General features: G+C 33.5%; 98 protein-coding genes, 2 tRNA genes and 1 other RNA gene (2 of these 101 cut by a window edge). 50 read left to right on the forward strand and 51 right to left on the reverse strand.

Annotation, left to right across the window (positions count from 1 at the left end):
* The 3 genes from KO493_RS12915 to KO493_RS12925 all read right to left on the reverse strand — a co-directional run.
* Positions 1 to 80, reverse strand: the beginning of a protein-coding gene (locus KO493_RS12915; protein WP_216068384.1) for a hypothetical protein. The gene continues 355 nt to the left of window position 1, outside the view; 80 of the gene's 435 nt are visible here — the first part of the coding sequence; the start codon lies at positions 78 to 80; its stop codon lies beyond the left edge, outside the window.
* 16 nt (positions 81 to 96) lie between these two features.
* The gene (locus KO493_RS12920) at positions 97 to 1,380 is read right to left on the reverse strand and encodes a hypothetical protein (protein ID WP_216068385.1); all 1,284 of its coding nucleotides are present in this window, start codon (positions 1,378 to 1,380) and stop codon (positions 97 to 99) included.
* Positions 1,381 to 1,646: 266 nt separating this feature from the next.
* Positions 1,647 to 1,913 carry a DUF1456 family protein gene (locus tag KO493_RS12925; protein ID WP_216068386.1) on the reverse strand — a complete coding sequence of 89 codons (267 nt, stop codon included), beginning with the start codon at positions 1,911 to 1,913 and terminating at the stop codon, positions 1,647 to 1,649.
* Positions 1,914 to 2,274: 361 nt separating this feature from the next.
* Between KO493_RS12925 and KO493_RS12930 the strand changes: the two genes are divergently transcribed.
* Positions 2,275 to 2,688, forward strand: coding sequence for a TerB family tellurite resistance protein (locus tag KO493_RS12930; protein WP_216068387.1), 414 nt, complete (start codon positions 2,275 to 2,277; stop codon positions 2,686 to 2,688).
* 61 nt (positions 2,689 to 2,749) lie between these two features.
* Here KO493_RS12930 and uvrB read toward each other — a convergent pair whose 3' ends face one another.
* The 6 genes from uvrB to KO493_RS12960 all read right to left on the reverse strand — a co-directional run bounded on the left by uvrB (position 2,750) and on the right by KO493_RS12960 (position 19,546).
* Positions 2,750 to 4,753, reverse strand: coding sequence for an excinuclease ABC subunit UvrB (gene uvrB / locus KO493_RS12935; RefSeq protein ID WP_216068388.1), 2,004 nt, complete (start codon positions 4,751 to 4,753; stop codon positions 2,750 to 2,752).
* A gap of 27 nt (positions 4,754 to 4,780) precedes the next feature.
* Complete coding sequence (locus KO493_RS12940) at positions 4,781 to 9,907, reverse strand: T9SS type B sorting domain-containing protein (RefSeq protein WP_216068389.1); 5,127 nt, start codon at positions 9,905 to 9,907, stop codon at positions 4,781 to 4,783.
* 138 nt (positions 9,908 to 10,045) lie between these two features.
* A complete protein-coding gene (locus tag KO493_RS12945) occupies positions 10,046 to 14,947 on the reverse strand; it encodes a T9SS type B sorting domain-containing protein (RefSeq protein WP_216068390.1) in 4,902 nt (1,633 codons plus the stop codon).
* Between the two features lie 130 nt (positions 14,948 to 15,077).
* On the reverse strand, positions 15,078 to 17,777 hold the full coding sequence (locus KO493_RS12950; protein WP_216068391.1) for a T9SS type B sorting domain-containing protein: 2,700 nt from the start codon (positions 17,775 to 17,777) through the stop codon (positions 15,078 to 15,080).
* 28 nt (positions 17,778 to 17,805) lie between these two features.
* Positions 17,806 to 18,630, reverse strand: a complete 825-nt coding sequence (locus KO493_RS12955) for an ABC transporter permease (protein WP_216068392.1) — start codon at positions 18,628 to 18,630, stop codon at positions 17,806 to 17,808.
* A gap of 19 nt (positions 18,631 to 18,649) precedes the next feature.
* Positions 18,650 to 19,546 carry an ABC transporter ATP-binding protein gene (locus KO493_RS12960; RefSeq protein WP_216068393.1) on the reverse strand — a complete coding sequence of 299 codons (897 nt, stop codon included), beginning with the start codon at positions 19,544 to 19,546 and terminating at the stop codon, positions 18,650 to 18,652.
* Positions 19,547 to 19,669: 123 nt separating this feature from the next.
* On the opposite strand from KO493_RS12960, the gene KO493_RS12965 reads away from it, so the two are divergent.
* Positions 19,670 to 20,743: a hypothetical protein gene (locus KO493_RS12965; RefSeq protein WP_216068394.1), complete on the forward strand. Its 1,074-nt coding sequence runs from the start codon at positions 19,670 to 19,672 to the stop codon at positions 20,741 to 20,743.
* Here the strand turns inward: KO493_RS12965 and KO493_RS12970 are convergent.
* The 4 genes from KO493_RS12970 to KO493_RS12985 form a co-directional block, all read right to left on the reverse strand.
* Positions 20,740 to 21,255 carry a plasmid pRiA4b ORF-3 family protein gene (locus KO493_RS12970; protein WP_216068395.1) on the reverse strand — a complete coding sequence of 172 codons (516 nt, stop codon included), beginning with the start codon at positions 21,253 to 21,255 and terminating at the stop codon, positions 20,740 to 20,742. The genes KO493_RS12965 and KO493_RS12970 overlap by 4 nt on opposite strands.
* Positions 21,256 to 21,294: 39 nt before the next feature.
* Positions 21,295 to 22,308, reverse strand: a complete 1,014-nt coding sequence (locus KO493_RS12975; RefSeq protein WP_216068396.1) for a COX15/CtaA family protein — start codon at positions 22,306 to 22,308, stop codon at positions 21,295 to 21,297.
* A gap of 215 nt (positions 22,309 to 22,523) precedes the next feature.
* Complete coding sequence (locus tag KO493_RS12980) at positions 22,524 to 23,945, reverse strand: CCA tRNA nucleotidyltransferase (RefSeq protein ID WP_216068397.1); 1,422 nt, start codon at positions 23,943 to 23,945, stop codon at positions 22,524 to 22,526.
* A gap of 122 nt (positions 23,946 to 24,067) precedes the next feature.
* Positions 24,068 to 24,628, reverse strand: coding sequence for an L-threonylcarbamoyladenylate synthase (locus KO493_RS12985; protein WP_216068398.1), 561 nt, complete (start codon positions 24,626 to 24,628; stop codon positions 24,068 to 24,070).
* A gap of 485 nt (positions 24,629 to 25,113) precedes the next feature.
* Here KO493_RS12985 and KO493_RS12990 point away from each other — a divergent pair, with 485 nt between their 5' ends.
* The 4 genes from KO493_RS12990 to KO493_RS13005 all read left to right on the forward strand — a co-directional run bounded on the left by KO493_RS12990 (position 25,114) and on the right by KO493_RS13005 (position 29,068).
* Entirely contained in the window at positions 25,114 to 25,956 is an 843-nt protein-coding gene (locus tag KO493_RS12990) for a hypothetical protein (protein ID WP_216068399.1), read from the forward strand.
* A 162-nt stretch (positions 25,957 to 26,118) separates the two neighbouring features.
* Entirely contained in the window at positions 26,119 to 26,994 is an 876-nt protein-coding gene (locus tag KO493_RS12995) for a polysaccharide pyruvyl transferase family protein (protein ID WP_216068400.1), read from the forward strand.
* 20 nt (positions 26,995 to 27,014) lie between these two features.
* Positions 27,015 to 28,238 (forward strand): glycosyltransferase, encoded by a 1,224-nt coding sequence (locus KO493_RS13000; RefSeq protein ID WP_216068401.1) that lies wholly within the window; start codon positions 27,015 to 27,017, stop codon positions 28,236 to 28,238.
* 65 nt (positions 28,239 to 28,303) lie between these two features.
* Positions 28,304 to 29,068 carry a Kdo domain containing protein gene (locus tag KO493_RS13005; RefSeq protein WP_216068402.1) on the forward strand — a complete coding sequence of 255 codons (765 nt, stop codon included), beginning with the start codon at positions 28,304 to 28,306 and terminating at the stop codon, positions 29,066 to 29,068.
* Here KO493_RS13005 and KO493_RS13010 read toward each other — a convergent pair.
* Together KO493_RS13010 and KO493_RS13015 are read right to left on the reverse strand one after the other, a co-directional pair.
* Positions 29,057 to 29,806, reverse strand: a complete 750-nt coding sequence (locus tag KO493_RS13010; RefSeq protein WP_216068403.1) for a glycosyltransferase family 2 protein — start codon at positions 29,804 to 29,806, stop codon at positions 29,057 to 29,059. The two genes, KO493_RS13005 and KO493_RS13010, sit on opposite strands and share 12 nt — an antisense overlap.
* Before the next feature lie 53 nt (positions 29,807 to 29,859).
* On the reverse strand, positions 29,860 to 30,813 hold the full coding sequence (locus KO493_RS13015; RefSeq protein WP_216068404.1) for a hypothetical protein: 954 nt from the start codon (positions 30,811 to 30,813) through the stop codon (positions 29,860 to 29,862).
* Positions 30,814 to 30,923: 110 nt separating this feature from the next.
* On the opposite strand from KO493_RS13015, the gene KO493_RS13020 reads away from it, so the two are divergent.
* On the forward strand, positions 30,924 to 31,679 hold the full coding sequence (locus KO493_RS13020) for a glycosyltransferase family 2 protein (protein ID WP_216068516.1): 756 nt from the start codon (positions 30,924 to 30,926) through the stop codon (positions 31,677 to 31,679).
* A gap of 69 nt (positions 31,680 to 31,748) precedes the next feature.
* On the opposite strand, the gene KO493_RS13025 is transcribed toward KO493_RS13020, so the two are convergent.
* A complete protein-coding gene (locus KO493_RS13025) occupies positions 31,749 to 32,564 on the reverse strand; it encodes a 2,3,4,5-tetrahydropyridine-2,6-dicarboxylate N-succinyltransferase (protein ID WP_216068405.1) in 816 nt (271 codons plus the stop codon).
* Positions 32,565 to 32,888: 324 nt separating this feature from the next.
* On the opposite strand from KO493_RS13025, the gene KO493_RS13030 reads away from it, so the two are divergent.
* The 5 genes from KO493_RS13030 (at position 32,889) to KO493_RS13050 (ending at position 35,559) form a co-directional block, all read left to right on the forward strand.
* Entirely contained in the window at positions 32,889 to 33,185 is a 297-nt protein-coding gene (locus KO493_RS13030; RefSeq protein WP_216068406.1) for a hypothetical protein, read from the forward strand.
* A gap of 96 nt (positions 33,186 to 33,281) precedes the next feature.
* Complete coding sequence (gene ruvX / locus KO493_RS13035; RefSeq protein ID WP_216068407.1) at positions 33,282 to 33,692, forward strand: Holliday junction resolvase RuvX; 411 nt, start codon at positions 33,282 to 33,284, stop codon at positions 33,690 to 33,692.
* A gap of 121 nt (positions 33,693 to 33,813) precedes the next feature.
* The gene (gene def, locus KO493_RS13040; RefSeq protein ID WP_216068408.1) at positions 33,814 to 34,404 is read left to right on the forward strand and encodes a peptide deformylase; all 591 of its coding nucleotides are present in this window, start codon (positions 33,814 to 33,816) and stop codon (positions 34,402 to 34,404) included.
* A 54-nt stretch (positions 34,405 to 34,458) separates the two neighbouring features.
* The gene (locus KO493_RS13045) at positions 34,459 to 34,887 is read left to right on the forward strand and encodes a DUF5606 family protein (protein WP_216068409.1); all 429 of its coding nucleotides are present in this window, start codon (positions 34,459 to 34,461) and stop codon (positions 34,885 to 34,887) included.
* 198 nt (positions 34,888 to 35,085) lie between these two features.
* Positions 35,086 to 35,559, forward strand: a complete 474-nt coding sequence (locus KO493_RS13050; protein ID WP_252723229.1) for a TlpA family protein disulfide reductase — start codon at positions 35,086 to 35,088, stop codon at positions 35,557 to 35,559.
* Positions 35,560 to 35,588: 29 nt separating this feature from the next.
* On the opposite strand, the gene KO493_RS13055 is transcribed toward KO493_RS13050, so the two are convergent.
* The 4 genes from KO493_RS13055 to KO493_RS13070 all read right to left on the reverse strand — a co-directional run bounded on the left by KO493_RS13055 (position 35,589) and on the right by KO493_RS13070 (position 39,576).
* Positions 35,589 to 35,674: transfer RNA gene (locus KO493_RS13055), tRNA-Leu, on the reverse strand.
* Positions 35,675 to 35,847: 173 nt separating this feature from the next.
* Positions 35,848 to 36,450 carry a tRNA (guanine-N1)-methyltransferase gene (locus KO493_RS13060; RefSeq protein ID WP_216068411.1) on the reverse strand — a complete coding sequence of 201 codons (603 nt, stop codon included), beginning with the start codon at positions 36,448 to 36,450 and terminating at the stop codon, positions 35,848 to 35,850.
* Positions 36,451 to 36,590: 140 nt separating this feature from the next.
* Positions 36,591 to 38,039 (reverse strand): glyceraldehyde-3-phosphate dehydrogenase, encoded by a 1,449-nt coding sequence (locus tag KO493_RS13065; RefSeq protein ID WP_216068412.1) that lies wholly within the window; start codon positions 38,037 to 38,039, stop codon positions 36,591 to 36,593.
* 133 nt (positions 38,040 to 38,172) lie between these two features.
* The gene (locus tag KO493_RS13070) at positions 38,173 to 39,576 is read right to left on the reverse strand and encodes a trypsin-like peptidase domain-containing protein (RefSeq protein WP_216068413.1); all 1,404 of its coding nucleotides are present in this window, start codon (positions 39,574 to 39,576) and stop codon (positions 38,173 to 38,175) included.
* 194 nt (positions 39,577 to 39,770) lie between these two features.
* Here KO493_RS13070 and dapF point away from each other — a divergent pair, with 194 nt between their 5' ends.
* From dapF to KO493_RS13090, 4 genes are all read left to right on the forward strand, one after another.
* Positions 39,771 to 40,544, forward strand: a complete 774-nt coding sequence (dapF, locus tag KO493_RS13075; RefSeq protein ID WP_216068414.1) for a diaminopimelate epimerase — start codon at positions 39,771 to 39,773, stop codon at positions 40,542 to 40,544.
* A complete protein-coding gene (locus KO493_RS13080) occupies positions 40,541 to 41,065 on the forward strand; it encodes a GNAT family N-acetyltransferase (protein WP_216068415.1) in 525 nt (174 codons plus the stop codon). The genes dapF and KO493_RS13080 overlap by 4 nt, the downstream gene beginning before the upstream one ends.
* Complete coding sequence (gene mltG / locus KO493_RS13085; protein ID WP_216068416.1) at positions 41,066 to 42,109, forward strand: endolytic transglycosylase MltG; 1,044 nt, start codon at positions 41,066 to 41,068, stop codon at positions 42,107 to 42,109.
* Positions 42,110 to 42,906: 797 nt separating this feature from the next.
* On the forward strand, positions 42,907 to 43,563 hold the full coding sequence (locus KO493_RS13090) for a peptidoglycan-binding protein LysM (protein ID WP_216068417.1): 657 nt from the start codon (positions 42,907 to 42,909) through the stop codon (positions 43,561 to 43,563).
* A gap of 9 nt (positions 43,564 to 43,572) precedes the next feature.
* Here KO493_RS13090 and KO493_RS13095 read toward each other — a convergent pair whose 3' ends face one another.
* The 3 genes from KO493_RS13095 to dnaA form a co-directional block, all read right to left on the reverse strand.
* Entirely contained in the window at positions 43,573 to 44,283 is a 711-nt protein-coding gene (locus KO493_RS13095; protein WP_216068418.1) for an SAM-dependent methyltransferase, read from the reverse strand.
* A gap of 114 nt (positions 44,284 to 44,397) precedes the next feature.
* Positions 44,398 to 44,856 carry a low molecular weight protein-tyrosine-phosphatase gene (locus tag KO493_RS13100; protein ID WP_252723230.1) on the reverse strand — a complete coding sequence of 153 codons (459 nt, stop codon included), beginning with the start codon at positions 44,854 to 44,856 and terminating at the stop codon, positions 44,398 to 44,400.
* Between the two features lie 12 nt (positions 44,857 to 44,868).
* Positions 44,869 to 46,296, reverse strand: coding sequence for a chromosomal replication initiator protein DnaA (gene dnaA, locus KO493_RS13105; protein WP_216068419.1), 1,428 nt, complete (start codon positions 46,294 to 46,296; stop codon positions 44,869 to 44,871).
* 190 nt (positions 46,297 to 46,486) lie between these two features.
* Between dnaA and KO493_RS13110 the strand changes: the two genes are divergently transcribed.
* A complete protein-coding gene (locus KO493_RS13110) occupies positions 46,487 to 46,894 on the forward strand; it encodes an acyl-CoA thioesterase (RefSeq protein ID WP_216068518.1) in 408 nt (135 codons plus the stop codon).
* On the opposite strand, the gene KO493_RS13115 is transcribed toward KO493_RS13110, so the two are convergent.
* Genes KO493_RS13115 through KO493_RS13130 form a run of 4 tightly spaced genes read right to left on the reverse strand, consistent with a single transcriptional unit; the run spans position 46,887 to position 49,571 of the window.
* The gene (locus tag KO493_RS13115; RefSeq protein ID WP_216068420.1) at positions 46,887 to 47,495 is read right to left on the reverse strand and encodes an IMPACT family protein; all 609 of its coding nucleotides are present in this window, start codon (positions 47,493 to 47,495) and stop codon (positions 46,887 to 46,889) included. The two genes, KO493_RS13110 and KO493_RS13115, sit on opposite strands and share 8 nt — an antisense overlap.
* A 9-nt stretch (positions 47,496 to 47,504) precedes the next feature.
* The gene (locus KO493_RS13120) at positions 47,505 to 48,116 is read right to left on the reverse strand and encodes an HAD family hydrolase (RefSeq protein WP_216068421.1); all 612 of its coding nucleotides are present in this window, start codon (positions 48,114 to 48,116) and stop codon (positions 47,505 to 47,507) included.
* Positions 48,109 to 49,113, reverse strand: coding sequence for a bifunctional diaminohydroxyphosphoribosylaminopyrimidine deaminase/5-amino-6-(5-phosphoribosylamino)uracil reductase RibD (ribD, locus tag KO493_RS13125; protein WP_216068422.1), 1,005 nt, complete (start codon positions 49,111 to 49,113; stop codon positions 48,109 to 48,111). Before ribD ends, KO493_RS13120 begins: the two co-directional genes overlap by 8 nt.
* 2 nt (positions 49,114 to 49,115) lie before the next feature.
* Positions 49,116 to 49,571 (reverse strand): LEA type 2 family protein, encoded by a 456-nt coding sequence (locus KO493_RS13130; protein WP_216068423.1) that lies wholly within the window; start codon positions 49,569 to 49,571, stop codon positions 49,116 to 49,118.
* 53 nt (positions 49,572 to 49,624) lie between these two features.
* On the opposite strand from KO493_RS13130, the gene KO493_RS13135 reads away from it, so the two are divergent.
* From KO493_RS13135 to KO493_RS13150, 4 genes are all read left to right on the forward strand, one after another.
* Positions 49,625 to 50,122 carry a GNAT family N-acetyltransferase gene (locus KO493_RS13135; protein ID WP_216068424.1) on the forward strand — a complete coding sequence of 166 codons (498 nt, stop codon included), beginning with the start codon at positions 49,625 to 49,627 and terminating at the stop codon, positions 50,120 to 50,122.
* Positions 50,113 to 50,958, forward strand: a complete 846-nt coding sequence (gene prmC / locus KO493_RS13140; RefSeq protein WP_216068425.1) for a peptide chain release factor N(5)-glutamine methyltransferase — start codon at positions 50,113 to 50,115, stop codon at positions 50,956 to 50,958. The genes KO493_RS13135 and prmC overlap by 10 nt, the downstream gene beginning before the upstream one ends.
* A complete protein-coding gene (gene ligA / locus KO493_RS13145) occupies positions 50,958 to 52,961 on the forward strand; it encodes an NAD-dependent DNA ligase LigA (RefSeq protein WP_216068426.1) in 2,004 nt (667 codons plus the stop codon). Before prmC ends, ligA begins: the two co-directional genes overlap by 1 nt.
* Positions 52,962 to 53,043: 82 nt before the next feature.
* On the forward strand, positions 53,044 to 53,769 hold the full coding sequence (locus KO493_RS13150) for an FUSC family protein (RefSeq protein WP_216068427.1): 726 nt from the start codon (positions 53,044 to 53,046) through the stop codon (positions 53,767 to 53,769).
* A 24-nt stretch (positions 53,770 to 53,793) separates the two neighbouring features.
* On the opposite strand, the gene KO493_RS13155 is transcribed toward KO493_RS13150, so the two are convergent.
* Together KO493_RS13155 and KO493_RS13160 are read right to left on the reverse strand one after the other, a co-directional pair.
* Positions 53,794 to 54,711, reverse strand: a complete 918-nt coding sequence (locus KO493_RS13155) for a bifunctional metallophosphatase/5'-nucleotidase (protein WP_216068428.1) — start codon at positions 54,709 to 54,711, stop codon at positions 53,794 to 53,796.
* Between the two features lie 3 nt (positions 54,712 to 54,714).
* Positions 54,715 to 55,473, reverse strand: coding sequence for a 5'-nucleotidase C-terminal domain-containing protein (locus KO493_RS13160; protein WP_216068429.1), 759 nt, complete (start codon positions 55,471 to 55,473; stop codon positions 54,715 to 54,717).
* Between the two features lie 58 nt (positions 55,474 to 55,531).
* On the opposite strand from KO493_RS13160, the gene KO493_RS13165 reads away from it, so the two are divergent.
* The 13 genes from KO493_RS13165 to KO493_RS13225 all read left to right on the forward strand — a co-directional run bounded on the left by KO493_RS13165 (position 55,532) and on the right by KO493_RS13225 (position 67,921).
* Positions 55,532 to 56,053 (forward strand): DUF6913 domain-containing protein, encoded by a 522-nt coding sequence (locus KO493_RS13165; RefSeq protein ID WP_216068430.1) that lies wholly within the window; start codon positions 55,532 to 55,534, stop codon positions 56,051 to 56,053.
* A 3-nt stretch (positions 56,054 to 56,056) separates the two neighbouring features.
* Complete coding sequence (gene dapA, locus KO493_RS13170; protein WP_216068431.1) at positions 56,057 to 56,935, forward strand: 4-hydroxy-tetrahydrodipicolinate synthase; 879 nt, start codon at positions 56,057 to 56,059, stop codon at positions 56,933 to 56,935.
* 118 nt (positions 56,936 to 57,053) lie between these two features.
* On the forward strand, positions 57,054 to 57,854 hold the full coding sequence (locus tag KO493_RS13175) for an outer membrane protein assembly factor BamD (RefSeq protein WP_216068432.1): 801 nt from the start codon (positions 57,054 to 57,056) through the stop codon (positions 57,852 to 57,854).
* A gap of 12 nt (positions 57,855 to 57,866) precedes the next feature.
* Positions 57,867 to 58,196 carry a DNA-directed RNA polymerase subunit omega gene (locus KO493_RS13180; RefSeq protein ID WP_150940403.1) on the forward strand — a complete coding sequence of 110 codons (330 nt, stop codon included), beginning with the start codon at positions 57,867 to 57,869 and terminating at the stop codon, positions 58,194 to 58,196.
* Between the two features lie 9 nt (positions 58,197 to 58,205).
* On the forward strand, positions 58,206 to 59,411 hold the full coding sequence (gene coaBC / locus KO493_RS13185) for a bifunctional phosphopantothenoylcysteine decarboxylase/phosphopantothenate--cysteine ligase CoaBC (RefSeq protein WP_216068433.1): 1,206 nt from the start codon (positions 58,206 to 58,208) through the stop codon (positions 59,409 to 59,411).
* Positions 59,411 to 60,298: a DUF4835 family protein gene (locus KO493_RS13190; RefSeq protein ID WP_216068434.1), complete on the forward strand. Its 888-nt coding sequence runs from the start codon at positions 59,411 to 59,413 to the stop codon at positions 60,296 to 60,298. Before coaBC ends, KO493_RS13190 begins: the two co-directional genes overlap by 1 nt.
* Before the next feature lie 66 nt (positions 60,299 to 60,364).
* Complete coding sequence (gene recN, locus KO493_RS13195) at positions 60,365 to 62,017, forward strand: DNA repair protein RecN (protein ID WP_216068435.1); 1,653 nt, start codon at positions 60,365 to 60,367, stop codon at positions 62,015 to 62,017.
* Between the two features lie 49 nt (positions 62,018 to 62,066).
* Positions 62,067 to 62,888, forward strand: coding sequence for an enoyl-ACP reductase FabI (locus tag KO493_RS13200; RefSeq protein ID WP_216068436.1), 822 nt, complete (start codon positions 62,067 to 62,069; stop codon positions 62,886 to 62,888).
* A 143-nt stretch (positions 62,889 to 63,031) separates the two neighbouring features.
* Complete coding sequence (locus KO493_RS13205) at positions 63,032 to 64,033, forward strand: glycosyltransferase (protein WP_216068437.1); 1,002 nt, start codon at positions 63,032 to 63,034, stop codon at positions 64,031 to 64,033.
* A gap of 1 nt (position 64,034) precedes the next feature.
* A complete protein-coding gene (locus KO493_RS13210) occupies positions 64,035 to 64,994 on the forward strand; it encodes a YbbR-like domain-containing protein (protein ID WP_216068438.1) in 960 nt (319 codons plus the stop codon).
* The gene (coaE, locus tag KO493_RS13215; protein WP_216068439.1) at positions 64,991 to 65,581 is read left to right on the forward strand and encodes a dephospho-CoA kinase; all 591 of its coding nucleotides are present in this window, start codon (positions 64,991 to 64,993) and stop codon (positions 65,579 to 65,581) included. The genes KO493_RS13210 and coaE overlap by 4 nt, the downstream gene beginning before the upstream one ends.
* A gap of 62 nt (positions 65,582 to 65,643) precedes the next feature.
* Positions 65,644 to 67,212: a sensor histidine kinase gene (locus KO493_RS13220; RefSeq protein ID WP_252723231.1), complete on the forward strand. Its 1,569-nt coding sequence runs from the start codon at positions 65,644 to 65,646 to the stop codon at positions 67,210 to 67,212.
* A gap of 4 nt (positions 67,213 to 67,216) precedes the next feature.
* The gene (locus KO493_RS13225; protein ID WP_216068440.1) at positions 67,217 to 67,921 is read left to right on the forward strand and encodes a response regulator transcription factor; all 705 of its coding nucleotides are present in this window, start codon (positions 67,217 to 67,219) and stop codon (positions 67,919 to 67,921) included.
* Positions 67,922 to 68,178: 257 nt separating this feature from the next.
* On the opposite strand, the gene KO493_RS13230 is transcribed toward KO493_RS13225, so the two are convergent.
* Complete coding sequence (locus KO493_RS13230; protein ID WP_216068520.1) at positions 68,179 to 68,319, reverse strand: hypothetical protein; 141 nt, start codon at positions 68,317 to 68,319, stop codon at positions 68,179 to 68,181.
* Between the two features lie 100 nt (positions 68,320 to 68,419).
* Positions 68,420 to 72,286: a two-component regulator propeller domain-containing protein gene (locus KO493_RS13235; RefSeq protein ID WP_216068441.1), complete on the reverse strand. Its 3,867-nt coding sequence runs from the start codon at positions 72,284 to 72,286 to the stop codon at positions 68,420 to 68,422.
* Between the two features lie 214 nt (positions 72,287 to 72,500).
* On the opposite strand from KO493_RS13235, the gene KO493_RS13240 reads away from it, so the two are divergent.
* Complete coding sequence (locus tag KO493_RS13240; RefSeq protein WP_216068442.1) at positions 72,501 to 74,945, forward strand: helix-turn-helix domain-containing protein; 2,445 nt, start codon at positions 72,501 to 72,503, stop codon at positions 74,943 to 74,945.
* A 61-nt stretch (positions 74,946 to 75,006) separates the two neighbouring features.
* The gene (locus tag KO493_RS13245; RefSeq protein WP_216068443.1) at positions 75,007 to 75,507 is read left to right on the forward strand and encodes a hypothetical protein; all 501 of its coding nucleotides are present in this window, start codon (positions 75,007 to 75,009) and stop codon (positions 75,505 to 75,507) included.
* Positions 75,508 to 75,509: 2 nt separating this feature from the next.
* On the opposite strand, the gene KO493_RS13250 is transcribed toward KO493_RS13245, so the two are convergent.
* The 5 genes from KO493_RS13250 to trmD form a co-directional block, all read right to left on the reverse strand.
* The gene (locus tag KO493_RS13250; RefSeq protein WP_216068444.1) at positions 75,510 to 75,740 is read right to left on the reverse strand and encodes a DUF6095 family protein; all 231 of its coding nucleotides are present in this window, start codon (positions 75,738 to 75,740) and stop codon (positions 75,510 to 75,512) included.
* Positions 75,727 to 76,548, reverse strand: coding sequence for an N-acetylmuramic acid 6-phosphate etherase (murQ, locus tag KO493_RS13255; protein WP_216068445.1), 822 nt, complete (start codon positions 76,546 to 76,548; stop codon positions 75,727 to 75,729). Before murQ ends, KO493_RS13250 begins: the two co-directional genes overlap by 14 nt.
* 172 nt (positions 76,549 to 76,720) lie before the next feature.
* Entirely contained in the window at positions 76,721 to 78,931 is a 2,211-nt protein-coding gene (locus KO493_RS13260) for an NADP-dependent isocitrate dehydrogenase (RefSeq protein WP_216068446.1), read from the reverse strand.
* A 794-nt stretch (positions 78,932 to 79,725) separates the two neighbouring features.
* A complete protein-coding gene (rplS, locus tag KO493_RS13265; protein WP_216068447.1) occupies positions 79,726 to 80,076 on the reverse strand; it encodes a 50S ribosomal protein L19 in 351 nt (116 codons plus the stop codon).
* Between the two features lie 616 nt (positions 80,077 to 80,692).
* The gene (trmD, locus tag KO493_RS13270) at positions 80,693 to 81,370 is read right to left on the reverse strand and encodes a tRNA (guanosine(37)-N1)-methyltransferase TrmD (protein WP_216068448.1); all 678 of its coding nucleotides are present in this window, start codon (positions 81,368 to 81,370) and stop codon (positions 80,693 to 80,695) included.
* A gap of 319 nt (positions 81,371 to 81,689) precedes the next feature.
* Between trmD and KO493_RS13275 the strand changes: the two genes are divergently transcribed.
* Together KO493_RS13275 and KO493_RS13280 are read left to right on the forward strand one after the other, a co-directional pair.
* Positions 81,690 to 82,223 carry an inorganic diphosphatase gene (locus tag KO493_RS13275; RefSeq protein ID WP_216068449.1) on the forward strand — a complete coding sequence of 178 codons (534 nt, stop codon included), beginning with the start codon at positions 81,690 to 81,692 and terminating at the stop codon, positions 82,221 to 82,223.
* 277 nt (positions 82,224 to 82,500) lie between these two features.
* The gene (locus KO493_RS13280; protein ID WP_216068450.1) at positions 82,501 to 84,849 is read left to right on the forward strand and encodes a sodium-translocating pyrophosphatase; all 2,349 of its coding nucleotides are present in this window, start codon (positions 82,501 to 82,503) and stop codon (positions 84,847 to 84,849) included.
* 95 nt (positions 84,850 to 84,944) lie between these two features.
* Here the strand turns inward: KO493_RS13280 and KO493_RS13285 are convergent, their stop codons facing one another.
* On the reverse strand, positions 84,945 to 85,559 hold the full coding sequence (locus KO493_RS13285; RefSeq protein ID WP_216068451.1) for a deoxynucleoside kinase: 615 nt from the start codon (positions 85,557 to 85,559) through the stop codon (positions 84,945 to 84,947).
* A 3-nt stretch (positions 85,560 to 85,562) separates the two neighbouring features.
* Positions 85,563 to 86,342: a hypothetical protein gene (locus KO493_RS13290; RefSeq protein ID WP_216068452.1), complete on the reverse strand. Its 780-nt coding sequence runs from the start codon at positions 86,340 to 86,342 to the stop codon at positions 85,563 to 85,565.
* Positions 86,343 to 86,546: 204 nt separating this feature from the next.
* Here KO493_RS13290 and KO493_RS13295 point away from each other — a divergent pair, with 204 nt between their 5' ends.
* The 3 genes from KO493_RS13295 (at position 86,547) to KO493_RS13305 (ending at position 90,297) form a co-directional block, all read left to right on the forward strand.
* On the forward strand, positions 86,547 to 87,416 hold the full coding sequence (locus KO493_RS13295) for a GLPGLI family protein (protein ID WP_216068453.1): 870 nt from the start codon (positions 86,547 to 86,549) through the stop codon (positions 87,414 to 87,416).
* 27 nt (positions 87,417 to 87,443) lie between these two features.
* Complete coding sequence (locus KO493_RS13300) at positions 87,444 to 90,155, forward strand: TonB-dependent receptor (RefSeq protein WP_216068454.1); 2,712 nt, start codon at positions 87,444 to 87,446, stop codon at positions 90,153 to 90,155.
* Between the two features lie 60 nt (positions 90,156 to 90,215).
* A tRNA-Tyr gene (locus KO493_RS13305) sits at positions 90,216 to 90,297 on the forward strand.
* Positions 90,298 to 90,363: 66 nt separating this feature from the next.
* Here KO493_RS13305 and KO493_RS13310 read toward each other — a convergent pair.
* The 7 genes from KO493_RS13310 to tpx form a co-directional block, all read right to left on the reverse strand.
* A complete protein-coding gene (locus KO493_RS13310; protein WP_216068455.1) occupies positions 90,364 to 91,515 on the reverse strand; it encodes a serine hydrolase domain-containing protein in 1,152 nt (383 codons plus the stop codon).
* A gap of 336 nt (positions 91,516 to 91,851) precedes the next feature.
* On the reverse strand, positions 91,852 to 93,015 hold the full coding sequence (gene ribB, locus KO493_RS13315) for a 3,4-dihydroxy-2-butanone-4-phosphate synthase (protein ID WP_216068456.1): 1,164 nt from the start codon (positions 93,013 to 93,015) through the stop codon (positions 91,852 to 91,854).
* A gap of 40 nt (positions 93,016 to 93,055) precedes the next feature.
* Complete coding sequence (locus KO493_RS13320) at positions 93,056 to 95,419, reverse strand: LptF/LptG family permease (RefSeq protein ID WP_216068457.1); 2,364 nt, start codon at positions 95,417 to 95,419, stop codon at positions 93,056 to 93,058.
* 9 nt (positions 95,420 to 95,428) lie between these two features.
* Positions 95,429 to 96,064, reverse strand: coding sequence for a LolA family protein (locus KO493_RS13325; RefSeq protein WP_216068458.1), 636 nt, complete (start codon positions 96,062 to 96,064; stop codon positions 95,429 to 95,431).
* Positions 96,065 to 96,074: 10 nt separating this feature from the next.
* Entirely contained in the window at positions 96,075 to 98,471 is a 2,397-nt protein-coding gene (locus tag KO493_RS13330) for a DNA translocase FtsK (protein ID WP_216068459.1), read from the reverse strand.
* Between the two features lie 110 nt (positions 98,472 to 98,581).
* Positions 98,582 to 98,950: a diacylglycerol kinase gene (locus KO493_RS13335; protein WP_216068460.1), complete on the reverse strand. Its 369-nt coding sequence runs from the start codon at positions 98,948 to 98,950 to the stop codon at positions 98,582 to 98,584.
* Position 98,951: 1 nt separating this feature from the next.
* The gene (tpx, locus tag KO493_RS13340) at positions 98,952 to 99,449 is read right to left on the reverse strand and encodes a thiol peroxidase (RefSeq protein ID WP_216068461.1); all 498 of its coding nucleotides are present in this window, start codon (positions 99,447 to 99,449) and stop codon (positions 98,952 to 98,954) included.
* Positions 99,450 to 99,682: 233 nt separating this feature from the next.
* Between tpx and katG the strand changes: the two genes are divergently transcribed.
* A complete protein-coding gene (gene katG, locus KO493_RS13345) occupies positions 99,683 to 101,884 on the forward strand; it encodes a catalase/peroxidase HPI (RefSeq protein ID WP_216068462.1) in 2,202 nt (733 codons plus the stop codon).
* A 79-nt stretch (positions 101,885 to 101,963) separates the two neighbouring features.
* Positions 101,964 to 102,437 carry an ankyrin repeat domain-containing protein gene (locus KO493_RS13350; protein WP_216068463.1) on the forward strand — a complete coding sequence of 158 codons (474 nt, stop codon included), beginning with the start codon at positions 101,964 to 101,966 and terminating at the stop codon, positions 102,435 to 102,437.
* A 44-nt stretch (positions 102,438 to 102,481) separates the two neighbouring features.
* Here the strand turns inward: KO493_RS13350 and KO493_RS13355 are convergent, their stop codons facing one another.
* The 3 genes from KO493_RS13355 to KO493_RS13365 form a co-directional block, all read right to left on the reverse strand.
* On the reverse strand, positions 102,482 to 103,501 hold the full coding sequence (locus KO493_RS13355; RefSeq protein WP_216068464.1) for a cytochrome d ubiquinol oxidase subunit II: 1,020 nt from the start codon (positions 103,499 to 103,501) through the stop codon (positions 102,482 to 102,484).
* Position 103,502: 1 nt separating this feature from the next.
* On the reverse strand, positions 103,503 to 104,807 hold the full coding sequence (locus tag KO493_RS13360; RefSeq protein ID WP_216068465.1) for a cytochrome ubiquinol oxidase subunit I: 1,305 nt from the start codon (positions 104,805 to 104,807) through the stop codon (positions 103,503 to 103,505).
* Between the two features lie 97 nt (positions 104,808 to 104,904).
* Positions 104,905 to 105,939, reverse strand: coding sequence for a glutaminyl-peptide cyclotransferase (locus KO493_RS13365; protein ID WP_216068466.1), 1,035 nt, complete (start codon positions 105,937 to 105,939; stop codon positions 104,905 to 104,907).
* An 88-nt stretch (positions 105,940 to 106,027) separates the two neighbouring features.
* Between KO493_RS13365 and ffs the strand changes: the two genes are divergently transcribed.
* The 7 genes from ffs (at position 106,028) to KO493_RS13400 (ending at position 111,471) form a co-directional block, all read left to right on the forward strand.
* An RNA gene (ffs, locus tag KO493_RS13370) (signal recognition particle sRNA small type) lies at positions 106,028 to 106,126 on the forward strand.
* 314 nt (positions 106,127 to 106,440) lie between these two features.
* Positions 106,441 to 107,034 carry a C40 family peptidase gene (locus tag KO493_RS13375; protein WP_216068467.1) on the forward strand — a complete coding sequence of 198 codons (594 nt, stop codon included), beginning with the start codon at positions 106,441 to 106,443 and terminating at the stop codon, positions 107,032 to 107,034.
* Positions 107,035 to 107,058: 24 nt separating this feature from the next.
* Entirely contained in the window at positions 107,059 to 107,973 is a 915-nt protein-coding gene (locus KO493_RS13380) for a hypothetical protein (protein WP_216068468.1), read from the forward strand.
* Between the two features lie 2 nt (positions 107,974 to 107,975).
* Positions 107,976 to 108,854, forward strand: coding sequence for a TssN family type VI secretion system protein (locus KO493_RS13385; RefSeq protein WP_216068469.1), 879 nt, complete (start codon positions 107,976 to 107,978; stop codon positions 108,852 to 108,854).
* Between the two features lie 29 nt (positions 108,855 to 108,883).
* Positions 108,884 to 109,276 carry a type VI secretion system tube protein TssD gene (tssD, locus tag KO493_RS13390; protein WP_216068470.1) on the forward strand — a complete coding sequence of 131 codons (393 nt, stop codon included), beginning with the start codon at positions 108,884 to 108,886 and terminating at the stop codon, positions 109,274 to 109,276.
* A gap of 75 nt (positions 109,277 to 109,351) precedes the next feature.
* Entirely contained in the window at positions 109,352 to 110,434 is a 1,083-nt protein-coding gene (locus KO493_RS13395) for a hypothetical protein (RefSeq protein ID WP_216068471.1), read from the forward strand.
* Between the two features lie 620 nt (positions 110,435 to 111,054).
* Positions 111,055 to 111,471, forward strand: coding sequence for a hypothetical protein (locus KO493_RS13400; RefSeq protein ID WP_216068472.1), 417 nt, complete (start codon positions 111,055 to 111,057; stop codon positions 111,469 to 111,471).
* A gap of 605 nt (positions 111,472 to 112,076) precedes the next feature.
* On the opposite strand, the gene KO493_RS13405 is transcribed toward KO493_RS13400, so the two are convergent.
* The 3 genes in view from KO493_RS13405 to KO493_RS13415 are tightly spaced (each overlapping or abutting the next) and all read right to left on the reverse strand, a layout consistent with a single transcriptional unit that may run on beyond the window.
* Positions 112,077 to 113,735 carry an MBOAT family O-acyltransferase gene (locus KO493_RS13405; RefSeq protein WP_216068473.1) on the reverse strand — a complete coding sequence of 553 codons (1,659 nt, stop codon included), beginning with the start codon at positions 113,733 to 113,735 and terminating at the stop codon, positions 112,077 to 112,079.
* Entirely contained in the window at positions 113,728 to 115,020 is a 1,293-nt protein-coding gene (locus tag KO493_RS13410) for a GDSL-type esterase/lipase family protein (protein WP_216068474.1), read from the reverse strand. Before KO493_RS13410 ends, KO493_RS13405 begins: the two co-directional genes overlap by 8 nt.
* Positions 115,017 to 115,343, reverse strand: the 3' portion of a protein-coding gene (locus KO493_RS13415) for a lipase (RefSeq protein ID WP_216068475.1). Its footprint extends 1,167 nt past the window's final position; 327 of the gene's 1,494 nt are visible here — the last part of the coding sequence; the start codon falls outside the window, past its right edge; it ends in the stop codon at positions 115,017 to 115,019. Before KO493_RS13415 ends, KO493_RS13410 begins: the two co-directional genes overlap by 4 nt.

Consider the following 115,343-nt stretch of genomic DNA (forward strand, 5'->3'; position numbering starts at 1 on the left):
GTGAAAAATGCTTGTCCTGATTGGCTAAATGTCACGTTGCTAACAAGGGTAATGATAATAAGTAGGATTAATTTATTCATTTTGATTGGGATGTATTTAATGATTTAGAGAGATATTCTCGCCAAGATTGTTTTTCATTTCTGAAGATTTTAAAGTAAACGAAGGACTTACATCGTCTAAAGGCGCCATATATAAGTCTTCAGGATTCTTAAAATCTTTTGTGAATATGTTGCTTGAAAAGAAACCGTTCGGGTGATAAATGGTGTTTTTTCGGCTATTTAAACCTTGATCGCTCACATTGAAAAAGTTATTGACAAAACTTATGCTGTTTACAATTTCACTAGAATTTGTATAAGATTTATCCAGCTTAACTACATGTGCAAAACCTGAAATGGATGAATATTCTACAGAAATTTGAGCTTTCTTTTTTGCTGAAATGGCCGCTTTAATAAACGGTGTGCTTTCCTGATTTGCTAAATTTATAAGTGTAGCATTTTTTACTTTTAAAAATGATAAATGTTCATCGACTGGTTGATAACCATTCGAAGCATAACCGTCAATTTCAATAGCATAAGAACCGCTTACATCTGAGATATATGGATGTCTTACTGAAAGAATATGCGTTAGGCTTCCTTTAAAACCATCGGTGATATCAAAATCATCATCCTTCGATTTATAAGATATTAAATTACTAAAGTCGCCTTGACCACCAAACCACTCGAAAGAATCATCGGCAGAATAGCTCACCATGACATTTTCTAAAATAGTTTTAGAGCCAATACCACAAAGTGTTAAGCCATTTAATTCTTTTGATTCATTAATTTTTCTCCCCGGGTATTCAATACGTACATATTTTAAAATGGCTGTTTCCTCTTCAGGAGTGTCTCCACCATATAGAGAATATTGAGGTGAAAAGTTTCCTTCTACGTTAGCGACTCCCGATACCGTATTTAATTTTCCATTTCCTAGGATTACAATACCTCCCCAATCGCCAGTTTGACGTGATTTTGTAGGTTTATTTGACGTGAAAACTATAGGTTGAAAATTGGTGCCTTCTGCAATTAATTTAGCGCCTCTTGAAACAATTAAACTAGCAGGGTTTGTATGGTCACAACGAATTATGGTTCCTGGTTCTATAGTTAATTTCGCGTTGGCTACGACATACACATTTCCAGATAAAAGATAAATTTTATTGTTTGAAAGCACTAAATCTTCTGAAATTAGGGATGGGATCTTAGTATTGGCTTCCATATAGCGTTCTAAGTTTGGCTGAAAATTGGTCCAGCCATGCATCCATTTAGAAGCATCTATTTGTCCGTAGACAGGTGTTAAGCCTATGTATAAAATACATAAGCAAAATTGTAGGTAGTTTTTTTTCATGATATATTTGTTTGGGTGCCATTAATTTTACAAGTTTTAGGTTGTAAAAAAATGAAGTACAAATTTATCGTTTGAAAAAAGGAATTGTTAAAATTTTAGATTACGCTTAGGTTATTTGAGTATTAACTAAATAGAATACTGTAAATTTGGTTAAATAACTAAGTGTTTAATATTGATTTTGTTATGTGGAATTGGTGTGTTAAATTAATATTATTCTTTAAAAATTAACGCAAAAAAAAAAGCAACTTATATTTAGTTGCTTTTTTTTATTTTGAAATGTCTGGTTTTTTTGTTTTCGGTTTCTCTCCCTTTTTAGGCATGGGCCCTCGCATATGAATGACCAGACCATTTAAAAAATTACGAAGAATTTGGTCACCACACTCCATATATTTAGGGTGGTCTTCCTTTCTGAAAAATGCTCCCAATTCACTTTTGGAAATTCTAAAATCTACCAATTCTAAAATTTTTACAATTTCATCATCTCTAAGTTTTAGAGCAACACGTAATTTTTTAAGAACATCGTTATTTGTCATATTTTATGATTTTTTTGCTTTTTTTCGATGTATTTCATCGATTTAGGTATAATAAAATGAGTTTTTAGCATTTTTACTACTGTGTAAAGATACTTTAATTATTGATTTTTATGAATAGGAATCTTTTAAGGTTTTATTTGTCTGTTTGTTAGTGCTTTACATGGTGTTCTTGGACTCTTTTAGAGTAGTTGAAAGCAGATTAAATGCAGTTTTATTGGATGTATTAAAAACTTGCCTTGATAAAATAAATAATTTCAACGATTAAATACCTATAGTTTTTCGATGAGAGGCACTAAATCTACGATTAATACCGACTATTTCTGCTTAAATTTATGATGTAACGCTTTAACTCCCTCTAAATATGATTAATAAGCTCGAAAAGTTAAGCCTTTTGTCTGAGATGATTGCTTTTGCAAAATATGATAAGGACATAAAAAGAATTGAATACAATTTTTTGTTAGGTGTCGCCAAACAGTTAGAAGTTTCTCGCCATGATTTTGATTATTTATTAGATAATCCAATAGATTATACGCATTTAAAATCTCATAGTGAACGTATCGTTCAATTCCATAGGTTGGTTTTGCTATTGAATATTGAACAAAAATTTGGTGATAATAACAATTCAAAAGGTGCCATCAAGTTATATAACTTCGGGTTAAGAATGGGGTTAAGTCATGAGTCCATAACTAAAGTACTCTATTTAATGGAAAGTTTTCCAAATAAAATTGTCCCACCAGATGTGTTAATTGATATTTTTAAAACACATTATAATTAGAGATCTCTCTCCTAATTTATATAGTTGGCCTAATGTTTTAGGCTAAATGAAAAGCTAAAAGTTAAACTTTTAGCTTTTCTAATTTATCTTGATAGCTTTTAATTTCATCGCGAAGTTTCGCAGCGATTAAAAAGTCTAACGCCTTTGCGGCAGCTTCCATGAGTTTTCTTTTTTCACGGATTTTCTTTTCAAGTTCTGGTTTACTTAAGTATTCGCTTTCTGGTTCGGCAGCTCTAGCAGCCTCCAGCTCATAACTATAGGTGCTTACCGAGTTTTTAGAGAGCACGTTATCTAAACTTTTATTTAAGGCACGAGGTTTTAAATGATGTTTTGTGTTATATGCAATTTGCTTTTGGCGTCGGTAATTGGTCTCATCAATGGTTTTCTGCATGCTTTTGGTTATTTTATCAGCATACATAATGGCCTTACCATTTAGGTTTCTCGCCGCACGACCTACTGTTTGGGTTAAAGACCTTGCAGAACGTAAAAAACCTTCCTTATCGGCATCGATAATAGCCACCAAAGAAACTTCTGGTAAATCTAAACCTTCACGAAGCAGGTTGACACCCACAAGAACATCAAAAAGCCCTTTACGCAAGTCTTGCATGATTTCAACCCGCTCTAAGGTATCTACATCACTATGTATGTATCGGCAACGAATTTGAATACGATCAAGGTATTTAGTTAGCTCTTCAGCCATTCGTTTGGTTAAGGTAGTCACTAAAGTACGTTCATCCTTTTCAACACGCTGCTGTATTTCTTCAATTAAATCATCAATTTGGTTTAAACTAGGACGTACTTCAATAATGGGGTCTAATAAGCCTGTAGGTCGAATGACTTGTTCAACATAAACACCATCCGATTTTTCTAATTCATAATCAGCGGGCGTAGCACTTACATAAATGACCTGATTTTGTAAAGCTTCAAATTCTTCAAATTTTAACGGACGGTTATCCATAGCTGCAGGTAGCCTGAAACCATACTCTACTAAATTTTCTTTTCTACTTTTATCACCTCCATACATGGCATGTACTTGTGACACTGTTACGTGACTTTCATCGATAACCATTAAAAAATCATCGGGAAAATAATCAAGTAAACAGAAGGGGCGTGTGCCAGGCTGTCTGCCATCGAGATAACGGGAGTAGTTTTCAATACCAGAACAATAGCCTAATTCACGAATCATTTCAAGGTCAAATTCAGTACGTTCTTTAAGGCGTTTGGCTTCTAAATGTTTGCCAATTTCTTTGAAATAATCATGTTGTTCTACCAAATCATCCTGAATACTTTTAATCGCTCCTTGTAGAACATCTTGGGAAGTTACAAACATGTTTGCAGGATATATGGTGAGTCGGTCGTATTTTTCAACCACTTTATTTGTTTGAATATCGAAGGATTCGATGTCTTCAATTTCATCTCCAAAAAAGTGAATTCTAAAGGCATCGTCGGCATAACTGGGGAATATATCTACAGTATCGCCCTTAATTCTAAAATTACCATGTTTAAAATCGGCTTCGGTTCTGGAGTATAAACTTTGAACGAGTTGATGCAACAGTTGTGTTCTTGAAATGACTTGATCGCGTTCTAAAGAAATCACGTTTTTCTGAAACTCTACCGGGTTTCCAATACCATACAAACATGAAACTGAAGCCACCACGAGAACGTCACGTCTCCCAGACAAGAGGGAAGAGGTTGTACTTAAACGCATTTTCTCTATTTCCTCGTTAATAGATAAATCTTTTTCAATGTAAACACCAGAAACAGGGATGTACGCTTCCGGTTGATAATAATCGTAATAAGAAACAAAATATTCAACCGCATTATTCGGGAAAAACTGTTTAAACTCAGAATAGAGTTGTGCTGCAAGCGTTTTGTTATGTGCTAAAACCAGCGTAGGGCGCTGCACTTCTTCAATAACATTAGCAACGGTAAAGGTTTTACCTGAACCTGTTACCCCTAGTAAGGTTTGAAATTGTTCATTCGCATTGATGCCATTAACAAGCTGTTTTATGGCTTGTGGCTGATCCCCTGTAGGACTAAATTCTGATTCAACTTTAAACTGCATCCTGCAAAATTAAACAAAATTTGCATGCTATCGTTTTAAAGTGAAATGTCCTGAAAATTCTCTTCCATCTTCTAGAAAAACTTTAAACCAATAATCATCGGTTGGTAATTTTTCTCCCTTATAAGTCCCATCCCAACCATCTGATTGTACGGCAAGCTGTTTTAGTAATTTTCCGTAGCGGTTATAGATATATATAGCTGTATTTGGTTGCACTTGATCTCCTAAGCCACCTATCTTCCACGTGTCATTAATACCGTCTCCATTTGGTGTAAAAAATCGATCATAACCAATTACTGATATGTCTAGGGTTACAGTTCCGCAGATGACATCCATAACATATATAGTGTAAAAGCCAGGAGTTACGTTGTGAAAAACGGGGTCGTATTGATAGTCAATACTTGTTGAGCCGACTTCAGAAAGCGCATATTCATAGGCGCCCATCCCTAGGTTGGTTGGATCTATAGTAACCGTGTTATTTTGTTGCAATTCTTCTATGGTTACATCATCTTGTGAGATGTTTGGTAACTCGGAGGCCTCTACAAGGATGTCTTCAGATCGAGCGCATCCTGTGCCATCTGTTTTTGTTAATTTTACCGTGTAAGTACCAGGAGAGGACACCGTGATTTCAGTAGCATTTGATATGAATTGATTGGAAACAGAACCGTCTAAACTAGTCCATAACCATTCGTAATCAAAAACTTCAGTAGTATTCGTGTTTTTGGTGTTTAATAGAATCGAAAAAGTAGGATCGGATGAACACACAAGTCTTGGCGATTCAACAGTAAAGTCGGGTAGAGGATTTACAATTAAATCTATAAATGTTGATGCGTAGCAGCTCGTGTTTATTGGATTAATAACTTTTACAATTATGGTTTGATTACCTGAAACTAGCGGATTTGGTAAAGTGCTACTTTCAATAATAGCGATATTGTTTTCGTCTACATAATCGTATAAAACGGTCATATTAGATTGAGAACCTATAATAGTACTCGTAAAATTACTTGTGTTAAAGGGATAAAATCCATCATCTTCAATATCGGAAGCTGTGCCATCACAGGCTATTTGCGGAGCAATAGTTTGCGCTATAATAGGTTGTTCATCTACAATAAAATTTAAAGTGGTTTCATTATAACACGGACCGTCTGGAGCTAAAGTTGAACTATTGGTAACTCTAACAGTTACTACTTGATTTTCTGAGGTAAAAGGGTTTGGTAACGGGCTAGGCAAGCCAAGACCATTTTCATCAAAATAGGTAATAACAACATCTGCAGGATTTTGCCCGTTCAATAATTCAGTTTCAATTTGAGAGGTGTCAAAAGGGTATGATAATATAGCATCGCTTGTATCAGAATCACACTGTCTAGGAATGTTTACAGGATTAGCAATAGGCAAAGTTTCAACATCCAGTAAAATGTGTGGACCCAAACCTAAACAATCATTACTTAACTGACTATCAACTCGCACGTATATAAATTGAGAGTGAGGGTATCCAATATTTCGGTAATCTGTGATGTTAATTATTTTATTGATTTCAGCCAGAGCATCTACCTCATTTCTGTAAAAAGATATGGTAGGTGTTTGTGGTAGAAATAAGTTCTCAATAACTGTTTTGGCATTACTAAAATCAAATGTTGCAATACCGTCTTTGTTATCGTTGTTTGCATTATCATGACCATCCATATCTAAAAAGTCATCACACTGATTGTAAGTCATTAAAAAGGAAGACGGTATAGTCGTTGTTGAAACCTTCAGGTCGATTCGAGCGGTAGAAGTACAGCCTTGTTGAGATTCAATTCTAGCCCAAACAGTATCTGAGTTTACTGTAGTGTTTGTGTAATCGGTAGGGCTATTTATGTAATCTGTATTTGTAACATCACCAGAAATGGCCGCAGATTCAGTTTTAAAGTATGTAAAGGTTTCATTAATTGCATTTGATGATATTTCATCATTGGCTTCGGTTAAATTGAACGGACTATAACCCAAACTCTTTGGATCATCATCATCACATTGAATTAAAATTACTGGAGAACTTACAACAGGGTTCGGGTTTACTGTAAGTTTAATTTCGTTGGAATATAACCCACAAGAATTGCCTGTCCTATTTAGAAACACACGATATAAATTGTTGTTTAAGGTTATTGGAGCACTCAAAATATTTAGGCTAGCGGTTTGCGCGCCATTGTAGTTCAAATTATCAATAACGGGTAGCCAATTAACACCATCGTTACTAACTTCCCATTGGTAAGTTTCTGCCTCTATTGATGTTACAGATACGGTTTCCGTGACCAATTCACAAATAATCATATCTATAGGCTGTGTTTGAACCGTTAAAGGTGCTATAGTAACATAATCGTTATTTGGAATGGTATACCCATCGTTGGCATTATTTACAATGCCATTTTGGTCAACTGTTATGGTCGTGTCACCTAATAAATGATCACTATTTCCATCAGAAAAACCAGCTTCAAGAACATCGCTACAAAGGTCGCCATCGCTATCTAGATTAATATAATTAAATATTAAATCGGAATTGGTATCTGGAAGTATATAGCCTATTAAATTACTATCTGGTGTGGTTTCAGCGGCATCTGCCCATCCGTTTACACCAAAATTTGGCCCATCTTCAATACCATCCAAATTAGTGTCTGAAAGTAAAATGTTAAATTGTCCAGATTCTATTAAATCGTAAATTCCATCGTTATCACTATCTAAATCATAAAAATCGAGTATGCCGTCTGCATCCGTGTCAACAGGTGATAGCGTCATGTTGTAAGCATCATCAAGCCCGTCAAGATTAGAATCAACGCCTGTCAAAGGTGAAAATACACCTTGGTTTTCAATAAAATCTGGAATACCATCATTATCACTGTCTAGGTCTAATTCATCTTTAATTCCATCATTATCATGATCATTTTTGAAGCATGTTAAAGAAAGGTTAGCTTGAAAATTTGATGAATTTGAAAGATTATCAAGTTTATGGGTAAAGGAAAACCCGCTTACCTGATTTGCTAAAAAGTTATAAGGTGTATTACCCAAAGGGGTAGGGTTGAATTTAAAATGTATTTCTGAACCAGAAATTTGAGTGACACCCGATTCAAATAACCCATCAAAATTAGAGTCTACTAATAATCTGTGATCTGGATCTACCAGGGTAATGTTTTTGTTTGAAGGTGTTATTTTTACAATGAAATATTCGCCATCTACGGAAGTATGTACATGAGATACATCTTCAGAAAACTTAATGTTAACCGGTTCCGTAAAGGAAATATCATAGGTTTCTACAGCGTTACTCGAGGCAGTGATATCGCTAAAAATATTACCAGTTGCAGTGAGCCTCATTGAACTAGTAGTACCGTTATCAGTTGCTATATTTGAATTGATCGTGCCGTCTTGAAAGGCTAATCTAGGTGGACGTGTGTTGGATAAATCAAGCACAACATCACCTCGAGACTCTAAACAATTTAGAATGCCATCGTTGTCATTATCTATATCGAGATTATCAATAATACCGTCGTTGTCAATATCATCTGGGCAAATACTTACAGGAACTTCTGTAGATTCTAGTGTTTCCCCTGTACAAGTAATAATGCCGATTAATTTATATTTCCCAGGAATAGTTGGCGTTATCTTAGGAACATTAGCCGCTAATAATTGATAACCAGTACCATCGTCATAAAACCATTCATAGGAATCAAAATTTGTAGCATTCGCTGCTTCTAATTTAATATTTGGAATGCAGTTACCAAGGGTGTTAAATTCAGTTTCAAAGTTAATTTCTGGTTTCGTCGGGAATCCAGAGTAAAAACTACCAGTTGTTGCCGCTCCGTTAGCATTAAAATAAGCGACGTATAATTCATCATCACCTTGAACTGAAACATGGTTTGTTAACCCGGTAACTTGGTAGGTTACATAATCTGGTTTTCCATCGACATTACTTGGTCCTGTCGTAGAAAAATTAGAAAGAGGTTGGTTGTTTATGGTTATGTTAGCACCACTTTTACTTACTATCGAAACCCCTCCGCTATATGTTGTACTTCCTATTTCATCAATAAAAGCAATATTATCTATGTTGCCTCGAGTCTCACAACTTAATGGCGGCACGAAAAACATGCCTTGATTGGCTTCACCTGAGGAGCCAATACCTTGATAAGCGAAAACTTTTCCGCTAGTAGAAATATACATATTACCATTTGAATTGTACGAGGTACCTTCTATTAACGCATATCTATTTGCTGCCGAAATGGTGATTGGTGTCGTGTTCCCATTTATAAAAACATCTGTTGGATATGTGTGAGGCACTAACAGCACATTTTCCCAGGAATTATCTCCATGTCCTTTAACAAAAATATATTCACTACCAACTTTAGAAAGTCCTGCAATTTGGTCCAAACCATAATCTCTACCATTACCACTTCCAAAACTTCCATTTGCAGAGCCACAATTGACAACAATAGGCTTATCAGAAGTTACTAAACAACCAATTAAGCCGTCTCTATTTGTAACACTATCAAAACTGTTAGTTGCCACAATATAACTTTCCCCTTCGTTTAATGTGACTGATATCGGTGTGGTACCATTATAATTTTTAATAATTAAACCTGTAGGCAAATTATCAAAAGTTATTTGAGTGTCATTTTCAGTAGCCATTACAGAAACAAAATTTAAATAATTGTCCTGGGGGTTTTCATTGGTATAACTTCCAACCCTAAAAGTAGTGCCTAACGCAGAAAGTCCCTTGCTAACGAGGGCTCCAGCCTGAGCACCTCCTCCAGCATTCATTCTTACCGAAACATATACTGGTGCTTCTGCTTCTATAATATAACCTTTGTTGTTTGTTACAACACTCGTAAGCGTTGAAGACATAAATAATTGTCCGTTTCCTGTGCCAATAGATTGTACTATGGGCGATGTATGTGATACCATACCTGTTATGTAGTTATTTGCAGGCTGACCTACTGGGATTATGGTGTAGGGTACAGGACTATTACTAGGTGTTGATATATAGATGTATTGGTCTTCTGGGTTTGCATTCCCAAAGGAGGAACTAGTTAATGGTGGTATGTAATGGGTTTTGCTTAATTGAGAAAAAGCAAAGTGACTTACAAATATGAAAATAATAAATAATAAATATCTTAAATGATTATGAGCTTGCATTTATAAGGCGTGGTCGTTTGGTTTAGTTTAGGGTACAAAAAAGACTAAAATATGCCTTTTAAGACTTTAAGACTCAGTAAAGTGCAAAAGGTTTAATTTTCTAGCTTAAAAAAAATAAAATATTTTCGTAATTAAGTATTATCGTTTTAGTGTGAAGTGTCCTTTTATTTCCATTTCATTACCATTTTGTATAATGCTTGCCACAAACCAATAATCATCAGTAGGCATGTTTTCACCATTAAAAGTACCGTTCCAGCCAGGTGAACTGTGGTGTAGTGTTTTTAACAGTTTGCCTTGTCGGTTATAAATGTGAACTAAACTACCAGGTAATTGGTCTGCACCAACAATGTGCCAAGTATCATAAAAACCGTCGTTGTTAGGTGTGAAAAATTTAGGTATATCAAAGACAAAAACATCTTTTGTAATATCCATACAACCATTTAAATCACGAACCGTTACGGTGTGATTACCAAAACTTACATTTTCAAAAACATTAGTTTTTTGCGGTGTGCCTCCATCTAAAATATAAACATAATCGCCAATTCGGTTCAGATTTATATCCACAGAAATACGATTAGGATCTGAAAAATCTAGAGTAGAAGTGAAGGTGATTTCAGCTTGCTCCGATTCTATAACCGTGAATGTTTTTGTAAAACTACAGTTATTTGGTGTGGTAACAGTTACCGAATAAGTTCCTAATTGACTTGGTGTTACAGCGATTTCTGAAAGTGTTGCGTTATTAGCTGAAGCATTAACCGATGTAGACCATAAATATGTATCAGCTGGATCACCAGTATAGGCATCAATATATAGCGGGTATGATTCGCGGCAAAGGGTAACAACATCCTCAATTGGAATTAGTGGTAAAGGGTGTACAATTGTCGTAAATTGTGTGGTGTTAAAACAGCCCGTCGCGTTATTTTCAATTCTTGCAAAAAGTGGTTCGCCGTCGTATGCCGAATAGGTATTAGGTAATGAATTTAATTTATCTTCTGCATCTGTTAAACTGGCATAATAACTTACGGTAAATTGTGTTGGATCTTGTGCTCCTATAATAGGAAGCGAATTTTCTGAAAGATTGAATGAAAATTGTCCATCAAAATCATCGTCACAACTTATTAAATCTGGAGGTGTGTTTGCTATAGGGTTAGGGTTTATTATTAAATCAAATGGTGCTATGAAATAACACCCAGTTGTAGCATTTGAAACCTTTGAGAATAAGGTGTGCTGGTTTGCTGAATAATTAAAAATAGAAGCTAAAGGTGCTGTGTTGTTTTCAGCATCAGACAAGGTATTGTAGTAGGAGATGTTAACCGTTGAGAGATCATCAACTATAAGATCATTTATTATGTTTAAATCAAACGTATCTGAATCATTATCACATATTGGATAGCTGCCTATTGGATTTAACAGGGGTGGTAAATTAACAATAAGCTCAACTGGGATAATACTAAAGCAGCCCGTTAATGTATTTGCCACTTTAATATAGACCGTTTTTGCACCAGTATTGAATTTGGAAGGATCTGATATTTCATTAGAATTATCTAATCCATCACTTTGATTAATATCTGATAATTCATTAAAATAATTTATGATAAGGTTGCTTTGTACGCGATCTAAAATGTCATAATCAGCTGTAGTTAAATCAAAATTAGTAATACCATCGTAATCAGCATCACAATAAACTAAAGGTAAAGCGTCGGTAACATTTGGAGCTGTAATTATATTAATGCCAATTTCCTCAACGACAAAACATAAAGAGTCATCACTTTCAATTCGAACAAAAATCGTTTGAGGATTTGTTATATTGGTATAGTTTGTTGGTAAAGAGTTGGTGTTATTATTAGCATCATCTCGCGTTTCATGAAAGGAAATATTTAGAATATCTCCGGAAAGGCCTTGACTTATTTCGTTAGCTTTTTCATCGAGATTAAATACATTTTTACCATCGTTTGATTTATCATCACAAACCAAATAAGGAGTAACTGGGTTGTAAACTGGGTCTGGAGATACTTGTAAAACAAAGGTTGAAGTACCAAAACAATTTGGATCTGAAATATTTTCAACAAGAACGTAAATGGTTTGCATTCTTGAGGTGTTTTGATAGGCAGTGTTTTTATCAATAAGACTTGTAAATGCAGCATCTTCAAAGTAATAAACTTCCTTGCCACTTTGCCCGTTTAAAATTTCGGCATCTTTTTCATAGAGGTAAAAATCGGATACACTAGCTCCAGAAGATTCACAAATTTGATAATTACTAATCGCAGGAAAAACAGGTTCTGTGTTGACTATGGCTTCAAAAGATTCAATAGCAAAGCATCCCGTTGGGCTTACAGTATCTTCTACACGAATATAAATGGTTTGTGTTTCCGTGTTATAAGCATCACGTTGTGTTTCAGGAATTTCATTGGTTTTATTTTGAGCATCATTTAGTGATGTGAAAAAATCAACGTCTAATCCCGCAGTATTGGAAACGATTTCGGATGTTTTACTATTTAAATTAATGATAGAAAAACCATCTTGATCGTTATCACAAATAATAATATCATTGGGTTTATTGGTAGAAGGTGCGGTAACAACTTCAATTTGAAATTCATTTACTGTCGAACACCCAGTTGCCCCAACGCTAGCGATACGCGCATATAATGTTGTAATTGGATTGGTGTTTCGATAATATCTAGTTAATCTATTGGAAGTATCGTTATTTTCCGCATCTATTTCAGTTTCAAAGTAAGTTACATTAAAGTTAGCATTACCTCCTGTAATTGTTTCATCCAAAGATTGTAAGTCGATATCAACAATGCCATCATCATCATCATCGCAATATGCGATAGGCGGACTGGTAAACAATAAAACGGGGTTTACTCTAAGGTTGATCTCAGCTTCCTGAGTACAAGCACCATCTCCAATAGAAACGTATAAGGTGTGCGGACTTGTAGCTTCGTAAAATTGGTTTTTGTCTACGCTATTTCCTGCACTTCGGTCTGCCTCAGTTTCGTAAAATTCAACTGAGATCGGGAAAGGAAGGTCATTAGCTATAAAGGATTCAACTGAGAGTAAGTTAAATTTCGCGGTGTCGGTACTGTCATCATTTTCATCGCAAATTGCAAAATCTCCGGTATCCGTTGCTGTTAATAATAAATTGGTGTGTATTTCAAATGGGACAACAGAAGCACAGCCTGTGCCAGAGTCTTCAACTCTAAGATAAATGCTTGTAAATCCAGGGGCGTCAAAACCGTTAGTAAATTCATAATTTGTTTCATCGGCAATTGGATTTGTGCCGTTATTTGCATCTTCATAATTAGCATGGAACGTGGTGTTTACTCCGGTCAACCCATTAAGTATATTAGGGAGAACCTCTGTTAGATCAAAAAGAGCATGACCATCTAAATCTGTGTCACAAGCATCGATAAATTGTGGGTCTGTTTTGTTTACAATTGGGCTAATTTGAGTGTTAATTGTTAGTGATGTTGTTGTAGCACATCGTGTATTTATATTAACAGCTCTTACATATACAATATCACTAGCAGAGCTGTTCTTATAAAGATTATTAGTAATGGGGTTTGTACCTGCTGTAGCTTCAGACTGGCTTAAATGGTAAGAGAGGTATAAATCTTGGTTTCCTCCAGTAATTTCATCATTTTTTTCAGATAAATCGATATATGTCGAGCCGTCTGGCGTATCATCACTATCACAAACTTCTAAAGGAGTAGGGGAGATAATATTTGGAAGTGAATTTACAACAATGTTAAAACTGGAATACGCATAGCAGTTACCATCCAAATCAAAAACTCTAACATATATTGGTTGTGAAGGACTTGAATTTGTAATAGGTGTTGTAATGGGGTTTTGGTTATTTCTGGCTTCAGCATCAGATAAATGGTAACTGAATTCATAATTTGTAAAAGGACTTCGTGAGGCTACCTGTGCATCTTTGGTTGTGAGATCAAAATTCCTGGTACCATTGCTACCAATTTCATCACATAATTCGTAATCTGGAAGCGTTTCCATAGGTTCTTCGGTATTAAGAACGATATCTATTTCATCTTGTTCAATACAAATAGAGCCGTTTATTAGAACCGAAACATCAACGCGATAGGTGCCATCTTTGGTTGCTGTATAAGTTTCATTTGCGGCTCCAGGAATTAAGGTGTTGTTTAAATACCAAGAATAGGACGCTGCTGGATTTTGTATGTTGGCATCAATGATTGCTGAGGTTTCACAAGTAGAAATATCTGGACCTAAATCTAAAACCCTAAAACTATCACCTTCTATAAAAACAGCAGAATCGTATTCGCCATTAGTTTGATCGGCAATAATAAGTTTAATGCGGTATTTTACATTGGGTTTAATGGTTCCAGAAGCCGTTAAAACAGTGGTTCTACCATTATAATTAGTGTCGCCAACGTTATACCCTTGAAAATACTGGTTGTTTTCTGCAGGGCAAACACCAAATATCTCATCATGAACGGTCTTGGTATTTACGGGTATATTCGTATTTGGAATTAATGCAATATTTTGAAAAGGGGCTGAAGAGCCTTCTTCTTTGATAAGGAAAACGAAGCCGTCGGAGAACTGACAAGGGTAAATATCAAAATATTCTTCTGACGCTAATAGGTAATTAAATTGAAATTGGTTCGAAATAGAAACAAAGTCAAATTCAATGGCTGTCGCGTTTAAATGGACGTCGGTAGTACCAAGTGCAGCTTCCAAATCGGGATCTGTGCCCCATGCTGTGGACCCTTCACTAAGCGTCGGTGTTATTGTAGAATTACCTCCCGAAGTTGCTCCTCCTGTGGAAAGCATAATACCATTAGCAAAAGGGAAATTGGAGTTGCCTCTTTCAAAATAGGCATAACTAGAAAATCCGCTATCAATGCCGTTTACTGGTGAGTTAATATTGCTAATGTTTACACATCCATCTACAAAGTTATCCTGAATTAATGTGGTTAGATCTACAGAATCATCTACTGTTATACGTTGTGAAAACATAACGTTACAGCAAAAAAAAGTAAATAAGATAAGGTAATTAGATCTCATTATAGTAAGTATTTCAGTTGATTTTGAAGGCTAATTAAATCAAAAAGGTTATATTTTATGGAAAAGTATGATATATTTTATTGGAAATAAAAAACATTAGCTGAAATACAATATAATTTGGTTTTAAACCTTAATGTTTCAAAGTGAAATGGTTTTTATAGATTCTTCCATCGGCTAATTTTATAGAGAACCAGTAATCAGCACTTGGTAATTTTTCTCCATTAAAGGTGCCATTCCAACCTTCATTTTGCGGGTGAAGTTCTTTGAGAAGTTTTCCATACCGGTCAAAGATTAGAATTTTTGTATGGTCTTTATAGACTCCAGAAATTCCATAAACTTGCCAGGTATCGTTAATACCATCACCGTTTGGTGTAAAGAATTTAGGAAAACCAATAACGGAAACCTTTTCATTTACATTACCACAATTGTTTTTAACGTCTTTTACTACCACAGTATAGTGTCCCGGATACACATTATCAAAAGTAGAACTGTCTTGGAAATCGAATACAATATGGTCACTTGAATCCATTAATTGATATTGATACTTTCCTTCTCCAGATACGGTAACTGTGATCCTGTTATTTTTTGACGCATCAACAACATCAATTTGATTAAAAGTTGCAATATTGGAAGGAGAAAGCGTTGTAGTTCTACTTTTAGAACAGCCATAAGTATCGGTTATAGTAACCGTGTAGGCCCCAATTGTATTTGCTTGAATGCTTTCTGTGGTTTCCCCGGTACTCCAGATATAAGTGTAGTTGCTAGGCAAATCATGTAATACACCAGCATGAATACGTACAGAGGCAGGGTAATCGTTTAAACAATAATATAACTCAGTGTCAGGAGTTACTTCGAATGATTTTTTAACTCCTAAAAATACATCGCTAATACCGAAACAATTATTTCCACTTTCAGCACGGGCGAAAATAGTTTGTGAAAAAGCCGTAGTATTTGTGTAAAAATCATCAAGTGGATTTTGTTCTAACAGCGCATCCTCGTAGGTTTCATAGTAATTAATATCTAGATTTACTGAAATCCCATTAAGTATTTCTTGGTTGGCTACTGTTAGGTTGAAATTATAGAAGCCATCTTCAAGACCATCATCATCACAAGTTGTTAAAGTTGCATCATTAATGTCGGTAGTACTAACATCTAGAGTTAATTCTGAAACTGAAAAACAGGAGGTATTATTATCAATGACCTTAGTGAATATAATTTGTGGGTTTACGGTATTAGTGAAGGCCTGACCATCTATTTTCTGGGTTCTGCCAGAATCGGTATAAAATTCAATGGTTCTATCGGTTTCATAGCCTGTTAGATTTAAAAAAGCTTCGTTGAGGTTAAAAACCGTTTTTCCGTCTAAAATGGCATCTTCTTCACATTGAAATAAGGTGTGGTTTAATGCTGTTGGATTTTGATTATACACAACATAAGCTTCTCCTTCATTTAAGCAATCTCCATTATTTGGGTTTATTATAACTTCATAATGCCCTGATGCTTGAACCAATAATTGGTTGCTGGTTTCGGTAAGTGGTATACTGTTTTTTGACCAATTATAGGTCGCTCCTGGTAGTAGGTCTGCGACTAGTGCATATTGGTCACCTTGGCAAAGTGTTAAGGTTGTACTCTGTTCTCCATTTTTGATAATATCAACCTGTTTGTTAAAAAAGGAAGCGATAAAAGGCGGTAACCCTTGTGTGGAAAATGAAGGAGAAAGGTTAATAGCATGATGATTATAATCACAATTCAAACCTATTTTGTTAGGCTCATTTATTGCACCTAAATATGGAACACCTTGAAGATACGCAGCGCTTAAAGCACGATAAATTTTTCCGTTAGGACCTAATTGTAAGGCGCCTCTATAGATTTGTCGATCATCAAGTGTAACTGCTGAAGCTTGGACTGGAGTAGCATATAGGTTATATTGAATTAATTTCGAGTAATGAATATTCGGGTCATTAATATTGGAGTCATTAGGAAGAATGTTAGATGTTTGAACGTAAAGTAAGTTGCTGTTAGGAGAAAATTCAACGCCATAGGCAGCGCTAACTCTTGGTGGAATGAGCGTATTTTGGTTTGATACTTTTCCCGTGGCTACATCAAAATCAAAAATGTCGAGGCCATCATAGAAATTCGCACATGCCACTTTTAACCCATCCGGTGATAATTTTAAATACCCTCTTCGATCTTCTGTTTTCTTGGCGAAAGTAGATTTTATTGAGGTTGAATTCACCCCTAGATTGGTAACTTCAAAAGCGTGAAAAGTATCAAAGACATCTAAGTTTCCGTTTTGTGAAGCATAGGTAAGTACCCAGAAAGATTTGCTAACACAGTCTTTTAGTACAGCAGTGATCTTTTCGGCAGAGTCTCGTAATAAATTAATATTCTTTGTTGTGACTTCACCAAGACCGCCATCTAAGGTTAAATCGACTATGGAGTAGTTGAATCCATAACGAATGCCAGATTCGTCTCCAAAATCATCTACTGTAAAGACAAAATAAACTTTATCATTATCAGGTTTCGGGACTATGATAGCCGATTGGGTACTAGAAGGGTCGCCATATAAGCCGTAACCGTTTGACATGATTTCATGGTTTTTATTCCAAATGGTTATGCCGTCTGTATAAAAGAGTAAATTACCAGAATCATCAGAGATGGATGTACAGCCTTCAAGAGTACTTAGTTTACCGTCTTGAACTGCGGTAACGGTGTTATTATTAGAGTCAAATCGAACCCCACTTTTATTTCCAAAATACCAATTTGCAGCCTGGTTTTGGGCAAAAATATTGATGGAGAATAAGCAAATAATTAATAGTAAGTGTCTTTTCATCTTTGTATAGCGTACACTTTCAAAGATATTATAAATCACGACTTTTTAGAAGTTTATAGGACAAAAACACAAATAGAGCGGTCCAACATAAAACGATGAGAATCTCATATGAATGTACTGCGTAGTCGTAAGTCAAGCTGGTTTTATCTGGAAACTTAGACATGGTAATGCGTTGGAAGGGCTGATCTATTAATTTATACATTGATTGTAACGGAAAACAGTTCTGAATACGTTCGGCAATTGCACTATTAAATTTCCAAGCCATGATACCGTATAATATCCATTCAACAATAAATAAAATAAATAGAAACGCTAAGGCGAAAGCAGAACGCTTTACTAGCATGCCAAAAAATAAGCACAAACTAAAGAAACCCATTAATTTAACAAAGTAGGCTAATAGAAATTCGATATTACTAAAAACTATTGAAGCCTCTGTATAACTGGAATAATACATGCCAATACTCAAAGTGATAAAAAATATAAGCACCGTTGAAACTAGTGAAAAGAATACAATGGCATAAAATTTTGATAGAATAAACTCCTTTTTACTTAAACCGTCAATAAGATTTTGCTTTATGGTTTTGTTACTGTACTCATTGCCAATCATACTTACGACGACAATAGCAAAAAAGAATTTAAATTGTGAAGCAAAAAAAGTGGTTAGGTGCCATATTAAAGGGAAGTTAAACACGCCTAATTCTCCTAACTCCAGGGTGAAAAAACCAAAAACGTTTATTTTTAAGGATGATAACAGAATAACGAAAAATGGTAAAATGAATGATACGAATATCAAAATTTTACTGGTTCGATTAAGGAGTAGCTTTTGTAATTCTAAATTTAAAAGTCTGAACATTTAATTTGTTTTTTGGCTGTTATTGATGGTCTGTCAACTGTAAAAATTGCTCTTCTAGGCTTTCTTTGCGTTGCACTAGATGTGTTAATACAACCTGATTTTCAAACATGAATGTGTTTAAATCTTCAGATTTTAAAGGTTTATTTAAAAAAGCGGTAACCAAGTTATCTTGTGTTTTTATTTCATTAAACGATGTATGGTTTTCAAGTAATTTTACCATTTGAGGATTATTATTCGACTTAAGTTCGAAAAAGCCATGGCTAGAAGTCATAGCATCCACACGACCGGCATAGAGTTTAACACCCTTTCTTAAAACAACAACGTGGGTACATACTTTTTCAACTTCATCCAACAGATGGGAAGCCAATAAAATAGTGGTACCATTTGAGGCAATTTGTTTAATAATTTCTCTAATTTGATGTATGCCCTGTGGGTCTAAACCGTTAGTTGGTTCATCTAATATTAAAATTTCTGGGTCGTTTAGCAGGGCCGAAGCAATGGCTAAACGTTGTTTCATGCCTAAAGAAAACGCGCTGAATTTGCTATTTTTTCTTTCTATTAGGCCTACTATTTCAAGTTTTTCATCAATTTTATTAAAATCCACACCTTTTATTTTACAAACCAATTTTAGGTTTTGCATGGCCGTCATGTACGGATAGAAGTTGGGACGTTCAATAATAGCACCAACCTTTTTTAGTGCTTCATGGGTGTTAACAGTACCGTCGAACCAACTAAATTGACCTTGTGTTTTGTTTACGACATTAAGTACGATGCCTAAAGTGGTCGATTTTCCGCTGCCGTTCGGACCTAAAATACCGTAAACGTTACCTTTATTTATTGTAAAAGATAAATTATTAACAGCAGTTAAAGAGCCAAATTTTTTGGTGAGATTTTCAATTTTAAGGATGGTTTCCAAAAGGTGTATTTTTAATGGTTAACTTTTTAGTGGTTTTGACTTACTTTAAATATGACGATTAGGCTGCAATTATGTTACAAATTATAGCTTTAAAAACGTTAAATTTGAACAAGATTAAGAGATATGCAAGATTTAAAAATTTCCAAAAGAAAGCCTTCGTACCCTATAACTGCGAAACTTAACGAGTATTTATCAAGATATAATAGAAACGTAGAAATTCCTATTTTTTATGATGATTTACTTAGGTTTCAGGGGTCGATTGTTGTGTATGACAAGGATGATAATGATACCTTATGGATTCGTGTTTACTACAATGAATTTGAACGTGAGGAGATTGAATCTTCTTTAAAAAAGGTTTACACTATTTTTCATTCAGATGGAAATGAAAACATTTTGCCCTTTTTAAGCGTTGATGCTATTGATTATTGCACATTTGGAAATTCAAAACCTTTCAGAATTAAAATTAGAAATGTACTGAATGATAATTCAACTTATTTCTATATTAAAACAGCCGATGCTTCTCGTGTTTATGGATTGGAACTGGAGCACATGTTATCGCCTTATAATTTGAATTTTCTTGTTTATGAAAACACGTTAATTGAAGAGCATATTGCAGGAATTCCTGGTGATGAGTTTATTAAAAATATGCTGCCTAATTGTACTAAATCTGAAAAAGCTCAAATCGCAAAAGAGTTTGTGAAGTTTAATGAGCGCTGTATGATACGTCTACTTGGTGATATGCGCTCTTATAACTATGTTATTGTGCCTACACATGATTTTGATAAAGTGGTTTATAAAATTAGGGCCATAGATTTCGACCAGCAATCTTACGAGGGCAAGTTTAATATTTACAGGCCCCAGTTTTTTAAGGAAAACTATGAAATGGTGCAATTAGTATCAAATATTATTCAAAAACTATCCATCGATCAATATAAAACAGAAGAGCGTTCCATTTTGGTAAAACGCTTAAAAAGTTCACATGTACGTGTTGAAATGTTACTCGGTTGTTTAGAAAGTGATGAGGTTTCTACTGAAGAAAATATTCAGTTACTTAAAACCACTATATTCAATTACACCCACGATGTGAATTTCAAGAAAAGTAAAAACATGGGTGAAATTCTAAGATTTTCCTTAGAGTTTTTAACACGTAATTATGAGAATGTAAGTTTAGATGTTTTTAAGAAGAAGAAATATTAATTCCAGTTTTCGTCAAAATCTAATTGATCGTAATCTTCAGGATCGAAATCATCTTCAAATTCATCAAAATCGTCTAATGCGTCAGCTTCAAAAGTTTTTTCAGGCGCAAATTCTGGAACTTGACCTTGAACATACATCAGGTTAGGGTAGTCATGTCCTTCCATTTCTTCAACTATTTCGGCCAATTCCACGAAGAAAGTCCACATGCTTAAAAAGTCGTAAACATATATTAGTTTTGTTTGATCTTCATCTAGCAAACCGTCTAAAGAAGTTTCATTCATTAAACGCGCGGTAGCTTCTTCACTTAAATCGAATAAAGAGATTTCTTCACCTTGTTCCCAGATATCGTTACTTACGTAAAATGATGCCATTTCTGTACCATCAAACCCGAAGGATTGGGTAATGATGTTGTGTAAGTCTTCAAGCGTATCGGTGTCACGAATTTCTAAATCGCGAAAAACGTCTTCGTCTTTGGTATCATTGTCTAATATGACTCTAAATCTGTAAATCATCAGTGAAAAAATTTAAGGTACAAAGGTATGTTATTTAAACTATTTGGTAAAACGATGTAATGTAAATGTCATACTTGTTAATAAGAAAAATGCACCCACTTGATGCGCAACACCTAACCATAATGGCACTTGATAAATAAGCGTTAAAACCCCTAAAGTAAACTGTAAAAAAACTAAAAGGACTAGAGCGTTTACGCCTTGTTCTTGTAGAGGTGTTAAGCTGTACTTTTTAGATTTCTTCCATATCATAAAGATGAAAACAACTACGATATAAGCCAGTATACGATGAACAAACTGAATGCCGCTAGGGTTTTCAATAAGGTTCTTATAGAAGGGCTCTAGAACATAAACGGTAAAGTGTATGAACTTCCCATCATTCATTAATGGCCAATGGTTGTGTAGTAAACCAGCTTTTAATCCGGCGATAAAAGCACCATATATAATTTGAATGATTAGTATAATGTACCCCCAAATAATAAGACTCCTCATGGGCTTATTGGCAGGTTTTATATTGGGGTATTTTAAATCTAAAGCGACCCAAAGGGTGGCAGCAAATGTTAGAAAAGCCGTAACTAAATGTGCTGCTAATCTATAATGACTAACATCAGGCATGTCGACAAGTCCACTTTTAACCATATACCAGCCTAGGAAGCCTTGAAAAGCGCCTAGTCCAAGTAATACTATGCATTTTTTTATGGTACTTATTGAAAGTTGCTTCCGAATTAAAAAATAAATAAACGGAATAATAAATACTAAACCAATAGAACGCCCAATAACACGGTGTAGCCACTCCCAAAAGTAAATGCTTTTAAAATCTTCAATATCGAAATGATTATTATAGGCATTAAATTCGGGGTGCTGTTTGTATAAGTCGAAGGCTTCTTGCCATTCTTGATCGCCTATTGGCGGAATGGTTCCTGTAATTAATCTGTAATTTGAAATGGATAAACCGGAATCTGTTAGCCGTGTAATTCCGCCAATCACTACCATTATGAAGATTAGGAAACAGCCAGTTAATAGCCAATAAATAACGTTTTTGTTGTCTTTTTTCATCGTTGTTATTCCTTGGGGAAAAGGGACTTTATAATTGAACTTTTATTTTTCTAATTAGTTCTAAGCACAGCTTGTCTAGTCGAGACCTTGTTACGTCATGTTAGCTCAATTCTCTTCTCGACTCCGCTCGAATACCGTTATACACAACAATAGAAACGGTGTTCGAGCGGAGTCGAGAACATTTTCTAAGTGCTGCCTTTACTCAAAATCAAATCCTAACTTTCAACAGCAGTCAAACCCAACTTTTTACCTTTTTCTAACATTAATTGATAAGCGGCTTCGTATTCGTTAGGTATTTCACCCTCTAAAATAGCTTCTTTGATCGCTTCTTTAATAATACCTATTTCTCTTGATGGTTTTAAGTTAAAAGTGGCAATAATTTCTTCACCTGAAATTGGTGGTTGAAAATTACGTACATGATCACGTGCTTCAACTTCAACAATTTTATCGCGAACAATTTTAAAGTTATTATGGTATTTGTTGAATTTTTTCGGATTCTTAGTTGTAATATCCGCCTCACAAAGTGTCATTAAATCTTCTACATAATCACCAGCATCGAAAACTAATCGACGTACTGCAGAATCGGTAACGATGTCTTGAGCCAAAACGATTGGACGAGAACTCATGAAAACCATTTTTTGAACAAACTTCATTTTGTCATTCAAAGGCATTTTTAAACGTTTGAATAAACGGTAGACCATTTTAGAGCCTTCAAATTCATGAGCGTGAAAAGTCCACCCTACTTTTTTACTGAATTTTTTCGTTGGTGCTTTTCCAATATCATGTAATAAAGCAGCCCAACGTAACCAGAGGTTATCGGTGTTTTTGGCGATATTATCTACCACTTCTAAAGTGTGATAGAAATTATCTTTATGGCGTTGTCCTTCAACTTCATCAATACCTTTTAAAGCGGTGATTTCAGGAAGAATATATTTTAAAAGGCCTGTTTGTTCTAACAGCAAAAAGCCTATTGATGGTTTTTCAGTTCCAAGAATCTTATTGATTTCTGTAATAATACGCTCGTTCGTAATAATTTTGATACGCGCGCTATTTCTTGAAATAGCATCAAGGGATTGCTTTTCAATAGTGAAATGTAATTGGGTAGCAAATCGAATAGCGCGTAACATACGCAGTGGATCATCGCTATAGGTAATATCTGGATCTAAAGGGGTGCGAATGATTTTATCATCTAAATCTTGAATACCATTAAACGGGTCTAATAAATTTCCATAACTAGTGGTACTTAAGTTTAGAGCTAGAGCGTTTATGGTGAAATCTCGACGGTTTTGATCATCTGCTAGAGAGCCGTTTTCTACAGCGGGGTTTCTGCTATCTTCGGTGTAAGATTCTTTTCTTGCGCCTACAAATTCAATTTCAATATCATCATAGCGCAGCATAGCCGTTCCATAAGTTTTAAAAACTTGAATTTTAGGTTTGTTATGCAAATTTTTAGCCACCTGTTTGGCAAGTTTGATACCGTCACCTATGGCCACCACATCAATGTCTTTTGCTGTGCCTCTTTTTAAAATAAAATCGCGAACGAAACCTCCAATAACATAAGCATCTAATGCGAGTTCTTCTGCCGATTGAGAAATGATTTTAAAAACGGGATGTTGTAATGCTTCTTTGTAATTCATATTTTACCGCAAATTCGCAAATTACAAGCCATTATAAATGAATTTTTAATAGTAAATATTTTAGATCTAATCCTCAATAGTCAATATTAAATAGTTAATAATCAATGTAAATTACGGTTATACTATTCGCGAATAATCTTCACAATACCACTATTACTCAACTTGATAATTGATGAAGGTTTAGCGCAGATTTTTTCGTGGTGCAAATTTACAACATAGTCTACACCTTTTAAAATGGCTGGAGCTATTTCTTTATAAGATTTTGGGGTGGGCTGGCCACTAATGTTTGCAGAAGTCGAGACCAGTGCGCCGTTTAATTTTCTTGAAAGCTGAAAGCAAAATTCATCATCAGGGATTCTAATGGCAATCGTACCATCTTCAGCAATTAAATTTTGGGCTAAATTTTGAGCGTCATCATAAATTATAGTAGTCGGTTTATCGGTAACTTCTAAAATATTTAAAGCAGCAAAAGGCATTTGTTTTACATGTTTTTTTAGCATTCTATCGTCGGCAACTAAACAAATTAATGCTTTACTGTCTACACGATTTTTTAGGTGATAAACTTTTTTTACGGCTTCAGGGTTTGAAGCATCACAACCAATTCCCCAAACGGTATCGGTAGGGTAGAGTATGAGTCCGCCGGCTTTCAAAACTTCTACGGCATTTTTAATTTCTTTATGCATGATTTTAGCTTATGATGATTTTAATTAATTGATACAGTAGTTTTTGTGATGTATTTTATTGAACGTTTTTAAAATAGTCTTCTAAAGTTGCCTTTAGGAATAGTAATCTCTAAAATTAATGCAAAAATATTATTTGGGTTATAAAAATCATAGGTTTAATGTTTGTATTTGCAGGAAGGTATTTTTGGTAAACGGAAATATGGTGCCTTGAGAACCGTTAAAAATAAACTTTAGTATGGTTCGTTGATTTTTTTTCATAATATGATAAATCCGTTTGATTCTTATTAATTCTTGTCGATTATTTTTAATGAGTTTTTAGCAAGACTGATACAAGTCCGTTTTTTTGTTTTATAATATATGGCAAGATTATGGAGCTCATTTTTTTTTGTTTATACCTGAATTAATTTCAATTTATTAGGTGTTAACAGAATTTTAACAAGGTTTTTTTGTTATATTTAAGAACATTGAACTTAAATATTATAATTATGAACACAAAAAAATTATGTGCTCTTGTGGCATTTTTTATTTTAAACACGGTGCTTGTTTTTGGACAAGATAACGCCTATGAACTTAGAGAAGCTATAGGTATGAGAGGAAGTTCTTCTGATAACTATTTTGAAGGTAAAGGGTACCACTTAGAAAAGGTAAACAAATCTACTGCAGGAATCTATCAAAACTGGTGGAGTAGCAGTAAAAGAAAGTGTATTACTGTACGTATAGAAGATGGTAAGGTAAGATCAGTAGTGAATTCAAAAGGCGATTGTGGAGCTGTAGAGTCCAGTAGTTATCGTCATTCTAACAATTCTTACCATTCTTCTTATGATAATGATGACATCCGATTATCAAGTTTAAGCGGCATGTCTGAAGCTAGAGCATCTTCTGAATTACAAGATAAGGGATATAGAGTTAAGAAACAATATGGCTCTTCTGTACTTTCTATGTATTGGTATAAAGAAAGAGGTGATAAATGTTTATTAATGTTAGTTAAAAATGATAGAGTAACATCGGTTACTAAAACTTCTTCTAAATTATGTGAAGGTGGTTCTAGTTCATCAAATAATTATAACTCGAATAGAAGAGGTGATTATAGTTATGAATCCAATAGACATTATTACTCAGGAAATAAAGAGTATAGAGATTTACGTGGATGGGATGCATTAAGAGCTTACTCAGAACTTGAGCGTCGTGGTTTTTATCAAGAAAAAGAGCATCAAGATGATGGTAAAACATTCAGACTTTGGAAAGATCGTATTACAGATCAATGCATAAAAACGATTAGTGAAGATGAAAAAATTACTGAGATTTTCGCATCTGAACATTGCCATTAAATAAATGATTGAAATAGGTCATGTTTTAATGATGTAAAACATTCAAAAAGAGGCTGTCTGAAAAGACAGCTTTTTTTATGAATTCTTAAAATATAATTTTGTAGTACATGGTTTTATCGATGCTGTTTTTTTATCTTACCTTTGATAAATTAAACAAAATGGATGAAATTAGTTTATTATAAATCTGAACATGGAAACTTTGGCGATGATTTAAATCTATGGATGTGGCCACAAATTTTTGGTAAAGATTTTTTAAAAAATAATCAAGACATCGCTTTTTTTGGAATCGGTTCCATACTAATTGAAAATTCAGTTTTTATAGAACAAGCCAATTCTTGTAAAAATAAGATTGTTTTTGGTACCGGAGTACGTTCTATAAATGAAAACATAAAAATTGATGATTCTTGGCACATTTTATTTCTGCGTGGGCCGTATAGTTCTTTAAAACTTAAAGGCGATTTGGATCATTATATTGCAGATGCAGCCTATTTTTTAACCTTATTACCCCAGTATAAATCGTATTTAAATACCCCTAAAAAGTATAAAACGAGTTTTATACCGTATTTTGAGTCGGTTGATAAAATGGATTGGCAAAAAATTTGTGATGATTTAGCATGGAATTTAATATTACCAACAGAAATTACGAGTGTTGAAGATTTCATTTTAGAAGTAGCAGCCAGTGAACAAGTTATTAGTGAAGCTATGCATGGAGCCATGATTGCCGATATTGTTCGTGTGCCTTGGGTTCGGTTTCGTTTTTATTCGCATTTGCATGAAGGCACAGTGGTTTCTGAATGGAAATGGAACGATTGGTTGCTATCCATTGGTTTTTCAGAAAATGTAGAACTAAATGCAGGAGTAAGAAATAAGCAAAAAATTAGTAGACTCGTTAAGAAAAGAAAACACAAGGCTAGAATTTACTCAGAAGCTAAGGCGATTAATGATTCAACGTTTAGGTTATCTTCAGATGAAACATTAAATACAATTATAAGGAAGTTAAAATCTAAAAAAGAGGCTTTAATACGTTTCATTGATTAAATTTCAAAAGAAAAACAAATATGTTTAAAGCAATAAAACTGGTTTTAAGAAACCACTTGTTGAAACTTTATCTTCGAAAACAGCATGTTTTTTTCGATTTCAATACCATGGATTGTAAGGAAAATTGTATTCTAATAATTGACAGTCATATTCCAAAATTTAATGAAGATTCAGGTTCTAAAAGGTTATTACAACTTATTAAATTAATGTTGAAAAATGATTTTTCTGTTTTTTTAATGGCCGATCAAGAAGAGTATAAATATAAAAGCAGTTATATTGAAACTTTTAAATCCTTAGGAGTTCATGTGTATGAACCAGCTCTTGATAAAAATGGAGATTTAATTACAAGAGCCATATTTATTGAAAAAATAGCACCGAAGTTAAATTATGCTTGGTTGCATAGACCTGAAAATTTTGAACTTTTTCATGAGATTATTAGGGATTTAAATAAGGAAGTAACCTTGATTTATGATATGGTCGATTTTCATTATTTGAGATTTATTCGCGAATGGGAATTGAAGAAAACAGATAAACTTAAAACAAAAGCGGCTAATATTTTAGAATTAGAATTAGGTAATTGTAAGGCTGCAGATAAAATAATTGTGATTTCTGAAAAGGACAAAAGTTCGCTACAAAATTTTTATAAGGACAAGTCAAAAATGGTTACCATTGGTAATTTGCATCAATTTAAAGTTCGGACTGATGCGTTTAAGGGTTTTTCAGAACGAAAAAATTTACTTTTTATAGGCGGATTTAAGCATAAGCCAAACGTAGATGCTGTATTATGGCTGAAAAATGAAATAATGCCATTGGTTTGGGCGGTTAATAAAGATATTAAAGTAGACATTGTTGGAAGTAGTGCGCCACAAAAAATTTTAAATTTGCATTCTGAAAATTTTAATATTGTTGGTTTCGTTGAAGATATTTCAGAGTATTTCAATTCGGCAAGAATATTTATTGCTCCGTTACGCTATGGTGCTGGAATTAAAGGTAAAATTGGTCAGAGTTTTGAGTTTAGTTTGCCTGTTGTAACTACAGATGTTGGCGCAGAAGGTTTTGATTTTACACCTTTTTCGGATGAAATGACAGCAAATTCAGCAGAATTGTTAGCTTCAAAAATAATTAAACTTTATGAGGATCCTATTTTATGGGATGCTATTAGTCATCTTTCGGAAAAATTTATAGAGCCGTTTTCAGAACAATATATAGAAAGTCAATTAAAAACAGTTTTAGATATTACATAGCGAATTTTATTGCTAACCTTTTTTATGACGATAAATAAAATAAAACTAATTGTAATTTTTATAGGATGAATTTCAGGATTAATGAGGGGTTTCAAGGGGTTGAAAAAACTTTAACAAACTATATTAATAATTTTGACACTTTAGGTGAAGCTTTTGGAAACCAAGAAAGAAACGCATTAAAATTATTTAGTTTAAACGGAAAAACGATTAATGTAAAATCGTTTAAAATTCCTAATATTATAAATCAAGTCACCTATAAATTTTTCAGAAAAAGTAAGGCGCAACGGTCTTTTGAATATGCTATTAAACTACTAGAAAATGGTATTGGAACACCTATGCCTATTGCATATTATGAGTTTAAAACGCTGCTGCTTTTTAAAAAGAGCTATTATTTGAGTGCCCATCAAGATTACGATTTCACATATCGAGAATTAACATTCGATTTTAATATTCCAAATTACGAATCCATATTAAGGGCATTTACGCGGTTTACATATAAACTACATGAAAATGGCATTCACTTCTTAGATCATTCTCCTGGAAATACCTTAATTCAATTAAATGGCGGCGATTACAAGTTTTATTTGGTAGATTTAAATCGAATGGAATTTGGAGGTTTAGATTTTCAAACACGTATAAAAAATTTCGCTAGACTAAGCACCCATAAATCTATGGTAGAAATTATGAGTGATGAATATGCAAAATGTTCTGGTGAAAATTATGATAAAATATTTCAGTTAATGTGGAAAGAAACTGAAGACTTTCAGGATAAATATAATCGAAAAAGACGTTTAAAAAAGAAATTAAAATTCTGGAAATCAGTCGATTAATTTTTTTAGTTTTTGATACCTGTAATACACGCCATAAGCGCTTAAATAACAAATATCAAAACCTTCTTTTCCATCTAACAAACCAAGTCTAAATATATAATTGGTTATAAATTTAATACCTGGCCTTAAATAAAAATGGTAAAAATTAGGCCTCTTACCTTTATTAAATAGCTCTAGAGCCTTTAAGTTAGCATAATGTTCCATTTTAGATTTATAATGCGCAGCACTATCAAAGCAATAATGCAGCATATTATTTTTTAAAAGTGAACTTTCTCCTTCTATTAGAGGCATTTCATGTACGATTTTATCTTCAATGTATTTGACTTTATCTTTTTTGAAAAGTCTGTATGTGGTATCTGTTTGAAAACCACTAAAACGGATGCGTTTTTTCTTAAAGAAAAATAGGCGTTTTACCATAAACGCCACGGCATTTTTGGGTTGGTTTATGGTTTCTAATATTTCGAATTTTAATTTATTTGTAATACGCTCATCGGCATCAATAAATAATACCCAATCGTTATTGGCTTGTTGTAGCGCGAAATTTCGTTGATCTGCAAAATTTTTGAATTCCCGCTGAATGGTTTTTACATTTTTTAGGGACGCTAATGTTTCATATGTTCCATCGGTGCTAAATGAATCAATAACAATAATTTCATCTGCAAAACCAATGTTTTTTATAACATCTTCAATGTGATTTATTTCATTAAAAGTGATAAGTAATGCTGAAATTTTATTCATTTATATCCTTAATTTTTTTTTCGTTTTGTAACTGGTGAATTGTTTTCTCGTGTTTAAAACAGTTCCTTAAAAACCGATTGTACCCAAAAATCTAACGTGTATTTGTTGTAAATATGTTTTGGAATGGGATTATAAGGCGATTGAAAAAAAGATTCTGGTATTTCTAAATTTTTTTCATCGATGATTAAAATATTTTGTGGGTCATAAAAATCATAATTTGCAATTTCAGAGTTGTTTGTAATTATTTTTTTATGCAATCCCATAGCTTCAAAAACACGAAACGTTAAGCCGCGATGCTTCTTTATCAACCCTAAATCAAGCATGCAAATAGAGGTGTTTAGAAGTTTTTTAACATCATCAAAAGGCATAGGTTTTTTAATAATTTCAACGAGATTGGTGTTTATTTTTTTGGCCGTTTTTACTATTATTTTATAGCTTTTATTTCTGCTTTTTAATATGGACGCTATTTTTAATAAAACGGGAAGGCGCTTTCTATCGTAGCTCGTAATATTAAACAAGCAATACTTGTCATGGTTTAATGCTTCAGAATATTCCGTGGTATCATAAATAAAATTTGTAATTGATATGAAGCCATATTTTTTACAGTCGTTAGGTTCAAAACTATAAACCTCATTAAAATATTTTAAAGGTTTTAATTGCTTAGGGTAGCGATTAATACCATCATATAAATATGTTTTTAAGATCGAAGTTTTTGCTTTTAAATATTTTATAGTGGATACTGAAAGTTGGTCTGGGCGAAGGACTAAAATAGTATCGAATTTAGAATCTCCTAGTTTATTTATGATAAAATCTTCACGGAAATTAAACTTAAGATCCTTGGAGATGTTTTTTAGAAATACATTTTGAAGGCGTTGTCCAGTATTTTGATACTTGAACCTAGGGATGTTAATATGGGTAACCTGAATGTTTTGGTTTAAACTTAAATTTTCAGCTATTTTTTCGGTATAGCCCATAAAATCGGGGCCGATAATCAAAGCCTTTTTCATAGTATTTACTTTTCGGAAAATTTTTTAACAGTGCTAAAATACAATCTATTCTGTTAAACTAAATGGAAGGTCGTAAATTTGTATTTTTGAACAAATTTATAAACGCAACTATGGCCATTAGCGGATTAGTAATTACATATAATGAGGAAAAAAATATTGAAAAATGTATTAAGGCTTTATTTAAGGTATGTGATGAAGTGATTGTTGTGGATTCATTGAGTGCAGACAATACCGTTGAAATAGCAAAGAAGCAAGGCGCTAAAGTGATTTCCCAGGCATTTCTGGGTGATGGTCCGCAACGAAGTCATGGATTGCCTTACTGTAAAAATGACTGGATTTTAAATTTGGACGCCGATGAGTTTTTAGATACGGATGCCGAGAAGTTTATTTTAGATGGTAAATTTTTGGATGGTGGTTATGACGCTTTTTCATTTCGCGTTAGAAATTATTTAGGGGACGAATTAATAGATTTTTCAGGATGGTACCCCGATCATAAAGTACGTTTTTTTAACAAAAAAACCGCCGCACCTTCTGCTTCTAAGGTGCATCAAAAAATTATAACTACCCATGAGAAAAAAGTGAATGTCCATATTTTGCACTATGGATGGGATTCTTTAGAGCAAATTGTAGCTAAAAAAAATCAATATTCCACTTGGCATGCCAATCAATTATATAATCAAGGGAAAAGGGTTAGTGCTATGAAGCCTATTTTAAATGGAACCGTTGCTTTTGTAAGATGTTACTTTTTTAAGCGTGGAGTTTTTAACGGCATTGATGGGGTAACTATAGCTTTAATTCAAGCGTTTTTCTCCTATATGAAATATGCAAAACTTTTAAAATTACAGCGTATAAAAAGCAAGAGGTAGAAACTTTTTAAGTTCTACCTCTTGTGAATCTTTAGGATGTAATCCTTAGATATTTTATTTTCAAATGAATTAAACCGCTACACTATGCTCGCGAAGGGCATCGTTAAGCGACGTTTTTTTGTTTGTACTTTCTTTACGTTTTCCAATAATTAAAGCACAAGGTACATTGTAAGTTCCAGAAGGGAATTCTTTAGCATAACTTCCTGGGATTACCACAGAACGAGCCGGTACAACACCTTTGTATTCAACGGGTTTATCACCTGTTACATCTATAATTTTAGTGCTCATTGTTAAAGTAACTCCGGCACCTAAAACAGCTTCAGTTTCAACGCGAACACCTTCAACAACAATACATCTACTTCCAATAAAAGCATTATCTTCAATAATAACTGGAGCGGCTTGTAATGGCTCTAAAACACCACCAATACCAACACCACCAGATAAATGTACATTTTTACCAATTTGAGCACAACTCCCAACGGTAGCCCATGTGTCAACCATAGTACCTTCATCAACATAAGCACCAATGTTAACATAACTAGGCATCAAAATAGTACCAGCAGAAATGTAAGCACCATGTCTAGCAACAGCATGAGGTACTACACGAATACCTTTTTCAGCATAACCTGTTTTTAAAGGAATTTTATCATGAAATTCTAAAGGACCACATTCAATAGTTTCCATTTTTTGAATTGGGAAATATAAAACAACTCCTTTTTTTACCCATTCGTTAACTTGCCATCCACCTTCTATAGGTTCTGCTACTCGTAATTCTCCTGCGTCTAATAAATCGACAACTTTTCTTATTGCCGTGATTGTTTTTTCGTCACTTAAAAGCGCTCTGTCATTCCAAGCGTTTTCTATGATTTGTTGTAATTCTGTCATTGCTATAATTATTTTGAGCAAATATACTAGCTATCATTTAAAAATAGGGAAGGATTTTAGCAAATTAATATCCATTCCTTTACTAAGAATATATTTATTTGGATCACCTATTTGTTAAGGTGGTCGTGTTTTCAAAACGAGAAAATATTTATTTAAGAAAAAATTAGTATATTTACTTCGATAATCGATATAATTAGCTGTTTGTCGATTTTTGAATTGAATAATAGCAATCTTTCAAGCTCTCATAATACAGTTAACAACATATTTTTTACATTTAGAGCTGGCAGGAAGCTTAATACTAACTAACCCTTTAATTAGAAACAGATGAAAATTAATTTTTACTTCATTTTAATATTTTTATTTTTTGGATCCGTAGTTAATGCACAAAGCACAGATGTTCCTTCAAAAGCTGAAACCACCGCACTATATACCGAAGGAAAAAATTCATTATCTATGGTTAATGAGCTTACGGAAAATAAAATAGTGATGTTAGATGAATTAGACATTAAGATGAGTATAGCACGTTTAGAAAGTGATATAAAACTTTATTATAAACGTCAGAAAAAGATAAGTAATATTAGTCTTGTATTTCCAAAAATGAATTTAGAAGCATTGGCTTAAATCCATTAGATTAAAATATAATATTATAAACTGAAGAAAAGGCTGCTCAATTGAGTAGCCTTTCTTTTTATATCTTATTTTTGCAAAAAGAAAATTATGGGGCGTATTTTAGCATTAGATTTTGGAACAAAAAGAACAGGGATAGCCGTAACCGATGCGTTACAAATTATTGCCTCTGGGTTAACGACGGTAAGTACCAAAGAGTTGTTGTTATTCCTTAAAGACTATACCCAAAAAGAAGATGTTGAATTGTTTTTAGTAGGAGAGCCAAAACAAATGGATAATACCGCTTCAGAAAGTGAGGCTTATATTATTCCGTTTATTGCCAAATTAGAGAAGGCCTTTCCTAAGATCCCTATTAAGCGTGTTGATGAGCGTTTTACTTCCAAAATGGCTTTCCAAACCATGATTGATAGTGGGTTAAAAAAGAAACAAAGGCAAAACAAAGCCCTAATTGATGAAATAAGTGCCACTATTATTTTGCAAGATTATCTACACTCTAAATAATATCAATAAAATTTGGGGCGTTTTTGCCCTTTTTTAGAGAATTCTTTTTGAATAAATCCTGTTAAATGCAAAACATAATTAATAAGAGTTGTATTTTTGCAAACCTTAATAAAAACACAGCATGATTTTACCTATTGTAGCCTATGGCGACCCTGTTTTAAAAAAGAAAGCAACAGATATCACTAAAGATTATCCGAAGTTCGATGATCTTTTAGTTAACATGTTTGAAACCATGTACAATGCTTATGGTGTTGGTTTAGCGGCACCTCAAATAGGATTACCTATACGATTATTTATAATTGATACAACACCTTTTTCTGAAGATGATGATTTATCTGAAGCGGATAAAGAAGCCTTAAACGGATTTAGACGTGTGTTTATAAATGCTAAAATTATTGAGGAAACCGGCGATGAATGGGCTTTTAATGAAGGATGTTTAAGTATTCCAGATGTTAGGGAAGATGTTTTCAGAAAACCAAATATTGTCATGGAGTATTTAGATGAAAATTTTGAACCACAAAAAGAATCATTTGATGGCTTGGTTGCTCGTGTAATTCAGCATGAATACGATCATATCGATGGTGTGTTATTCACAGATAAACTGTCTAGTTTAAAGAAAAAGTTAATAAAGGGAAAGCTTACAAATATCTCTAAAGGGAAGATAAATGTAGATTATAGAATGCGTTTTCCTGATCAAAAAAAGAAACGATAATTTTTGCAAACCATCATTAAACATTTGATATTTGCGACCTTTAAAAAGTAATATATGAGTTTAGAAAAAGTTATATCAATTTCGGGAAAACCAGGATTGTATAAATTAGTAACACAAACACGTGGTGGTTTTGTTGCGGAGTCTTTAATCGATAACAAACGTATTTCTGTAAGTGTACAGAATAATGTAAGTGTATTAAGTGAAATTGCTATTTATACCCTGACGGAAGAAGTGCCACTAGTACAGGTTCTTGAGAATATAAGAGTGAAGGAAAATGGCGAACAAACTTCAGTAAAAGCTAAAGATAGTAAAGATAAGCTTGAAGAATATTTCTTCGGAATTTTACCAGATTACGATGAAGATCGCGTATATGCTAGCGATATTAAGAAGGTGATACAATGGTATAATTTACTTCAAAAACATAACCTTTTAGAAGGTTTAGTTGATGCTGATGAAGCTAAAACTGCTGAAGAAGAAGAATAAAATTGGTCATATAATTTATAAAAAACCTCCTATTTGGGAGGTTTTTTTATGCACATTCACTACTTTGAGTTGTTGCTCTAACATACCAATTTTTCTATAAAAGGAATGAAATCAAATTTGAATATAAAAAATATACTCTTTGTAGTGGTTATAGTTTTACTAATTATACCCCAAACACGGCAGCCAATTCAAATTTGGTTGAATAAGGGTTTAGCGCTTTTTAGTCCGTCGGTAACAGCAAAAAAAGACCAACAAGTAATAAAAGACTACAATTGGATATTAAAATCAAAAACCGGTCATCTTATTAACTTAGAAGACAGTAAAGGTCAGGTTGTTTTTATTAACTTTTGGGGTACTTGGTGTCCACCTTGTATTGCCGAAATGCCAAGCATGCAAGCTCTTTACAAAGATTATAAGGACAAGGTTGAATTTGTATTTATCTCCGATGAAGATCATTCGCTAAGCAATACTTTCTTAAAAGAGAAAGGATATACTTTTGAAACCTTTGTACCAAGAACGGCTTATCCTAAAATTTTTAATGTCACCAGTATTCCTAGAACTTTTTTAATAGATAAATCGGGCTATGTGATTATAGATAAAACAGGTGCTGCCAATTGGAATAGTAAAGCGGTAAGGAAAACTATAGATGAATTGTTGGCAGAAGACCTTTAGAAGGACCGATTTTGTTATTTAAATTAAAGTGCGCACGAGAAGATTCGAACTTCCACATCCTAAAACGGATACTGGCCCCTCAAGCCAGCGCGTCTACCAATTCCGCCACGTGCGCTTAATTTAGTGCGCAAATATACAGAAGTTTTAAATGTTGTTCTACAAGTTTTTAAGTTTTTGTAAAATTTTAAATCAATTAAATAAATATTAAAAAATAAAAAAGCTAAAACTTGAATGACGACACTCAGGTTTTAGCCTTTTCTATTTAATTCCTATAGTATTTTATAGCGATTATTTATGTTTATTTAATTCATCTTGAAGCTGGCGACGCACTTTTTGCTCACGTTCTAAAGCTGAACGGCGGTGTTCTTCAAATTCTTCCTCAATTTCAGCTAAATTTTTATTTGCTTCTTTGGTAACGGCGTTGCTATTATTGAATTTGTAAATGAAGAATAGTAGACATGCTAAAAGCCCTCCAACAATAGACCACATGAGAATATTGTAATTCCCTTTTCCCAGTTGTAACCCAAACAATGACATATTATCTTTTTCTATGTTGGTTTGATCTAGTTCTATTTGGGTGCTATTTAATTTTTCTTTTAAACTTGAAATTTCTCCTTCTTGGGTACTAACTACATTTTGAGTAGCTACTAAATCTTTCCTAACGGCGTTTAAAGAATCTAAAGTGTGTGATTTTAATGTGTATAACCAAGCTTTTTTTACAACTTTGTAATCTTGATATTTATTTGATTTCTGAATTACAAACTCAAATTGGCTGTCAATAGAACCGCTGTTTAAGGATAGTTTATCATTTTCAGTTTCTGTTTGGGAAAATGAATGGAATGATAAAAGACAGGTGAATACTATTAAAAGTGATGATTTGATGAGTTTCATTTTTGGCATGATGTTTTGTGATTTTTCTAATTTTTGCAATGTATAAAATAATGTTTACTATAAATAGTGAATACTTAAAAAGCCTCAACATGTGAGGCCGTTTTAAATACGAGTTAAAACACGATTTAGATTTTATTTTTTTAATAATATGTATAACGTCTAACCTTTGCAATATATTTAGCTAATCTAACAACCTGATGGCTATATCCATATTCATTATCGTACCAAATGTACAGAATGATATTTTTACCATCTTTTCTCACAATGGTGGCTTTACTATCATAAATAGATGGTGCCGAACAGCCTACAATATCACTAGAAACTAATTCATCACTAAGTTCATATTTTATTTGTTCGACCAAATCACCTTCTAAAGCATATTGTTTTAATAAGCTATTTACGTCTTCGAGAGAAGTTTTGTTTTCAATTTCTAAATTTAAGATCGCCAAAGAACCATTGGGAACAGGTACCCGAATGGCATTCGATGTTAATTTTCCTTCTAAACTGGGTAAAGCTTTGGCAACAGCACTTCCTGCCCCCGTTTCGGTAATAACCATGTTTAATGCAGCGGCACGACCACGACGGTACTTTTTATGAAAATTGTCCACGAGGTTTTGATCGTTTGTATAAGCGTGTATGGTTTCTAAATGACCGCTTTTTACAGTATACGAATCTTCAATTGCTTTTAGAATAGGAGTAATCGCATTAGTAGTACAGGATGCTGCCGAAAAAATATCAATATGATCAGGGTTGTATTCTTTGTGGTTTACACCATGAACGATATTTGGTACTTCTTTACCAGGAGCTGTTAATAAGACCTTATGGACGCCTTTGGCTTTTAAGTGATTGCTTAGACTATTTTTATCCCTAAATGCTCCCGTATTATCTATGACCAAGGCTTGATTTATATCGTATTTGGTATAATCGATATCTTCTGGATTATTTGCTGATACTATATGTACTGTAGTACCATTTATTATAAGTGCTTTATTTTCTATATCGATAGAAACGGTTCCTGGAAAATCACCATGAACCGAATCATTGCGTAATAAAGCAGCTCGTTTTTCTAATATTTTGGCGTCTATTATACCTCGCGTTACAATGGCTCTTAAACGTAACTGACTGCCTTTACCGGTGCGCATCATAAGTTCCCTGGCAACTAATCTTCCAATTCGACCAAACCCATACAACACAACATCTTTAGGTTCAATATTTCCATTTTTATGAGCATCTTTTAATTTTTCTGATATGAAAGCCTTGGCATTTTTGTAGTTGGCACTTTCAAAATGAAATTCGTAAGTGAGTTTACCAATATCTAATTTTGCCGGTGGAACATCGAGATTTTCGATGGCTTTTGCAATTTCAACCGTATTGAAAATTGAAATTGGTTTTTGAACAAATTTGCCTGCATATTCATGAAGGTTTAAAATCTGACTCACATTTCTGTCAATTAACTGATTTCTAAATAACACCAGTTCAATTGATTTATCGTACCAAAGGTCACTCACAATTTTAATAAATTCAACAGTTGCTTTTCTGCGGTCTGCCTGAAAAGCTAATTCCTTTTCGTAATTTTTATTAGAAGTCATATGTTTAATGATTGTGTTTGGTTGGTTTAATATACCTAGCAATTTTAAACGTTTTCCTAAAAAGGTATAACAAAAAAATAACCCTTCAAAATTTAGATTATTTTGAAGGGTTATGGCCTATAAAAGTTGCCGTTTATCTAAAATTAAACCGTTCTCGCTCACCATTTGTATTAATGAGTTCTATTCTTAATGACTCATGTGGCGTTCTTTGTTTTAAGATGGATTGCACATCGTCTACCGTGTTTACCTTGGTGTCATTTATAGTCGTGATGATACTACCTTCTGAAATCCCATTGTTTTTCCAATATTGTGCATATTCCCCGTTTAGCTGAATAATTTTAACGCCGTTTTTCAAGTTAAATGGTTTTAAATCTGATCGCGTTGCGTTTTTAATACGCCCAACTAAAGGCATGTTGAATGTGTCATTCTTTGCTAGTGTTACTGCAATGTTTTCAGTTGAACCATCTCTTAAAAGTTTTAAATTTACAACATCATCAGGACGTTTAGCACTTAAATGACCTGTAAGGTCTGAGAATTTAGAGACCTTAATATTATCAATTTCCTTAATAATATCACCTTCCTTAAGACCAGCTTTATCGGCTCCAGAACCTTCAACTACGCTATCAATATAAACCCCTTCTGTTTCGTTAACGCCTATTTTTTCGGCAATGGCACTGTTTAAAGCACCGCCTTGAATTCCTAGAATACCATTTTGAACATTTCCGTATTCTAAAATATCTTCAATTACCTTTCTAGCAATATTACTAGGTACCGCAAAGGAATAACCAATATAAGAACCTGTTTGTGATGAAATGGCGGTATTAATTCCAACTAATTCACCTTTTGTGTTAACTAAAGCTCCACCAGAATTTCCTGGGTTAACCGCCGCATCTGTTTGAATAAAGGATTGAGAACTTGTACCAGATAAATCTCTAGACTTGGCACTAATAATACCGGCCGTAACGGTAGAGGTTAAGTTAAATGGGTTACCAACAGCTAAAACCCATTCGCCAATTTTAACGTTGTCTGAATCGGCGAAAGTCACAAAAGGCAGCTCTTCATCGGCATTAATTTTTAAAAGCGCGATGTCATTTTTAGAATCGGCTCCTACTAATTCAGCCGTATAAGTTTTGTTGTTATTCATGGTTACCGAAAGTTCTTGCGCGTTCTTAATTACGTGGTTGTTCGTTATAATATAACCATCAGCATTAATAATAACTCCAGAACCAGTACCAACTTGAGTGCGTTGTGAGCTTCTTCCGTAGAAAAAATCTTGAAAAGTCATTTGTCCAGAACTTAAAGTTACATTTTTAACGTGTACTACAGCATTAACAGTGTTTTCCGCGGCAAGCGAAAAATCGGGAGCTTCGTATGGCCTGATGGTATTATTTACCTTTGTTGTAGGTAATAACACGGGTTGTGTTTCCGTGGTTGTAACTAAATTTGAATGGTTTTCTTCGATAAAAATTTTGTAAGCGCTTAAGGTAAAAATCCCACCTAAAGCTGAAACGAGTACCATTGATAAAATCTTCTTCATAATTTCGTTTAAGTATTATTTTAAATTTAATTGTAGAGGTAACACCTCTGTTTTTCAATGTTTTATTCTTTTTATTAGAAATGATATCTCTCTAATAGAGATTAAAATTAATTATTTATTGAATCTTCAATTCAACTTTAACTGCGATTTAACAATCAAAAAAACAGTATAAAATCATATCTTTGCGCCCTATTATGCAACAGACTTTTTATAAATACCAAGGAACAGGAAACGATTTTGTGATGATTGATAATCGTCAGCAAACATTCGACAAAAATAATACCAAACAAGTTGCTTTTTTATGTGACAGACGTTTTGGTGTAGGTGCAGACGGACTTATTTTATTAGAAAATCATCCCGATTATGACTTTAAAATGGTGTACTACAACGCCGATGGAAACGAAAGTTCGATGTGTGGGAATGGCGGACGTTGTTTAGTGGCCTTTGCTCAACAATTAGGTGTTATTACTAATAAAGCGGTTTTTGAGGCTATCGATGGCTTGCATCATGCAACTATTGAAAATGGTATCGTCAACCTACAAATGTTAGATGTTGATGTTGTTGAGAAATATGATAATCATGTTTTTTTAAATACAGGGTCGCCACATCACGTACAGTTTGAAGAAAATATTCAAGATTTTGATATAAAAACAAAGGGGGCTGGAATTCGTTATGGCGCACCCTATAATGAAGCAGGAACGAATGTAAACTTTGTTCAAAAAGTGTCTGACGACCTGTTTAGAGTTAGAACTTATGAGCGTGGTGTAGAAGATGAAACTTTATCTTGCGGAACAGGTGTTACGGCGGTAGCCATCGCCATGCACGCTACTGGAGAAACTCAAAGTAATAAAGTCAGTTTAAATGTAGAAGGTGGTAAACTTCAAGTGCGTTTTAATGTAGAAAACGGAACTTATAATGATGTTTGGTTAATTGGCCCTGCTACTTATGTTTTTGAAGGTAAGATATGATAACTTTAAAAGGTGATACCATTTATTTGAGGGCTTTAGAACCTGAAGATTTAGATTTTATCCATCAAGTGGAAAATGACGAAGCTATTTGGGAAATTAGCTGCACGCAAACACCTTATTCTAAGTTTCTTATTAAACAATATTTAGAAAACGCACATAAAGATATTTACGAGGTCAAGCAATTGCGACTGGTCATTTCAAATTATAGTGATGAAGCTATTGGGTTGATTGATTTGTTCGATTTCGATTTTAAAAATAAACGTGCCGGTGTTGGTATTTTAATTAAAACACCTAGCGATAGATTAAAAGGCTACGGCAACAAAGCTTTAGAATTGTTAATCGTTTATTGTTTTACACATTTAGATTTACATCAATTATATTGTAATATTTCAGAAGAAAACGAAGCTAGTATCAAATTGTTTTCCAATCATGGTTTTGAAAAAATCGGAATTAAAAAAGATTGGACTTTTGTGGGTGGCTCATTTAGAAACGAATATTTATTTCAACTTATTAATAATTAAATGTACATAAAAAAAATACTTCTTGTCATTGTTGGTTTAGGGCTTGTTGCCGCTGTTTTTTTTGCAAATTTTGTTTACAAAGCCATGTTGAAACCCAATACGGCTTTTAATAATGAATCGGCTTATATTTTTATACCTTCTGGTGCAACGTATCAAGATGTTCGCACACAATTAGAGCCTTTACTAATCGATATTGAATGCTTTGATGCTTTAGCAAAGCAAAAAAAATACGTTAGCAACATAAAAGCTGGTCGTTATGAGATTAGAAAAGGCATGAACAATAACGATATTATTAATTCTATTAGAAGCAAAAATTTACCAATACGTTTGTCTTTTAACAATCAAGAAAGTCTAGAAAAATTAGCAGGACGTGTTTCTGAGCAAATAGAAGCGGATAGCTTGTCTTTGTTAAAAGTGATGACAGATCCTACATTTTTAGATTCAAATTCATTTACTTCGGCTACAGCTTTGGGAATGTACGTTCCTAATAGTTATGAGTTCTTTTGGAATACTTCAGCCGAAGGCTTTAGAGATCGCATGCTGAAAGAATATAAGGCGTTTTGGAACCCAACACGGCTTAAAAAAGCAGCGGCGATGAAGTTAACTGTGAGCCAGGTAATTGCCTTAGCGTCTATTGTTCATGAAGAGTCTAAACAGGCACCTGAGCTCCCTCGAATTGCTGGTGTTTACATGAATAGAATTAAAGTAGGTATGCCTTTACAAGCAGATCCAACACTTAAATATGCTGCATATCAACTTCCAGAATACAAGAATACGGTCATAAAACGTGTCTTAAATGTGCATAAAGAAATTGATTCACCATACAATACTTATATACACCGTGGATTACCTCCGGGGTTAATTGCTATGCCGGATATTACGGCAATTGATGCTGTTTTAAACTTCGAAAAGCATGATTATTATTATTTTGTCGCAGATGCAAAACGTCTTGGTTTTCATAAATTCGGTAAAACTCTTGCTCAGCACAACAGAAATGCTGCTGAATATTGGCGTTACTTAAATTCTCAAAATATCAGGAAGTAACCTGAACCCTACATTCCGTTTTTTAAAATATTAAATACATCCATTTAATCTAGAATTACGTATAAGACTTTTACATAGGTAAAAATAATTTTATACGATTTAGAATTAAAGTTATTGTAATAAGGACCGTTTTTCTTTCGATATCATTTGTAAAAAACGGCATATAAGGCCATGCATATTTTTAAAATTCTTTTTAAGAAAAAAATCACACCCCAATTATTCGGGACACGTTATTTCCTTTTAAGGTTATTTCAGTTTTTACCTGGTAGGTTAGCGACATGATATGTCGCAAGAATTATTGGTGTATGGTCGTAAATTTATACCATATTTGAAGCTTAAAGTAGTTAAAAAAGCGTTTAATGGACTATTTTGTGGTTAAAAAAGCGCAAGATGGTATTTAAAAATCATGGTTTTTTCAAAGTATTTGTTGAAGAGGTTGATTTTTAAGACATGAACTATTTGTAACTATTTAGAAGAGACTTATTAAGCTTGCTAAATTTAATCTTGTTTGTTGGCATATGTTTTTGTTAATGTAAAACTTTGTTATATAAAGGTTTATAGTAAAATATATGAATTGATTTTAAGGTTAAGTGATTGTTTAAGTTTGAATTTAATGTATAAAATTAGCATATTTTAACGGTTAAATCTTAATAAAAATGTGTGTATTTCATCTATTGTTCAATAAAAACAAACACTTAAACGATTAATTTTGAAGTTATTAATAAAAAGCTTAATTTTGCGGGCTCAAATTTGAAGGGTGATTTTATATTAAAAACACATCGAAAAAATTTAAAATTATGGTAAAAAATATTGCAAGTATTGGAATTCTCGCACTTACAATATCAGCACTATTGTATTTTTCGTTTGGAACAAACGAAACTTTTGATTCGAGTAAATATTCTACAGAGGGGTTAGATTTAGATTATACGGTTAGTTTAGATGTTATAGATGAAAGTACGGCACCTGAAAAGTATAATGAGGAAATTTTCACACCATATTTAGGAAAATCTTTCGTAGGTTTTAAAGAAGCTTTAGCTTTTAAAGAATCACGAGGGAAATATTCGGTAGTGAATACTTATGGTTATATGGGTAAATACCAATTTGGTAAGAGCACATTAAAATTATTAGGGGTGCATAACTCAGATGATTTTTTAAGCAGTCCGAGATTACAGGAAAATGCTTTTATTGCGAATACATCACGAAATAAATGGGTTTTAAGACGTGATATCAAGAACTTTGTTGGAAAACGAGTAAATGGTATCTTAGTTACTGAATCTGGTATTTTAGCTGCTGCGCATTTAGCAGGTCCTGGTAGTGTGAAAAAATTCCTTAGAAGTTACGGTATCGATAACTTTTCTGATGGCTACGGTACTACTGTTGGTCATTACATGAAACGTTTTTCTGGTTACGATACGTCTTTTATTAAACCGGATAAAAAAGCAAAAGCGATCTAAAAAAAACGTTTAGTTTTTATGAATTATAAATATGGTAGGTCTTTTATGAAGGTCTATCATATTTTTTTTCCATTGCTTTGCAGTTTGTGTTTTTATAAATTCTGTAGGAAGTGTAATATCGCAAGCCACGCAAACATGCGTGTTGTTTTCTAGTATATTGGCTAGATCTTCAATCATTTTATTATTACGGTATGGTGTTTCAATAAATAACTGAGATTGGTTATGATCAAAAGATAGGCGTTCTAATCGTTTAAGTTCATTTTTACGTTCGCCTTTATCAATAGGAAGGTAGCCGTTAAATGCAAAACTTTGCCCGTTCATTCCAGAACTCATAATAGCCATTAATATAGAAGATGGTCCAACTAAAGGTACTACTTTTATGTTTTTATCATGGGCGATTTTAACAACATCGGCTCCAGGGTCGGCTACACCAGGGCAACCTGCTTCCGAGAGTAAACCTATCGTAACACCTTCTTCGCAGGGCTTTAAAAAACTAGGAAGTTCGCTAACATCGGTGTGTTTGTTAAGTAGAAATAGCTTTAATGAAGGTTGTGATTTTTCAGGACAGATTTTCTTAATAAATCGTCGTGCTGTTTTCTCGTTCTCTACAATAAATGTGTCCGTTTGCTCTATGATTTTTTTAACCGTTATCGGGAGTACTTCCATGGGGTCGTTTTCGCCTAAGGTTGTTGGGATTAGATAGAGTTTTCCGAGAGTCATTTTTTTTTTTTTTTAGTTAAGTGGTTAAGTGGTTAAGTGGTTAAGTGGTTAGGTAGTTAAGTAGTTACGTAGTTAAGTGGTTAAGGGGGGCTTCGCGAGCTCAGCGTTTAGGTGTTAATGTTTGTTTAAATCGTTTGCAATTTTTGTGCAGGCTTCCTCTAGTATATTATAAACATTTTGAAAACCATCGTCTCCGCCATAATAAGGGTCTGGGACGTCAAAATTTTCATTTGGGTAAACCTCGTTAAGGATAAATTTCACCTTGCTACGATCGTCATCGTTTCGTGCTAAATCTAATACATTTTGGTTGTTAGATGCATCCATTACATAAATGTAATCAAATCGATCAAAATCTGAAGCAACAAATTGTCTCCCTTTTAATTTTGAAATATTTAAACCGTGTTTTTTTGCTACAGCAATTGAACGTCTATCTGGGGCAGAGCCTATATGATAACTCGCAGTGCCTGCAGAATCTACAGTAAAATCTTCAGAAGGTAATTTTGACTTTAGGATACCTTCAGCTAGGGGAGAACGGCAAATGTTTCCCAAGCAAACCATCAATATATGAGTCATGATGAAAAAGTTTTAAACAGAAAGTTTTTTTGTAATGTCTTCAACATATTTCTTAAACTGTTTATCTGTTGAAGATAGATTGTCAACTGTTTTACAAGCATGTAAAACTGTAGCGTGATCTCTTTTTCCTATTTGAGATCCTATACTTGCTAACGATGCTTTAGTGTATTTCTTGGCAAAAAACATGGCTATTTGTCTAGCTTGTACAATATGACGTTTTCTAGTTTTGGATTGTAAAGTGTCTATATCCATTTGGAAATAATCGGAGACCACTTTTTGAATATAATCTATTGAAACTTCGCGCTTAGTGTTTTTTACAAACTTCTCTACAATGACACGGGCTAAATCTATAGTGATTTCTTTCTTGTTGAAAGACGATTGCGCAATTAAAGAAATAATAGCACCTTCTAATTCACGAACATTAGATTTTATATTTTTCGCGACATAATCAATAATATCTTCAGGCATTTCAACACCGTCACGATACAGTTTGTTTTTTAGAATTGAAACACGGGTTTCGAAATCTGGATTTTGTAATTCGGCAGAAAGACCCCATTTGAAGCGAGACAATAAACGCTGTTCAATGTCCTGCATGTCTACAGGTGCTTTGTCACTGGTTAAGATAACTTGTTTACCGTTTTGGTGTAAATGGTTAAATATATGGAAAAATACATCTTGAGTTCCTGTTTTTCCAGATAGGAATTGCACGTCGTCAATAATTAAAACATCAATGATTTGATAAAAGTGAATAAAATCATTTCTGTTATTCTTCTTTACCGCATCTATATATTGTTGTGTGAATTTTTCAGCAGAAATATATAAAACAGTCTTTTCTGGGTACTTGTCCTTAATATCTACACCAATAGCGTGTGCTAAGTGTGTTTTTCCTAAGCCAACACCTCCAAAAATTAATAAGGGATTAAATGATGTTCCTCCTGGTTTAGCTGCAACAGCTAATCCTGCACTACGTGCCAGTCGGTTAGAATCTCCTTCTAGGAAATTTTCAAAACTGTAATTCGGATTAAGTTGCGATTCAATCTTTACATTTCTAATACCTGGAATTACAAATGGATTGCGTAATTCTGGACTTTTATTGTTAAGTGGGATATCAACATTTTGCGATTTTACAGCAGAACGGTTTGAACTTGGAATTTTTTCTGTGAAAGGTTGCTTATTGCCGTAAGTGTTTTCCATTCTAATAATGTAAACCAATTTGGCTGTTTCTCCTAACTCCTTTGTGAGTGAAACTTTAAGGATTTTTACATAATGTTCTTCAAGCCATTCGTAAAAAAATTTACTTGGTACTTGAATACTTAACGCAGCGCCTGTTAACTTAACTGCAACAATTGGCTCAAACCATGTTTTGTATGCTTGCGGTTGGATGTTATCCTTTATAAATTCAAGACAGTTATTCCATACCGATTGCGCAGTTACACTCATTATTGTTAATTATAGGTTTTATTGTTAGTTAGAAATAAGCAAAGAGTGAACTCTTCGTGCCCTCTTTTATAGTGGGGCAAATATGTGAACAAAAATCTTAAAAAAAAAATGAAATGCTATTGAATATTTAGATTTTTTTCCTCATGTTTAACCTCTAGCCGAAGCTACAAAAAAATATCCAATTATGTTTATGAAATTCGATGAAATACAAATAAGAGTGCGATATGGAGAGACCGATCAGATGGGGGTTGTTTATCACGGGAATTATGCGTTATACCTTGAAATGGGGCGTATTGAGTGGCTTCGTAGGATTGGCGTGTCTTATAAGCAAATGGAAGAAGATGGGGTGATGCTTCCTGTAGTTTCAATGTCGTTAAACTATAAAAAATCAGCGGGTTATGATGATGTAATTAATGTTAAAACTCAACTAAAAAGGACGCCTTCTGTTAAGATTGAGTTTGACTATGAAATTACTAATGAAAAGGGTGAAATTTTAACAACGGCGAACACAATTTTAGTTTTTATCGATAAGAAAACAAATAAACCTACTAGGCCGCCAAAATATATTTTAGATGCTATTGCAGAGTTATCTAAATAGCTTTTATTTTTATCTCGTATAAGTTGTTAAAAATGTCAAATATTGTCTCAGCTTCTTTTTTTCTAATAGAAATGGTTATTTGGCAATCCAGTTCTAGTATCTGATTGGTAATATTTAATTTTTTCTCCTTGATAATACGCATTACCGTATTCATGTTTTTGTAATCGAAAGTGATGCGGTAATCAATATTAATGGTCTTTTTAATAATTTTTGAAGCCTCTAGAGTTAATTGTGCAGAAGTTCTGTAAGAACTTATTAATCCGCCAACACCTAATTTAACACCTCCAAAATAACGTACCACAACAATGAGGATGTTGGTTACATCAAAAGATTGTATTTGTCCGTAAATGGGCATTCCTGCAGAATTACTAGGTTCTCCATCATCATTAGCGCGATAAGAAATGGTTTCTGTTCCTAATTGGTAGGCGTAACACCAATGTCTTGCGGAATGATGATCCTTTTTTACTTCAATTAAGCAGTTTTTTACGTCTTCTTCTGTTTTAACAGGGAAAGCGAATCCGAAGAATTTACTGTTTTTTTCTTTAAACAATGTGGGTTCGGGAGACTTGGTAATGGTTTTGTATGTGTCGTTTTCTGTCAAAAAATAGCTTTAAAATAAGTTGCTTTTTGTTTCAAATAGTGTGCAAACGTCTTCGCTTTCTGGGTTTATATGCCAAGTTTTAAAATTTAGAGCATCCGCACTAATAATATTATCTTTATTGTCGTCTATAAAAAGACATTCTTCAGCTTTAAGGTTGTTTTCTTCTAAAACAAATTCGAAAATGTCATAATTTGGTTTTGCTAAATTGATTTCGTGAGAAAGATAAAATTTATCAAAACAGTTTTTAAATTCATCAAAAAAGTTAACCTGTGCCTTAATGTGTTCTATGTGAAGTTCGTTAGTATTGCTTAGTAGAATGATTTTGTATTTTGAAGTTGCTTTTAATTCTTTTAAAAACTCCAAACGCTTTGGCGGAAAATGTTTCAACATGTAGTTCCAAACATCTTTAATTTCCTCTTTTGAGAGTTTTGGGAAATTTTCAGCATAAAAATCTAAAAATTCATCTGTGGAAATGAGTCCTTGTTCGTAGAAACTATTGAAGGCTTGAATTTCTTCTGAAAAAGTATCAATTTCAAGAGTTTCAAAAGCATATTGTTGTGATCCTGGAATATCTAGATTAATAAATACGTTTCCAAAGTCGAATATAATGGTTTTAATCATTGGTGTAAATTTTAAGTGTATCTGTCGATATTTTTTCTTCGGAAATTATTGTTCCTGATAATTGTGGTGCTTTCGTTCCGTTGATAAAATTGATGTTTCCTTTGAAAACTCTAGCTTCATCCCAGAGGTTTTCATTTATAAAAGTTTGTAAAGTTTTAGCTCCACCTTCAATGATAACGGAGTTGATTTGTTTTTCAAATAATAGTTCGCAAATTTGCTTAGCTATAGGTTTATTGAAGTCGATGTTTTTACTCGTGATTGTTATGGATTCAGCTTGATTATTAAATATCGAAAGTGTTTTTGGAAGTTTTTCATTACGATCAATCACTATTCTAATTGGGTTGTTTCCTGTCCAATCTCTAACTGTTAAACTAGGATTATCATCTAAGGCGGTATTTGTGCCTATTAAAATGGCTTGCTCTTCGGTACGCCATTTGTGAACCAATTGTCTTGAGTATGGCGTTGTGATCCAAACGGGCTTTTGTTCATCTTTTTTTTCTGGTGATAAAAAACCGTTTTCAGTTTCTGCCCATTTTAAAATAATGTAAGGGCGTTTTTTGTTATGAAATGTAAAAAAGCGTTTATGATGATTTTTGCATTCCTTCTCTAAAACACCTACTGTCACTTGGCATCCGGCATCTTTTAATTTAGCAATGCCTTTACCTGAAACATGCTCATTGTCGTCAATACAGCCAATAACCACATTAGGGATTTCGGTTTTAATGATCAAATCACTGCAAGGTGGTGTTTTTCCGTAATGCGAACACGGTTCTAAAGTCACATAAATGGTAGACTCTTTTAAAAGTGCTTTGTTCACAACAGAATTTATCGCATTAACTTCGGCATGATTTCCTCCGTAGTTACTTGTGAATCCTTCTCCAATTATTTTATTATTGTGTACAATAATGGCGCCTACTGTTGGGTTAGGTCGCGTGCTTCCTAAACCGTTTTTAGCAATGTTAATACAGCGATTTATGTAGTATTCGTTGGTGGTCAATACTATAATTTTATTTTTATGTGTTCGGTTTTATCAATATTATAAGTTTTCGAAAAACCTAAGACTTTGTATTCGATATTGCCTATGTATTGCACTTTTAAATCTTTAGTAAGTAGGCTACCTATTATGCTTGTAAGGTTTCTGCCTTTTAGTAAACTGTCTGTAGGTATGGTTGTGGTTAGTGGAATAGTGAAATCTTTTTTAGCAGGCACATCAAAAGTTGCCGCTTTTACGGTTGCAACTTTATTGTCGTTTACATAAACGATTAAGTCGTTTGTAATGAGTTTTCCTCCAATGTTATTAGGGTTTTTAAATAATGCTTTAGCGTTTATGGTAATTTGTTTTTTAGAGTATTCTTCTATTTTGATGTGTTCAACGCCTAGAAATTCTGGTTGCTCTCTAACAGCACAACTAATTAACGCAAGTAATATTGTTGATAAGATTATAAGCTTTTTCATTTTATTTTTTTGTGATTTGGCGTATCTTCACTAATTCAAAAACCCGCATTAAAGTGAGTAAAGATACTATAGTTATTCGAGAAATTGAAGCGAATGATAACTCTGTAATTGAGCAAGTTATTCGTTCTTGTTTTTATGAATTTGAAATTCCTTTAGAAGGAACGGCTTATACAGACCCTGATACACAAAATATGTTTGGGGCTTATCAAGGTGAAAAGGAGATTTATCTGGTTGTTGAGCTTAATGGAGAAGTGTTAGGAGGCTGTGGTATAAAGCCTTTAAAAGATTACGAAACCGAAATATGCGAAATACAGAAAATGTATTTTTCACCAAAGGTAAGAGGGAAAGGATTGGGGCGTACTTTAATTCAAAATTGTATAAAGAAAGCTCAAGATTTTGGTTATAAAAAATGCTATTTAGAGTCAGCTCCACAATTAAAAGCAGCCATTCGAATTTATGAAGATAATGGGTTTAAGCATTTGGATTCAGCTCTAGGGAATACTGGACACCACGCGTGTGGTATCTGGATGATAAAGGATTTATGCGATTAAAAGATATACAAAAGAAGTTTCATCAAGAACTGGATGCTATTTATGCAACCGAAGAAGTTAATAGTTTCTTTTATACCTTAATTGATGTGTTTTATAAGGTATCTCGAATTGACCTTGCTATGGATACCGAGTGGTCAATTGAAGATGATCGTGTTATTCAAAAAGCTTTAAAACAACTTAAAAAACATAAGCCAATCCAATATATTATTGGTGAGACCGAATTTTATGGTTTGACTTTTAAGGTGGATAAAAATGTTTTAATCCCACGTCCAGAAACAGAAGAATTGGTAGAATGGATTTTAAAGCATAATAATGAAAATGATAAAATTAATATTCTAGATATTGGAACGGGGAGTGGGTGTATAGCCATATCATTAGCGAAATATTTAAAAAATGCTAATGTTTATGCTTTAGATGTGAGTAAACCGGCATTACAAGTTGCTAAAAAAAATGCTGAATTAAATGCTGTTGATGTGACCTTTATTGAAGCAGATATATTAACAACCAAAAATGTCGAAGATTTAAAATTTGATATTATTGTTTCAAACCCGCCCTATGTTCGAGAAAAGGAACAAACACTTATGAAACCTAATGTTTTAGAAAATGAACCGCATTTGGCTTTGTTTGTTAAAGATGATAATGCACTTCAATTTTATAAAGCGATAACTGCGTTTTCGGTCGAAAATTTAGTAGATCAAGGTAAATTACTGTTTGAAATCAATGAGTTTTTGGGTAATGAAATGATTCGATTATTACAGAAACATGAGTTTTCTAATATTGAACTAAAACAAGATATCTTTAGAAAAGATAGAATGATAAAAGGCGTAAAGAATTAATGAATACAGTTGAACAAGAATTACAAAACCTGCGTGATGAATTAAACGCATTTAATTATAGTTATTACGTTTTAGATCAGAAAGAAATTTCAGATTACGATTTTGATTTAAAACTCAAAGCACTTCAAGAATTAGAATTAAAACATCCAGAATTTTTCGATCCCAATTCGCCAACACAACGTGTAGGTGGTGCCGTAACTAAGAACTTTGATACCATTGTTCATGAGCACCGCATGTATTCATTAGATAATTCTTATTCTAAAGAAGATTTACAAGATTGGGAAACTCGTGTTAAAAAGATGGTGGATGGTGATATTCAATACACCTGTGAATTAAAATACGATGGTGCTTCCATAAGTTTAACTTATGAGGGCGGCATATTGGTTAAAGCGGTAACGCGTGGTGATGGTTTTCAAGGTGACGATGTTACGGAAAATGTGAAAACCATTAAATCGGTGCCGTTAAAATTGAAAGGTGATTTTCCGCCTAAATTTGATATTCGAGGTGAAATTGTATTGCCTTTTGAAGGTTTTATTAAAATGAATGAAGAGCGGGTTGAAATAGGGGAAGAGCCTTATAGAAACCCGAGAAACACAGCCTCAGGGAGTTTAAAACTTCAAGATAGTGCAGAAGTTGCTAAACGTCCGTTAGAATGTTTGCTTTATAATATTACAGGATCTAAACTCAATATTAAATCTCAAATTGAAAGTTTAGAAAAAGCCAGATCATGGGGGTTTAAAGTACCAGATGCGGCGAAGCTGGCAAACTCGATTGATGAAGTTTTAGAGTTTGTAAACTATTGGGATGTAAAACGTCATAATTTACCTTACGAAACCGATGGGGTGGTTGTTAAAGTTAATAATTTACAACACCAAGAAGAATTGGGGTATACTGCTAAAGCACCACGCTGGGCAATGGCTTATAAATTTAAAGCCGAACAGGTTTCTACCAAATTAAATAGTATTACCTATCAAGTTGGTAGAACTGGAGCAATTACGCCAGTTGCGAATCTGGAGCCCGTGGAGTTAGCTGGGACAACTGTTAAGAGGGCTTCTTTGCATAATGCCGATCAAATTGAAAAATTAGATATAAGAGTTGGGGATGAAGTATACGTTGAAAAAGGAGGGGAGATAATTCCTAAAATTTTAGGTGTTGATTTAACTAAACGCCCGATAAATTCAGAACCTTCAAGATATATTACAAATTGTCCGGAATGTGAAACCGAACTGGTACGTCAGGAAGGTGAAGCTCAGCATTATTGTCCGAATTACAATGGGTGTAAACCTCAAGTTATAGGGCGCATTCAACATTTTATTTCTAGAAAAGCCATGGATATTGATGGTTTGGGAGGGGAAACCGTAGCGCTTTTAGTAAATGAAGGTTTAATTTCAAATTATTCAGATTTATATGAATTGACTAAAGCGCAGGTCATTCCGTTAGAGCGCATGGCAGAAAAGAGTGCCGATAATCTAGTACAGGGGATTGAGCAATCTAAAAATATTCCGTTTGAACGTGTACTGTTTGCCTTAGGAATTCGATTTGTTGGTGAAACTGTCGCTAAGAAATTAGCAAAACACTACAAGAATATTGATGCTATTATTGAAGCTTCCCAGGAAGACTTGGTTACTGTAGATGAAATCGGAATAAAAATAGCCGAAAGTGTAAGTTTGTTTTTTGCTTCAGAAGCAAATATTGATACTATAAACCGTTTAAAATCCTTTGGAGTTCAGTTGCAAATGTCTGAAGCGCAATTAGAAGGTCAAACTGAATTACTAAAAGGAGATATTGTTGTGGTTACTGGTGTGTTTGAAACCGTGTCAAGAAACGAGTTAAAAAAACTTATTGAAGATAATGGCGGCAAGGTGAGTAGTTCTATTTCATCAAAAACGAGTTATATCGTTGCTGGTTCGAACATGGGACCTAGTAAAAAAGATAAGGCTGAAAAATTGAGTGTCTTGTTGGTGAGTGAGCGTGAATTCTTGCAAAAACTAGGTTTTAATTAAGGTTTTTTCAGTTAAAGTGTTGTTATTTCGGGTATTCCGCATTGAATCTGTTATATTTGTTTTACAGTATAACTGATTTTTTATGTGGAAGACAAGGTTGTTAGCGATCCTAATATGTGTTGTTTACCTTTTATTTGTGTATTTTCAAGTGAAAGGCGGCGATGGCTTCTTGATGACTCTTTCTGAAGTGCTTCTCGTGCCTATGGTAGCTTTTGGTTATTTTGCTTTTGAGAAAAAAAAGACTTTTTACTTTTCTGGTTTTATATTGTTGTTTGCATTGTCGGAATTACTCGATTTATTTGTTGATTCTTTTAATTACGAAATGTATTACCTCTTTGGAAATGCATTATATATGGTTGGTTATACTTTTCTGTTGCTAGAAATTTTAAAATCAACTGATTTCAATTATTTATTGAAACGTTTTAAGGTGCATTTTATTGTTTTAATAGCTTTAGATATATATATGGTTTATGTACTACAATCTATAGTAGATCCATTTATAGATCAATCTTATAAGTATTATATGGAGATGTTTTATAATTTATTAATGGTTGTAGTCTTGTCTATTGCTCTATTAAATTATGTTCATAAGGAGAATAGAAAAGCCACATTCTTATTTCTCGGTTCTGTACTAATTGTTTTTTCAGAAGTTATTTGGACGGCCAATACATATATTGTAGATATTGATTTTTTGGGTATTATATCCAAAACATTAGCTTTGGCGGCCTTCTTTTGTTTTTACGTCCAAGTGCAATATTTAAATGAAGAAGGTAAGGATACCCGTGTAAAACTGGATAATAAGTATTGAAATTATTTGGGTGTATTTAATCCATTATACTGTAATAGAAACGCCGTTTGCAGATTTGTTCTTGTCATTGTCAAAATAAAAATCAATTCTTCCAACATTTATACCATAGCATCCCACTTGGTTTACTAGAGTGTTTTTTCCTGCTTTATTTTTCACCACAGTGGGTTTAGATAAAAAGGTATGGGTGTGCCCTCCAATAATTAAATCTATATTTTCAGTAGCTTTAGCTAATTTAATATCTGAGATTTTACTGCTATGCCCACCGTAATCGTACCCAAGATGTGATAAACAAATAACAAGGTCGCAACCTTTTTCTTTTTTTAAAAGTCGAGTCATTTCCTGGGTCATCTCTATGGGATCCAAGTACTTTGTTTCCTTAAAATTAGCAGGTGTTACTAATCCATTTAGTTCTATGCCTAAACCAAATACACCAATGGAGATACCTTCTTTTTTAAAAATTTTATAAGGTTTGGTGTGGGTATCCATTATGGTGTTAGAAAAATCGTAATTTGAAGCAATAAAATCAAATTCAGCATGGGGTAATTGCGCATAAAGTCCATCGATTCCATTATCATAATCATGATTACCTATTGTTGCAGCGTCGTACTTTAATTTGCTCATCAGTTTAAATTCTAGTTCACCACCATAATAATTAAAGTATGGCGTGCCTTGAAAAATATCACCGGCATCTAAGAGAAGGGTGTTCGGGTTTTCTTTTCTAATCGACTCAATTAATGTCGCACGCCTTGCGACCCCACCTTGGTTTGGGTTTCTTGGGTCATCTGGTGAAAAAGCGTCAATATGACTGTGTACATCATTAGTGTGTAATATGGTGATTTTTTTAGCGCTATTTGTTGTAGAGAACGATTGTAAACCTAAGCCACCCAATGAAATTAAGGCCGTTCCTACCGATGCTTGTTGTATAAAATCTCTGCGTTTCATGGTTTATTTTATTTGAATGAATCTGTCGTCTCTTTTTGGGTTTATTGTGTCGGTTTTCATAAAATAATCAATAAGCGTATTTCTTATTTTATAATCTAATGTATACAGGGTATCATTTGGTTTGAAAAACGTCATACCGTCCCCGCCTTGATATAAATAATCGTTGGTAGCTACGTAATACGTTTTATCAGAAATGATGATATTATCTTTTATTTTAGCTTCAACCAATGCATTGTTCTTGTTTATAACAATCTTTAATTTAGAAATCGGGTGGGCTTTTTTAGCTTTAACCAAATAATTCACCAAATCGTTAACTTGACTGCCTTTTATGGCGGTTACAATAATGCTATTTTCAAAGGGCATCATTTCAAAGGCGGTGCCTTTGGTAATGTCTCCTTTGGGTAAAATTGAACGAATACCTCCATAGTTTAGAATGACCATATCGATATGCTTACCTGTTCTTTTTAGGAAAACGGGATTGGCTTGTTCGTAGGCGATATCAGCCATTAAATTACCTATAGCGGTATTTAGTTCTCCGTCAGTTTTAGAGTAAGTGTTTGTAGAGTAAGATATAACACTGTCTAAATCCCTTTGAATATGATCGCGGTAAGGTGCGATAAAAGCGTCAAGCGAAGCGTCAATATTTAGAGAGTCAGTGACTTGAATCTGAATTCCTTCAATTTTTGAAAGTTCAACTTTACTGTTTTTGCAATTCAGAAAAACGAAAAAATATAACAAATAAATTAAATGTGTAAACCTCATTCTTAAATCTTAAATATTGAACGTACTTTTGCTACCTTTGCGCAAATTATAAAGATAAATGATTTTAAAGGTTTTTAAGGAAAAATCTATAAAAAAGCGCATTAATAAATTGTTATCTGAAAGAAAGGTGGCATCTGAAAATCATGTTGCAAAAACTTTTGGAGTTCTTGTTAATATAGACGAATTTGATAATGTGGCGTTATTTGATAAATTAGCTAAAGAAGCTGGTGTACAGCCTAATAATTTTAGAATCATAGCCTTTACAGAACAAAAAAAGGATGATTTAAATGTTTTTGATAATTGTTGTTCAGCCGAGGATTTCAATAGAAACGGACAAGTGAAAGATGCAGAATTAAAAGGGTTTTTGGATACTGATTTTGATGTGCTGATTAGCTATTATATGGAAGACATTTTAGAGTTGAAATTGTTAACTGTGCTTTCTAAGGCAAAATTTAAAATAGGAATTTTACAATCCGATGAACGGTTAAACGATTTAATTATTAAGACGAAATTAAAAGAATTTAGTGTATTTAAAACAGAGCTTTTTAAATACCTAAGGATATTAAATAAAATTAAGTAAAGAATGAATAGTAAGTTTCTAGGAACTGGAGTGGCATTGGTTACCCCTTTTAATGCCGATTTAAGTATAGATCATAACGCTTTAGCTAATATTGTCAATTATAATATTGATAACGGTACAGATTATCTTGTAATTTGTGGGACAACTGCAGAGAGTGCTACGCTAACCAAAGAAGAGAAAAAGCAAGTTATAACAACGATTTCTAAAGCAAACGGTGGGCGTCTACCTTTGGTTTTAGGTATTGGAGGTAATAACACGGCCGTAGTTATAGAAGAAATTAAAAACACAGATTTAAGCGATATTGATGCGATTTTATCTGTTACACCATATTATAGTAAACCGACTCAGGAAGGGATTTATCAGCACTTTAAAGCGATTTCAGAGGTTTGTCCTATTGATATTATTTTATACAATGTACCAGGAAGAACTTCAAAAAATACCGAGGCTGAGACAACCATTAGATTAGCAAACGATTTCAAAAATGTTATTGGTGTTAAGGAGGCAGGTAATAATATGTCTCAATATTATAATCTAATTAAAAATAAACCAGAAGATTTTTTAATAATTTCTGGAGATGACGATTTGGCTCTGGGTGTTGTGTTAGCTGGTGGAGCAGGTGTTATTTCTGTGATCGGACAAGGTTTTCCAAAGGAATTTTCTGAAATGATTCGTTTAGGGTTAAAAGGTGAGTCTAAGGAAGCCTTTAAACTTCATTTTAAATTGATTGAAGTTATCGGACTTATCTTTGAAGAGAATAATCCAGCGGGTATTAAAGGTGTTTTTGATGCTTTAGACTTATGTAGAGATACCGTAAGGTTACCTCTTGTGCCAGCTTCAGATGCTTTAAAAGCAAAGATAGCCACATTTGTAAATAACTATTAGTAGTGTTAAATATAACTTAAACCTTGTAATTGATGAGGTTAAGCAATTACTTTAGCTTTGAAATTATATTTTTAAAATCCATATTAATCACTTAATTTTGCATTCTGTTTAAAAATTTATGAACAAGCTTTTTTATTTATTAGTAGTATTCACAGTTTTAACGAGTTGTAGCGAATATCAAAAGACCTTGAAGGCGGAAGATATTTCCGATAAATTCAAAATGGGAGAAACGCTATATAATGCGGGCGAGTATAAAAAAGCTAATACGCTTTTTGCTCAAATCGTACCAAGTTATAGAGGGAAACCTCAAGCCGAAAAATTGATGTACCTGTATTCGAAATCATATTATAATATTAAGGATTACTATGTGGCAGGTTACCAGTTAGAGCGGTTTGCATCAAGTTACCCTAAAAGTGAAAAACTGGAAGAGGCTTCTTTTTTAAGTGCGAAAAGTTATTACATGCTATCACCAGTTTATAGTAAAGAGCAAAGTCAGACCACAGAATCGATTGAAAAACTTCAAGAGTTTATCAATTTGTTTCCAGAATCAGAGTATGTTTCAGAAGCTAACGCACTTACTAAAGAATTATCTGTTAAGTTAGAAAAGAAAGCTTTTGAAATAGCTAAACAATACAATACAATATCAGATTTTGAAGCGGCAATAAAGTCCTTTGATAATTTTATATTTGAAAACCCAGGATCAACATATCTAGAAGACGCTTATTATTATAAGTTCGATTCGGCTTATAAATTGGCCGTTAACAGTGTTGAAAGAAAGAAAAAATCGCGTTTAGAAACTGCGGAAGAATATTATATTGAGTTTAAAAAAGATTATGCCGATTCAAAATATCAGCAAGATGTTGAGGAAATGGCGGAAGAATTAAAAGAAGAATTAGAAAATTACAGCTCACAAAGTTAAATACAATTACAAATGGATTTAAAAAAAACCAACGCTCCGGTTAATACAATTACGTACGACAGAAATCAAATAGATGAGCCTACAGAAAACATCTACGAATCAATTTCTATTATTGCAAGACGTGCAGAGCAAATTAATACAGAGATTAAAAAAGAACTAATCGATAAGTTAGAAGAATTTGCTACTTACAATGATAGTCTTGAAGAAATCTTTGAAAACAAAGAGCAAATAGAGGTTTCCAAATTTTACGAAAAGTTACCTAAACCTCATGCGTTAGCTGTTCAAGAATGGTTAACTGATAAAATTTATTTTAGAAATACTGAGGAAGATTCTCAAGAATAATTTCTTTATATGAGTATATTAAGCGGCAAAAACATACTGTTAGGTATTACGGGTGGTATTGCCGCTTATAAAACAGCCTCACTTGTAAGGTTGTTTGTAAAATCTGGTGCAAACGTCAAGGTGGTTATGACCCCTGCTTCTAAAGAGTTTGTAACACCCTTAACATTATCGACACTTTCTAAAAACCCGGTCTATTCGTCTTTTACAAATGAGGATGAAGATACCGCCGTATGGAATAGTCATGTCGATTTAGGGCTTTGGGCAGATTTTTTAGTGGTAGCACCTGCTACGGCAAATACGCTTTCTAAAATGGCTAATGGTGTTTGCGACAATTTATTATTAGCTACCTATTTGTCTGCTAAATGTCCTGTGTATTATGCGCCCGCCATGGATTTGGACATGTATAAACACCCAACTACTGCACAATCTTTTGAGAAATTAAACGACTTTAAAAATATTATGATTCCCGCGACTAGTGGTGAGTTAGCCAGTGGTTTGGTTGGTGAGGGTCGAATGGCAGAGCCTGAAGATATTATCTGTTTTATTGAAAATGATATTTTAGGCAAATTACCCTTACGCGGAAAAAAAATACTTATTACAGCTGGTCCAACTTATGAGGCTATTGATCCTGTACGTTTTATAGGAAATCATTCTAGCGGAAAAATGGGCTTTGAGATTGCTAAAAGAGCCGCGAATTTAGGAGCAGAAGTCATTTTAGTTACAGGACAAACTTCACAAAACGTTTCACATGTATTAATAAAAGTTATTCCAGTGGTTAGTGGTCAAGACATGTATAACGCTGTTCATGATTATTTTGAATCTTCAGATGTGGCAATTCTTGCGGCAGCAGTGGCAGATTATAAACCCAAAGAAGTGGCTCTTGAGAAAATAAAAAAGCACAATGCTTCGTTAACATTAGAGTTGGAAAAAACTAAAGATATATTAGCGTCTTTAGGAGCCATTAAAAAACAACAATATTTAGTTGGTTTTGCTTTAGAAACTCATGATGAGATTGAAAATGCAAAAGGAAAATTAAAAAGAAAGAATTTAAATTTAATTGTTTTAAATTCGTTAAACGATAAAGGTGCTGGATTTAAGGGCGATACAAATAAAGTGACTTTTATTGATGACGAAAATAAAATCACGGCATTTGAATTGAAATCAAAGGCAGAAGTTGCTTCAGACTTATTAAATAAAATAATATCACATATTTAATGCGTAACCTACTCATTTTAGTATTACTTTTTTTAGGAATTCAAAGTTTTTCACAAGAACTAAATTGTAACGTTGTTGTGAACGCGCAGCAAACAGGAAATGAGAACTTTCCAATTTTTAAAACGCTAGAAAAACAAATTACAGAGTTTATTAATAATACAAAGTGGACTAGTAAAACTTATAAACCACAAGAACGCATTAATTGTAGTATGGTTATAAACCTGAACAATTATAGCGGAGAATCCTTCCAAGGCACTATTCAAGTTCAATCATCGCGACCAATTTATGGGTCTTCGTATAGCACGCCAGTATATAATTTTAACGATAAGGATTTTAACTTTAATTATTTAGAATTCCAAAATATTATATATAATCCTACGCAGTTTGAATCGAATTTAATATCTGTATTGGCATTTCATGTTTATATGGTTTTAGCTTTAGATGCGGATACCTTTTCAGAAAATGGGGGACAAGAATTTTATAAACAAGCACAAGTAATTACCAATTATTCACAACAGGGTAATTATAAAGGTTGGAAAGTTGAAGATGGTTTACAAAGTAGGTTCGCTCTAATTGATAATATTTTATCACCAACATTTAAGGAGTTTAGATCTGTACTATACGATTATCATAGAAAAGGATTGGATGAAATGCATTCTAATGTAAAGACTGGTAAAGCCGCCATTTCGACAAGTTTACTTGAATTTAAGGCGATGAATAACCGTCGTCCTAACTCATTTCTGTTGCGTGTGTTTTTTGATGCAAAATCAGATGAAATTGAAGATATATTCACAGAAGGACCAAACATTAATATTTTAGAATTAAAAGAAACGCTTCAAAAAGTGGCTCCCATGTATACTACTAAATGGCAAAGTATTAAATTTTAATTCTTCTCCTTTTTTAGTGCCATTTTGCTATATTTAATTTTTTGATTTTTAATACTACTAAAAGTTTTGCTTACATCTCTTTCAATAAAAAATTACGCATTAATCGACACCATGCAAGTCGATTTCAACAATGGATTTTCAATCATAACAGGTGAGACAGGTGCAGGGAAATCAATTTTATTAGGCGGTTTATCTCTTATTTTAGGGAAACGTGCCGATTTAAGTAGTCTAAAAGATGCTTCAGAAAAATGCATTATTGAAGCTGTGTTTGATGTTTCTAATTACAATTTAAAAGCGCTTTTTGAGGCTGAAGATTTCGATTATGATGCCATTACTATTATCCGAAGAGAGATTTTACCTTCTGGAAAATCAAGAGCTTTTGTTAATGATTCGCCAGTTAATTTAGCGAGTTTACAAATTTTGGGAGAACGATTAATCGATATTCATTCACAGCATCAAACCATGCAGTTAACGAGCAATGATTTTCAGTTTCAAGTTATTGACGCCCTAGCTAATAATGAAGACACTTTACAGGAATATAAGTTAGAATTGAAAGCCTATAAAAAGCTTCAAAAGCAATTGGATGAATTGTTAGTTTTTAAAGCTGAAGCCATTAAAGAACATGATTATAATTCATTTTTATTAAATGAATTAGTCGAAGCTAAATTGATTGAAGGTGAGTTAGAAACTTTAGAAGAAGAATACGAAACTTTAAACAATATAGAAGGGGTTAAAGAAAACCTTGCCGAAGCGCATCAATTATTAGAAGATGAGCAAATTGGGGTTATTTCATCGCTTACGTCTTTAAAAAATGTATTTCAAAAACTAGCAGGTTATTCTTCAAAATATAATGGTTTATTTGAACGCGCGAATAGTAGTTTAATAGAAATTGATGACCTTTTTGGTGAAGTGAACGACTATCAAGAAGGTTTGGAAGCAGACCCAAATAGGTTAGAAGTTGTAGATGCTAAGTTGAAAATGCTTCATAGTTTGATGCAAAAACATGTATCAACAACCATTTCTGAATTAATTATTATAAGAGATCAACTCGAAGCAAAAGTTTCAGTTACAGAAAATTTAGATGATACCATTCAGCAAAAAGAAAAAGAAATAGCTTCACAAAAAGCTGCACTAAATAAAATTGCCAAAAGTATCCATGAGAAACGTGTTGCTATTATACCTCAGTTAAAATCACAATTGGAAGCTATATTAAGCAGTTTAGGGATGCCTAACGCTCAATTTAAAATAGAAGCTAGTATTAGTAATGAATATTATGTTAACGGTAAAGATATACTAGACTTTTTATTTTCAGCAAATAAAGGCGGAAACTTTAATGAATTAAAAAAAGCAGCTTCGGGAGGAGAATTGTCTCGAATCATGCTGGCCATTAAATCTGTTCTAGCAAAATATATTCAATTACCAACCATGATGTTTGATGAGATCGATACCGGAGTGTCTGGAGAAATTTCTAATAAAATGGGTGATATCATGCTTGAAATGAGTAAATGCATGCAGGTATTTTCAATTACACATTTACCTCAAATTGCAGCAAAAGGACATTCGCATTTTAAAGTCTATAAAGAAGATGTAGGGAATCAAACACAAACGAATTTGATCAAGTTAAATCATGACGAGCGTATTGTTGAAATAGCGCAAATGCTAGGTGGTAAAGAAATGTCATCATCGGCGATTGCACATGCTAAAGAATTACTCAATTAATCACTATCTTTGTCGCCAAAATAATTTATAAAAACTAGAAACGAGATATATGTACAACTTATTAAAAGGAAAGAAAGGGATCATTTTTGGAGCATTAGACTCAAATTCAATTGCTTGGAAAACTGCAGAACGCGTTCATGAAGAAGGTGGTGAGTTTGTATTAACCAATGCGCCAGTTGCCATGCGAATGGGGCAAATTAATGAATTAGCCGAAAAAACTGGGGCTCAAATTATTCCTGCAGATGCTACATCTCTTGAAGACCTGCAAAACCTTGTAGATAAATCTATGGAAATTTTAGGAGGTAAAATTGATTTTGTTTTACACTCTATTGGAATGTCTATAAATGTTAGAAAAGGAAACCATTATACCAATCAAAATTACGATTTTACTCAAAAAGGAACAGATGTTTCGGCAATGTCCTTCCATAAAGTAATGCAGACTCTTTATAAGTCTGATGCTATGAATGAGTGGGGAAGTATCGTTGGTTTAAGCTATATGGCGGCACAACGCGTTTTTCCTGATTATAACGATATGGCCGATAATAAAGCCTATTTAGAAAGTATCGCTCGTAGTTTTGGCTATTTCTTCGGAAAAGAAAAAAACGTTAGAGTAAATACTATTTCGCAATCGCCTACACCAACAACTGCTGGTAGCGGGGTTAAAGGTTTTGATGGTTTTATTTCTTATGCCGATAAAATGTCGCCACTAGGAAATGCAACAGCTTTAGATTGTGCAAATTATACCGTGTCTTTATTTAGTGATTTAACAAAGCGTGTAACGTTACAAAATCTTTATAATGATGGAGGATTTAGTAACATGGGTGTAAGTACTGCAGTTATGGATGCTTTTGTAGAGAATGAATCGAAGTAAAAAATATATTTTTTAATGTAAGCCACCTTTATTGGTGGCTTTTTTGTTTGTAACACTTTCTGTAATTGAGTAGCCTTTTAAAATAGAAATAACTTAATCCATTATAAATATATATTTGATGCTGCTTTCTTTATTTTTGCAATATGACTCAGCAATATTCATTTGTAATTCCCGTGTATAACCGTCCAGATGAGATTCAAGAACTTTTAGAAAGTTTTGTAGAATTGGAGGGGAATATACCTTTTGAAATTGTTATTGTAGAAGACGGCTCAACATTATCTTCCGAGGCCGTTGTTAGAACCTTTCAAAATAGACTGAATATAGCTTACTACTTTAAGCAGAACTCAGGGCCCGGAGATTCTAGGAATTTCGGAATGCTAAAAGCTAAAGGCAATTATTTTGTAATTCTAGACTCTGATTGTATTTTGCCTAAACATTATTTAATTGAAGTTGAAAAGAGCTTGAAAACAGAATACGTGGATTGCTTTGGTGGTCCCGACGCGGCTCATGAGTCTTTTTCTAATCTCCAAAAGGCAATAAATTTCTCAATGACTTCCTTTATAACCACTGGAGGGATAAGAGGTAGAAAAGGGAGTGTTGATAAATTTCAACCGCGAAGTTTCAATATGGGGCTTTCAAAAGTAGCGTTTGAAGCCTCTAAAGGTTTTGGGAAAATTCACCCGGGAGAAGATCCTGATTTGTCGATTAGATTATGGAATTTAGGTTACAAAACCAAGCTAATCCCAGAAGCTTTCGTATATCACAAGCGCAGGATTTCATGGAAAAATTTTTATGTACAAGTTAATAAATTCGGACTCGTACGACCGATTCTGAATTTGTGGCATCCATCAACAAAAAAACTAACGTATTGGTTTCCTTTGGTGTTTAGTTTGGGCTTAGTATTAGCTATAATATTATGGTTTTTTAATATAAAATTCTTCATTGTATGGTATATGTTGTACTTTATTCTAGCCTTTATGTTAGCACTTATCAATTCAAAAAGTTTAATTGTTGCCATATTAGCCATACCGGCCATTATCATTCAGTTTTTCGGTTACGGTTATGGTTTTATTAAATCAACTTGGGCAGTTTCCGTTTTAGGTAAAAAACCTGAATTGTATTTCCCAAAATTATTTTTCAAATAACATGTTTAACAAGATAAGATCCAAAATACTAAGTTCTATTAAAAACAAAAGAATCAATGTGTTTCTTGTATTTCTACTGTCGGCGTTTGTTATTTTAATTATCTCGAAGCTTTCTAAAAGCTACACAGATACTATTCCTTTTGCAATTAGAAAGGTAAATATTCCGCAAGAATATGTGATTTTAGATGATTCTGTAAGTATGAATATCACTCTAAAAACTCATGGTTTTAGGTGGTTGAAGTATTACTTTTCAGACCCTAAGCTGACTGTAGACTTTACGAATGATGTGCATCAAGAAAAGGGTGTTTTTGTTTATAATAAAACCAAGTCTTTCTTAAAAAACACACAATTTGATAAGGAAGTGGAACTCTTGAATTTGGCTCCAGAAAGGATAACTTTTAGGTATGGTGTTAATTTGGTGAAAAAAGTGCCTGTTAGAATAAAAGCAGATGTTAATTATAGTCTGGGTTATAATGCTTCTACGTCTTTAGTTGTAGAACCAGATTCTGTGGTGGTGGTTGGAGCAGATATATTGGTTTCAAAAATTAATTATCTAGAAACTGAATCAAAACAAATTAACGATGTTAGGTTAAATATAGATGAACCCTTGCAATTAAACCTTCCAGAAAACAAATCTGATATAGATTTTTCAACTTCTACTGTTCGGTTAAAAGCAACAGTAGAAAAATTTACTGAAGGTACTTTAAAAATACCAGTACGTATAATAAATGCGCCCAAAAACAGTGTTATTAAATTTTTTCCAAAAGAAGTTAGTGTTTCATATTATGTAAGTTTATCTGATTTTGAACAGATCTCAAAAAAGGATTTTGAAGTGATTTGTGATTTTAACGATACCAGCGAAGATCAGACTTTTTTAATTCCAGAATTGATAAAGGCACCAAAGCTAGCCAAGTATTCCAAAATAAATCAGCAACGCGTAGAATTTATTATTTCAAAATGACTATAGTTGGACTTACAGGGGGCATAGGGAGTGGCAAAACAACAGTGGCCGAAATGTTTAAAGAGTTAGGCATTCCAGTCTATATTGCCGATGATGAGGCTAAAAAGCTCATGAATGAATCTTCCCTTGTAAAACAAGAATTAATTGAGTTATTTGGAGAAAAAGCGTATCTTAATGAAGGTTTAAATAAAGCATTTATTGCAAATATTATTTTTAATGACAAATCTTATTTGCAAAAGATGAATGCCATCGTGCATCCTAGAGTTGCTGCGCATTTTGAGGCATGGGCATTAAAGCAAAATGCAAGTTATGTTATAAAAGAAGTGGCAATTTTATTTGAAAATGGGGGAGATAAGGCTTGTAACTACGTGATTAGTGTAACCGCTCCACATGCCGTAAGAATAGAACGTGTTTTAAAACGGGATGAAACTACAGTTGAAAAAATTGAAGCCGTTATGAAAAATCAATGGACCGAAGAAAGGAAAATAAAACTTTCAAATTTCGTGGTTTTTAACACTCTTTTGGAGGAAACTAAAAGGCAAGTCTTAATTATTCATGAAGAAATATTAAGAAATCTTAAATTTTAACATTTTTGTTAATGTAAGGTTAAATGATAAGATTTTTAATGTTAAAATGTTAATTTTGGGCAATGAGTAAACGGATTTTTATCTTACTAATTATACTAATGAGTTTGTCCTTAATAGGTATAATTTCGATTCAGGCTTATTATATTAATGATTCTGTGAATAATGAAAGGAATCGTTTTAAATCTAATGTAGTAACGGTTTTAAATAACGTTTCGAACACAATAGAGGAAAATGAATTTGAAAAGTATTTTACAGAATATTTAAGTTTAGATAAAGAAAAGAAAGCCGATGCAGATGCTGTCTCTCAATTGTTGATTTATAGGAAAAACAACAGTACAGGGGAAGCATTAATTTATAAAAGTAATGTATTACAAAAAGACTTTAAATTGTCTTCATCGCTCTTTGATATTGGCCTAGATAGCCTGGATATTACCACTATTATTGGGAATTCAAGTACGGAAATTTATAGTAATTTGGAATCGGCAGATCGAGATTTGAAGAGTCCGATTTCAAAAATTATAAAGAGCGGTACCATCGATGAAGCTCAAAAATTAAGCTTTGAGAGAAATTTTAAAGAGGTGCTGAAAAGAAAGCCTGTTCATAAAAGAGTTTCTAAAGCAGAAATTAAAGAGCTGTTATCTGAAAAACTTCAAAAATATGGTATCGGTATCGATTTCGAATTTGCAATTTATGGTAATGATCTAGCAACAAAAGTACATAGTAGTAATTTTGAGTATCACAAAGATTCTACTTTTGGAGTGCCTATTTTTTACGATGAAAATAATCGTAGTTTATATAGATTGCTAGTAAATTTTCCTAATGACAGAAAGTTTATTTTATCTGGAGTTATAGGGATGATTTTTTTATCTATAATGTTTACTCTAATTATTATTTTGGCTTCAGGTTTAGCGCTTTACCAATTGGTAAAACAACGTAAAATATCGGAAATTAAAACCGATTTTATAAACAACATGACGCATGAGTTTAAAACGCCAATTGCCACTATAAATTTAGCATTAGATGCGATAAGGAATCCAAAGGTTATTGATGATCAAGAAAAGGTAGTGAGATACCTGTCGATGATTAAGGAAGAAAATAAAAGAATGCATGCTCAAGTTGAGAATGTATTAAGGATTTCTAAATTAGAGAAAAACGAACTTAATATAAATAAAGATAGAGTTGATTTACATGAACTCGTAGAAGATGCGATTACTCATGTTGAGTTAATTGTTGAAGATCGACAAGGTTACATAAAAACGTTTTTAAATGCTGAAAAAACATCGGTTTTGGCCAATGAAACACATTTTACAAACGTAATAGTTAATATGTTGGACAATGCGATAAAGTATTCTCCAGAAGCACCAAAAATAGAAGTGTATACAGAAAATGTAGGCACGAATGTTTTATTAAAAGTAAAAGATCACGGAAGCGGAATGAGTAAAGCGGCCGCAAAAAAAGTGTTTGAAAAATTTTATAGAGAACACACCGGAAATATTCATAACGTTAAAGGTCATGGTTTAGGTTTGGCCTATGTTAAAAGAATAGTAGAAGACCATCAAGGTCATGTATCAGTAGAAAGTGAAAAAGACAAAGGGAGCACATTCACCATAAAGCTTCCGTTAATATCGTAATATCATGGAAGAGCAAAAAAAGAGAATATTATTAGTTGAAGACGATCCAAATTTTGGAACCGTTCTTAAGGATTATTTAATGATGAATGATTACGAAGTAACTCATGCTAAAAATGGTATGGAAGGTTTCGAAAAGTTTAAAAAGGATGATTTTGATTTATGCATTCTAGATGTTATGATGCCTTACAAGGATGGCTTTACTTTAGCAAAGGAGATTAGAGAAAAAAACACCGATGTCCCTATTATTTTCTTAACTGCTAAAACGATGAAAGAAGACGTTTTAAAAGGTTATAAAGTTGGAGCAGATGATTATCTAAACAAACCTTTTGATAGTGAAGTTTTGCTTATGAAAATTAAGGCAATCATTCAACGAAAGGCAACGGAAACGATTTCAGATAGTAAGCAATTTGAGTTTAAAATTGGTGACTTCGATCTAAATTCTAAACTACGTTTTTTAAAGTTTAGAGGTGGAGATCCTGTGAAATTGTCGCCTAAAGAAAATGAATTATTACGTTTACTAGCTTTGCATGAAAACGATTTAATGCCTCGTGAATTGGCTCTAACTAAAATCTGGCGTGACGATAATTATTTCACTTCACGTAGTATGGATGTTTATATCGCAAAATTGCGTAAGTACTTGAAATTGGATGAAAAAGTTGAAATACTTAATATTCATGGGGAAGGTTTCAGGTTGGTGGTAAACAGCTAAAAAAATCAAATTTATTTAATAAAAAAAATCCAGCTTTACGCTGGATTTTTTGTTGGGTGACATAACTTAAATGTAGGTTCTTAAATCTATATTTTGTGAGAGACAAGAATCAAAGAATTATACACGCGTGACTTAAAAAAGTACGTATTAATGATGAATTTGGGCTTCAATCTAGATAATAGCATGTATTGAATGTGTTAAATATTTTGATGTTTTTCGGTTAAATCTATGTGTTAATAATACATCTGTATTGTATGCTATTTGGATATTTTTATCGATTTCACCACTTTGTTGTCTAATAAAATTTTAAGTGCATATTTACCTTTTCTTAAGTGGTCAATGCTCATGAAAATCACGACTTCCTTTTCAATTTGCTTGGCTTTGTTCATTTTATTCATATCTATATGGTAAAATTAAAAGGAATTCAAAAGAATGGATACCAGATATGTTTCAATTAATCAAAGATATGTTTCAAGGGGATATTTTGTTGATTTATTTTTATCTGGAGGAAAATTCATTAGGGGTACAATTATATAACGCTTTGAAGCATTTTATAAAGTAGGAAGGTGTATTAAAACCAACCTGGTAACCTATTTCAGAAACTGTTGCATCCGATTTTGTAAGTAAATCTTTGGCTAACTTTAAACGTTGTAAACGAATAAATTCACTTGTTGTACAACCAGATATGGCCTTAAGTTTCCTATGAAGTTGCGTGCGACTCATGGTCATATGTTCAGCAAATAGTTCGCTATTAAATTTGGAGTTTGTAATATGTGTATCAATAATCGATTGAAGTCGATTTAAAAAATCGGCTTCTGTCGAAGTAATGGCTAGTTTAGGGTTAATACGTAATGTTTTATTAAAATGTTTATGGATTTGTTTTCTGTTTTCGATTAAATTTTCAACAATTATTTTGAGTTTTTCAGAATTAAAAGGTTTAGTGACATAGGCGTCGGCTCCAGTTTTTAAACCTTGAATTTCATTTTGATCTCCTACTTTAGCAGTTAATAGAATTACAGGGATATGACTCGTTATAGCATTGGTTTTAATGGAGTCACAAAGTTTTATACCGTTACTTACAGGCATCATTATATCACTAATAACGATATCAGGATTAAATTCTAGTACTTTCTTAAGACCTTCTTCTCCATTACTGGCTTGATAAATTTGATAGGCATCACTAAATAACATCTTTATGAAATCAAGAATATCTTCTTCATCTTCAACAATTAGTAATTGTGGTTTTGCTTTTGATGTTTTAGGGCTAATTTCATACTGAAGCAATGAATCTATAGGTTTTTCTATAGCCATTGAGCTAATAATTTCATCCGGGTTAAATGCATTTTCAATAATAGGGAGAGAAACTGAAAATTGAATATGATTATTTCCTAGATTATTTGCGACAATAGTACCTTTAGATAGGGTTACGAGATCGCGTACTAAGGCCAAGCCAACACCTACGCCATCAGACATTTCGTTATCTTGATAAAACCGTTGAAAAAGTTTGCTTAAATCTTTTCCTTCAACATGATTGCTTGTATTTATAATAGATAATACTAAAAATCCTTCTTGTCTTCTAGCTTCAAAAATAATGGCACTATTACCTGTGGTATATTTAATAGCATTAGAGAATAAGTTTGCACATATTTTTTCAATAATATCAGGATCAAACCATGCGTTGTTTATGTGATCAATTTTCGAGTTTATTTTTAAATCCTTTTTGTTGGCACTGTACTGAAAAGCATTTACAAGCTGTTTTAGTAAAAGACTCAAATTGCCTTGTGATACTTTTAACTTTATTTGTCCAGATTCAATCATGGAAAGATTAAGCATTTGATTCACGAGGTTTAAGAGTCTGTTCGCATTTTGTTTAACTAAATTGAGTTCCTTTTTATCCTTACTAGATAAATTTGTTTTGTTTAATTGATTATCTACAGGACCTAATATTAGAGTTAACGGAGTGCGAATTTCGTGGGAAATATTGGTGTAAAGTTGCGTTTTATATTCGTCTAATTTTTTTAAACGATTGGTTTCTGCATTTTCAAAATTTAATTGGAGTTTCATATTCCAACGTAGTTTGGCATAGTAGTAAATGATGTAACATAGTAGAATAAATATTATATTATATAAAAGTATGGCGTAACCATTTAAGTACCAGGGTTTTTTTATTTCAAAACGATATCGAGCAGGTTCATTATTCCACACACCGTCATAATTGCTAGAAATAACTTCAAAGGTGTAATGTTCTGGTGGCAAGTTTGTGTAATGAGCTATATTGATGTTTTTTGAATCAACCCAATCTTCATCATGATTATTTAGCTTGTATTTAAAAGTACTTTTTTCTGGTAAAGAAAAATGGAGACTCGAAAATGTAAATGTTATGGTGTTTTCATTATGTTTTAATTGATCATTTTTAACCATTTCACGATTTTCAGAAAAAACTTCAAAGGATGAAATTATGGTTTTCGGTTTTACGGCATTATAAGTGATTTGCTCTGGATTGAACCAGTTAATGCCTTCTAATCCTCCGAAAATTAAGGTGCCATCTTCAGATTTATGGTAAGCCCCCGTATTGAATTCAGTGCCTTGTAAACCAGCATCGGCACTAAAATTTTCAAATGCATCTGTTTTTTTTGATGGCGTGAATTTAGAAATACCATTATTGGTGCTTAACCATAAATTGTGATTGTTGTCTGGTAAAACTCCATAAACCACTTGGTTGGGGAGCCCGTCTTGTTGGGTGTAAACCAGGGCTTTATTGTTTGCCGTATTATATTTTATTAACCCCGAACCATTAGTACCTACCCAAAGGGTGTCACCTTGGATTAATAGGGACTTTATCTTGTAATTTAATTTTGAAATTTTATTAGCTTGGTTTGTTTTGTAATTTAAACGATAAACACCAGCGTTATCTGCACCTAACCACAGTATGCTATCATTTTGCTTAACTAATGCACGTATATTATTTGTAGGAAGGTTTGAATTACTTTGGTTATAAGTTTTTATGATACCTTTATTTTTTTCATATAGTAAAAGTCCATGCTGTTCAGTGCTTAGCCAACGTTTATCACGGGTTTCTGCAACTATATTCCAAATAGTAAGATCTGGTAAATTAGGGGGACTAATAAAATCTCCTGAAGCGTTTAAAATGTTAAGACCATTTACTTGATGCCCTATCCACAGTTCTTTGTCAAAATAATTGAGGCTAATAATTCTGTTTGTTAAAAGGGAAGAGTTTTTGGTGGTAAAAGTTTTGTAGGTATTATGTTTTAAATTAAAACGTGTCAGACCCGAGCTATAAGTTCCTATCCAAATATTATTTTTGGAATCGTCACAAAGCGATCTTACCATATCGACATTTGTGGTTTTAGGTACTTGATTATTAGTTAAAATATTAAATTTGATTAGATATTCGTCATAATAATTAGCTCCAGTACCATCAGATCCACACCAAATTACTCCAGTGTTATCCTCAAATAAGGATAGCATGTCATTATACTGAATGGCAAATGGATTAGGCTTATTTGCTGTAAAATTCTTAACTTCCTGTGTTTCTTTATTTATTACGTAAATGCCAGACCCGTAAGTAGCTACCCATAAAAGGTTTTTACGATCAACTAATAAGTCTTCAATATTTAAGTCATTTGGTAGTTTGTTATGCCGAAATTTTTGAAATTCATTTGATTGTGGCGTTTTATAAAACAAACCATCTCCATAGGAGCCTAGCCAAATAGTACCATCTTTTGAAACCTCTAATGTGCTGTAATTGGTTGATTTGCTATTTTTTATGGTTGTTTTTTTTAAGATTGATTTATTTGAATAACTAAAGACACCTTCTGAGGTTGCCAGAAATAAATCTGATTCGGTTTCTAAAAAACTGTAAACCGTATGGTTTATTATTAGTGCGTCTAGTATTTGTGTGGTTTTGTTTGTTTTAAAATCTAACTTTAAAACACCGTGATTATATGTGCCTAGATAGATATTTAATTGTTTATCTTGGTAAATGGAACAGATTTCAAATGGTGTTTTAATAGGAGTGAAATCATCTAATTTGGGGTTATAACGTTCTAATTGTCCGCCATGGGTGATTATCCAAAGTCTGTTTTGCTTGTCTATATAAACCAGGCCTAATTTGCTAAATGTAGATCTTGTAATATTTTCAAACTGTTTCTTATAGTGCTTAAATTTTCTTCCGTCGTACTTATTTAAACCATCTTGAGTAGCCATCCAAAGGTAGCCAATACTATCTTGAGCAATACTTATAACACAGTTTTGGGATAAACCATCTTCAATAGTGAGTGTTTTAAAAGCGAATTGCTTTTGAAGTGAATTTTTATTGGCTGTATCTTGGCATATCCCATTCATGGAATACAGTATAGTGTATACTAAAATATAGCATGGAATTTTAGTATGTGGTATTGCTAAATTCAATAGTACTTATTAATTACATAGGCATAGGTTTGATTTATAGGGGCTTGGGGAAATGGTGAATTGAATTTAATAAATTATTATGACATAATTGATTTATTTTAAACCTGATATTTTACTATCTTCAATTTCTGAATTTTTAAAACACTTAATGTTAGTAAATAAAGAGTTAGAATTGGTATGGTCGTTTGTTAATAATACAAACCGATCCATATTTTTAACAGGAAAAGCAGGGACGGGGAAAACCACATTTTTACATCGTCTAAAAAGGGAAAGCCTAAAACGGTTGGTGGTAGTCGCGCCAACAGGAGTTGCAGCCATAAATGCTAAAGGTGTTACGATTCATTCGTTCTTTCAAATGCCTTTCGGTCCAATATTACCAGAAACCGAAATAAATAAATCACAAGGTTTTAATAGAAGGTTCACCAAAACAAAAATTAACATTATTAAGTCGATGGACTTATTAGTGATCGATGAAATTAGTATGGTACGTGCAGATTTGCTTGATGGTATCGATAAAACGCTGCGTCGTTTTAGAAATAAAGAAAAAGTTTTTGGAGGGGTACAAGTTTTAATGATTGGTGATCTTCAGCAGCTTTCACCCGTGGTTAAAGAACAGGAGTGGGAATTGCTAAAACCACATTACAAAAACGCTTTCTTTTTCAGTAGCCATGCTTATGCACAATGCCAGGCTATTTGTGTCGAATTGAAGCATATTTATCGCCAAGAGAATCCCACCTTTATTCAAATTTTAAATGAAATAAGAAACAATGCCTTAACCGAAGCATCGGCTACAGAGCTTAATAAACGTTACATTCCTGATTTTGTAGCTAAACCAGATGCAGGATATATTTCGCTCACCACACATAATAATAAAGCCGAAGCTACCAATAAGCGCGAATTAGATAAATTAACCACAAAAATATTTACCTATAAAGCAGAGGTTGAAGGGAAGTTTCCTGAGTACGCATATCCAAATAATGAATCTTTAGATTTGAAAGTTGGGGCTCAGGTGATGTTTGTTAAGAATGATAGCGATCCTGAAAAACGTTATTTTAATGGGAAAATAGGTAAAGTGGTGTTTTTAGAAAAGGATGAGGTCGTAGTACATTGTCCGGAAGATGATTTTAATATTGAAGTCAAACCCGAAACTTGGGAAAATATCAATTATACTGTTGATAAGGACACTAAGGCCATTTCAGAGGAAAGAATAGGGGCTTATAAGCAAATGCCACTGCGTTTGGCTTGGTCTATAACCATTCATAAAAGTCAGGGGTTAACCTTTGAAAAGGCAATAATTGACGCACAGGGGGCTTTTGCTCACGGACAAACTTATGTGGCTTTAAGTCGTTGTAAATCTTTGGAAGGTTTGGTGTTAAAAAGTAAAATTCATTCCAGCCAAATTATTAGCGATATTAATGTTATTACATTTAATGAAAATGCTGAACAGAATGCACCAGATGAAGCAGAGTTAGAGGCTTCTAAAAAACGATTTCAGTTGGATTTAATACACGAGATTTTCGATTATTATGCCCTTTTATACCCGGTAAATCGTATTCTCGATATCTATTATAAAAACAGAACCATTATTGAAGGTAAAGTTGAAGAGACTTTCCTTCCAATAAAAGATAAACTGGCAAACTTTTTAAAAGTGAGTAACGGTTTTAGGGTTCAGCTCAAGCAAATTTCGGAAGAAGAAGGTTTGCCAGAATCTAGTGCTCTGTTACAAGAACGTTTTAAAAAAGCCATTGTTTATTTTCTATCTGAAATCGAAAACGATTTTATTGTACCGCTTAAAAATTTTGGATTTACTACCGATAATCAAGCGGTTGGAAGTGATATTACTAAGTTTTTAGACGCCTTTGAAGAATTGTTGGCTATAAAACAATTGTATTTGAAGAACTTAGAAAAAGGGTTTAATACCTTAAAGTTTTTAGAACTACGCGCCAAAGCTGTTTTTCAAGCTAAAGATAAACCTAAAAAATCTAGAAAATCTGTAGCCAACGGTACGAGTCATGTGGAGTTGTTTGAACTGCTTCGTGTGCTTAGAAATGACATTGCAGAAGATAAAGGCTTGGTCCATTTTCAAGTATTTACACAGAAGGCACTTTACGAAATGTGTGAAACACTACCTACCAACAAAAACGAGTTGCTTGAAGTTAATGGTATGGGGAAAACCCGTGTTGAAAAATACGGAGGTGCTATCCTAAAAGTAATTCGTGATTATTGCGATGAAAATGATTTGGAGGTCGCAGAAGATCTGGCCATAGCATTTTCAGAAAAGAAACCTAGAAAGAAAGGGGACACCAAAAAGGAGTCCCTACAATTGTATCAATCAGGTAAGACCGTAAAAGAAATAGCAGACCATCGCGAGTTAAATGAAAATACTATTCTTGGGCACTTGTCAAGTTTTTTACCAACTGGAGAGGTGAAATTATTCGACATTATTTCCGAAGAAAACTATAAGGAATTGAAGAAAATAATACCTAAAACTACTTTTGAGAATTTATCTGACTTGAAGAATCAATTGGATGAAAAGTATTCTTATGCTGAGTTACGAATTGTATTGGGGGATTTAGAAACTGCTAAAAATTAAGTAGATTAAGTGTTGATATAAACATGTATTGATTCAAAATAATTTATCTAAATTAGTAGTCATGGATGTCATTACAAAATCAGTTTTAAAGACCTTAGAAAATGTTGAGGTTGTTTTAAAAAATCTAACCAATGAAAACTACTCAAACGCTTCAGTTGGTCCTTATTATTCTTCTGTAGGTTCTCATATTAGGCATATATTAGATTATTATATGTGTATTTTGTATAAAAATGACGCAGGAGTTGTCGATTTAACTGCTAGACGACGTCAAGTGGCGGTGGAAGAGAATGGTGTGATTGCTTTAGATTATTATGAGACCATAAAGGAAACCTTAGTTTCAAGTCGGTTACCATTAAATAACAGAGTTGTTGTGGTAGACGATTTGGGTTTAGGACCAATGGAATTAGATTACACTTATGCGGCACTTTTATCTCAGGCTAACAGTCATACCGTGCATCATTTTGCCATTATAAACTATATTCTAGCAAGTTTGAATATAGATATTTCAGAATCTAATTTTGGATATAACCCATCTACACCAAAATATAAAAAGGCTGAATAGTTTTACTTCTTAAACATACTATCCATGATGGTTTTCAAACCTTTAAAAACCATAAATACAGCCATAGCACAAACAGCACATCCAATAATTAAAAGTGGATAATAATAAGGTGATTCTGGTTTGCTGTATGCAAAACTTAATAATATAGGTCCCATAAAAAGAGTTAACACAGAAAATATTAAAATTTTAATCCCTTTAAATAATACGGTTTTGTCTGTTCTATTTTCTTCCATTGGTATAATTTTTAATAGCGTTTCTAACGCTTTTATATTCGGTTAAAAGTGCTGAAGCTGTTTCGGTAGATACATCAATTTCATTCATGATCATGCGAATACCACGATCTACAAGTTTATTGTTACTCAGCTGCATGTCAACCATTTTATTTCCTTTAACATGACCTAATTGAATCATGCTTGCAGTAGAAATCATGTTTAGCACCAATTTTTGAGCCGTTCCTGCTTTCATTCTAGAACTTCCTGTAACAAATTCCGGACCAACAACAACATCTATAGGGAATTGTGCAGTTTGCGATAACGGGCTATCTTGGTTACAAGAAATACTACCTGTTATGATGTTATTTTTATTGCATGTTTCTAAAGCAGAAATCACGTATGGTGTCGTTCCTGAAGCAGCAATACCAACTACAACATCATTTTTACTGATGTTATAATCTTGTAAATCTTTCCAACCTTGAGTTACTGAATCTTCAGCAAATTCTACAGCTTTTCTAATAGCCGAATCACCACCAGCAATAATCCCAATAACCAAATCGAAAGGTACGCCAAATGTAGGTGGACATTCCGAAGCATCGACAATACCCAAACGTCCGCTTGTTCCAGCGCCCATGTAAAATAGTCGTCCGCCAACTTTAAGTTTTTCAACAATCTGAAAAACCAAGGCTTCAATTTGTGGTAAAGCTTTTTCGATGGCGGCAGGAACGCTTTTATCTTCCTTATTTATGTTTTGTAGTAATTCTGAAACCGACATCTTTTCCAGATGATTGTGATTAGAATCTTGCTCGGTTGTTTTTATAAAACTCATGCTTCAAAAATACGTTTTTTTTAGTTTGAAAAGGCAAATGGGAGGCTACTTTGCTGTGTTCTTATGTTAATGTTGGTTTGATAATTTAAAAAATAAAGGTCTGAATTTGATAGTATGGTATAAAAAAAGCCCCTTAAAATAAGGAGCTTTTGTATATCTATAAAAAAATAAATTATTCTATAATAGTATTGAAAGTAGCACTAGGTCTCATAACCTTGCTAACTAAAGTTTCATTTGGTTCGTAGTACCCTCCAATATCTGTTGCACTACCTTGAATATCATTTAATTCAGCAACAATTTTAGATTCATTTGCAGCTAATTGCTCTGCTAAAGGAGCAAATTCAGCTTTTAAATCGGCATCAACATTCTGATTAGCTAATTCTTGAGCCCAGTAAAGCGCTAAGTAAAAATGACTTCCTCTATTGTCTAACTCTCCAGCTTTTCTAGAAGGGCCTTTTCTGTTTTCAAGTAAAGTACTTGTAGCATCATCTAAAGTTTCACCTAAAATCTTAGCTTTAGGGTTGTTGTTAACGTTACTAAAGTGCTCTAAAGAAACAGCTATAGCTAAAAACTCACCTAAAGAATCCCAGCGTAAGTGGTTTTCTTCAACAAGCTGTTGTACGTGTTTTGGAGCAGATCCACCAGCACCAGTTTCAAATAACCCACCACCATTCATTAAAGGTACGATAGATAGCATTTTTGCACTAGTTCCAACTTCTAAAATTGGAAATAAATCTGTTAAGTAATCACGTAATACATTTCCAGAAACAGAAATAGTATCTTCACCTTTAATAAGACGCTCACATGTAAATAAGGTTGCATCGATAGGAGATAAGATTCTTAAATCTAATCCATCGGTATCGTGATCTTTTAAATAAGTATTTACTTTATTAATAATTTCAGCATCGTGAGCTCTGTTTTCATCTAACCAGAATACAGCAGGCGTTTGAGATGCTCTAGCACGTGTTACAGCTAATTTAACCCAGTCCTGAATAGGTGCATCTTTAGTTTGACACATTCTCCAGATATCACCTTCTTCAACAGCATGTTCTAATAAAGTAGTCCCAGAAGCGTCAATAACTTTTACAGTTCCGTTAGATTCAATTTCGAAAGTTTTATCGTGAGAACCATATTCCTCAGCTTTTTGAGCCATAAGTCCAACATTAGGAACTGTTCCCATGGTTGTAGGATCGAAAGCACCATTCTTTTTACAGAAATCGATAGTTGCAGAGTAAATGCCAGCATAACTACTATCTGGAATCACAGCTTTAGTATCTTGAAGGTTTCCGGCAGCATTCCACATTTGTCCAGATGTACGAATCATTGCGGGCATAGAAGCATCAATAATAACATCACTTGGTACGTGTAAGTTTGTAATACCTTTATCCGAATTTACCATTGCGATAGCAGGGCCATTCGTGTACGCTGCTTGAATGTCAGCTTCAATAGCTTGACGTTCTTCAGTAGGTAATTCTTGGATACGCTCTATAACGTTACCAAAACCAGAGTGTACATTAACACCTAGTTTTTCAAAAGTTTCACCGTGTTTTGCAAAAACATCTTTAAAAAATATTTCAACAGCGTGACCAAAAATGATAGGATCACTCACCTTCATCATGGTGGCTTTCATGTGTAATGAAAACAATACACCTGTTTCTTTAGCATCTGCTACTTGTTCTTCTAAAAAGCTTAATAAAGCCTTTTTGTTCATGACAGTAGCATCTATAATTTCACCTTGAAGCAATTGTAAACCATCTTTTAAAATAGTAGTGTTACCGTTAGCATCGGTATGTTGAATGCTTACGCTTGTTGCTGCAGGGATTGTTGTAGATTTTTCGTTGTGAGCAAAATCACCTGCGCTCATTGTAGCCACGTGAGATTTAGAGTCGCTAGTCCATGCACCCATTGAGTGTGGATTTTTTTGCGCGTAATTCTTAACGGCTTTAGGAGCACGTCTGTCACTGTTTCCTTCACGTAAAACAGGGTTTACAGCACTACCTTTAATTTTATCGTAACGTGATTTAATATCTTTTTCTTCAGCAGTATTAGCCTCATTAGGGTATTCTGGAATTTTAAAACCTAAACCTTGTAATTCTTTGATCGCTGCTTTTAGCTGAGGAACTGATGCACTAATGTTTGGTAATTTGATAATATTAGCTTCAGGTTGTTTAGCCAATTCTCCAAGAATAGCTAAATCATCAGATACTTTTTGATCTTCTGTTAAGAAATCAGGAAATACAGCTAGAATTCTTGCCGCTAAAGAAATATCTTTAGTTTCAATGTTAATTCCAGAAGATTTAACAAATGCTTTAACAATAGGTAAAAGTGAACGTGTTGCTAACGCCGGAGCTTCGTCCGTTTTTGTGTAAATTATTTTAGACATTAGTGTCGGATTTATTTGTTGAGTTTTTTAATTGCTAAAGAATACGTAGTATAGAAAGGTACTTTTTTAGCGATGCGAAGATACGAAAAAGGATACTTATTTTAATTCAATAGCTATGTGAATAGTTTTTTGTGTAAAATTTTTATAATAATGATAAAAAAGTTGTGCAGAAGTATGAATTTGATAAAATAATTGTGAAGATCTTATTAAAAAACAAAAGCCATATCCCTGCAGAATTTAATCTACTTTGACATGGCTTTCCTGAAATAACTTGACGTGACCTAATTTTAGTAATACACTAAAAACGCTTAAAATATTCAATTAAACATTCGGTTCAAGTGTTGTTATTTCAATGAAACATTCATTTAATTTTCAAAATGTATTGACTTATTAATTAAATGCTTCGGTTAATTGTTTTTTTATACCAATAAATCCTTACTCGCTTACACGATGATTTATATAGTATTACCCCTAAATGTATGTACTTAGCGTTCATACTGTTTAAAAGCCCCATGTTTTTAACATTTTATTGCCACGATATTAAATTTGTGACTATTAAGAACATGCTATGGTTTTTTACTTATTCATTTTTTACATGAAGTATAAAACCTAAAAAAACAATTGTTATACCTTTTAATAGTTTTACTAAATTACGAAATATAAGCGCGGTTTGCAAATATTTTAACATATTAAATATCAATAGGTTACAAACATGATTTATTAACAATTGTTCATAAAAAAAGCCTTGATAAAAATCAAGGCTTTTTAAGTCTGCCAATGCAGTTGTATGATGCTTAACGTCTACGCTCAGTAATTCTGGCTTTTTTACCAGTAAGACCTCTAAAGTAGTAGATTCTTGCTCTACGCACTTTACCACGTTTGTTAACTTCAACTTTTTGTAATGCAGGTAAGTTAACTGGGAAGATACGCTCTACACCAACTGTTCCTGACATTTTTCTAATTGTGAAAGTTTCTGAAGATCCAGATCCTCTTCTTTGGATTACTACACCTCTAAAGAACTGAGTTCTAACTTTTTCTCCCTCTCTAATTTCGTAGTATACTGTAATTGTATCACCAGCTGCAAATTCTGGGAATTCCTTTTTTGTTACAAATTCGTCTTGTACAAATTTTACTAAAGATTCCATATCTTTATGTTTTATTATTATTTATTCAGAACAACATGCACGATTCTCGCCAGAGGTTAACCCGAAATTGGCTGCAAAAATAATCATTAATTACTTATTCGCAATATTTTATTTAAATTATTTTGGTGTTCCTTGCAGGCCTGGCTATACGCTATATCTTTTTTGTAAATGGTTTATTATGTGTGTTTTAGTCTTGGTTTAGATGGCTGGTTAGGTCTCCTTTTTAAATTTTAAGAAACAAAAAAGGATGCCGCTGCTATCCTTAACACAAGGTTTGCGTTTCTTAAGTACGTGTTTTGTAATTTGACTATTGACTATTGACTATTGACTATTGACTATTGACTATTGACTATTGACTATTGACTATTGACTATTTGTAGGAATGTTTATTTGTTTAATCGTTTAACTGTGTATTTGTTTAACTGAAAACTGTGACTGAGACTAGAAACCTTATTTGAAAAAGTAAACCCAAAACGTCAGGAATGAACAACTTGAAACATTAAACCTGAAACTTAAAAATTTTTCACTTTTCATTATTAATTAAAGAAACGTTAATTTAACCAACAACCAACAACCAACAACCAACAACCAACAACCAACAACCAACAACCAAACCCTAATCCTCCAACAAATCAGGTCTACGTTCTTTGGTTCTTAAATACGCTTGTTCTTCACGCCATTTCTCTATTTTAGGTAAATTCCCGCTAAATAATAACTCAGGAACCTTGTATCCTTTATAATCTCGTGGCTTGGTGTAAATAGGAGGTGCTAATAAATTATCTTGAAACGAATCGGTTAGGGCAGAGGTTTCGTTTCCTAAAACGCCTGGAATTAACCGTATCACCGCATCACACAATACGGCTGCACCTAATTCACCTCCAGAAAGCACGTAATCTCCAATAGAAATTTCTCTAGTAATAAACATATCACGTACACGTTGGTCTACACCCTTATAATGTCCGCATAAAATGATAATGTTTTCTTTAAGCGATAATTGATTAGCAATCCCTTGTTTTAGAGTTTCACCATCTGGTGTCATATAAATGATGTCGTCATAAGCGCGTTCAGACTTTAATGCCGAAATACATTTATCGATAGGCTCAACCATCATGACCATACCAGCTCCACCTCCAAATTGGGTGTCGTCTATAGATTTATAATTATCAGAGGTATAATCCCTTAAATTATGAAAATGAACTTCCACCAAACCAGCTTCAATAGCTCGTTTTAAAATAGAAGCTTCAAAAGGGCTTTTAAGCAATTCGGGTAAAACCGTTATAATATCTATGCGCATGATTCATTTAAAAAGTGCTGCAAAGATAATTTAATTGTTTGATAGTTTGTTGTAGTAATTTAATGAGGGACCTTAATAATCGTAATAATTCCGTTAGAATCCCTTGTTTTTAGTACCGGTTTAAAGTTAAATATAATATAAAGACTATAGGTTATATGACATTTTATCTAAATTCGTTCCCGAATGCTATAAATATTAAGCTTAGGTAAAGCGCGTTAAAACAACGTGTTTTTTGTTGTTAAAAGTTATTGATTTCAGTACATTTGCTCCCTTAAAATATAGCTACTTAAATAAACTAAATTACTAAACAACATTTAATATGAGTGATAAAAAAAAACCATCAGTTACTTTCGATGTGTTAATTGAAATCCCTAAAGGAAGTAGAAATAAATATGAGTACGATTTTACGTTACATAAAATTCGATTCGACCGTATGTTATTTTCTTCTATGATGTATCCTGGAGATTACGGATTTATACCAGAAACTTTAGCATTAGATCAAGATCCATTAGATGTTTTAGTTTTAGGACATCAACCAACATACCCAATGGTAGTAATGGAAGTGAGACCAATTGGTGTATTTTATATGACTGATGAAAAAGGGCCAGATGAAAAAGTAATTTGTGTACCAGTTTCAGACCCTATTTGGAGTAATAAAATGGATATCGCCGATTTAAATCCGCATAGATTAAAGGAAATTGAACACTTCTTTAAAGTATATAAAGATTTAGAAAAGAAAAAAGTTGATACAGGAGGCTGGGGTAATGCTGAAGCTGCCGTAAAAATTTATCACGAATGTGTTAAACGTTACGATGATAGCGAACATAAAAAGAAAAGAACCTTTACCATCTAAAGTTATCTTGAAAAATTATAATAAAAACCACTCTGTTTTGTAAAATAGGGTGGTTTTTTTGTTTTAGTCCAATCTTGGGTTTAGTTAGTGCATCCTCATTATTTTTCGATTTTGAACCCGTTTAGCAAACAAAAGTCATAGTATTATAAATATTATAGTTTATGTTAGGTTTTGGTGTGGATTATTTAATTTATTCTAGCTTTTTTTGTGACTTTTATTTTTCCTATTTTTAGCAGTATAATTAAAAACAACTAATTTTTAAATGACTTACTAAATTATGGAATTAATCGTGAAATTTTTACCGCTTTTTGGCGTATTAGCCTTAGCGTTTGTGTTTATTAAAAGTGCTTGGGTCACCAAACAAGATCAAGGTGATGAAAAAATGAAGAGAATAGCTAAAAACATCGCCGATGGTGCCATGTCTTTTCTCAAAGCCGAGTACAAAATATTATCAATTTTCGTTGTAGCAGTTGCTGTCCTGCTCTATTTTAAAGGGAATTCTGAAACCGGCTCTAATGGTATGGTGGCTGTTTCTTTTATTGTTGGTGCTATTTGTTCAGCATTAGCTGGATTTATTGGTATGAAGGTCGCTACCAAGGCCAATGTACGTACAACCAATGCAGCAAGAACATCATTGGGAAAAGCTCTAGAAGTAGCTTTCGCTGGTGGTGCGGTAATGGGGCTTGGCGTTGTTGGACTTGGTGTCCTAGGGCTTAGTGGTTTATTTATGATTTATAGCGAAATGGGCTGGGGACTTAATGAAGTCCTAAATGTACTTTCTGGTTTTTCACTTGGAGCTTCTTCTATTGCATTATTTGCGCGTGTTGGCGGTGGTATTTATACCAAAGCAGCCGATGTAGGTGCCGATTTAGTTGGTAAGGTAGAAGCTGGTATCCCAGAAGATCACCCGTTAAATCCAGCAACTATCGCCGATAATGTTGGTGATAACGTTGGAGATGTTGCAGGAATGGGAGCCGATTTATTTGAGTCTTACGTAGGATCAATTATAGGTACGATGGTTTTAGGAGCTTTTATTTTAACTCCAGATTTTAACGGATTAGGAGCTGTGTATCTGCCTTTAGTGCTTGCTGCCGTGGGGATAGTGATGTCTATTATAGGAACCTTCTTTGTGAAAGTTAAAGATGGAGGTAATCCTCAATCTGCCCTAAATATCGGTGAATTTGGATCTGCTGGTTTAATGGTTATAGCCTCTTATTTTATTATTAATACTTTAATCCCTGAATCAGTTGAAGGTTTGCCTTTTGGGGCTATGGGGGTGTTCTGGGCAACTATAGCAGGTTTAGTAGCAGGTTTAGCTGTTGGAAAAGTAACTGAATATTATACAGGAACTGGTAAAAAACCAGTAATGTCTATTGTTAAACAATCGGAAACTGGAGCTGCAACTAATATTATTGCTGGTTTAGGAATCGGGATGATGTCTACAGCGATTCCTATTATTTTAATTGCAGCTGCTATTTTGGTTTCTCATCATTTCGCAGGTTTATATGGTATCGCTATAGCAGCCGTAGGAATGCTTGCAAATACAGGAATTCAATTGGCGGTTGATGCTTATGGACCAATTTCAGATAATGCTGGAGGGATTGCGGAAATGGCAGAATTGCCTAGTGAAGTTCGTGAGCGTACCGATAAATTAGATGCTGTTGGAAATACTACTGCAGCCATTGGAAAAGGTTTTGCTATTGCTTCGGCTGCTTTAACGGCATTGGCATTATTTGCTGCATTTATGAAAACTGCTGGGGTAACTGCAATCGATGTGTCGAAACCAGATATCATGGCTGGATTATTAGTTGGAGGGATGTTACCATTCGTTTTTTCAGCCCTCTCTATGAATGCTGTTGGTCGTGCCGCCATGGCGATGATTGAAGAAGTTCGTCGTCAGTTTAGAGATATTCCGCAGTTGAAAGCCGCTTTAGGGGTGATGCGTAAATACGATTCAGACATGAGTAAAGCAACGCCCGAAGATCGCGCTATTTTTGATGCCGCCGATGGTTATGCTGAATATGATAAATGTGTTGATATTTCAACAAAAGCTTCAATAAGAGAAATGGTATTACCTGGTTTATTAGCTATAATTGTACCTGTAGCCGTTGGTTTTATTGGTGGCGCTGAAATGTTAGGCGGATTGCTTGCGGGTGTTACTACTTGTGGTGTTTTAATGGCCATTTTTCAGTCTAATGCTGGTGGAGCCTGGGATAATGCTAAAAAAACTATTGAAGAACAAGGGAAAAAAGGAACAGATGCACATAAAGCCTCTGTGGTTGGTGATACTGTTGGAGATCCGTTTAAAGATACTTCAGGACCTTCGTTAAATATTTTATTAAAATTAATGTCGGTTGTGGCTTTAGTAATTGCTCCTAGTATTGCAATTTCTGCTGATGCGCTAACTGCTTATTCTTCCGAAGAAAATGTTATTGAACAAGTGGAAGCCGTTTCTGTTTCTCAAGAGGTAAGAGTTGAGATGGAAGACCTAGGAGATGGTACTGTTAAAGCTGTTGTGACTACGGTAACTACAACTAATGGTGATGTGGCAACTAGTTATGACACTTTTCAAGGTACGGAAGCTGATGTTAGAGCAAGTATAGCTGCTTTAAAGAAAAAAAAATAGTAATAGTTTCTTAAAAATAATATTGTTTAAACCTAAAAACCACGTGATTCACGTGGTTTTTAGGTTTTATAAGTTTTATGCAGCGTAACGAGTTCTTAAAACAAACCGTTAATTTCAGCGTCTATGGTGTTTATGATACTTCCTAAATCTTCAGGGTTATCTACAAAATCTAGTTTGTCAACATCAATAATAAGAAGTTTTCCTTTGTTGTAGCCATGAATCCAAGCTTCGTAGCGTTCGTTTAAACGACTTAAATAATCTATGCTTATAGTGTTTTCATAATCGCGGCCACGCTTTTGTATTTGGGCTACTAAGTTGGGAATACTGCTTCTCAAGTAAATTAAAACATCGGGACCTTGTACTAACGATTCCATAAGTTCGAAAAGCGATCGGTAATTTTCAAAATCGCGATTCGTCATTAAACCCATAGCATGTAGGTTAGGTGCGAAAATGTGAGCATCTTCATAAATAGTTCGATCTTGAATGATATCTTTTCCGCTTTGGCGAATCTGTAAAACTTGACGGAATCGGCTATTTAAAAAGTAAACTTGCAAATTAAAACTCCAACGTTCCATTTGATTGTAAAAATCATCTAAATACGGATTGTCTACAACATCTTCTAATTGAGGTTCCCACTTATAATGTTTAGCGAGTAATTGGGTGAGTGTCGTTTTTCCTGCGCCAATATTTCCAGCAATAGCAATGTGCATCGTTTAATTTGTTTTTAATTTAAATTCCTGTATGCTCTTATTGGTGTAAATATACAAGGTTTCATTCGTTACAAAAAAATCATTTATCAATAAATTTCCTGTTTTTATTGGTGTAAAATGAACGCTATCTTTTTTGAGATAAAACAAGGCATTTTCTTTTTTAAGAATGATGTTTTCATTGGTTTGAGCGAAAGAAGTGAAACCCGTATTTTTTATTTTATTAATTAAACTTCCAAAGTAATTATAATTATATAGATAGTTTTCTGTGAGGAGCCAGCAATTGTTATAATTACTTTTTAAATCTAACACAGGACTTTGAATAGGAACCGTTTGTGCTCGAGAGGTATTAGTTTTATAATCGAAAAGTTCTAATTTTTGAAGGTCTTGATTGAAAATCCAGATGGTATTATCGTAACCTGCAGAAATATGAGAAACATTTTTATATGGAGTTATTTGATTGAAGTCAATTTTGAATATTTCTGCTAACCGATTATCTAGAATTATTACTGTATTGAAATCTTTATAAAACAAATTGATTTTTAATGGATTAAAGGTGTTTACTGTATGTAAACTTCCTAATTGTAAATTGCTAAAAGTGATGATTTTCGATCCCTCTTTTTTATGAAATACGTTATTGTTAACATAGTAGGTTGTACCAAAATTATCAACAGAAATAAGGGTTTCAGCATTTAACGCCATTGTTTTTACTAGGTCAAGTTCTATTGATTCTTGAGCGCATAAAGTGGCTGAAATTAAAAATAATATGATTTTTATAGATCTCATAGATGCTGTGAAATTACAAAATCCAATCCGTTTATCAGTTGATTAATGTTGGGACTAAGGTTATATTAAATCAAGAGTATTCATCAAACGGTATTCTTTTAAGTTTTTTTTAACACTACTAAATTAAACTAACCGATGAGTAATCGGTCTTATAGTCATTAAAGAATGCTACTTTAACGTATGACTAATTAAAAAAGTTTTTATATGATTTTTAAAATTTTAAGACCTAAAATGGCCCTACTGTTCTTGGTGCTTTCATCTTCTATATTTGCTCAAAAAGATTTTCAAGGAAAGGCTTATTACGAATCCAAAACGACTGTTGATATGAGTAATTTTGGAGGAAGAGACATGAGTGAAGAGCGAAAGAAGGAAATGACCGCTCGCATGAAAAATGCTTTAGAAAAAACGTTTATCCTTACATTCAATCAATCTGAATCTATATATGAGGAAGAAGAGCGTTTAGGTGCTCCAGGAGATGGCAGATCGATGCGTTTTGGCATGATAGGTGGCTCAGGTGGCAATCAATATAAAAACATTAAAACACAGGAGATATCTCAATCTCAAGATATTTTTGGAAAACAATTTTTAATAAAAGACAGTTTGCAAACCTTTAATTGGAAAATTACTGGTGAAACCAAAACTATTGGGAAATATATGTGTTTTAAGGCCGAAGCCATAATACCTAAAACGGGTATTGATATTCGTGATTTTAGAAGAACACCTCGTGATGGTGAAAAATCAAATGGTTCTCAAGACACTAAAAAAGAGAATCAAAAAGAATCTGTGCAAGACCTATTAATCACAGCTTGGTATACTCCTCAAATCCCTGTAAATCTTGGGCCTGATAAGTATTGGGGCTTACCTGGACTAATCTTAGAAATAAGTGCTGATAATACCACGATACTTTGTTCTAAGATAGTAATTAACCCTTCCGAAAAGGTAAAAATAAAAGCACCTACGAAAGGAAAAGAGGTGACGCAAGCCGAATTTGATAAAATTTCAAAAGCTAAAATGGAAGAAATGCGCGAAATGCGTAGAGATCGCGGAGGTAGAGGTGGTGGCGGACGCCGATAAGAGCTAATAAAATCAAAGCATTATTTTATGAGAACATGGATCTTTTTAACCTTGTTTTTAGCAGGAATTACGGTGTCTGCTCAGGTTAAATTTGAAGGCGTTGTTAAAGACAGTGTTGGTGTGGCCTTGGAGTTGGCCAATGTTATTGCTATAAATAAAGCATCGCAAAAACTAGAAGCTTATGGTATAACAACTCCTGAAGGTCGTTTTAGGTTAAGCCTTGAAAAAAACACCAATTATAATGTTCAGGTGAGTTATATTGGGATGAAAACATTACAAGTAGAACTCGCAGTGATTGAAGAAGATATCACTAAAAATTTCGTCATGGCGTATGATAATACTTTAGATGAAATTGAGTTGGTTTACGAAATGCCCGTAACTATAAAAGGAGATACCATAGTTTATAATACAGACTCTTTTACCTCAGGAACAGAACGTAAACTTGAAGATGTTTTAAATAAGTTACCCGGCGTAGAGGTTAATGATGATGGCGAAATAGAGGTAGAAGGGAAAACGGTTGGAAAGGTGATGATTGAAGGCAAGGACTTTTTTGATGGGGATTCTAAGCTTGCCACAAAAAATATCCCTGCTAATGCGATTGATAAGGTTGAGGTTTTAAAAAACTATGCTGAAATCGGACAACTTAGTGGGGTGACAAATAACCAAGATAATATCGCGATAAATATCAAATTAAAAGAAGGTAAAAAGAATTTTTGGTTTGGAGATATTACTGGTGGGGCTGGTGTAGCTACTAATGATGGCCTATACTTATTTCAGCCAAAGCTATTTTATTACAGTCCGAAATATAGTATCAACGTTATCGGTGATATCAATAATATAGGAGAAATAGCCTTTACAAGACGCGATTATTTCAATTTTACGGGTGGTTTTAGGAGTCCGAGTAGAAATAGCGGAACCAATATAGACTTAGGCAGTAATAGTTTAGGGTTTTTAACGGCTCAGAATAATAGAGCTAAAGAAATAAATACCAAGTTTGGAGCAGCAAATTTTACGTATTCACCTAAAGAAACGTTAGATTTAAGTGGTTTTGCTATTTTTTCGAATAGTAAAACCGTAATGCAAGAGAATAAGGCGACACAATATACCGATCCAGGATTAGGAATTCCAGATGAACTTTCAGAAAGTAATACCGTTCAAAGAAGCGATTTAGGGATGTTAAAATTTAGCGTGGTCTACAAACCCAATACAAGCAATCAATTGGATTATGATATTTTGGCTCGAACATCAAAAGAATCACAAGAGCAGTTATTTAAATCTTCTATTAATGGTGATGTAAACGAGTTGGAGAATGCTAACCCCTTTAGTGTTAATCAGAGTTTCAATTACTATTATACCTTAAATGATAAAAATATTTTTGCTGTAGAAGTTCAGAATTTAATTCAAGATGAAGATCCTTTTTACAATGCTTTCATTGAAGATAAAGCCAATTATGAAGACGTGGCAGATGCCTTGGGTTTAGATGATTTTCAAACGGGATATAACGTTTCACAGGAAAAACGCGTAAAATCAAATCAAATAGATGCTAAAATTGATTATTGGAATATTTTAAATCAAAAAAGTGACTTAAATATTACCTTAGGAACCATCTATAGCAAGCAAGATTTTAATTCCAATATTTTTCAAACTTTAGACGATGGTTCAGATCTAGATGTAACACCTACAATTAATGATGGGTTAGGAACCAATGATATCAGCTATAGATTTAGTGATTTATATGTAGGAGCACATTACCGATTAAAAACAGGTCTTTTTACTTTTACTCCAGGTTTTTCGGCTCATGCCTATAGTTCAAAAAACGAACAGTTTAATGAAACTTACGTTGATGATTTTTTCAGGTTGTTGCCAGATTTTAACTTGATTTTACAACTAAAAAAGAGTGAGCAAATTACTTTTAATTATGCCATGCAAACCGATTTTACAGATGTAAATCAACTAGCGGAAGGTTTGGTGTTAAATAGTTATAGCTCCATTTATGCTGGAAACCCAGAATTAGAGAGTGCCTTGTCTCATAAGTTGAACTTGTCATATTTCAGTTTTAATATGTTTAATTATACGAATGTTAGAGCTCGAATTAATTATAGTAAAACGGTAGACAGAATTAGAACAAGCTCTCAATTTGTGCCAGGTGGAGTAGTACGTGTAAGTTCACCATTTAACTCTGGATTGGCCGATGAAAGTGCCAGTGTTAGTGGTAATTTTGAAAAAACCATAGGTAAATTTCGAACGACGTTAAGTGGGAATTTAAGTTATAATAAATTTAATCAGTTTGTAAACAATCAAGCATCTACTAATGAAAATTATGCTCAAACTTATAGAGCTAGAGTACGTACTAATTTTAGAGAAGCACCAAATTTTGAACTCGGTTACCGTTACTCAATTCAAGATAACGATCAAGGAACAAGCAGAACTAAGTTTTATACCAATGCGCCATCAATTAATTTTGATGCGCTAATTTTAAAAGCATTTACCTTTAAAACCAATTATTCCCACAATAGATTTAGTGATGAATCAAAGACTTTAAATACCTTCGAATTCTGGGATGCTTCACTTTCTTATAGAAAAAACAAGGATAGTAAGTGGGAATATGAGTTGAAAGCAACTAATTTATTAGACACTAGATCACAAAACACAAGTAACTCTAATAATATATCTGTAAGTGTTACAGAGTATTACATACAGCCACGATTTATAACCTTTAGATTACGCTACGATTTATAAAAAAGTTTCACTTTTTATTTTGTAGAATAAAGAAACCGTAATATATTTGCACTCGGTTTTGGGGAGATACTCAAGCGGCCAACGAGGGCAGACTGTAAATCTGCTGACTACGTCTTCGCAGGTTCGAATCCTGCTCTCCCCACAAAATACGAAAAAGCAAGCTTTAATAGCTTGCTTTTTTTATTTAGTCTAACATGAGATTGGTATCTTATTTAATATGCTTTAATAAACGCGAGGTCTCAATGGCAGGATACCATGCAGAAACGGTAGCATCGTCTATTGAAAACACAAAGGTATAATGGTTAGATATCATGGTTCCAACATATGCTTGATATCCAAATGTCTGGCCTGCATGGCCTAATGAGAGGTTCATGAGGTTAATAACACCTGCTCCATAGGTGATGGCATTGGGTACCATGGTGTTAAAATGATCGTTTTTGATGCCGTTAAGCGTATTCGGATTATTAAATAGTTCGCCTTTATTCCATGCTGAAATGAAGGTTTGCATATCGTCAAGATTAGATAATATTTCTCCTGCCGAACCAGCCATGGTAAGTGGCATTAATATTGTTTTCCCTTTATAGTGCCCTTTTGGTCTTCTAGCATTTGGGAAAACAGAACCTAAATAAGTGTTTTTTAAAGCCAAAGGCATGATGATGTGTTCTTGAACATATTCTTGATAAGTTTGTTTTGAAAATTTTTCAATAATTAACCCGAGCAAAATGTAATTTACATTACAATATGAGAATTTTGAACCAGGAATAAACATGTTTTTATCTGGATTGGCTTTAGCCATATTAATCAATTTTTCAGCAGTAAAAAGTTCGGAAGGGTCGCTGTGTAATTCAACAACTTTTTCTTCATCTTCTAAAAAATATTCGGGAAAACCTGACGTGTGATTTAAGAGATTAATTACCTTAACGGAATCGATGTAGTTTTTGCCATCTACGATAAGTAAATCCTTATACAGGGTTTTATTTGGTAATAAAGAAGTGAGGTGGTCATCAAGTTTTAATTTCTTTTTCTCAATAAGTTGAAAGATTGAAGCAGCAGTAAACATTTTAGTGCAACTTCCAATTTCATACAAATCATTAAAATCGGTAATTTTTTCATTAGTTCTGCCATCAAAACCACTGTAGTATGCTGTTGTGTTAGGTCCTTTAATTGTGGCTGTCATTCTACATCCATTAGTCATGGCTACTTTGGCTACTAAAGAATCCAAACCAGTTTTAGCGCTTTGTGATACTTCTAATTTTGGCGTCTCTAATGTAGGCTGAATCGCTGTTTTGGGATGATTTAAATGACTTTTACAAGAAGAAATTGTAATAAATAATACGATTAAAAGTGTGATTTTTTTCATGACTTTGCTTTAAAAGCTAAAAATTACTTCTTTTTTTTTAATTGTAAGGAATAATACCATTTTAACTAAATAATATCGCATATAATTTGTTTCTTTTTCACCTATATTTCAATATAAAATAAAACCGTAGCATTGGGCTATGCTTGAATTTTCTATTTTATCTGAATAAAAAATAATTCAAATTAAAAATATGGCATTACACCGTTTAATTGGTATAATTTAAAAATAGGATATTAAGTAACATCGCGAACGCGTTGTTTGTATAAAAAAAGGTCTATAAAACTTAGTTTTATAGACCTCTAATTTATGATTGCGGTTATATCGTACTTCTATTATTTAATACCCTACAGAATCTACTATTTCTAACCCATATCCAATAAGACCAACACGTTTACTGCGTTGTTCTGAATTTGAAATTAAACGAAGTTTATGAATGTTTAAATCGTGTAAAATTTGAGCCCCAATACCAAAATCGCGATTATCCATTTTAATTTTAGGTGCTTTTGTGATGTTTTCTTGAGCTTGATTATCTTTTAAAAATGATAATCGTTTAAGTATATCCATGGATTGTGCTTCTTGATTTATAAAAAGAATGGCACCTTTTCCTTCGTCGTTGATTACCTTAAACATGGCGTTTAAGTCGTCATCAGCTTTATTGGTTAGTGTTCCTAAAATATCATTATTAACAAGGGTAGAATTGATTCTTGTTAGAACAGGCTCGTCGGCTTTCCATATGCCTTTGGTTAAGGCAATATGCACTTGATTATTTGTAGTTTGCTTGTAAGCTCTTAGTCTAAAACTTCCAAAACGGGTTTCTAATTGAAAATCTTCTTTTTTCTCAATTAAAGAGTCATGCTGCATGCGGTATGCTACTAAATCTTCAATAGAAACGATTTTGATATCATGTTTTTTAGCGACTTCCATAAGTTGAGGTAGTCGTGCCATGGTACCGTCTTCATTCATAATTTCAACAATAACACCAGCGGGTTTTAATCCTGCTAACCTTGCAAAATCTATAGCGGCTTCAGTATGTCCTGTTCGTCTTAAAACACCACCTTCTTTAGCAACTAAGGGAAAGATATGCCCAGGTCGTGCTAAATCAAATGGTTTCGTATCCTCATCAACAAGCGCCTTAACCGTTAAGGCTCTATCTGCTGCCGAAATTCCTGTTGTAACACCTTTTCCTTTTAAATCTACAGAAACCGTAAAAGCAGTCTCCATATGATCTGTATTATTACGTACCATCATGTGTAAGTCCAAATCCTTGCAACGATTTTCTGTTAAGGGTGCACAAATTAATCCGCGACCTTGAGTAGCCATAAAATTGATGATTTCTGGTGTGATCTTTTCAGCGGCAGCTAAAAAATCCCCTTCATTTTCTCTGTTGGCATCGTCCACAACAATAATGACTTTTCCATGTCTAATATCTTCTATTGCAGAATGAATGGAATTGAGTTCGAATTTTGGAGTTGTATCTTGTGTCATAGGTTCTAATATCATGTTGCAAAGATATTGCTTATTTTACTGATTATAAATAATTCTACTTTAAGTATCTATTTAATCGATTTTTTAAAATTATAAACAAAATTGGGTAGGCCGGAGTGCCTATTATGGCAAGCACCAAGTCTACCTTGTTTAATTTTAAATCATTTTGTTTATAGAAATGTACGAAGTTGATAACCGATTTAATAAAATATATAATAAATAGGATAAATAAAATAATACTAAGTTGGATTGACGAAGCGGCTAAATCGGGTTGTTTATTATTTTTCAAAATAAAATATGAAATCAATAAAACTACAGAAATACTATATAAAATTAAGGCAAATTTAGAATGCTCCATATAATCTTTTATAATACCTCTAATTTTAGTAGATATAACAGGATCTTGTTTTTTAACTTCTATTAACGGGGTGTTAATTTCATCTTCATCTAAATCCTTTTTTAGCATTTTGTTTTGAATGATGTACACGACAAAAAATAGGGGTAAACCTATTAATACATATAAAATTGAATTTGCAATAGTTTGCTTTTTTACATGTTTTTTAAAATTAGAAAAACTAATAAATGATCGTGTAAAGGCTATGACATATATAACACCGATAATCACTCCTACGGTAAATAATATTTTCCCTGAATCTTCATACTTGTTGTTTTCCAGTATTTTACCAATAAGAATTAAAGGCGCGCATATTATGTATAGTATTAGAGCTAATTTGGAATCTTCTACACAACTATTTTTAAGTCGTATGGTTTCCTCAAAGCGATCATCAGAATATTCACCAGAAAATTTAAGTTGTTGTTTTGTAACCCCTCTAGAGTCTAAGATCGCTAAAGCACTGTTTTTGTACTTTATATCGTAATTGTAGAGTTTGTAATTTTTAATGATATCCATGAGCTTCGCATTATCATATGATAATAACGTGGCATGTTCTTCTGCGTTAATATCGAAAGTAGTAAGGTCTTTTTCAAAAGGTGCAATCTTAATACCGAATAATTTTTTAAGTGGTTCTAAAATACCTTGGCTCTCAAAGAGGCCTCTGTCGGCCGTAGCTCTTTTTGTTAAAAAGATGCCTAATGGTAACATAATAAGCGTAGAAAACCAACTAGCAAGAATGGGGTGAAAACCGCCACTTTTTGCACTATTTGTTGAAAATATACCAATAAAGTGGTAGCTTAAAAACAATAAAATAGCGATAACCATAGGCAAACCAATACCACCTTTACGAATTAAAGCACCTAAAGGAGCACCAACAAAAAACAGAATAACACAAGCAAAACCTAATGCGAATTTTTCATGTAAAGAAATGATATGTTTATTAAGCCAGGTTTCAGAGTTTTTAAGCGTTTTTTCCTTTGTTGTTAATATTTGTTGGGCACTAATTAAGGCGTTTGTCGTAATTTCTACAAGTTGCACTTTGCTTTTAGTATCATAAATATCTAAAACCTCACCAGAATAATAAATTGAATCTTTTGGAGTGGCTATTGTTCGTGCATGGTACCTTAAAAAACCAGTACGTTGATATAGGTTTTTTGAAAAAGCTTGATAATCGGTTTCACTCTTTTTTACTAAAGAATCTATGGCTTTATTTAATCCAGGAACATCGAGCATGTTGTATTTATCGGTTTGTGATTTTTCATCAAAATCAACATTATTAAGTTGCGATAAATCGATATTCATTAGTTTTTTGTCAAAATCACTTTTAACAAAGGGTTTTTTTAATCGTGCTTTATGAGTTTTTGGTTGTACGTCATTATAATAGTGCCCATCAGTTAGTATGAGTGTGAGAACATTAGAGTCTTCCTTGCTGGTAAGTTCACCAAGCTTGGCTTTTATAACTGTAGCATTGGTTCTGCCATCTTTTCCTTTTATGTGGATAGTAACATTATCTAGAAATTGATCGCGTTCACCATGTTTTTTATCAAACTTAATAGTGTAATCCCCCATTTCATTAAACTGGCCTTCTGCTAAAAGCATAGCGGGTTTAAGTTTGGCAATATTACGTCTTAAATTATAGGAGTTGTATTCTGCCCAAGGAATAACATTGTTAGAAAAGAAAAAAGTAACAATACCCAAAGCCACTATAAATATACTTAAACCCGACATCGCCCGTTGCAATGAAATACCGGTAGATTTCATTGCTGCGAATTCATAGTTTTCTGCAAAACTACCAAAAACCATGATGGATGCTAGAAGGATTGTAAGTGGCAGCACCAGTGGTATTAGCTTAGGCATAAAGTAAAATAAGAACTTTACAATTACCATTATATCTAAATCCTTTCCTGCTAACTCTTTGATATATAGCCAGATGGTTTGTAAAACAAAAATCATCATGAGTATTAGGAATACACTGATGAAAGTTTTGAGATAAGTTGTTAGTATGTAGCGGTCAAGTATTTTCACGAGCTGAACTTAGTCGAGATTATTGATATAATAATCTTCATATTTTGTTGCGTCAAAGGTAAATACGTTTTTTGATAATTGTTCATTGGTATGAAATGAATTCACCGTAAGCGTCGTTTTTGTACCGTTGTTTCCAGTTTGAATTAAATTATAAATGTGTTTTGTTTGCTCATCAATACCTAAAAGAATGTTTTTGATTTCAGAATTTGAATCAATAGGTGTTAATTTTACGTATTGAATTTTTCTACCATTAATATCTTGTTTGATATCGAGTTTGTAAGTATAGCCATCCTCATAAAATGAAAGCATTTTACTAGGTGTAATAGCGTCTTTGTCATTTTCAACATTTGAAGAAATAGTGACTTCTTCATCTTCAGTGCTAATACTATAAAGTTTATTTCCATCAAAAAGCTGAGTGACACCTAGAATATTTAGACGGTATTTTTCACCTTGTAATATCACATCACCTTTAGTTTCTTGTTTTATATGTTCTGAAAGGTTTTCTAATGTGTATTTAAAATCAAGGGATATATTATCATAGTTTTTTATTTTTTTTGACACTTGGTTTAATAAATTTTCTGCATTATTTTGACTAATAGCAGTGAAGGAAAGTGCAATTAATAAAATGGTAATGAAATTTTTCATAGTATAAAATTTATATTTCGTTTTCTAAGTGTTGATCTAAAGCAATTAAATCGGTAATTAAAACTTGTCGGGCTTTACTGCCTTCAAAGGGGCCTACAATACCAGCAGCTTCAAGTTGATCGATAATTCTTCCTGCTCTATTGTATCCTAATTTTAATTTTCGCTGTAAAAGTGATGCAGAGCCTTGTTGTGCCGTAACAATAACAATAGCTGCATCTTTAAAGAGCTTGTCTCTGTCGGAGATGTCTATATCAAGACTTGTGCCGCTTTCCTCCCCAACATATTCAGGTAAAAGATAGGCGTCTGGGTAGGCTTTTTGTGAGCCAATAAATTCTGTAATTTTTTCAACCTCGGGGGTGTCAACGAAAGCACATTGTACACGAATTAAATCATTTCCTTGGGTGTAAAGCATATCACCACGACCAATAAGTTGATCGGCTCCAGAACCATCTAAAATGGTACGGGAATCAATTTTGGAAGTTACCCTAAAGGCAATACGTGCGGGAAAGTTTGCTTTTATAATACCGGTAATAACGTTCACCGACGGTCGTTGTGTTGCAATAATTAAGTGAATACCAATAGCACGTGCTAACTGGGCTAAACGGGCAATTGGGGTTTCTACTTCTTTTCCAGCAGTCATTATTAAATCGGCAAATTCATCAACAACCAAAACGATATAAGGTAAAAATTGATGCCCATCGTTAGGGTTTAATTTCCTGGCCTTAAACTTCACGTTATATTCAGCTATATTTCTACATAAGGCGTTTTTAAGGAGTTCATAACGATTGTCCATTTCAATACATAATGAGTTTAATGTATTGATTACTTTCGTGTTATCGGTAATAATAGCGTCTTCACTATCTGGAAGTTTAGCTAAATAATGACGTTCAATTTTATTAAATAAAGTTAATTCTACCTTTTTTGGGTCTACAAGTACGAATTTAACTTCAGCAGGGTGTTTTTTGTAAAGTAATGAGGTTAAAACGGCATTTAAACCTACCGATTTACCTTGTCCAGTGGCACCTGCCATAAGCATATGAGGCATTTTAGCTAAATCGACCACGAAGGTTTCATTACTAATCGTTTTACCCAAGGCAATAGGGAGCTGCATTTCGGAACTTTGGAATTTTTTAGACGCAATAACCGAACGCATAGAAACAATTGTTGAGTCTTTGTTAGGGACCTCAATACCAATGGTTCCTTTACCAGGAATAGGTGCTATAATACGAATTCCTAGTGCAGAAAGTGATAACGCAATATCATCCTCTAAATTTTTAATTTTTGAAATACGTACACCTGCTTCTGGAACAATTTCATATAAAGTAACAGTAGGACCTATAGTTGCTTTAATACTGGAGATACCAATTTTATAATTGCTTAAAGTATCTACAATTCTATTTTTATTTTCTTCTAATTCTTCTTGATTTATTTTGATGCCTTCGGTATCATATTTTTTTAATAAATCTAAGGTAGGGAATTGGTATTTTCCAAGTTCTAAGGTGGGGTCAAATTGCCCAAAATCTTCAACAAGTTTATTGGCTAAATTATCAGATTCAGAAAGCTCTTCTTTGACTTCTTCAACCTTAATTTCTAGTTCAGACTCATCAACTTCGGGTTCATTATCTTCTTCTGGAGCAACATTAACTACTAAAGACGTAGGTTCTGTTTTTGGTTTAGCAGGTTCTTTAGCGGGAGAAGTTGTTTTAACTAATGAAATTTCATGAGCTTTTTTAATTTCTTCAGCTTCTTCCGTTAAATCATTATCTATAGGAACGATAACGTTATCATCATGTTTCAGCTCGGCTTTAAAATCCTTTTTGGCTGATTTAAAGACATCGGAAATACTCTCAAACGTCACCCTAAAACGGATTGCTAAATAGGTGATAAGAGCAAATACGAGCAGTAATATTGTACCTGTTTTACCTATATAATCTTGTAAGTAACTGTTAACTTCAAAACCAATGGTGCCGCCTAAAATATCATATTTGTTTCCGAAAAAACCTAGCAGCACGGATAAACAAATGATAATATACACACCCCAAAACCAATGTTTTCTTAATTTAGTTAGACTCAAATTCATGAGAACAAACACCCCAGATAGAAATACTAAGCCTGAGAAAATAAAGGAAGCTAAGCCAAAACCACGCTGAATAAGTAAATCACTTAACCAAGCTCCAAATTTACTTAACCAATTTTCTGTTGGAACCTCACGAGTTGTGAATTCAGTTAAGGCACTTTGATCGATTTTACCAGTAAATAGGTGGGATATAAAAGCAATACATATTAATAAGCCACTAATGATAAGAAAGCTACCTAAAACCAGTTTTTGCTGGCTAGACAACTTAAAACTGGGCATTTTAAATTTTTTTCTAGGTGCTTTTTTAGGTTTGGGTTTACTTTTAGCCATTAATGAGTTGTTGATTCAAATTGAAATACTAAATAAATACTGCATTAAAATGTTTTAATAAAGCAGCAAAAATACAAATTACAAACGTTTATCCTAAAGGTAAAAGTATTTTAAAAAATCTTTGGAAGATAGATAATAAAACCAACAATACAAGAAAAAACAGAGGCTATAAAAACAGCCCCTGCCGCAATATCTTTAATTAAACCAATTTTAGTATGGTGTTCGGGATGAATAAAATTTGCTATTTCTTCTATGGCGGTATTCATACCTTCCATACTCATGACTAAACCAATGGCAATGGTTTGTGCCAGCCATTCGTAAGTCGAAATATCAAAAATAAATCCTGCAATAGATAAAATTATAGCGATGATAAATTGAACTTTTATGCTCGATTCGGTTTTTATTAATAAAAACGCGCCTTTAAAGGCATAACCAATGCTTTTTATTCTATTTACTAAAAATGACTCTTTTTTTTGCATTTTAAAGCGCTTCTATAGCTGCTTTGTAATTTGGTTCATCAACGGTTTCGCTAACTTGTTCTGTATGTTTTATAACGCCATTTTCATCTAAAACAACAATACAACGAGAGTTTAAAGCTTCTAATGGGCCATCGATGAAATTTAAATTATATGCTTTTCCGAAACTACCATCTTTATAGTCAGATAAGCTTATTACGTTCTCCAAACCTTCGGCACCGCAAAAACGACCTAAAGCAAATGGTAAATCGCGAGAAATACAAAGCACTTTAGTGTTTTCAAGATTGCTAACTTCTTTGTTAAATGTACGTACAGATTTTGCACAAGTACCTGTATCAACACTTGGGAATATGTTTAAAACAACTTTACTTCCTGCAAAATCACTTAAACTTTTAGTCGATAAATCTGTTCCTGTTAAAGTGAAATCAGGTGCTTTTTCACCAACTTTTGGTAAGTCTCCTGAAGTGTGTATTTGGTTTCCTTTTAATGTAATTGTGGCCATTATATTAATTTTTAAATTATCCGATAAAAATAGTAATTATAAACTATTATGAAGAAAATGAATGGGTATTAATTTTAAAGTTAAAATCACAGTATTCAATATATCTATTGTATTCCTGTTTACTATTAGTTTCTTCTATTCTTTTATAAATTATTAACATTTGCTTGGGATTTTTACTATCGGTATATTTAGTAGTTTTGTAGTAATCTCGAATTTTTAAATCATATATTATAATGGAAAGTTATCAAAATTCATCAGGAAAAAGTGAAAGTAAATGCCCGTTTTTTGGAGGCGAGCAAAAGGTAACAGCAGGTAGCGGTACAAGAAATCGCGACTGGTGGCCCAATGAATTAAAATTAAACATACTTCGACAAAATACAGTAAAATCGAACCCAATGGGTGAAGATTTTAACTACGCTGAAGCCTTTAATAGTATCGATTTTAAAAATTTAAAAAATGAAGTCATGGAGTTGTTAACGCACTCTCAAGATTGGTGGCCCGCTGATTATGGTCATTATGGGCCATTTATGATTAGAATGGCATGGCATAGTGCTGGGACTTATCGTGTTGGTGATGGTCGAGGCGGTGCTTCAACGGGAAATCAGCGTTTTGCACCCTTAAACAGTTGGCCCGATAACGGGAATTTAGATAAAGCCCGACTGTTGTTATGGCCAGTGAAGAAAAAATATGGTAAACATGTCTCTTGGGCAGATTTACTAATTCTCGCAGGCAATTGTGCTTTAGAGTCAATGGGTTTTGAAACTTTTGGCTTTGCAGGAGGTCGTGAAGATATTTGGGAACCAGAACAAGATATTTATTGGGGGTCTGAGCGAGAATGGTTAGGCAACCAAGAACGTTATAAAAATGAAGAATTAGAAGGGCAATTAGGGGCGGCTCATATGGGGTTAATTTATGTAAACCCTGAAGGGCCAAATGGAAAGCCAGATCCGCATGGTTCAGCGATCGATATCAAAGAAACTTTTGGTAGAATGGCTATGAATGATGAAGAAACCGTGGCGCTAATTGCAGGCGGACATACTTTCGGTAAAGCACATGGTGCCGCTAATCCAGATGAATATTTAAGTGCCGAACCAGCAGGTGCCACTATAGAAGAGATGAGTACAGGTTGGAAAAACAGTTTTGGAACCGGAGTTTTAGATGATGCTATTACCAGTGGTATCGAAGGTGCTTGGACGCCTAACCCAACACAATGGGATCATGATTATTTTGATGTTTTATTAAATTATGATTGGGAGTTAACCCAAAGTCCAGCAGGAGCACATCAATGGCAGCCTACTGAGGCTTCTCAAGCAAGAATGGCCCCAAGAGCGGGTGATTCATCAAAAAAGCAATCGCTGATGATGACCACTGCCGACATGGCACTTAAATTAGATCCTACGTATTTAGAAATTTCTAAACGTTTTCATAAGGATCATAAAGCATTTGAAGAGGTGTTTGCACGTGCTTGGTATAAATTAACGCATCGTGATATGGGGCCCGTGTCGCGCTATTTGGGACCTGAAGTACCAAAAGAAGAGTTACTGTGGCAAGATCCAATTCCGGCTGTTAATTACACCTTAAGCAAGGCAGATGTCGTTAGTTTGAAAAATTTAATTTCCAATTCAGGGTTGAGTATTTCACAATTGGTACGTACAGCGTGGGCTTCAGCTTCAACTTATAGAGGTTCGGATATGCGTGGTGGAGCTAATGGTGGTCGTATTAGGCTAGCGCCTCAAAAAGATTGGGAAGTTAATAACCCTAAGGAATTAGCTAAGGTTTTAGAGGTTTATGGGGATATTCAAAAAAATTATAAAGGATCAGTTTCTATTGCAGATTTAATTGTTTTAGGCGGTTCTTTAGGTGTTGAAGAAGCAGCTAAAAATGCAGGTTATATTGTAGAGGTGCCTTTTTCGGGAGGACGAGGAGATGCTTCTCAAGAGCAAACAGATGTTGATTCTTTTAGTTATTTGGAGCCTCAAGCCGATGGTTTTAGAAATTATCTGAAGCCTGGTTTGTCTGTGTCTTCTGAAGACCTATTAGTCGATAAAGCAAACTTGTTAACGTTAACTGTCCCAGAAATGACTGTTTTAGTTGGAGGTTTGCGTGTTTTGGGTGCTAACTATGATGGTTCTAAACATGGCGTTTTTACAGAAAAGGTAGGGCATTTAACAAATGATTTCTTTTCTAATATATTAGATTTTAGATACACTTGGAAAGCGTCTTCAGATGATGATGCCTTGTTCTCTGGTAGTGAAAGAAAAACTGGGATGGCTACTTTTACTGGAACTCGTGCAGACTTAATTTTTGGTTCGAATACTGAATTAAGAGCCATTGCTGAAGTTTATGGTGCAGATGATGCGCATGAAAAATTTGTAAACGATTTTGTTGCGGCTTGGGTAAAAGTGATGAATTTGGATCGTTTCGATTTAAAATAAAGATTAAAAAAAAAGATATATACTAATTGGGATAAGCGTTAAATTGCTTGTCCCAATTTTATTTAATTAAAGACGTAATATGGATAATAAAGATACTTTTTTTAGTAAAATTCAGTCAGGTGATTACGTTGGTGTGATGGCCTTGTTAAAAACACAACCTGAATTGGTGAATATTACTGACTCCCGGGGATTTACACCACTCATTTTGGCTTCATATTTCGATAAGAATGAAATTGCTAAAACTTTAATAGACTACAAAGCTTTAATTGAAGCTAGAGATGCCATGGGGAATACTGCATTAATTGGTGTGGCCTTTAAAGGGAACCAGGTTGTAGCAAAGTACTTATTGAAAAAAGGTGCAGACATTAATGCGAAAAATGACCAAGGCGTAACGCCTTTAATTTTTGCTTCAATGTATGATAAGCAGGATATGGTGAAGTTTCTATTGGCTCAAGGCGCTGATAAAAGCCTAACAGACTTAGAGGGGAAAACTGCGATTCAACACGCGGAATTAAAAGGATTTAATGATTTAGTGTCCTTATTGAAATCTTAATCTAATAAAATGGTTTTTTTATAGTTTGTGTCCTGTTGTTATAATTAATCATCTAAAACTTTAATCATTTTAAAAGATTTTAGAAGATGAAATAACCCTGGAAGAATAACGGCACCACCAATGATTAGGGATATAGCTAGTACATTAATAACTTTTTCGGGAGATGCGGTTTCTATAAGGTTAATTTCTGTATTGTAACCAATAATTAAAACAGGGAAATGTGTAACAAATGCGGCCGTTAAAATCAAAGTTACCTGTACACCCGCTAAGGCTCTTGTGGCAACTTTTTTAGCTTTTTTAATACTTTGCACAAGTGGAAATATCAAAATGAATGATAAAATGACAAACCCTAAGGTTAATGGTGTTTTTATAAAATCGGTAACAAAGGTTAATTCATGATAAAAACCATAACAAATCACTATAAATCCAATACCTACAACGGCTGCGGTAGCTTTTTCAGCTTTAGTAACGTATACATGTCGGTCGTTAGCATGCGATTCTCCAATTAATAGTATAGATGCTAAAAAGGCACATAAAGCGGCAAAAAACACACCTACTAGTATTGAAAAGCCGTTGAACCAAGGTTGTATAAAAAGTTCAACAAAATTATAGTCTTGATAATTTTCGGTAATAATTAGTTGTCCGGAAAGCATAGAGCCTGCAGTCATACCTAAAAAAATAGGCGTGATTAAACTAGAAAAGCGAAACATCCAGTCGTATAATATTTGCGACTTATCTTTAAAAGCGTCATAATGTCTAAATACAAATGCCACTCCGCGCATGGTAATGCCTAATAAAACCAGGGTTAAGGGGATGTGTAAATAAATAACTAATACATTATAGAATTTGGGGAATCCTACCCATAGAATAACGACCAAAATAATAATCCAAATATGGTTGGCCTCCCAAACAGGACCCATAACACGATACAAGGTTTTTTTGGTAAGTTGTTGACTCTTTTTTGTAGAAAAGAGTTCTACGATGCCAGCACCAAAATCTGCTCCAGCTAAAATAACATAGAGTAATAGGGAAACCATTAAAAAAAATAAGACAATATTTAGCATTTTATTTCAGGTATGGATGGTTAAGTGATTTTATTTGACGCATCATAAGCCAAGTAACGGCAATAGTTAGTATAGAATATAGCCCCATGTACATGTAAAAACTATAAACCATTCCAGGCATTGGAGTTACAGCATCTTTAGTTCTCATGATGTTATGAATTATCCATGGTTGTCTACCAACTTCAGTCACAATCCAACCGGCTTCTAAGGCGATAAATCCCATAGGAGCTAAAAGTGTAAACAATAACCAGAATTTACGATTTTGCCACCATGATACTTTTCGTAAGCTAATAAAAAAGACTAAGCCAAAGAGTAGGAGTAGTGTGCCTATACCAACCATCACTTGAAAAGCGTAGTGAACGATAGCCACATTTGGTTGCACATCTTTAGGGAAGTCGTTTAGCCCTTTTACTTCAGCATCAAAATCGCCAAAGGCTAAAAAAGATAAAGCCTTAGGGATTTCAATCTTATGAGTTACTTCTCGTGTTTCAGTATTTACTATACCACCAATAAGTAGCGGAGCTCCTTTTTTTGTTTCATAATGAGCTTCCATGGCAGCGAGCTTAACGGGTTGTCTTTCAGCAATGTCTTTAGCCGATAAATCGCCACTTAAAGGTTGTAAAATAGCTGCAATAGCACCAAAAGTAATGGCTATTTTGAAGGCTTTTTTATGCAAATCAATATGACGTCTTTTGTATATCTGATAGGCATGAACACCCGCAACGGCAAATCCTGTTGCAGTAAAGGCAGCTAAAGTCATGTGTAAGGCTTGTGTAAACCAAGCAGGATTAAGCAATGCTTTTATGGGGTCTATATTTACAAATTCACCATTTATATAATCGAAACCTGAAGGGGCATTCATCCAGCCATTGGCTGAGACTACTAGAATACCGGAAGCGACACCGGAAACACCAACGATAACCCCTGTAAACCAATGAAATTTTTCAGGGATTTTATCCCAACCATATAAATAAAACCCCAAAGCTAAGGCTTCAACGAAAAATGCGGCACCTTCTAAAGAAAAGGGCATCCCAATAATTGGTCCTGCGTGTTTCATGAATTCGGGCCATAAGAGTCCGAGTTCAAAAGACAAAGCTGTCCCAGATACGGCACCAACTACAAAGAAAATAGCAACCCCTTTTTGCCACGATTTTGTAAGCTTAAGGTAGACAGGGTCTTTAGTGTTTAACCATTTTTTGTGGGCTACAATCATAAAAAAAGGCATGACCATACCAACACAAGCGAATACGATGTGAAAAATTAGGGTAAATGCCATTTGCAGTCTTGCGGCATCTAAATTATCCATAAAAGTGGGTTTAGTTTGTTAGACAAATATACTTGATATCGCTTTCTAAACCTTATTTTTTTATTCCTTAATGACAGAAAAAAACCAAAAATTTGACTTATTCTTTTACAATTTCTATTTCAAATATTTTATCCCAACGTTTTCCAGTTACAAAAATGGTTTTAGTTTTAGAGTTATAGGCAATACCATTTAAAACATCTAAACCCTCATGTTGGGTCACTAAGTTTTTAAGAGGCGTAAAGTCTACAACGGCAATAACAGCCCCGTTTTCTGGGTTAATTATAGCCACACCATCTTTTTGATAGCGGTTTGCATAGATATGTCCTTCAATCCATTCCATTTCGTTAATACCAACAATTTTACCTTTATTCGTGTATACTTGGATGTGATCTCCTTCGGAAAGATTTACCGGGTCGAGAATCCAAATGTTTTCGGTACCATCACTTTTAAAAATAGTGTTATCAACATGACAAAGTCCCCAACCTTCTTTGCTTTTTCCGTATTTAAAAGAACTTATTTTTTTAAAACTATTTACATCGTAAACAAAGCCTGTGCCTTTTTGCCAGGTCAGTTGATAAATTTTGTCGTTCAAAATAGTAAGTCCTTCACCAAAATAAGCATCATCTAAATTGATATTATTTAATATTTCACCAGTTTTATAATCGACTTTTCTAAGTTTAGATTCTTTGTATTGTCCTGTGCTTTCGTATAAAGTGTCGTTATAAAATTCTAAACCTTGGGTATAAGCTGTGATGTCGTGCGGATATTCATTAATAATTTTGAAAGTGTAAACCTTTGGTAATTCACTGTTCAATATGGTGATTGCCGATAATGCTGTTTGCTTTTCACCGTCAAAATAAATGGTAGCTTCGATAGCGTGTTTACCTAATTTATGATTTTCTAGATTGATACTATTTGATATAGAAACACCGTCTAATGTATAGGAAACAGAATCGATGGTATGCATTTTTTTGTTTTCTATATCAAGATTTAGTGTTTTATTATTAGAAATATTACCTTTTGAAGCGTTAGTTAGTATAGTGAAATCACTTTTTTTATGATTTCCATTAGATCCGCAAGATAGAATAACGGTACTTAAAAATGTGATTGTGAACAGTTTGAATAAAGTCATTTTCGTAGAATTATTTAGGGCAAGATATTTATTTAAAATCAGTTTAAAAAATCATTGTGAAAGTTTTAAAAGGTTGTATATTTGCACCTGGCAAGTCCTACACAACCAGCTCCTGTTGAATCCTCCAGGTCGGGAACGAAGCAAAGGTAAATGGTCGTAGCGGTGTGATGTAGGTAGCTTGCCTTTTTTTGTACCCAAAACTGAAATCTTGAAAAGCACATGAGCTTCAAGATTTTTTTGTTTTTATCCAATAATTTTTTCCAAAGACTTTCAAAGTTTAAGTCATATTCGATCGATTTTGTATTGCTAATGGCGCTTTCTTCAATGTAGACATACTACTATGTCTTAAATTCACAGTGTTTAATAATATTTTTACTACAAAATTAAGTTCTATTCATCTAAATAATGTAAATTTGGCGTTTTTACGTACGATTTATCTTTTTACTTAAGTAGGTTAATATTTACTTTTGTTCTTGTAAATCGTCATTTATATTAAATTAAATGAAGATAAATTTTTATAAGCAAGTACTTATTTTTTTTATAGCCTTTACGCTAATATATTGTAAAGGGTCTCAAGTCACAACCAACAATGATGATATTGTCGTGTCTTATGATACTATCATTCCGAAAAAAGAATTTTTACCTGTACAATTAGAATATGCTAATTTACTTCATACAAAACCGGACTCCATACAGAACATTAAGTTATACACCTTTATTAATGATTGGATGGATACTAAGTATTTGTTGGGAGGAGAAACCAAAGATGGGATTGATTGCTCGTCTTTCTCCCAATTGCTTTATATAGAAGTTTATGATAAATACATAGAACGCACTGCTCACAAACAATTTGAATCCGATTACATAAATAAGTTTCGAGGTAAGGAATTTTTGGAAGAAGGTGACTTGCTATTTTTTCATCGAGAAGGGGAGCAGGTTATCTCACATGTTGGAGTGTATTTGGCAAATAATAAATTTATAAATGCGACTTCTTACAAAGGTACAACTGGTGTTAGTGGCGTTAAAATTTGTGATATCACCAATCCATTTTGGGAAAAACGTTATGTAGCTGGTGGTAAAAGAAATGATTTGTAAACCTGTTATTTGAATGCAACTTAAATGAACAACGAACTTCAAGCTATATACGATGAGTTGTCTCAAGTTTTTCACAATTTAAGAGCCGAAGTTTTTGTTACCGAAATTGAAAGGAAAACTGCAGTGCAAGCAGATGATATTGTTACCTCATTCCAGAGCACATTTAATCGATGCTACAGTAGGGATATCACGGATATGGAACTCGTATCGCATAAAAAAAATGAGGCGTGTTTACAATTAAATTTAGCTCGTAATGGTATATATGATTTGCTTCCAGAAGGTGTTTTTCATAAAGCGAACCCAATTGGTAATTCAGGAACTTTTACCTCTAACAGGAGGCAGCAAATAAAAGAAGAGGAGGATGCTAGGCTTTTATTTTCACCAATTGAAAATGAATTGTTTAGGCAGCGGGTAGATATTGAGAAAAAAGAAAAGTCTATTGTTCGAGAGTTTAAGAGTTTGGATGATGATTTTTTAATGGATTTTTGGAAAATTGACAAAGCCATACCTAAAATATTCGCAGCAAAACTGATAAGACTTTTGCCTTTTGCGCATCAAATATCTGGAAATTTAGAGCTCACTTTTTTGAGTTTAAAAAAAATAATAGATGTTGAAGTAGGTTACAAAAAAACATTTGAAACTCATGAAGTAAAAGTTGAAAATAATTCTGAAAATAGATTAGGCGTCAATTTTATTACAGAGCAAGAAACCTTAAGAATACAACAACCCGTATTGTATGTAACCATTAAGCCAAATAAAAAGAGTGAAGTGGATCAATTTATAGGAAAAAACGGATTGCTAGATTTTATAACCATATTTTATAAATTTTTTATCCCTATGGAATATCATATTAAGACAGAAATTGAAGTGAATAAAGAAGGTGAATTTATCCTAGATAAAGAAATTGGTGCTTATTTGGGAATGTCTACTAGAGTTTAATTATGATGAATACAATGATGGCAAGTTTATTAAATGGCGATGTTTTTAAATTAAGTATCATTCTTGTTTTACTAAGTTCAATCCTCATGGCGGTAGTAAAAAAGGTGAGAAATGTATTTACTAAGAATAAATTAAAAGCAATTGTTTATGCGGTTGTTTTGGCTATTCTATTTGGTTTAACTGGATTATTGGCCTACCATAAAATTTTAGATGATTCACCTACAAATAGCTATTTGGCTATAGAACTCATTTTATTGTTTATAGGTATCGCTCATATTTTTGCCATGCGAACATATTTTAAAGAACTTACAGAAACTAAAGTTGAGTTTATTGGCGAGTTTGTATTAACGCTTGTTTTCTTAGGCATTGCCTTATTAGCTTTTGTACAAGTGATTAGTCGCTTTAAAGAAGGTTTTGTGTTGGTTTATCTTAGTGCAGGTTTTGCTTTTTTAATACCATTACTGGTTTTAAAAACTTATGAATATGCGGTTTCTATTCCTGTAGAAATTTATAAAAAGTGGTTTTACCCCATAAATCAAGATATTAAAGATCCAACTAGTAATGAATTGAGCAATCCGCTTGTTATAAGTTTGGAGTTTAAAAAGAAATTTGGAGATAAGGAGAGGAGTCGTTTTAAAGTTAAAGCGCCAGAACATATGGAGTTTGGAAAGCTCTTTTATTTTTTCGTTGATGATTATAATGCTTTACACCCCGAACATAAAATTGAAATCACAGATTTAAAAGGAGGTGCTTCAGGTTGGGTTTTTTATTTTAAACCACATTGGTGGAAAGGACTTCGTCATATAGACGCTAACAAAACCATTGAATGGAATGGTATCAGAGAAGAGAATAATATTATCGTACAACGTGTAGAAGCTTAATCCTAAGCCAATTTTAATACTTATAATTTATGTCATTTTTATCAAAATTAACCATCGAAAGCGATGAAATAAATGTACTAGACTGTGCATTTGAATTTTCTCAAGGAGCAGATTATAATGGTCGTCCAGCTGAAAACCCGCGTGGCGGACAAATAAAACTACTTGTAGAATCCACTTCTAAAACCGATTTCATGGACTGGGCGATTTCTCCAGATATGGTTAAAAATGGTGTGATTACTTTTTATAAACGGGAAACCATGGCCAGCCTTAAAAAGATTGAATTCAAAAATGCTTACTGTTTGCTTTACCATGAACATTTTAATGCGCATGATGCAGAACCTATGCAAACCCAATTGGTTATTTCAGCGAATGAAATTACTATAAAAGGGACAACTTTTAGTAATAAGTGGCCAACAACTTAAGATGATGTCGTCTTGAGTTATTGTCGTTTAAATATGGTCTCGATAATTTAAAATAATAGATTTTGTTTTTGCTTTATGGTAAATGAAAAATTAATAAAACTTAAAGAATTAGTACAGAATGAAGCAGATCTTGCTTTGGAATTTAGTTTGAGAGCTAACAAGAATGATTTTAGCCGTACAGGCATGGGTAAGCACCTCGAATTTCTTTTGAATTCTAGAAGTCATGAAATTGATTCTCTTCTAAATGAAATAGCAAAAGAGCAATTAAAGGAACAAAAAGAAACCCCTGAACCACCAGATTTCACGGAATATATTAGATATTCAAGTAGCCTAATATCACATAAGGAAGTTTTTGTTGGTGATAAATGGGTGCTAGTTCCTAATGATGCTTGTGTCGATTTCAAAATGACTTCTTTAAGTAGACAACGCGCATTTTCGGTAACTATTAGTCATGGAAGTAACTATGCAACATTTACTTCTACAGAGCGTTTAAAATCATATCAAGAAAAGAAAAAAATAATACAAGGAAATGATATTTCTATACAGCTAGAAGATGATTATATCAGTAAAGAAGAACACGATTGGATGCTTCTAGCTTCTCAAGCATATGGTACTACAAAGAAGAATATAGGAGGGTTGGGAGATGTCACCGAACTTTATAATAGAATTCCAAAAGAATTTAAACGAAGTTACGCGTATAAAATATCTAAGGTTACCAAAAAAGTGGGGAAACCAGCGAAAGCAGGTAAAATATTTCATGGGGCAGAGAGAATGGTGGGAAAATTAGGAAAAGTTGCAAAAGTAGGCCCATATTTGTCAGCTGGAACTATTGTATATGAAATTAGTGATGCCTTTATAAATGATACAGCTGTTATGCCACATACTTATGTTGATGGGGTGCTTCTTGTTGTTAGTGTTATCGCAACTGTTTACAGTGCGCCAGCGGTGGTGGTAGGTATTGCAATTTATGGATTATTAGATTACACTTTTAATATAAGTGAAAGTTTGGATGAAAATTTTATGAAAAAGGATAATACCTGGAATGATAAACAAATTCAATGTTTTCCTAAAAAAAATGAACCGATTTTTAATGAAGTTAAACGAGATAATACCTATGTCGAAACTAAATTTAAATTACCATCAAATTACATAAATTAATGACAAAAACTATATTTAAACCATTACTATTGTCGTTTTATTGTACTTCAAAGTGGCTCGTGAATAGAAAAACGCCTCAAAATATTATACCATCAACAATATTGACTTTCTCTTTTCCTTTTACCTTTATGGCCACAGGAATATTTTGTCTATTTGTATTAGAATTAATACTGAATATCGTAAAAAACCCTATAGTGTGTGTTGTAGGCGTGTTATTATTTATAAGTCCGTTTTATTATTTTTCCCGGAAAATTGCTAAAAATGGTATTGATAAATGGAGCATTGAAAAGGAGTATAAATTTTTAACTAAAAATGAGCGAATAAATAAAATAGTAACTGCTTTTATCTTTTTTTGGGGTGCGTTTATAGTTCAATTTTGGTTAGCAAATATAGCTTTAAGTTCGAGCTAGTTTTAATAATGAGTTATCGGTTAGATTTTATTCATAACTGATTATCCGTAATGTGACATAATTGTTATCGTCAACCTGAACTTGTTTCAGGTTCTCATCACGATATATTAATTATCAGCTTTATTAGATTCCGAAATAAATTCGGAATGACGTAAATACAATATTAAGGTTACAAAACGGATATACAAAATTCATAAACTTAAAAATTAAATGTTTAAACTTTTATTTAAAAACTTGTTGTTAGCTGATTATTCTGTGTCTAAATGGTTGGTAAACAAAAAAATGCCAGAAAGAATATTACCATCAACCTTGCATTTTTTTGCAACGCCTTTTACTTTTATAATTGGAGCACTATACTTTGTTGTTATTGGCTCAATAAAGTATAGATTTGAATCATATTTACCTATTTTAATTGGCTTAGTGGTAGTTATGCTACCATTTCAGTTATTTATAGAAAAAAAAGCGAAAAGAGCCATTTACCAGTGGCAAATTGAAAAGGAATATAAAACACTTACAAAGAACCAGCGTTGGAATAAAAATACTTTTGGCTTTATCTTTTTTTGGAGTGCTTTCGGGGTTTCATTTTATTTAATAGTAAAATTTGTGGGAGGATATTTAGTACAATAATGATTTTTAAAAAACTATTTAAGAATTTACTTTTAGCAAATTATAGTTTCGCAAAACGGTGGGTCAATAAGAAAATGCCTGAAAGAATTATTCCAGCAACGCTTCATCTTTTTACAACGCCTTTTAGCTTTATAATGGCTGGCATATATTGTTGGCTATTAGGGTCAATGGAATATAAATTCACATCCTTCTTACCGACCTTCATTGGTTTAGGAATAATCATGTTACCATTTCAGTTTTTTGTAGAAAAAAAGCGAAAAAAGCAATTAATCAATGGCAAATAGAAAAGGCATATAGTACACTTTCGAAAAATGAACGTTGGAATAAAAATACACTTGCTTTTATCTTTTTTTGAATGGGATTTGGAGTGTTTTTATTTCTTGGAGCAAAATTTATGGGTGGGTATTTGGTAAAATAACTTAAGTGTTAAGGCATAAAGCTCGCGCAAGGGATAGTAGAGGAAAGCCCACACGGAAGTATGACCGCGGACTTGCAACGGATAGCCCGACCCCTAAGGGTTGCGCCCAAATGATGCTACTTAAAATAAAAGCCAAAATATTTGAAATGTTGATATTTCTATAAACTGCTAATCCCGTTGTGTCCTACTAAAACTGAAAGTAAATAAAAGGTTGGAAATCGGTTGAAAAGGCTTGATAACAAATAATGCCCACTACCACCGAGGCGGCAGCTTTCAAGTAAATTGGGCTGTTGGCATATAGGTTTTCAATTTGTGTTTTGGTTGTATTTGGTAACCAATGCGTGATGTAACCAATGCCCATAACTATGAAAACGGCTTTGTAATTCACTAAAATGTCCCAGGCATAATGCATATCCATATGGTAGGCTACTTGATTGTACCATTTTGCGATATGTTCCATACTTTCACCTCTAAAATAGATACGTGTAAAGGTTATAAAAATAAGAGTTACTAGGATTTTCCACCACCTTGCAACCCAGTGGTTGTATTTTTCGTACGGACTTATTTTTCGCCAGAACTTGTAAACCACGATACCTAGTCCGTTTAGTCCACCCCAAATCACAAATTTCCATGAAGCGCCGTGCCACAAGCCTCCAATTAGCATGGTAAGCATGAGGTTAATGTTGGTGTTGATGTAGTTTTCTACTTTTTTATTGTATTGAGCGGCGATAAAAATAACCAAACACACCCCTAAGGTTGTGAATACCACTATTAAATTTTGATAAGCATACAAAACCCCTAAAATGATAATAGATAGGATGATATAAGAACCAATAGAGCCTTTTCGGTTTCCGCCTAAAGGGATGTATAAATAATCGCGAAGCCAAGTAGATAATGAGATGTGCCAACGTCTCCAGAAATCACCTGTGTTGATTGCTTTATAGGGCGAGTTGAAGTTTACGGGGAGTTTGAAACCCATGAGTAACGCGAGCCCGATAGCAATATCGGTATACCCTGAAAAATCACCGTAAATCTGTAGGGTGTACCCAAACATGGCCATGACATTGGCAAAGCCTGAAAACATTTCTGGTGAATCAAAAACGCGATCTAAGAAATGCATGGCTATAAAATCGGCAAAAATCATTTTCTTAATAAGCCCTTTTAAAATCATGAAAGACCCTTTGTCGAAATCAGCTTTTGTTAAAACAGTTGGTGCTGTAATTTGAGGCACAAAATTTTCGGCACGTACAATAGGTCCGGCAACGAGCTGCGGAAAGAAACTCACGTAAAATCCGAAATCGAGAATGGAATCTAAAGGTTTTAGTTTTCTTCTGAATATATCAACGCTATAACTGATGGTTTGGAAGGTGTAAAATGAAATACCTACAGGAAGTATGATTTTATCGACAGTAAAATAATTTTGATCGTTGAAGCTGTTTCCCCATTCGGCAAGTAAATTTACCACTTGATAATCGGTTTGAAAAAGCATGTTTAAGGAGTCGGTAAAAAAATAGGCATACTTAAAATAACAGAGTACTGTAAGATTTACAATAACGCTTAGGGTGACTAAGGCGTAGCGTTTTTTATTGTTTTCGCTTTTGTAAATGTTACGTCCGATAAAGAAATCGACGATGGTACTAAATATTAAAATACCAATAAATAAACCACTGGTTTTGTAATAGAAGAATAATGAAATAAGAAATAAGTAGGCATTTCTTTGTTTTATCTTCTTATAAAACAAGCCAAATAGCGTGTAAGCTACTGCGAAGAAAATCCAAAAATTTACTTGTGTAAAAATTAAAGGGAAATCTTCTGAGAATGTGAAAATGTCGTATAACCTATTCATCTAGATGTTTAAAGTAATTTAATAATTCGAATGCGTCTCTACCTGTGGACGCTGCCCATGCATTTACAAAAGCATTTAGCATTAAATCGCCTTTAACGCTATAGCCAAATAGGGTAAAATGAACACGGTCTTTAGGCATGAGCTCGTGTTTGTACCATTTTTGAGACGCACCTAAACCTCCCATAATTTCAAAAAAATCCCAAACTGCCATGTTGTACTCTTGAGCAATTTCTAATATAATTTGTTGTTGTGTGATCGTATTGGGGTTTGGTTTTCTACGTCTGTAATAGCTATCGTTAGGCACCGTAAGGAGTATGGCGCAATTGGGGTTTTTACGCTGAATCATATTTATAAATGACTTGTAATAATATCTAAAATCTTCAGCGTTAAAGTCCGCTTCTGGTACATAAGCATCGTTGGTTCCTATGGAGATTATAAATAAATCAGGATTGTAGAGGTCAAATTGGCGTTCAAAATAAACACTGCGATCAAAGCGTTTAAAACTAGCACCATTAACGCCAATAGAGGTGTATTCTATACCAGGGTTATTATTTGAAAACTCCAAGCCCATCATGGCGAATTCAGGATTTACTGCTGTCGTATCTTTTAGTTGAAGGCCTATTTCTAGACTATCTATTGTTCTGTTGAAACGAAACTCGCGATACATTTTATTATAATTGATCGTATCCGATTGCACTAAGGTACTGTCTAATATATTTAATGCGTAATCGTCTTTCCAAGTATTGTAAAATACACGCAGTTTGTTGAAGTTATAACGTACTTTATTATAGTTTTTATAATTAGCTTTTATAGAAAGCGTGTCTGAAACATCTTGAAATGCCGCTGTTATTCCAGATAAACCCCAAGCAATACTATCTCTAGTTAGGGCGCACCGGTAACCTTTCCATTTGTCTTTGGTGTTGCTAGTGACTCTGTAATTTAAAGGGTTGTTAGTATGTGCTAAATGGTAAGGAAACACAAAACCACGTTGTCCTGTAGCATCTGGTGCCATATTTTGAAAATAGGTTCTAAGCTTATTGGTATAAAAATCGGCTTGAATATGGGAGCCACCAATATGCATGATGTGAAGATTAAGTTTTTCACCAGAATAAATGCGGTCTAGTTTTGTAAATAACCTCTGGAAAGTAGGCGATTTATCTGCGTATTTAAGCGTATTGGCTTCAAAGTTTATAAGATGCCCTAGGGTAGGTTTAATGCTGTCCAAAACATAATGTTGGGCATAAAAAGAAGTTGTGAAAAGCAGGGACAGTATTAAAGACTTCATTTGTTATCCGTTAGGTCTAAGTAGAGCGATAGGAAAAGAATTTCAGAAATTATTTTTGTTCCAGAAGGAGAAAAATGCGTGTAATCGTTACCTGCTAGTCTTTGGTCTACCCAATATGGCATAGAGTTTTTACCGCCCATAGCATCGAAAATACTCCAATAAGCCACATCGTTTTCGGTCATAACCTCACTTAAGCATTCATTTAGATAGGGCAGCAGGGGATAGGTAACCATTTTGCCGTTTTCGGAAGTTGACATATCACTAGGGCCAATAAATAGAATATTAGCATCTTTTGTTTTTCGTTTTACCCATTTTACATGGTT

The organism is Pseudotamlana agarivorans (assembly GCF_018860245.1).
Taxonomy (GTDB): domain Bacteria; phylum Bacteroidota; class Bacteroidia; order Flavobacteriales; family Flavobacteriaceae; genus Pseudotamlana; species Pseudotamlana agarivorans_A.

Coding starts and splice junctions, on each gene's coding strand:
- KO493_RS12920 (WP_216068385.1), bottom strand. CDS start 1,380: ATGAAAAAAAACTACCTACAATTTTGCTTATGTATTTTATACATAGGC.
- KO493_RS12925 (WP_216068386.1), bottom strand. CDS start 1,913: ATGACAAATAACGATGTTCTTAAAAAATTACGTGTTGCTCTAAAACTT.
- KO493_RS12930 (WP_216068387.1), top strand. CDS start 2,275: ATGATTAATAAGCTCGAAAAGTTAAGCCTTTTGTCTGAGATGATTGCT.
- uvrB (WP_216068388.1), bottom strand. CDS start 4,753: ATGCAGTTTAAAGTTGAATCAGAATTTAGTCCTACAGGGGATCAGCCA.
- KO493_RS12940 (WP_216068389.1), bottom strand. CDS start 9,907: ATGCAAGCTCATAATCATTTAAGATATTTATTATTTATTATTTTCATA.
- KO493_RS12945 (WP_216068390.1), bottom strand. CDS start 14,947: ATGAGATCTAATTACCTTATCTTATTTACTTTTTTTTGCTGTAACGTT.
- KO493_RS12950 (WP_216068391.1), bottom strand. CDS start 17,777: ATGAAAAGACACTTACTATTAATTATTTGCTTATTCTCCATCAATATT.
- KO493_RS12955 (WP_216068392.1), bottom strand. CDS start 18,630: ATGTTCAGACTTTTAAATTTAGAATTACAAAAGCTACTCCTTAATCGA.
- KO493_RS12965 (WP_216068394.1), top strand. CDS start 19,670: ATGCAAGATTTAAAAATTTCCAAAAGAAAGCCTTCGTACCCTATAACT.
- KO493_RS12970 (WP_216068395.1), bottom strand. CDS start 21,255: ATGATTTACAGATTTAGAGTCATATTAGACAATGATACCAAAGACGAA.
- KO493_RS12975 (WP_216068396.1), bottom strand. CDS start 22,308: ATGAAAAAAGACAACAAAAACGTTATTTATTGGCTATTAACTGGCTGT.
- KO493_RS12980 (WP_216068397.1), bottom strand. CDS start 23,945: ATGAATTACAAAGAAGCATTACAACATCCCGTTTTTAAAATCATTTCT.
- KO493_RS12985 (WP_216068398.1), bottom strand. CDS start 24,628: ATGCATAAAGAAATTAAAAATGCCGTAGAAGTTTTGAAAGCCGGCGGA.
- KO493_RS12990 (WP_216068399.1), top strand. CDS start 25,114: ATGAACACAAAAAAATTATGTGCTCTTGTGGCATTTTTTATTTTAAAC.
- KO493_RS12995 (WP_216068400.1), top strand. CDS start 26,119: ATGAAATTAGTTTATTATAAATCTGAACATGGAAACTTTGGCGATGAT.
- KO493_RS13000 (WP_216068401.1), top strand. CDS start 27,015: ATGTTTAAAGCAATAAAACTGGTTTTAAGAAACCACTTGTTGAAACTT.
- KO493_RS13005 (WP_216068402.1), top strand. CDS start 28,304: ATGAATTTCAGGATTAATGAGGGGTTTCAAGGGGTTGAAAAAACTTTA.
- KO493_RS13010 (WP_216068403.1), bottom strand. CDS start 29,806: ATGAATAAAATTTCAGCATTACTTATCACTTTTAATGAAATAAATCAC.
- KO493_RS13015 (WP_216068404.1), bottom strand. CDS start 30,813: ATGAAAAAGGCTTTGATTATCGGCCCCGATTTTATGGGCTATACCGAA.
- KO493_RS13020 (WP_216068516.1), top strand. CDS start 30,924: ATGGCCATTAGCGGATTAGTAATTACATATAATGAGGAAAAAAATATT.
- KO493_RS13025 (WP_216068405.1), bottom strand. CDS start 32,564: ATGACAGAATTACAACAAATCATAGAAAACGCTTGGAATGACAGAGCG.
- KO493_RS13030 (WP_216068406.1), top strand. CDS start 32,889: ATGAAAATTAATTTTTACTTCATTTTAATATTTTTATTTTTTGGATCC.
- ruvX (WP_216068407.1), top strand. CDS start 33,282: ATGGGGCGTATTTTAGCATTAGATTTTGGAACAAAAAGAACAGGGATA.
- def (WP_216068408.1), top strand. CDS start 33,814: ATGATTTTACCTATTGTAGCCTATGGCGACCCTGTTTTAAAAAAGAAA.
- KO493_RS13045 (WP_216068409.1), top strand. CDS start 34,459: ATGAGTTTAGAAAAAGTTATATCAATTTCGGGAAAACCAGGATTGTAT.
- KO493_RS13060 (WP_216068411.1), bottom strand. CDS start 36,450: ATGAAACTCATCAAATCATCACTTTTAATAGTATTCACCTGTCTTTTA.
- KO493_RS13065 (WP_216068412.1), bottom strand. CDS start 38,039: ATGACTTCTAATAAAAATTACGAAAAGGAATTAGCTTTTCAGGCAGAC.
- KO493_RS13070 (WP_216068413.1), bottom strand. CDS start 39,576: ATGAAGAAGATTTTATCAATGGTACTCGTTTCAGCTTTAGGTGGGATT.
- dapF (WP_216068414.1), top strand. CDS start 39,771: ATGCAACAGACTTTTTATAAATACCAAGGAACAGGAAACGATTTTGTG.
- KO493_RS13080 (WP_216068415.1), top strand. CDS start 40,541: ATGATAACTTTAAAAGGTGATACCATTTATTTGAGGGCTTTAGAACCT.
- mltG (WP_216068416.1), top strand. CDS start 41,066: ATGTACATAAAAAAAATACTTCTTGTCATTGTTGGTTTAGGGCTTGTT.
- KO493_RS13090 (WP_216068417.1), top strand. CDS start 42,907: ATGGTAAAAAATATTGCAAGTATTGGAATTCTCGCACTTACAATATCA.
- KO493_RS13095 (WP_216068418.1), bottom strand. CDS start 44,283: ATGACTCTCGGAAAACTCTATCTAATCCCAACAACCTTAGGCGAAAAC.
- KO493_RS13100 (WP_252723230.1), bottom strand. CDS start 44,856: ATGACTCATATATTGATGGTTTGCTTGGGAAACATTTGCCGTTCTCCC.
- dnaA (WP_216068419.1), bottom strand. CDS start 46,296: ATGAGTGTAACTGCGCAATCGGTATGGAATAACTGTCTTGAATTTATA.
- KO493_RS13110 (WP_216068518.1), top strand. CDS start 46,487: ATGAAATTCGATGAAATACAAATAAGAGTGCGATATGGAGAGACCGAT.
- KO493_RS13120 (WP_216068421.1), bottom strand. CDS start 48,116: ATGATTAAAACCATTATATTCGACTTTGGAAACGTATTTATTAATCTA.
- KO493_RS13130 (WP_216068423.1), bottom strand. CDS start 49,571: ATGAAAAAGCTTATAATCTTATCAACAATATTACTTGCGTTAATTAGT.
- prmC (WP_216068425.1), top strand. CDS start 50,113: ATGCGATTAAAAGATATACAAAAGAAGTTTCATCAAGAACTGGATGCT.
- ligA (WP_216068426.1), top strand. CDS start 50,958: ATGAATACAGTTGAACAAGAATTACAAAACCTGCGTGATGAATTAAAC.
- KO493_RS13150 (WP_216068427.1), top strand. CDS start 53,044: ATGTGGAAGACAAGGTTGTTAGCGATCCTAATATGTGTTGTTTACCTT.
- KO493_RS13155 (WP_216068428.1), bottom strand. CDS start 54,711: ATGAAACGCAGAGATTTTATACAACAAGCATCGGTAGGAACGGCCTTA.
- KO493_RS13160 (WP_216068429.1), bottom strand. CDS start 55,473: ATGAGGTTTACACATTTAATTTATTTGTTATATTTTTTCGTTTTTCTG.
- KO493_RS13165 (WP_216068430.1), top strand. CDS start 55,532: ATGATTTTAAAGGTTTTTAAGGAAAAATCTATAAAAAAGCGCATTAAT.
- dapA (WP_216068431.1), top strand. CDS start 56,057: ATGAATAGTAAGTTTCTAGGAACTGGAGTGGCATTGGTTACCCCTTTT.
- KO493_RS13175 (WP_216068432.1), top strand. CDS start 57,054: ATGAACAAGCTTTTTTATTTATTAGTAGTATTCACAGTTTTAACGAGT.
- KO493_RS13180 (WP_150940403.1), top strand. CDS start 57,867: ATGGATTTAAAAAAAACCAACGCTCCGGTTAATACAATTACGTACGAC.
- coaBC (WP_216068433.1), top strand. CDS start 58,206: ATGAGTATATTAAGCGGCAAAAACATACTGTTAGGTATTACGGGTGGT.
- KO493_RS13190 (WP_216068434.1), top strand. CDS start 59,411: ATGCGTAACCTACTCATTTTAGTATTACTTTTTTTAGGAATTCAAAGT.
- KO493_RS13200 (WP_216068436.1), top strand. CDS start 62,067: ATGTACAACTTATTAAAAGGAAAGAAAGGGATCATTTTTGGAGCATTA.
- KO493_RS13205 (WP_216068437.1), top strand. CDS start 63,032: ATGACTCAGCAATATTCATTTGTAATTCCCGTGTATAACCGTCCAGAT.
- KO493_RS13210 (WP_216068438.1), top strand. CDS start 64,035: ATGTTTAACAAGATAAGATCCAAAATACTAAGTTCTATTAAAAACAAA.
- coaE (WP_216068439.1), top strand. CDS start 64,991: ATGACTATAGTTGGACTTACAGGGGGCATAGGGAGTGGCAAAACAACA.
- KO493_RS13220 (WP_252723231.1), top strand. CDS start 65,644: ATGAGTAAACGGATTTTTATCTTACTAATTATACTAATGAGTTTGTCC.
- KO493_RS13225 (WP_216068440.1), top strand. CDS start 67,217: ATGGAAGAGCAAAAAAAGAGAATATTATTAGTTGAAGACGATCCAAAT.
- KO493_RS13230 (WP_216068520.1), bottom strand. CDS start 68,319: ATGAATAAAATGAACAAAGCCAAGCAAATTGAAAAGGAAGTCGTGATT.
- KO493_RS13235 (WP_216068441.1), bottom strand. CDS start 72,286: ATGAATGGGATATGCCAAGATACAGCCAATAAAAATTCACTTCAAAAG.
- KO493_RS13240 (WP_216068442.1), top strand. CDS start 72,501: ATGTTAGTAAATAAAGAGTTAGAATTGGTATGGTCGTTTGTTAATAAT.
- KO493_RS13245 (WP_216068443.1), top strand. CDS start 75,007: ATGGATGTCATTACAAAATCAGTTTTAAAGACCTTAGAAAATGTTGAG.
- KO493_RS13250 (WP_216068444.1), bottom strand. CDS start 75,740: ATGGAAGAAAATAGAACAGACAAAACCGTATTATTTAAAGGGATTAAA.
- murQ (WP_216068445.1), bottom strand. CDS start 76,548: ATGAGTTTTATAAAAACAACCGAGCAAGATTCTAATCACAATCATCTG.
- KO493_RS13260 (WP_216068446.1), bottom strand. CDS start 78,931: ATGTCTAAAATAATTTACACAAAAACGGACGAAGCTCCGGCGTTAGCA.
- rplS (WP_216068447.1), bottom strand. CDS start 80,076: ATGGAATCTTTAGTAAAATTTGTACAAGACGAATTTGTAACAAAAAAG.
- trmD (WP_216068448.1), bottom strand. CDS start 81,370: ATGCGCATAGATATTATAACGGTTTTACCCGAATTGCTTAAAAGCCCT.
- KO493_RS13275 (WP_216068449.1), top strand. CDS start 81,690: ATGAGTGATAAAAAAAAACCATCAGTTACTTTCGATGTGTTAATTGAA.
- KO493_RS13280 (WP_216068450.1), top strand. CDS start 82,501: ATGGAATTAATCGTGAAATTTTTACCGCTTTTTGGCGTATTAGCCTTA.
- KO493_RS13285 (WP_216068451.1), bottom strand. CDS start 85,559: ATGCACATTGCTATTGCTGGAAATATTGGCGCAGGAAAAACGACACTC.
- KO493_RS13290 (WP_216068452.1), bottom strand. CDS start 86,342: ATGAGATCTATAAAAATCATATTATTTTTAATTTCAGCCACTTTATGC.
- KO493_RS13295 (WP_216068453.1), top strand. CDS start 86,547: ATGATTTTTAAAATTTTAAGACCTAAAATGGCCCTACTGTTCTTGGTG.
- KO493_RS13300 (WP_216068454.1), top strand. CDS start 87,444: ATGAGAACATGGATCTTTTTAACCTTGTTTTTAGCAGGAATTACGGTG.
- KO493_RS13310 (WP_216068455.1), bottom strand. CDS start 91,515: ATGAAAAAAATCACACTTTTAATCGTATTATTTATTACAATTTCTTCT.
- ribB (WP_216068456.1), bottom strand. CDS start 93,015: ATGATATTAGAACCTATGACACAAGATACAACTCCAAAATTCGAACTC.
- KO493_RS13325 (WP_216068458.1), bottom strand. CDS start 96,064: ATGAAAAATTTCATTACCATTTTATTAATTGCACTTTCCTTCACTGCT.
- KO493_RS13330 (WP_216068459.1), bottom strand. CDS start 98,471: ATGGCTAAAAGTAAACCCAAACCTAAAAAAGCACCTAGAAAAAAATTT.
- KO493_RS13335 (WP_216068460.1), bottom strand. CDS start 98,950: ATGCAAAAAAAAGAGTCATTTTTAGTAAATAGAATAAAAAGCATTGGT.
- tpx (WP_216068461.1), bottom strand. CDS start 99,449: ATGGCCACAATTACATTAAAAGGAAACCAAATACACACTTCAGGAGAC.
- katG (WP_216068462.1), top strand. CDS start 99,683: ATGGAAAGTTATCAAAATTCATCAGGAAAAAGTGAAAGTAAATGCCCG.
- KO493_RS13350 (WP_216068463.1), top strand. CDS start 101,964: ATGGATAATAAAGATACTTTTTTTAGTAAAATTCAGTCAGGTGATTAC.
- KO493_RS13355 (WP_216068464.1), bottom strand. CDS start 103,501: ATGCTAAATATTGTCTTATTTTTTTTAATGGTTTCCCTATTACTCTAT.
- KO493_RS13360 (WP_216068465.1), bottom strand. CDS start 104,807: ATGGATAATTTAGATGCCGCAAGACTGCAAATGGCATTTACCCTAATT.
- KO493_RS13365 (WP_216068466.1), bottom strand. CDS start 105,939: ATGACTTTATTCAAACTGTTCACAATCACATTTTTAAGTACCGTTATT.
- KO493_RS13375 (WP_216068467.1), top strand. CDS start 106,441: ATGAAGATAAATTTTTATAAGCAAGTACTTATTTTTTTTATAGCCTTT.
- KO493_RS13380 (WP_216068468.1), top strand. CDS start 107,059: ATGAACAACGAACTTCAAGCTATATACGATGAGTTGTCTCAAGTTTTT.
- KO493_RS13385 (WP_216068469.1), top strand. CDS start 107,976: ATGATGAATACAATGATGGCAAGTTTATTAAATGGCGATGTTTTTAAA.
- tssD (WP_216068470.1), top strand. CDS start 108,884: ATGTCATTTTTATCAAAATTAACCATCGAAAGCGATGAAATAAATGTA.
- KO493_RS13395 (WP_216068471.1), top strand. CDS start 109,352: ATGGTAAATGAAAAATTAATAAAACTTAAAGAATTAGTACAGAATGAA.
- KO493_RS13400 (WP_216068472.1), top strand. CDS start 111,055: ATGTTTAAACTTTTATTTAAAAACTTGTTGTTAGCTGATTATTCTGTG.
- KO493_RS13405 (WP_216068473.1), bottom strand. CDS start 113,735: ATGAATAGGTTATACGACATTTTCACATTCTCAGAAGATTTCCCTTTA.
- KO493_RS13410 (WP_216068474.1), bottom strand. CDS start 115,020: ATGAAGTCTTTAATACTGTCCCTGCTTTTCACAACTTCTTTTTATGCC.